Below are 115343 nucleotides of genomic sequence, written 5' to 3' on the forward strand. Positions count from 1 at the left end.
GGTAAAGGCGTCGGCGGTGGCACCGGCAAAACCGGCGATGACCTGACCGTGGTACAGGCGACGAACTTTTTTCGCATTGCCTTTCATCACGGTATTGCCGAGAGAAACCTGGCCGTCGCCGCCCATGACGACTTTGCCGTGACGGCGGACTGAAACGATGGTGGTCAAGGGAAGAGTCTCCACACAGCGGGGCGAAAGTGCCTTATGCCCATTCATATGGGGGTGCTGGAGAGGATTTCAACCGTAGCGCGGGAGAGGAGACGAGCGGCGTGTTGCACCTGATCATTCCCACGCTCTGCGTGGGAATGCAGCCCGGGACGCTCCGCGTCCCTTCACTGCTGGGACGCAGAGCGTCCCTCGAGGCATTCCCACGCAGAGCGTGGGAACGATCGGCGGTGATCAGCGGCTCTGGCGTTGTTGTAACAACAGGTTGCTGAACCCGGCACCGGCCAGTTGTTTCTGCGCGGTGGTCAGTTGTTCGCGGTTGCTGAACGGGCCGACCAGAACGCGGTACCAGGTTTCATCCTTCACCGTGCCGGACTCAACCGCCACCGCCTGGCCGAGCAAAATGATTTGCGCGCGAACCTTGTCGGCATCGGTTTCCTTGCGGAACGAGCCGGCCTGCAGGAAGAACTTGGTCACCGGCGCCGCTTTGCTCACGGGTGGCGCTGGCGGCGGAGTAATCCCGGCCAGAGCTGCCTGAGCGCGCGCGGTGTCGATCTTCGCCGCTTCCGCAGGCGTGACCGGCGTAGTTGGCACCGCTGGCACCTGTGGCGTCGGCAGAGTCTTCTCCGGCACAGCGTCCGGCGGCACGATCACTTCCGATTCCGGCAGCAGGGTGTAGAAGTCGTACTTCGGCTTCACAGGCTGGGTGGGGCTCGGCGGGGTCTTGTTGGCCTCGGCGATCTTCGACGCTTTCTGCTGTTGCGCTTGCTCGACCTTCTCACGCTTGACCGTGTCGCTGCCCTTGCCCGGCTCCAGCTTCATCAGAAACACGATGAACGCGCCGACCGTCAGGCCGATGGCCATCCACAGCCAACCCGGAATCGGTTGCTTCGCAGGAGCTTGATAACGGCTGGCGCCACGCTTGGGTGCAGGTTTTTTCTTGGCAGCCAACTTACATACGCTCCAGAGTTTCCAGACCCAACAGCTCCAGGCCTTGCTTGAGGGTGCGACCGGTCAGCGCGGCCAGACGCAGACGGCTCTGCATCTGGGCCTGGGTTTCGGCAGCGAGGATTGGGCAGTTCTCGTAGAAGCTGGAGAACAGACCGGCAACGTCATACAGGTAGGTGCAGAGAATGTGCGGCGTGCCTTTGTCTGACACGTTGTTCAGCACTTCGCCGAACTGCGCCAGTTTTGCCGCCAGCTCTTGCTCGTGCGCAGCTTCCAGCACGATCTGGCCGTCGACTTCGCTGAAGTCCTTGCCCAGTTTGCGGAACACACCGGCGACGCGGGTGTACGCATACAGCAGGTACGGCGCGGTGTTGCCTTCGAAATTCAGCATCAGGTCGAAGTTGAAGCTGTAGTCGCTGGTGCGGTGCTTCGACAGGTCGGCGTACTTCACCGCGCCGATGCCGACGACTTTGGCGATGTTGCGCAGTTCGTCTTCGGCCAGTGTCGGGTTCTTCTCTTTCACCAGGCTGTAGGCGCGTTCCTGCGCTTCGGTCAGCAGGTCGATCAGCTTCACAGTGCCACCGTCACGGGTCTTGAACGGACGGCCATCGGCGCCGTTCATGGTGCCGAAGCCCATGTGTTCCATCTCCATCGGATGGGTGACGAAACCGGCCTTGCGCGCCACGGCGAACACTTGCTGGAAGTGCAGAGCCTGACGCTGGTCGACGAAGTACAGCGCGCGATCGGCTTTCAGTTTGCCGCTGCGGTAGCGCACAGCCGCGAGGTCAGTGGTGGCGTACAGGTAGCCGCCGTCAGCCTTGACGATGATCACCGGCAGCGGATCGCCGTCGGCATTCTTGAACTCGTCGAGGAACACGCACTGCGCGCCGTTGCTCTCGACCAGCATGCCAGCGGCTTTCAGGTCGTTGACCACGTTGATCAGGTCGTCGTTGTAGGCGCTTTCGCCCATCACGTCGGCCATGGTCAGTTTGACGTTGAGCAGTTCATAGATCTTCTGGCAGTGCGACAGCGAGATGTCCTTGAACTTGGTCCATAGCGCCAGGCACTCGGCGTCGCCGGCCTGCAACTTGACCACCAGACCACGGGCGCGGTCGGCGAATTCTTCGGATTCGTCGAAACGCTGCTTGGCGGCGCGGTAGAAATTTTCCAGATCGGACAGCTCGTCGCTGGTGATCGGGTTTTCCTGTAGGTACGCCATCAGCATGCCGAACTGGGTGCCCCAGTCGCCGACGTGGTTCTGACGGATCACTTCGTCGCCGAGGAATTCGAGAACGCGGGCCACGCCGTCGCCGATGATGGTCGAGCGCAAGTGGCCGACGTGCATCTCTTTGGCCAGGTTCGGTGCCGACAGGTCGACCACGGTGCGTTGTGCAGGGCCAGCCTTGCGCACGCCAACGTTAGCGTCGGCCAGTGCGGCGTCGAGGCGCGAAGCCAAAGCCTGAGTGTTCTGGAAGAAATTGATGAAGCCCGGGCCAGCGATTTCGGCCTTGGTGACGTTCTCGTCAGCCGGCAGCGCGGCGATGATTTTTTCCGCCAGATCGCGCGGCTTCATGCCCGCAGGCTTGGCCAGCATCATGGCAATGTTGCTGGCGAAGTCGCCGTGGGTCTTGTCACGGGCGTTCTCCACCTGGATCGCCGGCGTCAGGCCTTCAGGCAACACACCTTCGTTGACGAGTTGGGTGAGGGCTTGTTGGATCAGCTGGCGAATGGTGTCTTTCATGGTCTTCTCTTTCGACCGCAAGCGCGGCGGGCGCATCGATGCGCGGGTGGAAAAACTGGGCATTATCCGTTGCGAAGACGGGCTTGCCAACCTTAGCAGGCAGGATGTGGATATGTGGTGACATTAAAAGCAAAAGATCGCAGCCTGCGGCAGCTCCTACACAGAATTTCGCATTTTTCTGTAGGAGCTGCCGAAGGCTGCGATCTTTTGAACTTCAATACAAATCTACAGGGTCGACGTCCAAGGACCAGCGCACCGCCCGCCCACTCGGCATCTGCTCCAGCATCAGCAGCCAACTGGCCAGCAATCGATGCAGCGGCGCCCGCGCCGTCGCCTGCAACAAAAGCTGCGCACGATAACGTCCGGCCCGGCGTTCCATCGGTGCCGGCACTGGGCCGAGCAGCTCGATACCGGTCAAATTCTGCTCAACCAGCAAGCGCTCCGCCGCGCTGCACGCCTCATCGAGAAAGCCTTCCGCCTGTCCCGGTTTGTGCGCTTCGGCACGCAGTAGCGCCAGATGCGCAAACGGCGGCAGCCCGGCGGCGCGGCGCTCGCTCAAGGCCTGCTCGGCAAAGGCGAAGTAACCCTGTTCAGTGAGTTGCACCAATAAGGGATGGTCAGCCAAGTGCGTCTGGATGATCACCTTGCCCGGCTCCTCCGCTCGCCCGGCGCGCCCGGCGACCTGCACGATCAACTGCGCCATGCGCTCGCTGGCGCGGAAGTCGCCGGAGAACAAACCGCCGTCGGCATCCAGAATCGACACCAGTGTCACCCGTGGAAAGTGGTGCCCCTTGGCCAACATCTGCGTACCGACCAGAATGCACGGCTGACCCTTCTGAATCGTCGCGAACAGCTGATTCATCGCGTCTTTGCGCGAAGTACTGTCACGGTCGACGCGCAAAACCGGGTAGTCGGGAAACAGAATCGCCAGCCGCTCCTCGGCGCGTTCAGTGCCGGCGCCGACGGGCCGCAGATCGACCTTGTTGCACTTCGGGCACTGGCGCGGCGTGCGCTCGACGTTGCCACAGTGATGACAGCGCAACTCGCCATAGCGCTGGTGCACGGTCATCCGCGCATCGCAGCGCGAGCATTCGGACATCCAGCCGCAATCGTGGCAGAGCAGCGTCGGCGCAAAACCGCGTCGGTTAAGGAACACCAGCACTTGCTGGCCGGCCGCCAGGGTCTGACCGATGGCTTGTTGCATCGGCCCGGAAATGCCGCTGTCCAGCGGACGGCTTTTCACGTCCAGACGCAGGAAGCGCGGCTGCTTGGCGCCGCCAGCACGCTCGTTCAGGCGCAGCAGGCCGTAGCGACCGGTGTAAGCGTTGTGCAGGCTCTCCAGCGATGGCGTCGCGGATCCCAGTACGATCGGGATGTTTTCCTGGCGCGCGCGCACCAGTGCCAGATCGCGAGCGTGGTAGCGCAAGCCTTCCTGCTGTTTATAAGAGCCATCGTGCTCTTCATCGATGATGATCAGCCCGGGATTTTTCATCGGCGTGAACAGTGCCGAGCGGGTGCCGATAATAATGTCGGCTTCGCCATCGCGGGCGGCGAGCCAGGCGTCGAGGCGCTCGCGATCATTGACCGCCGAGTGCAGCAAGGCGATGCGGGCATTGAAGCGCTGTTCGAAACGCGCCAGGGTCTGCGGGCCGAGGTTGATTTCGGGGATCAGCACCAACGCCTGCTTGCCGGCTTCGAGGGTTTCGCGGATCAGTTGCAAATAGACTTCGGTCTTGCCGCTGCCGGTAACCCCGGCCAGCAGGAACGCGTGATAACTGTCGAAGCCAGCGCGGATCGCTTCGTACGCGGCGCGCTGCTCGCTGTTGAGCGGCAGTTCCGGTTGCGCCAGCCAGTGTTCGTGGCGCACGCCCGGCGCGTGGCGGCGGATCTCGACCTGCACCAGACCTTTGGCCAGCAGCAGATCGAGGCTGTCCTTGCTCAGCATCAGTTTGCTCAGCAATTGATGGGCGACACCGTGCGGGTGCTGGGCCAGGGTCGCCAACGCCTCCCGCTGGCGCGGTGCGCGGGCGATGCGCGGATCATCGAGGCTGGCGCCGGGGGTGATCGACCAGAAACGCTCTTGCCGGGCCTCGGCCAGTTCGCCCTGGCGCAACAGCACCGGCAACGCCCAGCTCAAGGTGTCGCCAAGGCTGTGCTGGTAATACTGCGACGTCCACAGGCACAGCTTGAACAGCGCGGGCGGCAACGGCGGCGTGTCATCGAGCAGGGCCAGCGCCGGTTTGAGTTTTTCCGCCGGCACTTCGCTGGTGTCGGTGACCTCGACCAGAATCCCGATCATTTCGCGCCGGCCGAACGGCACCCGCAGGCGCATGCCCGGCTGCAATTGCTCGCGCCGCACCCCGGCCGGCGCTCGATAGTCGAACAGGCGGCGCAGGGGCGAAGGCAGGGCAAGGCGCAGAATGGCGTCGGGCACGCGGGGGGATCTCTATAAACAGACGGGCTAGGCACATAACCCTGTAGGAGTGAGCCTCGCTCGCGATAACGGTGTATCAGACGACACAAATGTTGAATGACACACCGTTATCGCGAGCAGGCTCGCTCCTACAGGGGATCGCGTATTGGGCCGGGAGCCTAGCAGACGGTCGGTCTCGGTGACAGCTTGCGTGATTGAAAAGGTCTGGTAGAATCCGCGGCCTAATTACGTGCGGTATTCAACAATAGTGTTGGGTGGCGGCACGCTAGCCTGAGGAATACACCATGAAAGCTGATATCCATCCAGAATACCCAGTCATTGCTGTTACCTGCAGCTGTGGCAACAAGTTCGAAACCCGTTCGACTTTCGGCAAAGCCATGCCAATCGACGTGTGCAACGAATGCCACCCGTTCTACACCGGTAAGCAGAAGACTCTGGACACCGGTGGTCGCGTTCAGAAGTTCGCAGACCGTTTCGGTGCTTTCGGCAAGAAACCTGCTGCAGAGTAAGGTTGAAGGGCCCGGTGGGCTTTTCCTCGTTGCTGAAAAAGGCGTCCCTCGCGGGCGCCTTTTTTGTGTCTGCGATTTGGCTGTCCGGCGCGCAGGCCTTCTGCCCGGCGCCTGCGCAGTTGACCAGCGTAGCGGTGCAGCGCGTGGTCGATGGCGACACCCTGCGGCTGAGCGACGGTCGCAGCGTACGCATGATCGGCCTCAATACGCCTGAGCTGGGCAAGCAGGGCCGCAGCGACGAACCGTTCGCGGTGGCGGCGCGCCAACGTCTGCAAGCCTTGGTCGATGCCAGCGGCGGACGTGTCGGTTTGCGCCCCGGCAAGCAACCCAAAGACCATTACGGTCGTACGCTCGCGCATGTTTACAGTGCCAGCGGCGCCAATCTCGAAGCGCAAATGCTCGCCGATGGCCTTGGTTTCCAGGTCGCGGTGGCGCCGAATGTCGATCTGGTCGCCTGCCAGCAAGCTGCCGAACGCAGTGCGCGACAGGCCCGCCGGGGCCTTTGGCGGCAAACGTCTGTACTGAAAGCGGAGCAGATTCAGCGCTCGGGCTTCGCCGTGGTCAGTGGGCGTGTGAGCAAGGTTCAACGCAATCGCGGCGGAATCTGGATCGAGTTGCAGGACTCGCTTGTATTGCGCGTTGCACCCAATCTGGTCGGACAATTCGACAATGCCCGCTTGCGAGCGCTGAAGGGCAGGCAGATCGAGGCGCGCGGCTGGATTGTCGATCGTTCACGACGGGGTGGCTTGAAACAGGGTCAGTCGCGTTGGCTGCTTCCACTGACAGATCCTTCGATGTTGCAAAGCACCCGCTGAATAAAAATTGTAGACATTTTTTATGTCGATTGTGAACAGTCAAGCCCTTGTGCGCCGTGGCTCTTGGCCCAAAGTCGTAGGGCAGGGCGCTTGACAGGGGTGACCGCTCAGTCTTGTGGGGACTTTGCGAGGCGCGTATCCTCGCTGACCAGTCTGTCCAACAGTAAAAAGCGGAATGCCAAAATGTCTGATCTGAAAACTGCCGCTCTCGAATATCATGCCAATCCTCGTCCAGGGAAGCTGAGTGTCGAGCTCACCAAGGCCACTGCTACCGCTCGCGACTTGTCGCTGGCCTACAGCCCCGGCGTAGCTGAACCAGTCCGTGAGATCGCTCGCGATCCTGAACTGGCCTACAAATACACCGGCAAGGGCAACCTGGTTGCAGTCATTTCCGATGGCACCGCGATTCTCGGCCTGGGTAACCTCGGCCCGTTGGCATCCAAGCCAGTGATGGAAGGTAAAGGCGTGCTGTTCAAGCGCTTCGCCGGCATCGACGTTTTCGACATCGAAGTCGACTCCGAAAGCCCGCAAGCCTTCATCGACACCGTTAAGCGTATCTCCATCACCTTCGGTGGCATCAACCTGGAAGACATCAAGGCACCTGAGTGCTTTGAGATCGAACGCGCTCTGATCGAGCAGTGCGACATTCCGGTATTCCACGATGACCAGCACGGCACCGCAATCGTGACCGCTGCCGGCATGATCAACGCCCTGGAAATCGCTGGCAAAACCCTGCCGGAAGCGAAGATCGTCTGCCTGGGCGCCGGCGCTGCCGCCATCTCCTGCATGAAACTGCTGGTGAGCATGGGCGCACGCATCGAAAACATCTTCATGGTTGACCGTACCGGCGTGATCCACTCTGGCCGTGACGACCTGAACCAGTACAAAGCGGTATTCGCTCACGCCACCGAGAAGCGCAGCCTGGCTGACGCACTGGCAGGCGCTGACGTGTTCGTCGGTCTGTCCGGCCCGAACCTGCTGAGCCCTGAAGGCCTGCTGTCGATGGCGGCCAACCCGATCGTGTTCGCCTGCTCGAACCCGGATCCGGAAATCTCCCCTGAGCTGGCACACGCCACCCGTAACGACGTGATCATGGCGACCGGCCGTTCGGACTACCCGAACCAGGTCAACAACGTACTGGGTTTCCCGTTCATCTTCCGTGGTGCCCTGGACGTTCGCGCCAAGCGCATCAACGAAGAAATGAAAGTGGCTGCAGCCAATGCCCTGCGTGAACTGGCCAAGCTGCCTGTTCCACAGGACGTGTGCGACGCCTACGGTGGCGCTCCGCTGGAATTCGGCCGTGAATACATCATTCCGAAGCCAATGGACAAGCGCCTGATCACCCTGATCTCCGACGCTGTGGCCAAGGCTGCAATCGAGACTGGTGTGGCGACCCTGCCGTATCCGAAGAACTACCCGCTGAAAAGCGTGGATGACGTGTTCAACGGCTAAGCCGTTGTAGCGCTTCAACCGAAAGCCCCGGCTCATGAGAGTCGGGGCTTTTTTGTGGCTGAGGGTTTTGTGTTGCTTTGCCGGGCCTCTCCGCGAGCAAGCTCGCTCCCACAGAGGGCAATGCGAGACACATACTCTAAACACACCACAAAACCCTGTGGGAGCTAGCCCTGCTAGCGATGAGGCCCGTTCAGGCACCACAAACCTAGAGGCAATAAAAAGCCCCGCACTTCAATCGAAGGCGGGGCTTTTCAGTGGCCGAGGATCAGAACAAATCGATCGGCGCCTGTTCATCCGCCGGCAGCGGGCTGCCTGGCGCCGTGCCGTTGCCCAACTCGTTCACCGATGGCGGCGTGTCTTCCGACTTGAACAGCTCGAAGTAAGCGCCCGGTGTGCTCGGTGTCGCCGCACGGCCACTGACCGGATCCACGCGCAGGCTCAGCAGACCTTCCGGCTCAGGCTGAACGTGCGGCGGCTTGTCCTTCAGCGCAGCCGACATGTAGTTCATCCAGATCGGCAGCGCCACCGTGCCGCCGAACTCGCGACGACCGAGGCTTTCCGGCTGGTCGAAACCGGTCCACACCGTGGTCACGTAATCGGCGTTGTAACCGGAGAACCACGCATCTTTCGATTCGTTGGTCGTGCCGGTCTTGCCAGCGATGTCGCTGCGGCCCATGGCCAGTGCGCGACGGCCGGTGCCGAGCTTGATCACGTCCTGCAACATGCTGTTGAGGATGTACGTGGTCCGACCATCGACGATCCGCTCAGCCACTGCCGGCGCTTGCGGTACAGCAGCGTTGCCCGGTGCTTCACCCGGAACCGGTGCGGCATCGACCGTGAACGATTGAGCATCTGGCGCAGCGATACCGTCCGTCGCCGAACCACCCTGTGGCACGGTCGGCGGATTGGCGACGAACAGCGTGTCACCGTTGCGGCTTTCGATCTTGTCGATGATGTACGGGGTGATCTTGTAGCCGCCGTTGGCGAACGTGCTCCAACCGGTGGCGATCTCCATTGGCGTCAAGGTTGCAGTGCCCAGCGCCAGCGACAGGTTCGGCGGCAGGTCCTGCTTGTTGAAGCCGAAGCGGGTGATGTAGTCGATGGTCTTGCCCACGCCCATCGCCTGGAGCAAGCGGATCGACACCAGGTTGCGCGACTTGTAGAGGGCTTCACGCAGACGGATCGGGCCGAGGAAGGTGTTGGTGTCGTTCTTCGGGCGCCAGACCTTGTCCAGGTATTCGTCGACGAACACGATTGGCGCGTCGTTGACCAGTGTGGCGGCGGTGTAGCCGCTGTCCAGCGCGGCGCTGTAGACGAACGGTTTGAAGCTCGAGCCCGGCTGACGCTTGGCCTGCATGGCGCGGTTGTAGTTGCTCTGCTCGAAGGCAAAACCGCCGACCAGCGAGCGGATCGCTCCGTTCTGCGGGTCCAGCGACACCAGCGCGCCTTGGGCCTGCGGGATCTGGCTGAACTTCAGCGAATTGTCTTTCTGACGTTGCACACGAACCAGATCACCGACAGCCGCGACATCCGACGGCTGACGCGGGTTGGCGCCCATGCTGTTGGTGTTGAGGAATGGACGCGCCCATTTCATGGTGTCCCAGGCGACGTGTTCTTCGCCGGTGCGAGTCAGCACTTGCAGGCCGTTCTTGTCGACCTGCGTGACGATGGCCGGCTCGAGGCTGCTGATCGTGCGTTGCTTGGTCAGCTCACTGGCCCAGGCCTCGCGGGTCTTGCCTGGCAGGCGCGACTCAGGGCCACGGTAGCCGTGACGCTGGTCGTAGGTCATCAAACCTTCGTGCAGCGCGGTGTTGGCCATTTCCTGCAGATTGCTCGGCACCGTGGTAGTGACGCGGAAACCTTCGGTGTAAGCCTCGCTGCCATAGCGACCGACCATTTCGGCGCGGGCCATTTCGGCGATGTACGGTGCGTTCACTTCTGGTGTCGGCACGTGGTAGCTGGCGTTCAGCGGCTCGTTGATCGCAGCGGTGTAATCCGCCTCGCTGATCTTGCCGAGCTTGTACATGCGCCCGAGGATCCAGTCGCGACGTTCTTTGCTGCGCGCCGGGTTGGCCAGCGGGTTGAAGCGCGACGGTGCTTTCGGCAGGCCGGCGATCATCGCCATCTGCGCCAGGCTGATGTCACGGATCGACTTGCCGTAATACACCTGCGCCGCCGCCTCAATGCCATAGGCGCGGTTGCCCAGATAGATCTTGTTCACGTACAGCTCAAGGATTTCGTCCTTGGTCAGCTGCCGTTCGATCTGCAGGGCCAGAAGAATTTCGGTGGTTTTGCGCGAGAAGCTGCGTTCGCTGGTCAGGAAGAAGTTCTTCGCCACCTGCATGGTAATGGTGCTGCCGCCGGACTGAATGTGTCCGCTTTTGACCAATTGGGTCGCGGCGCGCATCAGGCTGCTCGGATCGACGCCATAGTGGTTAGCGAAATTGTCGTCTTCAGCACTTAGTAACGCATTAATGAAATTGGGGGGAATGTCGGCGAAACGGATCGGCGTACGGCGCATTTCGCCAAACTCTGCGATCAACTTGTTATCGCTGGAGTACACGCGCAGGGGAATCTGCAACTGAATGCTTCTCAGCGCCTCCACAGACGGCAAACCCGGACTAAGGTAAAGAAACGCGCCGCTGAGACCTAAAAGCAGTCCGCAGAAAACGGCGACGATGGACCAACCGAAAAATTTCAGCAGACGAATCAAGGCGTTTGAACATCCAGGGCAAAGAATGAATTTGGCGACGGGGTTCCGGCTACACACAGAACAGTCCGCGCTGGCAGTAAAAAGCGGAAAAAAACGCTGGGCATTATAAGCACTTTTCCGTCGGAGGCGTCATTTGCGCTTCTGTCAAGACGGGATGAAGGAACGCAATGCGTATTACAGAGTCCGTAACTCACGGAAAGTCATAGGGAATTGGTAGTGCTGGGACTCTTCAATAAAAAGACCAATACGTTACTGGGGATCGACATCAGCTCCACCTCGGTGAAGCTGCTGGAACTGAGCCGTCAGGGCGATCGCTACCGGGTCGAGGCGTACGCGGTGGAGCCATTGCCGGCGAACGCCGTGGTCGAGAAAAACATCGCTGAGCTCGAAGGCGTCGGCCAGGCTCTCAGTCGGGTGCTGGTCAAGGCACGCACCGGGCTGAAAAGCGTGGCGGTCGCGGTGGCCGGTTCCGCGGTGATCACCAAGATCATCGAAATGGATGCCGGGCTGTCCGATGACGAGCTGGAAAACCAGCTCAAGATCGAAGCCGACCAATACATTCCCTATCCGCTGGACGAAGTTGCCATCGACTTCGAAGTCCAGGGTGTGTCGCCGCGTAACCCGGAGCGGGTCAACGTATTGCTGGCCGCCTGTCGCAAGGAAAACGTCGAAGTCCGCGAGGCCGCATTGGCCCTTGCTGGCCTGACGGCGCGGGTGGTGGACGTTGAGGCCTACGCGCTGGAACGTTCCTTCAGTTTGCTGGCGACGCAACTGGCGGCCTCTCAGGAGCGTCTGACCGTTGCTGTCGTCGATATCGGCGCGACCATGACCACCCTCAGCGTTCTGCACAACGGCAAGATCATCTACACCCGCGAACAACTGTTCGGTGGCCGGCAACTGACCGAGGAAATCCAGCGGCGCTATGGCCTGACGATCGAGCAGGCGGGATTGGCGAAAAAGCAGGGTGGCTTGCCCGACGATTACGTTGCCGAGGTCCTGCAGCCGTTTCGCGAGGCGCTGGTGCAGCAGGTTTCGCGTTCGTTGCAGTTTTTCTTCGCGTCCGGGCAATACAACGCCGTCGATCACATTCTGCTCGCTGGCGGCACGGCGTCGGTGCCGGGGCTGGACCGGCTGATCGAGCAACGCCTGAATACGCCGACCCAGGTGGCCAATCCGTTTGCCAACATGGCTTTGGGCAGCAAGGTCAACGCCGGGGCGCTGGCCAGTGACGCGCCGGCCCTGATGATTGCCTGCGGCCTCGCGCTCAGGAGTTTCGACTGATGGCGCGGATCAACCTTCTTCCCTGGCGCGAGGAACGTCGCGAAGAGCGGCGCAAACGCTTCCTGCTGGCGCTGATCGGCGTGGTGGTCGGCTCGATCGGCGCGGTATTGATCGCTGACCAGGTCATCAGTTCTGCAATCCAGCGACAAATGGCGCGTAACGATTACATCGGCAAGCAGATCGCCGTCGTCGATGAGCGAATCAAGCAGATCAGCGAGCTCAAGGCCCATCGCCAGCAACTGGTCGAGCGTATGCGCATCATCCAGGACTTGCAGGGCAATCGGCAGATCAGCGGGCGGATTTTCGACCAACTGGCGCGCACGCTGCCCGACGGTGTGTATTTCACCGACGTGAAGATGACCGGCAAAACCCTGTCGATCAGCGGGGCGGCGGAATCAAATAATCGTGTCTCCGAACTGATGCGCAATCTGGATGCCTCGGACTGGTTCGATGCACCAAGCCTTAATGAAGTGAAGGCGACGACCGCCGGTCAAGTGGATCAGGCCAACACGTTTGAGCTGACCGTTCGTCAGACTCAGCCGAAGACGCTGGAGGACGACCAATGAAGCCGTCCGAATGGCTGGAGAGCCTGCGCAACATTGACTTCAACGATCTGGATACCAACAACATCGGCTCCTGGCCGGCTGCGGTAAAAGCTATTGCCGGCGCGCTGCTCATGGCTTTGGTCCTGGGGCTTGGCTACAACTTTTTCATCAGCGACCTGGAAAATCAGCTCGATGCCAAGCGCGAAGAGGAGGCCACACTCAAGGAGCAATTCGCCAGCAAGGCGCATCTGTCGGCCAATCTGGAGCTGTACACCCAGCAAATGAAAGAGATGGAAAACTCTTTCGGCGTGCTGCTGCGGCAACTGCCCAGTGACACCGAAGTGCCGGGCCTGCTCGAGGACATCACCCGTACAGGTCTGGGCAGCGGGCTGGAGTTCGAAGAGATCAAACTGCTGCCGGAAGTGACCCAGCCGTTCTACATCGAACTGCCGATCCAGATCACCGTAACTGGCGCTTATCACGACCTCGCGACCTTCGTCAGCGGCGTTGCCGGGCTGCCGCGAATCGTGACGTTGCATGATTTCGAACTCGCGCCGATCAGCCCTGAGAGCGGGCCGAAACTGCGCATGAGCATTCTTGCCAAGACGTATCGCTATAACGACAAGGGGCTGCAAAAATGACCCCGATTCGTTATTTCGCCTTGGCGATGGCGCTGTTTGCGCTCAGTGGTTGTGGGGGCAGCGATGATTTCAGCGACCTCGACGCTTATATGAACGAAGTGCGCCTGAAGCCGGCGGGCAAAATTGAACCAACCCCGACATTTCGGTCTTACCCGACATTCACTTACAGCGCGGCCAATCTGCGCAGTCCGTTTTCGCGGCAGGTGCGCGTCGATCTGGCCGGGCAGAAACACGGCTCGCGCAACGTCAAACCCGATCCCAACCGGGTCAAGCAATACCTCGAAGGTTTCAATATCGAGCAGTTCGAGATGGTCGGCACGATCTCCAATGTTTCCGGGGCGTTTGCGCTGTTGCGCGGGGCGGGCGGGGTGCATCGGCTGAAAGTCGGCGATTACCTGGGGCGCAACGATGGCCGCATTGTCGCCATCAGCGCCACCCAGGTCGATGTGGTCGAAATCGTGCCGGACGGCCAGGGCGCCTGGCTGGAGCGCCCGCGCACCATTCCTTTGAAAGAGCACTCATAGTGGAAGTCGAACAATGAACAGGATTTTCTCCACCCTCGGTTTTTCGCTATGGATAGCGCTGATGTCGCCGATGGTAATTGCGGCCAACCTGAAGACGCTGGACGTCGCGGCGTTACCGGGGGATCGCGTCGAGCTGAAACTGTCGTTCGATGGTCCGCCGCCGCAGCCCAAGGGTTACACCACCGAGTCACCAGCGCGAATCGCCCTCGACCTGCCGGGTGTTGCCAGCCAGTTGGCCAGCAAAAATCTCGATCTGGGCAGCGGTAATGCCCGCACGGCCACGGTAGTTGAAGCGAAGGATCGAACGCGCCTGATCGTCAGCCTCACCCAGCTCTCGCCGTACAACATACGGGTTGAAGGCAACAATCTGTTCGTGGTGGTCGGGCAGGGTGCGCCGGTTGCTGCACCGCGTCCGGCCGTTGCGCCGCGCGCCACTACGGCGGCAGCCGCACCGGCCAAGGCATTCGTGCCGACCAGTCGGGCCATTCGCGGCGTCGACTTCCAGCGCGGCACGGCGGGCGAGGGCAACGTCGTCATTGATCTGTCCGATCCGACCATCGCCCCGGACATTCAGGAGCATGACGGCAAGATCATCCTCAGCTTCACCCGCACGCAATTGCCCGACAAGCTGCGGGTACGCCTCGACGTCAAGGATTTCGCCACCCCGGTGCAGTTCGTCAACGCCGGTGTGAGCGGTGATCGCACGGTTATTACTGTCGAGCCGAGCGGCACCTACGAATACTCAACTTTCCAGACCGACAACAAACTGACCGTCAGCATCCGCCCGATGACGGTCGATGACCTGCAAAAGCGCAATGCCGATCGCAACAGCTATGTCGGCGAGAAGCTTTCGCTGAATTTCCAGGACATCGACGTACGTTCGGTGCTGCAACTGATCGCCGACTTCACCAACCTCAATCTGGTCGCCAGCGATACGGTGCAGGGCGGGATCACGTTGCGCCTGCAAAACGTGCCTTGGGATCAGGCGCTGGATCTGGTGCTGAAAACCAAGGGGCTGGATAAGCGCAAGATCGGCAATGTCCTTCTGGTCGCGCCGGCCGACGAGATCGCTGCCCGCGAACGTCAGGAACTGGAATCGCAAAAGCAGATCGCCGAACTGGCGCCGTTGCGTCGTGAACTGCTGCAGGTGAATTACGCCAAAGCGGCAGATATCGCCAAGCTGTTCCAGTCGGTGACCAGTGCTGAGGCGAAAATCGACGAGCGTGGCTCGATCACTGTCGATGAGCGGACCAACAACATCATCGCCTACCAGACCCAGGATCGCCTCGATGAACTGCGGCGCATCGTGGCGCAACTGGATATTCCGGTGCGCCAGGTGATGATCGAGGCCCGCATCGTTGAGGCCAACGTCGATTACGACAAGAGCCTTGGCGTGCGTTGGGGCGGTTCGGTGCAGAACAAAGGCAACTGGAACACCTCGGGGGTCAGCAACGGTTCTTCGACGACCATTGGCACGCCGGGCAGCACCAGCACCAACTCACCGTTCGTCGACATGGGCACCGTCAATAACACCTCGGGGATCGGCATCGCCTTCATTACCGATAACGTTTTGCTCGATCTGGAACTGACGGCCATGGAGAAAACCGGCAACGGCGAGATCGTCTCGCAGCCGAAAGTCGTCACCTCGGACAAAGAGACCGCGAAAATCCTCAAAGGCACCGAGATTCCCTATCAGGAAGCCAGCTCCAGCGGCGCCACTTCGGTGTCGTTCAAAGAGGCATCGCTGTCACTGGAAGTGACGCCGCAGATCACCCCCGATAACCGCATCATCATGGAGGTCAAGGTCACCAAGGACGAACCGGATTACCTCAACAAAGTGCAGGATGTGCCGCCGATCAAGAAAAACGAGGTAAACGCCAAGGTGCTGGTCAACGACGGCGAAACCATCGTGATTGGCGGTGTTTTCTCAAATACTCAAAGCAAGGTCGTAGATAAGGTGCCATTTCTTGGCGATGTGCCGTATCTTGGCCGCCTTTTCCGGCGTGATGTGGTTTCGGAGAAAAAATCCGAGCTGCTGGTGTTTCTCACTCCGCGTATCATGAACAATCAGGCGATTGCTGTGAGTCATTGATTCTGTGCGAAATTTGATTCTTGTAGGACCGATGGGCGCTGGTAAAAGCACCATCGGCCGGTTGCTGGCCAAAGAGCTGCGCCTGCCGTTCAAAGATTCCGACAAGGAAATTGAACTGCGCACGGGCGCCAATATCCCGTGGATCTTCGACAAAGAAGGCGAGCCGGGCTTTCGTGACCGTGAGCAGGCGATGATCGCCGAGCTTTGCGCGTTCGACGGCGTGGTCCTGGCGACCGGCGGTGGCGCAGTCATGCGCGATGCCAATCGCAAGGCCCTGCACGAGGGCGGACGAGTGGTGTATCTGCACGCGTCCGTCGAGCAGCAGGTTGGTCGCACTTCGCGCGACCGCAATCGGCCGTTGCTGCGTACCGCCGATCCGGCGAAAACCCTGCGTGACTTGCTCGCCATCCGCGATCCGCTGTATCGGGAAATTGCCGATCTCGTCGTGGAAACCGACGAACGGCCGCCGCGCATGGTGGTGCTCGACATTCTCGATCGTCTGGCGCAGCTTCCACCCCGTTAAAGCATCGCACGAAATGCGCTATCCTCGGCGTCCTGTCACAGCCCGCCGAGGTTGTGGCGGATGGCGTGCGAGCGGCGTCATACCCGCTACAAGCCGCAGACAACCAATAATTCAGGGCAGGACGCCTGCTTCCATCTTCACTGTGGGGACACATGCAGACACTCAAGGTCGATTTAGGCGAGCGCAGCTACCCGATTCATATTGGCGAAGGTTTGTTGGATCAGCCTGAACTGCTGGCGCCCCATATCCATGGGCGGCAGGTGGCAATCATCTCCAACGAGACCGTTGCACCGCTCTATCTCGAACGTCTGACCCGCAGCCTCGCGCAGTTCTCGGTGATCTCGGTGGTTTTGCCGGACGGCGAAGCCTTCAAAAACTGGGAAACCCTGCAACTGATCTTCGACGGTCTGCTGACCGCCCGTCATGACCGCCGCACCACCGTGATCGCCCTCGGCGGCGGTGTGATCGGCGACATGGCCGGTTTCGCCGCAGCCTGTTATCAGCGCGGCGTCGACTTCATCCAGATCCCTACGACGTTGCTGTCTCAGGTCGATTCGTCGGTGGGCGGCAAAACCGGGATCAACCATCCACTGGGCAAGAACATGGTCGGCGCTTTCTACCAGCCGAACGTAGTGCTGATCGATACGGCGTCCCTGAAAACCCTGCCAGAGCGTGAACTGTCCGCCGGTCTGGCAGAGGTCATCAAGTACGGTCTGATCTGCGACGAGCCGTTCCTGACCTGGCTCGAAGACAACGTGGACGCCCTGCGCGCACTGGATCAAAAAGCCCTGACCTACGCCATCGAGCGCTCCTGCGCGGCCAAGGCTGCAGTGGTCGGTGCCGATGAAAAGGAAACCGGCGTGCGCGCCACGCTCAATCTTGGCCACACCTTCGGCCACGCCATCGAAACCCACATGGGCTATGGTGTCTGGCTGCATGGTGAAGCGGTCGCGGCAGGCACCGTGATGGCGCTGGAAATGTCCGCGCGTCTGGGCTGGATCAGTGATGAAGAGCGTGATCGCGGCATTCGTCTGTTCCAGCGCGCCGGTCTGCCGGTAGTGCCGCCGGAAGGGATGAGCGAAGCCGATTTTCTTGAACACATGGCAATCGACAAAAAAGTGATCGACGGTCGTCTGCGCCTGGTGCTGCTGCGCCAGATGGGCGAAGCGGTAGTGACCGCCGATTATCCGAAAGAGGTTCTACAGGCCACGCTGGGAGCGGATTACCGCGCCCTGGCTCAGCTTAAAGGTTAATAAGATTCCGATGACTAGTTTGCATGCCGACGAGGCGTTCCTCGGCCATTTCCAGTTAAGTCACGACCCCTTCGCGCCTCGGGTGCCGGGCTTCAAATTTTTCCCGGCCCAGCGCAAACCGGTGCTGGGTCAACTGCACCATTTGGCGCGTTATAGCCAATTGCTGCTGGTGGTCACTGGCCCGCAGGGCAGCGGCAAGACCTTGCTGCGTCAGGCGCTGGTCGCCAGCACCAACAAGCAATCGGTGCAGAGCGTGGTGGTTTCCGCCCGTGGCGCCGGCGATGCCGCTGGCGTGCTGCGCCAGGTCGCGCAGGCGCTGAACGTGGCTCAGGCCGAAGTGGGCGCGATTCTGGATCAGGTGGTGCAGCTCGCGCTGACCGGCCAGGAAGTCTATCTCCTGGTGGATGACGCCGAGCAGCTCGATGAGTCCGCCCTCGAAGCGCTGATGGCGCTGGGTGCCGGTGCACCGGAAGGTCGCCCGCATGTGTTCCTGTTCGGCGAGTCGTCGCTGATCGCGCAACTCGAGGCCTTGCACCTCGAGGAGGAGCGCTTCCACGTCATCGAATTGCAGCCGTACACCGAAGAAGAGACCCGTGAGTATCTCGACCAACGGCTCGAAGGTGCGGGCCGTGGTGTCGAACTTTTCACCGCGGATCAGATCTCTGATATTCACGAAAGTGCCGAGGGTTGGCCGGGCAACATCAACCAGGTCGCTCGCGATGCTCTGATCGAAGTCATGATTGCCAGCCGCTCTGCGGTGAAGCGTCCAAGTATGGGGTTCAACATGCCGAAGAAACACGTATTGGCGATTTCCGCCGTCGTTGTGGTCGCGGTCGCCGCCGCCTGGTTGATGCCGGGTCGCAACAAGGCGCCAACCACCGGCGCACCAGCCAATGAACAGGCGCAGTTGCCATTGGGTCAGGGCGCCGCGAACGGGGCTAATCCATCCGTCGAATTCGCCGGTAACACGCAGCCGATGCCGTTGCCGCTGGTCGGCAACTCGCAACCGGTCATGCGTGGCCCGTTGGCTGAAGAGGCCGGTGGCATCACTGAAGGCGACGACGGCGTGCCGCTCGAAGGCTCCAGCGCTACACCGCCTACCGTAACCACTTCCGCGCCACCGGCGGGCGTTCCGGCTGGCCCTTCGCCGACACCGGTTCCAGTTCCGGCGGCCAAACCGACTCCAGCGCCAACTCAGGTTGCCACCGCCAAGCCTGCTCCGGCAGCGCCAGCGGCGAAGCCGACTCCAGCGCCGACCAAGCCAGTTACTGCGGCCAAGCCGGCCGAGAAGCCGGTCACCGTCGCCAAAGCCGCTGGTGGTAGCTGGTACGCCGGTCAACCGACCGGTAACTACGTGGTGCAGATCCTCGGCACCAGCTCGGAAACTGCCGCGCAAAACTTCGTCAAGGAGCAGGGCGGCGAGTACCGTTATTTCAAGAAAGTCCTCAACGGCAAGCCGCTTTACGTGATCACCTACGGCAACTTCGCCAATCGTGATGCAGCCGTTTCTGCCATCAAGGCCTTGCCAGCGAAGGTTCAGGCTGGTAAACCTTGGCCTCGCACTGTCGCCAGCGTCCAACAGGAACTGGCAACAACTCGCTGAAGATTCGGCGGCCTTACCCAGGCCGCCTCTCCAAGCACCTCAAAATTTCTACGAGTGCGCGCCGCCTTCACAGGCCGCGTGCCTTGTGGTGTCTGCGTCACAGTAGTCTTTGAGTCGTTGCAGTCAAAATTAAAAAAGTTTTGACTAGCACAGCAGATCGCTTTAAACCTTTCACAAATGCGACATGAATTTGCGACATTTCGTCGTCAAATTTGTGAGCCTCTGTGTCGCTGTGTACAATGACCACCCTTTTGCCCCCGCTAAGCCGGCGTACGTTCGGCGCGGAATGCAAGTGGTTGAATTGAAAAGAAATTTGCCTCGTGAAGAGGCAGCCTGGTGAGAAAGTGTCTATGAAAGCAGGTCTGTACCAACCAGATGAATTCAAGGATAACTGCGGTTTCGGCCTGATAGCCCATATGCAGGGCGAACCCAGTCATACCCTTTTGACAACGGCCATCGAGGCCCTGACCTGCATGACCCACCGCGGTGGGATTAATGCCGACGGCAAGACCGGTGACGGTTGCGGTCTGCTGATTCAGAAGCCTGACGCGTTCCTGCGAGCCATTGCCCAGGAAACCTTCAGCGTCGAGCTGCCCAAGCAATATGCGGTGGGCATGGTTTTCTTCAACCAGGATCCGGCCAAGGCCGAAGCTGCTCGCGAGAACATGAACCGCGAGATCCTCGCGGAAGGCCTGCAGTTGATCGGCTGGCGCAAAGTGCCAATCGACACCAGCGTCCTCGGCCGCCTGGCCCTTGAGCGCCTGCCGCAGATCGAGCAGGTGTACATCGGCGGCGAAGGCCTGAGCGATCAGGACATGGCCGTGAAGCTGTTCAGTGCGCGTCGTCGTTCGTCGGTGGCCAACGCCGTCGACTCCGACCACTACATCTGCAGCTTTTCGCACAAGACCATCATCTATAAAGGCCTGATGATGCCGGCCGATCTGGCCGCGTTTTATCCAGACCTGAGTGACGAGCGCCTGCAAACCGCGATCTGCGTGTTCCACCAGCGCTTCTCCACCAACACCTTGCCGAAATGGCCGCTGGCTCAGCCATTCCGCTTCCTCGCCCACAACGGCGAGATCAACACCATCACCGGTAACCGTAACTGGGCGCAGGCCCGTCGGACCAAGTTCAGCAACGATCTGATGGATCTGGAAGAACTCGGCCCGCTGGTCAACCGTGTCGGTTCCGACTCGTCGAGCATGGATAACATGCTCGAGTTGATGGTCACCGGTGGCATCGACCTGTTCCGTGGCGTGCGGATGATCATTCCGCCAGCGTGGCAGAACGTCGAAACCATGGACCCGGATCTGCGTGCGTTCTACGAGTACAACTCGATGCACATGGAGCCGTGGGACGGCCCGGCCGGCGTGGTAATGACCGACGGTCGTTACGCAGTGTGCCTGCTCGACCGTAACGGTCTGCGCCCGGCGCGTTGGGTCACCACCACCAACGGTTTCATCACCTTGGCGTCGGAAATCGGCGTGTGGGACTACAAGCCGGAAGACGTGATTGCCAAAGGCCGTGTCGGCCCGGGCCAGATCTTCGCCGTCGACACCGAAACCGGGCAGATCCTCGACACCGATGCGATCGACAACCGTCTGAAATCCCGTCATCCATACAAGCAATGGCTGCGCAAGAATGCCCTGCGCATTCAGGCGACCATGGAAGACAACGACCACGGTTCGGCTTTCTACGACGTCGATCAGCTCAAGCAATACATGAAGATGTACCAGGTCACGTTCGAAGAGCGCGATCAGGTTCTGCGTCCGCTCGGCGAGCAAGGCTACGAAGCCGTGGGCTCGATGGGCGACGACACGCCGATGGCCGTGCTGTCGCAGCGCGTGCGCACGCCGTACGATTATTTCCGTCAGCAGTTCGCGCAGGTGACCAACCCGCCGATCGACCCGCTGCGTGAAGCGATCGTGATGTCGCTGGAAATCTGCCTCGGTGCCGAGCGCAACATTTTCCAAGAGTCGCCGGAACACGCTTCGCGCGTGATCCTCAGCTCGCCAGTGATCTCGCCGGCCAAGTGGCGCTCGCTGATGAACCTCGACCGTCCGGGTTTCGAACGGGCGATCATCGACCTCAACTACGACGAAAGCGTCGGCCTCGAAGCGGCGATCCGCAATGTCGCCGATCAGGCTGAAGAAGCCGTGCGTGCTGGGCGGACCCAGATCGTTCTGAGCGACCGCCATATCGCTCCGGGCAAGCTGCCGATCCACGCCTCGCTGGCGACCGGTGCCGTGCACCACCGCCTGACCGAAAAAGGCCTACGTTGCGATTCCAACATCCTCGTTGAAACCGCGACCGCCCGTGACCCGCATCACTTTGCCGTGCTGATCGGTTTCGGTGCCTCGGCGGTGTATCCGTTCCTCGCGTACGAAGTGCTGGGCGATCTGATCCGTACCGGTGAAGTGCTGGGCGACCTCTACGAGGTGTTCAAGAACTACCGCAAAGGCATCACCAAAGGTCTGCTGAAGATCCTGTCGAAGATGGGTATCTCGACCATCGCCTCCTATCGCGGAGCACAATTGTTTGAAGCGATCGGCCTGTCCGAAGAAGTCTGCGACCTGAGCTTCCGTGGCGTGCCGAGCCGCATCAAGGGTGCGCGTTTTGTCGACATCGAAGCCGAGCAGAAAGCACTCGCCAGCGAAGCCTGGAGTCCGCGCAAGCCGATCCAGCAGGGCGGTCTGCTGAAGTTCGTCCACGGTGGTGAATATCACGCCTACAACCCGGACGTGGTCAACACTCTGCAAGCCGCTGTGCAGCAGGGCGACTACGCCAAGTTCAAGGAATACACCTCGCTGGTGGACAACCGTCCGGTGTCGATGATCCGCGACCTGTTCAAGGTCAAGACCCTCGATACGCCGCTGGACATCAGTGAAATCGAGCCGCTGGAATCGGTGCTCAAGCGCTTCGACTCCGCCGGTATCTCGCTGGGCGCCTTGTCGCCGGAAGCTCACGAAGCTCTGGCCGAAGCCATGAACCGCCTCGGTGCGCGTTCCAACTCCGGCGAAGGTGGTGAAGACCCGGCGCGTTACGGCACCATCAAGAGCTCGAAAATCAAGCAGGTCGCGACTGGCCGTTTCGGTGTAACCCCGGAATACCTGGTGAACGCCGAAGTGCTGCAGATCAAGGTCGCGCAAGGCGCAAAGCCGGGCGAGGGCGGGCAACTGCCGGGCGGTAAAGTCAACGGGCTGATCGCCAAGCTGCGCTACGCAGTGCCGGGCGTAACCCTGATTTCGCCGCCGCCGCACCACGACATCTACTCGATCGAAGACTTGTCGCAGCTGATTTTTGACCTGAAGCAGGTCAACCCGAAGGCACTGGTTTCGGTGAAACTGGTAGCTGAAGCAGGCGTCGGCACCATCGCTGCCGGTGTGGCCAAGGCCTATGCGGACTTGATCACCATCTCCGGCTACGACGGTGGCACCGGTGCTTCGCCGCTGACCTCGATCAAATACGCCGGCGCACCGTGGGAACTCGGCCTCGCCGAAACTCACCAGACCCTGCGCGGCAACGACTTGCGCGGCAAAGTCCGGGTGCAGACCGACGGCGGCCTGAAAACCGGCCTCGACGTGATCAAGGCTGCGATTCTCGGCGCTGAAAGCTTCGGCTTCGGCACCGCGCCAATGATCGCGCTGGGCTGCAAATACCTGCGTATCTGCCACCTGAACAACTGCGCCACCGGCGTTGCGACGCAGAACGAGAAGCTGCGTAAAGACCACTACATCGGTACCGTCGACATGGTGGTGAATTTCTTCACCTACGTCGCCGAAGAAACCCGTGAGTGGCTGGCCAAGCTCGGCGTGCGCTCTCTCGAAGAGCTGATCGGTCGTACCGATCTGCTGGAAATCCTCGAAGGCCAGACCGCCAAGCAGAACCACCTGGACCTGACGCCGCTGTTGGGCAGCGATCACATCCCCGCGGACAAGCCACAATTCTGCGGCGTTGAGCGCAACCCGCCGTTCGACCAAGGCCTGCTGGCCGAGAAAATGGTCGAGATGGCTTCGTCGGCGATCAATGACATGAGCGGCGCCGAGTTCGATCTGGACATCTGCAACTGCGACCGTTCGATCGGTGCGCGGATCTCCGGCGAAATCGCGCGCAAGCACGGCAACCAAGGGATGGCGAAAGCGCCGATCACCTTCCGCTTCAAAGGCACTGCCGGTCAGAGCTTCGGTGTGTGGAACGCCGGCGGTCTGAACATGTACCTCGAAGGCGACGCCAACGACTACGTCGGCAAAGGCATGACCGGTGGCAAACTGACCATCGTGCCGCCGAAGGGCAGCGTTTATAAGACTCAGGAAAGCGCCATCATCGGCAACACCTGCCTGTACGGCGCCACCGGTGGCAAGTTGTTCGCCGCCGGCACCGCAGGCGAGCGTTTCGCCGTGCGTAACTCCGGTGCCCACACGGTTGTGGAAGGTACTGGCGATCACTGCTGTGAGTACATGACCGGTGGTTTCGTCTGCGTTCTGGGCAAGACCGGTTACAACTTCGGCTCTGGCATGACCGGTGGTTTCGCCTATGTGCTCGATCAGGACAACACCTTCGTTGACCGGGTCAACCACGAACTGGTGGAAATCCAGCGGATCAGCGGTGAGGCGATGGAAGCCTATCGCAGCCACCTGCAAAACGTGCTGAACGAGTACGTCGCGGAAACCGACAGCGAGTGGGGTCGTGAACTCGCCGAAAACCTCGATGACTACTTGCGCCGTTTCTGGCTGGTCAAACCGAAGGCGGCGAGTTTGAAATCTCTGCTCTCCAGTACTCGTGCGAGTCCGCAATAACGGCGCAGCTGCAAGCCACTGGCTTCAAGCGGCAAGCTGGAGCCAGTGCGCGCTGTAACGGACTAATGTGATTTTCTTGCAGCTTGAAGCTTGTAGCTTGGAGCTGTCGTGTAAGAGGTTTTGAAGATGGCCGAACGTCTCAGTAACGACTTTCAATTCATCGATGTCGGGCGCAAAGATCCGAAGAAGAAACTGTTGCGTCAACGCAAGAAAGAGTTCGTCGAAATCTACGAACCGTTCAAACCCCAGCAGTCGGCCGATCAGGCCCACCGCTGCCTGGGTTGCGGCAACCCGTATTGCGAATGGAAGTGTCCGGTGCACAACTTCATTCCGAACTGGCTGAAACTGGTGGCCGAAGGCAACATCCTTCAGGCCGCGGAGCTGTCGCACCAGACCAACACGCTGCCGGAAGTCTGCGGCCGCGTGTGCCCGCAGGATCGTCTGTGCGAGGGTGCCTGCACCCTTAACGACGGCTTCGGCGCGGTGACCATCGGTTCGGTCGAGAAGTACATTACCGACACCGCGTTCGCCATGGGCTGGCGCCCGGACATGTCCCAGGTCAAACCGACTGGCAAACGTGTCGCGATCATTGGCGCGGGCCCGGCGGGTCTGGGTTGTGCCGACGTGCTGGTACGCGGCGGCGTGACCCCGGTTGTGTTCGACAAGAACCCGGAAATCGGCGGTTTGCTGACCTTCGGTATCCCCGAGTTCAAGCTGGAAAAGACTGTGCTGAGCAATCGTCGCGAAGTCTTCACCGGCATGGGCATCGAGTTCCGTCTGAATACCGAAGTCGGTAAAGACGTGACCATGGAACAACTGCTCGCCGAATATGATGCCGTATTCATGGGCATGGGCACTTACACCTACATGAAGGGCGGTTTTGCCGGTGAGGATCTGCCGGGCGTTTATGACGCGCTGGACTTCCTGATCGCCAACGTCAATCGCAACCTGGGCTTTGAAAAGTCGCCGGAAGATTTCGTCGACATGAAAGGCAAGAAGGTTGTGGTGCTCGGCGGCGGCGACACGGCGATGGACTGCAACCGCACGTCTATCCGTCAGGGCGCCAAGTCGGTGACCTGTGCTTATCGTCGTGACGAAGCGAACATGCCCGGCTCGCGCAAAGAGGTGAAGAACGCCAAGGAAGAAGGCGTGAAATTCCTCTACAACCGCCAGCCGATCGCCATCGTCGGTGAAGACAAGGTTGAAGGCGTGAAAGTGGTCGAGACCCGTCTCGGCGAACCGGACGCCCGTGGCCGCCGCAGCCCTGAGCCGATCCCGGGTTCCGAAGAGATCATCCCGGCCGACGCCGTGGTCATCGCTTTCGGTTTCCGTCCGAGCCCGGCGCCTTGGTTCGAACAGTTCGAAATCCAGACCGACAGCCAGGGCCGCGTTGTTGCCCCGGAGCAAGGTCAGTACAAGCACCAGACCAGCAACCCGAAAATCTTCGCCGGTGGCGACATGGTGCGCGGTTCCGACCTGGTAGTGACGGCGATCTTCGAAGGCCGCAATGCAGCCGAAGGGATCCTTGATTACCTGGGTGTCTAAACCCGTCTAGCTGACTGCAATGCAATATCTGTGGGAGCTGGCTTGCCAGCGATAGCATCACCTCGGTTAATCTGGCACACCGAGGTGTCCGCATCGCTGGCAAGCCAGCTCCCACAGTGTTTTGTGGTGCTGCAAAATCTGCATTCCAACGCAATAAATTGACCCGATAGACAAAAGGCTGACCTGCATCCGTGCCTTTTGCGCCGCGCTCTGAGAAAATGCCCGCACTTTTTTTCCGGATGCCGACATGACTGCCCTGAAGAACGACCGTTTTCTCCGCGCCCTGCTCAAGCAACCCGTAGACGTCACCCCGGTGTGGATGATGCGTCAGGCCGGTCGCTACCTGCCGGAATACCGCGCCAGCCGCGCCCAGGCCGGTGACTTCATGAGCCTGTGCATGAATCCGGAATTCGCCTGCGAAGTCACGATGCAACCGCTCGACCGCTATCCACAACTGGACGCGGCGATCCTCTTCTCCGACATCCTCACCATCCCCGATGCCATGGGCCAAGGCCTGTACTTCGAGACCGGTGAAGGTCCGCGCTTCAAAAAAGTCGTCAGCACCCTTGCTGATATCGAAGCCTTGCCAATCCCTGATCCGCACAAAGACCTCGGCTACGTCATGGACGCGGTCAGCACCATTCGTCGCGAGCTGAACGGTCGTGTGCCGTTGATCGGTTTCTCCGGTAGCCCGTGGACCCTGGCGACCTACATGGTTGAAGGCGGCTCGTCGAAAGACTTCCGCAAGACCAAAGCGATGCTCTACGACAACCCGCAAGCCATGCACCTGCTGCTGGATAAACTGGCGCAGTCGGTGACCTCGTACCTCAACGGTCAGATCATGGCTGGCGCGCAAGCGGTGCAGATCTTCGATACCTGGGGCGGCAACCTGTCGGCGGCGGCGTACCAGGAGTTCTCGCTGGCCTACATGAAGAAAATCGTCAGCGGTCTGATCCGCGAACACGACGGTCGTAAAGTACCGGTGATCCTCTTCACCAAAAACGGCGGCCTGTGGCTGGAAAGCATCGCCGAGGCTGGTGCCGACGCACTGGGCCTCGACTGGACCTGCGACATCGGCAACGCCCGCGCCCGTGTCGGCGACAAGGTTGCCCTGCAAGGCAACATGGACCCGACCGTGCTCTACGCCAAACCGGAAGCGATCCGCACCGAAGTCGGACGCATTCTGGCCAGCTACGGTAAGGGCAGCGGTCACGTGTTCAACCTCGGCCATGGCATCACCCCTGAGGTTGATCCGGAGCATGCGGGTGCGTTCCTGCGCGCGGTGCATGAGTTGTCGGCGCAGTATCACGAGTGATCGCGTTGTAATAAAAACGCCCGGCCAATGCCGGGCGTTTTTTCAAGATCAAAAGATCGCAGCCTGCGGCAGCTCCTACATGGGACTAATGTAGGAGCTGCCGAAGGCTGCGATCTTTTGCTTTTAAGCTTTGACACCACCGAGAGGCGGCAACTTCGCCAGCTTCAGCGCCACCAGCAGCGCAATCAACAACAGCGAACCGATAAACAAGCCGATCCCGTTCCACCCGCCCATATGCCAGAACACCCCGCCCGCCGTCCCGGCAATGCTCGACCCGGCGTAATAACTGAACAGATACAACGACGACGCCTGGCCCTTGGCCTTGATCGCGCGGCGGCCGATCCAGCTACTCGCCACCGAGTGCGCGCCAAAGAAGCCGAAGGTGAAGATCAACATGCCGATGATTACCAGCAACAGCGGTGTAAACATCGTCAACGCAAGGCCGGCGAACATCAACGCGATGGTTGCCCACAACACTTTGCGCCGTCCCAGCTTGTCCGCCAACGATCCGATCTTCGCCGAGCTGTAGATCCCCGACAGGTACACCACCGACAGCAAGCCCACGAACACCTGATCAAGGTTGTACGGCGCCGCCAGCAAGCGATAACCGATGTAGTTGAACAGCGTGACAAACGCGCCCATCAGCACGAATGCCTCAAGAAACAGCAACGGCAGACCAGCATCGCGAAAGTGCATGGTGAAACCGTCGAGCAGGCTGCGCGGGTGCAGTGAACGCGAGCGGAAGTTGCGTGACTCCGGGAGGATCTTCCAGAACACCGCTGCGGCGATCATCGCCAGACCACCGATCACCAGCATCGCTGTGTGCCAACTGACGAAGTCGATCAACACACCGGTGATCAATCGCCCGCTCATCCCGCCAATCGCGTTGCCGCCGATGTACAGACCCATCGCTAAACCGATGTGCTGTGGATGAATCTCCTCACTCAGGTAGGTCATTGCCACCGCTGCCAGCCCACTCAACGACAGGCCGATCAGCGCCCGCATGATCAGCACGCCGTGCCAGCTCGGCATCATCGCGCTGGCCATGGTGCACAGCGCCGCCGCAAATAACGCCGCGACCATCACCGGTTTGCGCCCGACCCGATCGGAAATCGGCCCGGTGATCAGCAGGCTGATGGCGAGCATGCCGGTGGCCACCGAGAGGATCAGGCTGCTCTGCGCCGCATTGATGCCGTACTCGTGGGACAACAGCGGCATCATCGGCTGAACGCAGTAGAGCAGAGCAAACGTCGCGAACCCGCCGCTGAACAGCGCCAGCACTGTGCGCATGAACATCGGGGTGCCTTTCTCGATGTAGATCTCTTGCAGCTCGGCGACAACATCGTCCGCCGGAGCAGGCGGGACTTCATGGGCTAAGGGCGCGACAGCAGTTTTCACTTCAGACCTCGGGGGGGCACGGCCAGGCAGGCAATGAAAAAATCATATAGCTGGCTAATGTTTCTATCCAATATATTGTTCGACCTGTTTGATAGCTTTAACGACCTAATGGGATATCCATGGAATTTCGTCATCTGCGCTACTTCATCGCCGTCGCCGAAGAACTGCATTTCGGCCGCGCCGCACAGATGCTGGGCATCTCCCAGCCACCGCTGAGCCAGCAGATTCAGGCGCTGGAACAAGAGGTCGGCGCGCGACTGTTCGAACGGACCAATCGTCGGGTCGAGCTGAGCGAGGCTGGCCGATTATTTCTTGAAGAAGCGCGGCTGGTGCTGGCTCAGGTCGATAAAGCGGCGGACGTCGCCCGGCGTGCGCAGTTGGGGGAATTGGGCGAGTTGAAGATTGGTTTTACCTCTTCGGCGCCGTTCAACTCGACGATTCCGCAGGCGATTTTTGCCTTTCGTCAGCGCTTCCCGGCGGTGCACCTGAACCTGCGCGAGATGAGCAGCACGATGGTTGCGGATGCGTTAGTGGATCAGTCGATTGAGGTGGGGATCATGCGCCCGCTGGGGTTGCCGGATTCGCTGAGCGTGGTCGAGTTGATGCGCGAGCCGCTGGTCGCAGTGCTCGGTTCCAAGCATCCGCTGGCGCAGGGCAGTGAAGAAGGGCTGTTCCTCTCGGCGCTGGCGCTGGAGCCGTTCGTGTTCTTTCCGCGCAGTTACGGCAGCGGTTTGTATGCGCAGTTGTTGAGCCTGGCACGCGATGCCGGGTTCAGCCCGCACTTCGCGCAAGAGGCCGGGGAGGCGATGACCATCATCGGTCTGGTCGCAGCGGGGCTGGGAGTCTCGGTGCTGCCGGCGTCCTACCAGCGGATGCGCATCGATGGCGTGGTCTATCGACCGTTGCTCGATCCGGAGGCGGTGTCTGCGGTGTGGCTGGTACAGCGCAAGGATCAGAAATCCCCGATGGCCAAGGCGTTTGTCGAACTGCTCACGCGCAAGGTCGAGTCCGCCTAAAAGATCGCAGCCTGCGGCAGCTCCTACATTGATTGCTGTAGGAGCTGCGGCAGGCTGCGATCTTTTGATCTTGGCCGTTATGGCAACCGCACCAGATCCCCCTTCAACGCCACCCGCGTGACAAAAATCCCCGCCCGACACTCATACGTATTCAAATCCTTGCGCACATGCTGGTCGTAATAACTGACGAGATTGACCACCGCATTCGCCCCGACCCGCTTGGCATCGGCCTGCAACTTGATCAGATTCGATTGCAGCACCCAGGAACGCGACACACTTTATGGTAAATCATCATCTGGACTACACGATGTCAGGGATTTGCCTACATACAGTCCGGAAGCCGCTGTCTTGTCCGAATTCTTGATCGCCGCTAATTTCTGCTTCCTCCCTCACTGTCCAGAAAAAACCATGATCGAAAACTTCACGAGTTGGGACTCTGCCGATTACTTGCTGGCGGATGAGGATTTTGACGATTATCTGGAGGCTTGTTTGGATGAAGCCGGGGATGATTGCGGGTTCATGGTTAAAGCGCATGAAACGATGGCGCGAGCGCGTCTTAGAAACAACCAGTGACTGTTCCCGTAAGGGGCTTGTGAGACTCTGAGGATCCTGGGTAACCAGCTATCGCAGAGCCAGACAGGTAATCGGCCATGACAAGCCAACCTGTTTGTGAAAGGGCGCCAAAAGGCGCCCTTTGTCGTTTCTGACGGTTACTGAACCTTCGCCAGATCACCTTTCAACGCAACACCGGCCATGATCGCGCCGGCGTGGCATTCATAGGTCTGCGCATCCTTGCGCTCGTTGCTCTTGTAGAAGCTGACGATGTTGGTCACGGCATTGGCGCCGGCGCTTTTCGCGGCCTGGTGCAGGCTGATGATGGCCGACTGGGCGACCCATTCGCAGGCTTCTGCATCGGACTTGTTGAAGGCGTTGGTCTTCTTGTTGGTCACGGCGCCGGGGCTGACCACGGTGACCTTGCCGGCCGGGGTGTTGCCGGCCAGGTAGAATTTCACGCTGCCATCGATTTTGCCGGAGCGGGTGGCTTCGGCGACGGCTTTGTCGAGGGGCAGGTAGACCGCCGTGTCACGGGCCTGGCTGACCGCTGGCAGGGCGCAGAGCAGCAGGGTGGCGACAGCGAGTTTTTTGCAGTGCATGGAGGTCTCCTTGACCTGGATTAATTCGGTTGCGGCCAGCGGCGGAAAATCAACGAGGTGTTGACCCCACCAAAGGCGAAGTTGTTGTTCATCACGTAGTCGTGGTGCATCTGGCGGAATTCGCCGCGCAGGTAATCGAGTTTGCCGCAGTGCGGGTCGACCTCGTCGAGGTTGAACGTGTGCACGTATTGGTCGCGATTCATCATCTCGATGCTGAACCACGACTCCAGCGCCCCGCAGGCGCCCAGCGTGTGGCCGAGAAAGCTCTTCTGCGAACTGATCGGCATGCGTTCACCGAACAGGTTGCTGGTTGCCAGTGTTTCGGCAATATCGCCCTGTTCTGTCGCGGTGCCGTGGCCGTTGACATAGCCGATGGCGTCCGGTGTCAGTCCGGCGTCTTCCAGCGCCAGTTCCATGGCGCGGCGCATGGTCACCTGCTCCGGACGGGTGGTGTGCTGGCCGTCGGCGTTGCTGCCGAAACCGACGAGCTCGGCGTGGATGTGCGCGCCGCGCGCCAGCGCATGTTCCAGCTCTTCAAGTACCAGCATGCCGCCGCCTTCACCAATGACCAGCCCGTCGCGACCCTTGTCGTAAGGGCGCGGACTGGTTTGCGGCGCATCGTTTTTCAGGCTGGTGGCGTACAGCGCGTCGAAGACCATGGCTTCGGTCGGGCAGAGTTCTTCGGCGCCGCCGGCGAGCATCAGCGGCAGGCGACCGAACTTGATCGCCTCGTAGGCATAACCGATGCCCTGACTGCCGCTGGTGCAGGCGCTGGACGTCGGGATCAACCGCCCGGTGAGGCCGAAGAAGATGCTGATATTGGCGGCGGTGGTGTGCGGCATCATGCGCACGTAGGAGTTGGCGTTCAGCCCCTCGGCCACCGAATTGAGCAGCATGTTGCCGAACGCCTTGATCTCGTCGGTGCTGCCGGTGGACGAGCCGCAGGCCACGCCCATGCGCCCATCCTTGATCGACGGGTCGCCGAGCAGACCGGCGTCAGCGAGAGCCTGTTCCGCCGCACCCACGGCAAGACGCGAGACCCGGCCCATGCTGCGCAGCTGCTTGCGCGTCCAGTGCGCCGGCACGACGAAATCATCGATAGGGCCAGCCAGACGCGTATTGAGTTCGCTGAAGCGGTCCCACTCGTCCATCCGGCGAATGCCGCTGCGGTTGGCCGCGAAGTTGCCGGCGATGGTCTGCCAGTCGCTGCCCAGCGAGGTGATGCCGGCCATGCCGGTGACGACGACGCGCTTCATCAGCACAAGCCTCCGTTGACCGCCAGAACCTGGCGGGTGATGTACGAGGCTTCCGCCGACATCAGGAAATTCACCGCACCGGCCACCTCTTCAGGGGTGCCCATGCGTTGCGCGGGGATCATTTTCATCAGTTCTTCCACCGGCACGTTTTCGTCGAGCATCGCCGTGTCGATCAGGCCCGGCGCGACGCAGTTCACGGTGATTTTGCGCTTGCCCAGTTCAATCGCCAATGCCTTCGCGGCGCCGATCACGCCGGCTTTCGAGGCGCTGTAGTTGACCTGACCACGGTTGCCGATCAGCCCTGACACCGAGGTGATGCAAACAATGCGACCAGCGGCGCGGCGGCGGATCATCGGCATCATCACCGGGTGCAGAACGTTGTAGAAACCGTCGAGGTTGGTGCGCAAAACCACGTCCCAATCGTCGTCACTCAGGGCGGGGAATGCGCCGTCACGAGTCAGCCCGGCATTCAACACCACGCCGTAATAGGCACCGTGGGCTTCGACGTCGGCTTCAAGAATGGCTTTGCAGGTTTCGCGCTCGGCGACATCGAATTGCAGAATCCGCGCCTTGCGGCCCAGTGCTTCGATTTCAGCCTGCACGGCTTGTGCTTCGGCCATGCCATTGCGGCAATGCAGGACGATATCGTGCCCGGCCTGCGCCAGCCGCAGAGCAATTGCGCGGCCAATGCCACGGCTGGAGCCGGTGACCAATACGAATTCAGTCATCGTTCGACTCCTGTGTCTGTTGCAGATATTGAGTGGCTTCGGGCGGGCGAAACACGTTCAGTCGTGCGCTGGCGTGAATGCCCTCGCCGTTGATATGGCATTCGAACACGCCCATGCCGTTGTCGTCTTCCAGTGAACGCAGGCCATGAATGGTCAGGTTGCTACCGGCGGGGAAGGCGTCGACATTGCACTCGAACTTGCGTGTGCCGAGCAGAAAACCCAGCGCGACGGGATTGCCTTGCTGCCGCGCATGACAACCGGCGAACGCGGCGACGCTTTGCGCCATCAGCTCGATACCGATCCAGGCGGGCAGGCTGCCGTCGGGCAGGTTGAACAGGCCATCAGGCTTGACCGTCAGGCGAGTGAAAATCTGCTCCTCGTCAAAACTGAGGATGCTGTCGATCAGAATCATGTCGCCCGCATGGGGCAGCAGTTCGGCGAGCGGCCAGGTCGTCATGGGGCGTCTCCGATAATCAGGCTGACGTTGTTGCCGCCGAAGGCAAACGAATTGCTCATCAGGTAGCGGGGTGCAATGGACGTCAGGCGTCGGTGTGTGGTCACCCATTTCAGAGGCGGCAGCGCCGGGTCGGCCTGACCGTCCCAGACGTGCGGCGGCAAAGCATGAGCGGGGTTGTCGGCGCTGAGGCTCAGCCAGCAGAATGCGGCTTCCAGCGCGCCGGCAGCGCCGAGGGTGTGGCCGGTCATCGGTTTGGTCGACGAACACGCCACGCCGTCGGGGAACAACGCCGCGACCGCGAGACTTTCCATGGCGTCGTTGTGTTGGGTGGCGGTGCCGTGCAGGTTCAGATAGTCGATTTGTGCAGCGTGCAACTGGGCACGGCTCAAGGCTTTCTGCATCGCTTGCAAGGCGCCGCGACCGCTCGGTTCAGGCGCGGAAATATGGTGCGCGTCGGAGCTGGCCCCGGCGCCGAGCAGGGCGATGGCCGGGCCGTCGCCCGGTCGTTTACTCATCACGAACAGCACCGCAGCTTCGCCGATATTGATGCCGTTGCGATTGGCCGAAAACGGATTGCAGCGCTCGTCAGAGACCGCTTCCAGCGACGAAAAGCCGTTGAGGGTCAGCTTGCACAGACTGTCGACACCACCGCACAGCACCGCATCGCACAGGCCCAGATCCAACAGGCGTTGAGCGCTCATCAAGGCCCGGGCACTCGAGGTGCAAGCGGTGGAAATCACATAGGCCGGCCCGCTGAGTTGCAGCCAGTCGGCGAGAAAGTTCGCCGGGGCGCCGAGTTCTTGTTGGCGGTAATCGTATTCAGTCGGGAATTGCTGCTCACGGATGTAGTGCGCCAGACCTCGGCTGGCTTCGTCGATGCCCGAGGTGCTGGTGCCGAGCACAACACCGATGCGGTCGCGCCCGTAAGTCTGGATCGCTTGATCGATGTCATCGCGAATCTGCAGCGCCGCTTCCAGCAACAGCTGATTGTTGCGGCTGCTCTGCTCGGCGAGCGCTGGCGGGATTGGCGCCAGTTCACCGTGTACGGCTGCCACGGGCAACTCACGCTGCGGGATCCAGCCTGACTCGCGGCGCATGCCCGAGCAGTCGCCGGCGAACAGGTTGCGGGCCACTTCAGACTTGTCGCGGCCCAGCGCACAGATCACGCCGAGGGCATTCAGGTAAGCGGTCATGGCGTCGATTCACCGAGCGGAGAAACGCGATAGTGCGGGCCTTGGGGCAGATTCACTTCGAAGCTCAACGGTTGTGCATAACGGATGTCCCAGCGCGCCTCAAGGGAACGTTGTCCGGCCTGTTGATGCGCGCTGGGGTAGTTGCGCAGCAGTTCGCCGGACGGGGTCAGGGCGAACAACAGCGCAGCGAACAGTTCCCGGGCTTCCGGGTTCGGCGGCAGCAGACCATCGGCCTGCCAATGCCCATCGATCAATTGCTGACGCGCCTGCGGAATGCCCAGCGGGTCCATCATCGACCAACGGATGCCCGGGCCTTCGCGCTGGATCACCAGCAGCCAGTCCTGACGTTGCCCTGCCTGGTCGCGCTCAATGTGCAGTTGCAGGGGCAGGGGCAATGTCGCGTTGGCCACTGGCAACGGCGCTTGGCTGGCGCAGGCGCTTACCAAAAGCATCATGCTGACCACAAAAAGACGCCACACCGGGAACCCTGTGGGAGCTGGCTTGCCAGCGATGGCGGCGGCACATCGAGCATTGGGGTTGACTGACACGCCCCAATCGCTGGCAAGCCAGCTCCCACAAGGTTCCAGGTGTGCAGGTTGACGGTGTTGCATCAGATAGCACCCTCAAGTGGCTTGCGTGCCACAACATTGACCAACGTCTCCTCGCGCTGGCCAAACGGCTTCGGCTTGCGCAACCCAAACCGCTCCAGCAAACCAAAATCCTGCGACCGGCTCCACCACAGATACGGGTACGAGACGTTCTGCTCGGCAAACTCGAAACCCTGCCCGCGAATCATCTCAAGATACTGCGCGGCACTCTTCTGCACATGCATCGGGTGGCGGAACAACCAGCGAATCACCCAAGTATCAATGTAGGCCTCGGTGGATTCGGCGAACAGCAGATAGCCGCCCGGTTTCAGCACCCGATAGAACTCGGCCAGGGCTTTTTCCTGCTCGACCAGATGATGAAAGGTCTGATGACAGAACAGCAGGTCGACGCTGGCGTCGGGCACATTGAGTGTCGCGCAATCACTGCCGATCAGTTCAACATCGAGACCCAGACGCGCCGCTTCTTCGCCGCTCAATTCAAGGCTGTGCGGATCGGCGTCGACGCCGATCAAGCGCTGTGGCGCGAAGGTCTGGCGCAGGTGGGCGAACGACTTGCCCTGGCCGCAACCGGCATCGAGCAACACCGGGTTCTGTGGCAGCGACTCACTGAACAGCCCACGCAAATCGTTGATCGCCACGCGCAATACGTGATGCTGCCAGGTGTGGCTGCGCAGGAACCAGAAACCGAAGCGGGTTTCCTCGACGTAGCTGTCGCTCAAGTAATTCATGTGGCGTCCTTTGCACAGAGTTCGGAGATCATTTTCAAACGGCGCCGCGCTTCGCTGACGAACGGATTGCGTTCATCCCAGGCATAACCAGCGAGGATCGAGCAGATCATTCGACGAATGTCCGCCTGGCTGTCTTCGTAGAAAATCACGTCCTGAAAAGTGCCGGCATACCAGCCCTCGACGTAGCAGCGGAAGGTGTCGACGCCGCGCTTCAGCGGCTCGGCGAATTCGCTTTGCCAGTCGACCTTTTCGCCCTGCAACTGCCGGTGCAGCACGGCAGCGGCCATGCTCGCCGAGCGCATGGCGATGGTCACGCCGGAAGAGAACACCGGGTCGAGAAATTCCGCCGCGTTGCCGAGCAAGGCGAAGCCCGGCCCGTGCAAGGTTTTCACGTTGGCCGCGTAGCCGCCGAGGGTGCGCGCCGGCGTATCCCACACGGCGTTGTTCAGCACGCCGGCGAGGCTTGGCGTCTTGGCGATAAAGCTGCGCAGGCAGGCGTCGAGGTCGGCATCGCGACCGACGAAGTGTTCGGCGGCAGCGACCACGCCGACCGAGCATCGACCGTTGCTGAACGGGATCGTCCAGAACCAGACATCGCGATGCTGCGGGTGGGTGGTGACGAGGATTTTTTCGCGGTCGAACCCCGGGTTGTCGATGTGATCTTCGACGTGGGTGAACACCGCTTGGCGCACCGGAAAATTCGACGGTGCTTCCAGATCGAGCAAGCGCGACAGCACGCGGCCATAGCCACTGGCATCAAGGACGAAATCCGCTTCGACGCGGTATTCGCTGCCGTCCTCGCGACGCACATCCAACTGCGGTTTGGCCCGGTCGAAATCGACGCTGACGATGGCATCGCCATAGCGAATCTCAACGCCTTGCAGCGCCGCTTGATCGGCCAGCAGTGTGTCGAAATCGGCGCGCTGCACCTGGAATGTGGTCGGCTTGCCATCGGTAAAGGTGTCGCTGAAATCGAACGCGCTGTAGCGCTCGCCCCAAGCGAATGCAGCACCTGTCTTGCGCTGGAAACCAGCGGCGTTGACGGCGTCGAGCATGCCGGCTTCTTCGACAAAATCCAGGCAATGGCTCAGCAGACTTTCACCGATGGAAAAGCGTGGAAATTGCTGGCGCTCGATCACCAGCACATCGTGGCCCTTGCGCTTGAGCAATGCAGCAGCGATAGCGCCGGAGGGGCCTGCGCCGATGATCACGACCTGACGGGATTCCATTTCAACGATTGGCACGCGAGCTCCGGGGCAAAGGGTTTTTCAGATTCATGGGCGCGCTGTGCAGGCCGATCAGGGCCGGTAGCAGCGTCGCGATCAGGCCCATCAGCATCAGCGCGAAATACAGCGCCGGGGTGATGAGCTGTTGTTGCAGCAGTAAATTGAGAAAGACGATTTCGCTCAGGCCACGGATGTTCAGCAGTACGCTCTCGCGCCAGCGACTGGCGCCCTCGAACGAGGCGCCGGCCCAACCGAGGCCGAGCCAGTTGCCGAGCAGTTTACTGACAATCGGCAACAGCAGCAGCGCCGCCCATTGCACCGCGCCGAGACTAGCGAGAGCGCTGTGCACATCGATCTGCACGATGCCGAACGTGAGGATCAGCGGGATCGCGATCCACGTCTGCAAACGGCTCATCCAGCGCGCCGGCAACGGCAGCACCAGCGGCACTTTCAGCGCGGCCATGCACAGCAGATAGCCGATGCCGAAGATCAGCGCATTGAGTCTGTAATGCTCGGCCATCACCAACAGTGCGAAGAAGCCGAGGCTGTAGGTCAGCGGGCGGCGCACGCGGAACAGGTGCAGCAACAACGGCACACAGGCGAGCCCCAGCGGCAGCAACAGGCTGCTCAGGTGCAGACTGCCTTGGGCGAGGCCGAACAATGTCCAGCAGCTCAGGTCGATGAGAATCGCGGTTTGCACCAGGCGCCGGGTGGCGCCGGGCGGGTAATCGATGTGGCGCAGATACAGGTACAGCACCGGGATCGCGGTAATCGCAAAGACCAGCCCGATCGCCAAAGAGCTGAGCCACGGTTGCGCAGGCAACAGCCAGGAAGCCACTGCCAGACCGCAGACGAAGGGCACGATGAAACTCGGTAGGGCGATTTTTACACTCTGGCGATCCAGTTTCAGATCGATCACATCACTGAGGATATGCCCGAGCAGCAGGGCGAAACTCAGGCTGTAGAGGTTTTTCAGCCCGTCTGGAGCGATCAGTTGAGCGCCGCTGAGCTGCCAGCCCGGCTCGATCCAGAAATACATCAACAGCGGCAAGCCGAAGCTCGCGAGCAATAGCTGGCTGACAATCGGAATCAGACCGAAATGCCGACCGACGCGCGTCGCCACGGCGAACAACGCCAGGGCCAATAGCCAAAACCCAACGACCATCATGCTGCTGGCTCCGCAACACTGGCGCTGTGCACGTGGCGCCCGGCCCACGGTGCGAGGATGAAGCTGAACGCCAGACCGAGGCTCACCGACAAACCGAAGTTGCTGACGGCCGGCGTGCTGGATACCGCCAGCAGACCGAACGATAACCACGTCGTCACGGCGGCCAGCAACGTGCCGAGCAGGCTCACCGCCGCACCACCGACCTGCTCACGCATGAGGATCGCGTAGTCGACGCTGATCGCCGTCACCAATAGCAGACCGAACAGGCTGAACAGGGTCAGCGGCTGACCGAGCCAGCCGAGGCTGGCCAGGCTGCACAGCGCCGCCAGCAACGGCAGGGCAACGATGCGCAAGGCGCCGCCGAGGCCAAACGGCAGGATCAGCACCAGCACGATCAACACGCAAGAAGCGAGCTTCAGTTCGGCAGCGCTGATCTGCGTGGCGGCAAACACGTCATTCAACTCACCGAGACGATCGACCAGCATCACCCCCGGCAAATCCAGCGCCTGTATTCGTAGCAGTGCAGGGTTGTTCAAACCTTGCAGGCTGGTTATTGCCGCCACACCGTCTTCGGTCGGACCCAGCCAGAGCATGCGATAGGGTTCGCCGAGCGGGCCGGCGAGCGCGGTGTCGATGTCTTCGGCCGGCACGGTCTGCAACTGTTGCAACTCGGTTTGCAGCGCGGCGAGCGGCACGCCGAGGTCCAGCAGCGGCTGCCAGTATTGCGGCAACTTGTTCAGCGCCGCGCGCACCTCTTCTTGCTGGCTCGGCGGGCTGACCAGTTGATCGAGGGCCAGATAGCCTTGCAGCTTGTCGAGATTGACCAGTTGTTCCAAGCGCTCGCTCAGCGCGGCCTGGCGTTCCAGCAACTGCTGCTGATCGGCACCGCGCACGAGGAAGAATTGACTGGTGGGCTGATAGCCGGTGATCCTCGCGATGGTTTGCGCTTCATCGGTCAGCTGTTGCGGCGCACCGACCCACTGACGGATGTCGTTCTTGCTTTGCAGTTGCACCAGGCCGCCGACGCAGAAGGCGATCAGCAGCGCCAGAAGAACCGGTGTGCGTACGTATTCAAGGAGTTTTTCGCGCAGATTGACCAGGCGCTCGGCCAGATGCAGCGGCCATTGGGCGGGACGCAGTTCGACATTTTTCAGCAGTGCCGGCAGCAGGCACACCGCTGACAGATAAGCGCCGAGCAACCCGGCGGCGGAGAACACCGCGATTTGCGTCAGCGCCGGGAACGGCGTCCACGCCAGCGACAGATAGCCGAGGGCGCTGGTGATCAGGCTCAGGGTCAGGCCGGGCAAGGTCAGACGCAAGGCCGGCCAGCTGCGCCACGGCTTCAGGCTCCAGCTCTTCGACAGATAGTGCAGCGGGTAATCCACCGCCACGCCGATCAGGCTGGAGCCGAGTACCAGGGTCATCACATGCATGTGGCCAAACAGCGCCACGCAGGCCACCGCGCCGAACAGCATGCCGACCAGCACCGGCACGAACGCCAGCAGCACGCGCCAGCGACGAAACGCCAACAGCAGCAACAACAGAATGCCGACAGTGGCACCGCCGCCGACCCAGGTCATCTCGCGTGTCGCTTGTTGCTGACCATTGGCCGCATACAGCAGGCCACTGGCGGCAAGCAATTGCACGTCGGCTTTCGCTGCTTGTTCGCGGCTTTGCTTGAGCAGATCGGCCACTTGCAGCGGCAGATTCATGTCGAAGGCATTGCCAGTGGTGCGCGCACGCAGCATGACCCAACTCTTGCCGTCAGCATCGGCAACCAGTGCGCCGCTGCCGATGTCGAGTTGCACCGAACCGTGTTGTGGCTGACTGTTCTGGATGCGTGCGGTCAGGCCCAGCCAATCGTCCTGATTCGGCACCAGACTGAACCCGCTGAACGGGTCGAACAGCGCCTGCACTCGTTGATGGATGAACACATCGGGGTGTTCGGTGAGCAGTTGCTGATCGTCCGCCGACAACATCGCCAGGCGCCCCAGCAGCAGTTGCGTGCGCAGGGCCGGCAGATCCGCTTGCAGGTTCCACTGCACTTTTTCGAACAGGCCGCTGGCCTGCCATTGCTCGCCCAGGGTCTGCGCCATGGCCACCGCTTGCTGGCGATCGGCGTGGCCGACCAGCACGAGCATTTCGCGGTTGAGCGGTTCCTGCATGCGCTGTTCGGCACGCAGTTCGAGAGCGTCCGGATTAGTGCCGGGCACCAGTTCCATCAGATTCGCCGACAGCGGCGCACCGTCGCGCCACTGCCAACCCGCCAGCGCAACGACGGCCAGCAGCAGGATCAGAAACAGCCAGGGCAGCCTGCGTTCACTCGGCAAAGTCATGTTGCTCCGCGTCGCTCAACGGTTGCCCGGCGGTGCTGTCCTGCATGCGCAGCACGGTGCTGTCGCCCTGGGTTTCCAGCAGTTCGATGGTTTGCACCAGCGCGCCGCCGTCGATATTGATCTGCTTGAACACTTGCTTGAGCAAGACCGAGCGCGGTGTCAGCGTAAGTTTCCACTGTTGCGCGTCACCGCTCAGGGCCAGTTCGAAATCCCGTTGCAGGCCGCTGCTGTCCCCTTGCAGCACGGCGAGGAACAAGCGGTTCTGCTCGGCCCCGGCGCTCTTGTTTGGCAGCAGCTGCCAACCATCGCCGTCACGGCGGGCGATGCCTTTGGCGCTGATGCGATAGTCCTGTTGCAGCGGGGTTTTCAGCAGCCAGAGCAGGCCGTGATTTTTTGCGAGGACGAAACGGCCCTTGCTGATCAGCGGCTGTGGCAGGGCGCGCAGGTGTTTTTCCTGAGTGAACTGGCCGTGGATCACCTCCGGTTTCGCCAGTTGCTCACTGAGTTGTTGCAGGTCGAAGGCGTTGGCCAGTGTCGACATCGCCAGCAGCGCCAGTGCGCTCAGGCTTTTCACAAAAACATTCATCGCAGCATCCTTTCCACGGCATCGGTGAAGACTTTCGGCGAAGCGAGTTGCATCTCGCGGCTGCTCACTTCGACGGCGACCTGCACCGAGCTGGCGCGGGTCAGGCGTTCGCCGCTGTGCAGGTCAGTGATCAGGTAGTTGATCTTCAGACGGTTTTCCCATTCGACCAGACTGGCGCGCACATTCAGGCGCTGACCAAACACCGCGCCGCGCACATAGCGCAGTTGCAGGTCGATGATCGGCCAGGCGAACCCAGACTCGACCATGTGCGTGTAGTTGTGGCCGATCCTGTCGAGCAGCGCGCACCGCGCCACTTCGAGGTATTTGACGTAATGCCCATGCCAGACCACGTGCATGGTGTCGACGTCGAAAAACGGCACGAGGATTTCGGTGTCGGCGTGAAGTACTCCGGCGCTACGCATGCAGCCTCCAGTGTTGCGCGGCGATGCGCTGCAGGCACAGGCGCAGTTCGCCTTCCAGCGCGCGGTCTTCGATGACCGGCGGGAAGTCTTTGTCGAGTTCTTCGTGCATCGCGGCGAGCGATGGCGGCAGCGGTCGCGCGTCTTCAGCCTGAGCGCGCAGCCACACGCCTTGATTGGCGGCGAGCAGGGTGGCGGCGGCGACCTGTTCGGTCAGTTCCAGCACACGGATCGCATCGCGGGCGGCGATGGTGCCCATGCTGACTTTGTCCTGGTTATGGCACTCGGTGGAGCGCGAGAACACGCTGGCCGGCATGGTGTTTTTCAGCGCCTCGGCGGTCCAGGCACTGGTGCCAATCTGCACGGCTTTAAAGCCGTGGTTGATCATCGCGCGGTCCGCTGGCGCGCCGGACAAGTTGCTCGGCAGACCGTGGTTGTAGCGCTCGTCGACCAGCAAAGCGAGCTGGCGATCCAACAGGTCGGCGACGTTCGCCACGAGGTTTTTCAAGCTGTCCATGGCGAACGCGATGTGGCCGCCGTAGAAGTGCCCACCGTGCAAAACGCGCTCGGCTTCGGCGTCGATGATCGGGTTGTCGTTGGCGCTGTTCAGTTCGGTTTCGATGAACGAACGCAGCCAGTTCAAACTGTCGGCCAACACGCCGAGTACGTGTGGGGCGCAGCGCAGTGAGTAACGATCCTGCAAGCGGTGCAGCGGCGCGGTGGGCGCATCGATCGCCAGATCCTTGCGCAGCCACGCGGCGACCTGCATTTGCCCCGGATGCGGTTTGGCGGCGAACAGGCGTTCGTCGAAATGCTCGGGATTGCCTTGCAGCGCGACCACGTTGAGCGCGGTGATGCGCGTGGCCAGTTGCAGCAGGTAATCGGCGCGAGCGAAAGCGAGGCAGGCCAAGCCTGTCATCACGGCCGTACCGTTCATCAGCGCCAGCGCTTCTTTCGGGCGCAGCACCAACGGAGTCCAGCCGAGTTCGCGGTGCACATCGGCGGACTGGCGACGTTCACCTCGGAACATCACTTCACGCTCGCCGGACAGTGTCGCGGCGACGTAGGACAGTGGCGTCAGATCACCGCTGGCGCCGACCGAACCTTCTTCAGGAATCAGCGGCAGAATGTCGTATTCGAGGAACGCGTGCAGCCGCTCCAGCAGTTCGACGCGGACCCCGGAGACGCCATGGCACAACGACTGCAAACGCGCCGCCAGCACTGCACGGGTGGCTTGCGCGTCGAGCAGTTTGCCGAGGCCGCAACCGTGGAAAGTGTAGAGATGACGCGGCAACGCTTCGACGTGATGCAGCGGCACTGCCACCACGCAGGAATCACCGTAACCGGTGGTCACGCCGTAGATCACGCCTTCCTTGTCCAGCAGCGAATCGAGGAACCGCGCGCCTTTGGCGATGCGCTCGCGATACTCGGCGTCGCTCTGCAATTGCACGGGCGCCTGACGGTTGGCCAGGGCCAGCACGTCTTCGATGCGCAAAGGGCGTTCGCCGAAGGTTACCGGCTCATGGGTTGGCGTCGTCATCGGTCTTCCAGAAAGGGTAAAAGTTGAACCATTGTTGCGGCGCTTCGAGGCAATAGTGACTCAGGCGCTGCGCATAGCGGGTGGCCCACTGATGAATGACCTGCTCGCGCTCGCTGCGCTTCCACACCACGGCGTCGGCGAAGGGTTCGAGGGTCAGGCGATAGTGGCCGTCCGGTTGTTTCAGGCACATCAGCAGATTGACCGGGCACTTCAGCAGGCCGGCCAGCAGCCACGGGCCCTGCGGGAACGGCGCCGGGTGGCCGAGGAAGTCGACGGTCACGCTACGTCCGCCGTGCAGTGGCACGCGGTCGCCGGCAATCGCCAGCCACTCACCGCGTTCCAGGCGTTCGTGCAGTTGCAGCATGATCACCGGGTCGAGTTCGCTGACCTGGATCAGGCGCAGGTTGGTCGCCCCGGCTTCACCGAGCAGGCGGTTGAATTGCTCGGCGTGCTTGGTGTGCACCAGCACGTTCATGGTGACCTTTTCGCCGATCTCCGCCAGTGCGCGGCACACTTCGAGATTGCCCAAATGCGCGCCGACCAGCAGTTGCCCACGACTGCCGCGCAATTGATTGCGCAGCAGCGCCGGGTCGATGATTTCGATCTGTTCGATGCTTAGCTTGCCGTTCCACACGTCGAGCTTGTCGAGCATCGAATCGGCGAAGGCCATGAACTGGCCGAACACCCGCCAATGCGTCGGGCGCAAATCCTCGCGCTGATTCCAGTCAGCCAAGCGCTGCTGATATTGCCAGGCACTGCGCCGTGCGGTGCGACCGAACAGGAAAAAATACAGCACGATGCCGTACAGCAACGGGCTGAGCAGGCGTCGGCCCAACACCTTGGCGGCGAACGCGGTGAATTTCATCAGCAGGAAGCTGCCGCGTTCTTCGCGGTCAGCCCAGTGCTTCTTGTCGACCTCGTTGGTCATGCTCGCCACCGTCGCCAGAGGATCAGTGGAAAGCGCAGCAACATGCCGAAGAACAGCCGCGTGTGCATGCTCGAAATCAGCGCGTTGTCGTGGAACAGGCGGAAGTGCGACACGCCGTCCAGCGGGTAGTGCACGCTGGTTTGCAGCCAGCGCATCGGCTGATTGCGCCACGACAGGCGCACGAGAATGTCCGAGTCGAAATCCATGCGTTTGCCGATTTTTGCCGAATCAATCACCGCCAGCGTCGAGGCCAGCGGATAAACGCGAAACCCGCACATCGAGTCGCGGATCTGCAGTGACAGCGTGTTGATCCACACCATCACATGAGTCAGGTAGCGTGCGTACAAGCGGCCCTTGGGCACGCTTTCATCGAACAGCGGAAACCCGCAGATCAGCGCCTCGGGATGGGCACGGGATTCTTCAACGAAACGGGCGACGTCGTGAAGGTCGTGCTGACCATCGGCGTCGACCTGCAGCGCATGGCTGAAGCCCAGTCTTGAGGCCTCACGCAGACCGGTCATCACTGCGCCGCCCTTGCCCTGATTGGCGGTGAGGCGCACCAGATACACGTCGTCGCGAGTGGCCAACGTATCGAGCACCTTGGCGCAGGATTGGCTGCTGGCATCGTCTACCAGAATGCATGGCAGGTTTTGCGCAAGCAGGGCGTCGACCACGGTGCCGATCGCGGTTTCGTGGTTATAAACCGGGATCACGGCGCAGGGGTTATGCATGGGCAGCTCCCAGCAGAATGCGGCCACTGGAGCAGGTCGCCGTGTCATTGCGGTAAGCGAAATACAGTTTGCTGCGCTCTGGATCAAAGCGCAGGTGCAGCTGGATTTCATCGCCGGGGCGCACCAGTTGCTGGAATTTCAGCACTTCCATGCCGGCGAACGCGCCGGTCAGGTTGAGCAGCTGGCGGCCAAGATTCAGCGCCCATTCCACTTGCACGACGCCTGGCAGCACCGGGGCCTTGGGGAAGTGGCCGGTGAAATAGGCCAGATCCGCTGGCACGCTCAGTTGCAGGCTCCATTCACCCTCATTTTCGCTTTGCTCCAGCACTTCTGGGGCTTTCGGTCGCGGAGCAAGCAGCAATGCTTCGACGTCGGCCTGAGGCAGTTTGCCTTGGCTGTTCAGCGGCAATTGCCGCAGCAAACGCCAGCGCCGAGGCAGCGCCAGCGCTTCGCAATGTTGGCTCAGATGCTTGCGCAGGCTTTCCGTCAGGCTGCGCCGGCCGTGTTCGCGCAAGGCAAACAGACCGGACTCGCTGAGCACCAGCAAAGCGCCGAGGGACGCACGGTTTTCCTGCACCACACCCAGACGCGCTTCGGCGACCCAGTCGTGAGCGACCAAGGCTTGTTCGAGCATCGGTAGGGATATGCGTTTCTCTTCGAGTTTGACGATCCGGTCCAGGCGCCCGAGCAGTTCGAAGCGACCATCGGCGCCAATCCGCGCGGCGTCGGCGGTGTGTTCAATGTGCCCGGCGGGCAGGTAGGGCGAGGCGACCAGCAGCGCGCCGTCGTTGTCCTGACTCAGCTCGACACCGGCAAACGGTTGCCACAGTGGCTGGCCCTGACGCCAGGCGATACCGCCGGTTTCCGAGCTGCCGAGGATTTCTGTTGGCCATTGTCCCAGACGTTGCTGCAGGCTTTGTGCGGCTTCTGCCGGTAGCGCGCCGCCGGAGGAAAATACCCGACGCACAGCGCTGAGGGCCGGCCAGTCGAGGTTATCGCCCATGCGCTTGAGCAGGGCCGGGCTGGCGACCCAAGCGAAGGCTGGATATTCGCGACTGGCACGCTGCAAGTCTTCGGGGAACGCCAGTTGATTGCGCACAAACGGGCGCCCGGCGCACAGCGGCCACAACACACGAAACAGCAGACCGTAGATATGTTGGGTGGCGACGCTGCCGATGATGCATGCCTCACCAAGATCCGCGCCCCATAGCAGCTCCAGCGCTTCGACCTCGTTGGCCATTTGGCGCAGGGTCTTGTCGATACGCTTGGGTTCGCCGCTGGAGCCGGAGGTGCACAGGCTCAGGCAGCAGTGGTCGAGGTCCAGTTCGGCAGCGGGCAATGCCGGCAGATAGAGGTCATCGAGGTGTGCATCATCGGCATGATCGGTCAGCCACAGATCGACTTCAGCCGACCAGCGCTGGCGCGTCTGTGCCTGCAAATCGGCCGGCAGCAACACGCTGGCACCTGCGCGCCAGGCGCCGAGCAGCGCGACGGCCAGTTCGGCGGCATCTTCCAGGTGCACGGCCAGGCGCTTCACGCCCTGCGCTTGCAGGCCGGCGGCGACGCTCAACGCCTGCTCGCACAGTTGCGCGTGATCGAGTGCCGGCGCAGCGCAGATCGCTCGTGCCGGCACAGCCTTGAGCAATAGCTGCTCAAGTTTTATCCAGTTCATGTACGGCCTCTTACCCGTTGTCGTATCAGCCATTCAATGGCAAACATCAGGCCGATCAATCCATAGGAGATCAGGCCGGTGTACAACATCCACCAATTCAGCGGCGCCCACAGGGTGAGGAGGGCGGCGCATAAACCGTTGCAGAAGAAAAACACGCTCCAGGCCACGGTGACCTTGCGTGTGTAACGAATCGCGATGTCCGGCAGCTCTGGCTCGCGCAGGCGCGCCATTCGCTCGACCATCGGCGGGCCGTATTTCAGGCTCAGGCTGAACAGCACCAGCATGAAGGCGCTGATCAGCACCGGGTACCAGCGCAGCAACAGCGGGCTGTCGAACAGCGCCAGCAGCAGGCAAAACACGATTGCCACGCAGGCCATCCACAGGCTGCCGGGTTTGCGCTCGCCGGTCAGGGCCCGCGCCAGCCACAGGCTGCCGAGCAGCAGGCCGAACTGCCACGGAGCAAAATGCTCCATGCCGAAATACACCGCAAAGGGGTACAGCAGACCGGCCAGCAGCAGGCCGAGGCCGATCAATCGGCTCATGCGGCCGGTTGAACCAGACGGTACACCGCCTCGACCACGTCACCGACCGTGCGCACTGATTTGAATTCTTCAGCGGCAATTTTCTTGCCGGTCTGACGCTTGATGTGATCGATCAGATCGACCGCATCGATGCTGTCGATTTCCAGATCCTGATACAGGTTGGAGTCCAGGCTCACACGGGCCGGATCCAGTTCGAACAGCTCGACCAGGGCATCGCGCAGGGTGTTGAAAATGTCGTCACGAGTTTGCATGGTCCGGTCTCAAGCTGCCTGTTTTGCCGTGACGAACGCCGCAAGGCTGGCCACGTTGGTGAAATGGTTGCGGGTGTCTTTGGCGTCGGCGTCGATCTTGATGCCGTACTTTTTCTGGATCGCCAGACCCAGTTCCAGCGCGTCGACGGAATCCAGGCCCAGGCCTTCGCCGAACAGCGTTTGCTCATCGCCGATGTCGTCGGCGCTGATGTCTTCGAGGCCGAGGGCATCGATGATCAGCAGTTTGATGTCATGCAGCAGGCTATGAGTGTTCAGATCGCTCATCTTCGGCGAGCTCCTTAATAAAGTAAGAGTGCAAATAATCGTTGAGCTTGCGCGAGGCTTGCGGTGCAGGCCCCTGCGCGGCGAAGGCTTGTGGGTCTATATCGGCCCCGACGCGAAAACTGAAGTGCACGCGGCGAGACGGGATGCGATACCACGGCTCGGCTTTGGTCAGCGTGGTCGGGCTGACCTTGATCACCACCGGGGTGAGGATTTTCGCACCGCGCAGGGCAATCGCCGCCGCCCCCCGATGAAAGGCGGGTGCCTGACCCGGCTGGGTGCGTGTGCCCTCGGGGAAAATGATCAGGGTCTGGCCGCTTTGCAGCGACTCGGCAGCGGCATCGAGCATGTCCATGCTGCCGTCGTTGCTGATGTACTCGGTGCTGCGCAAGGGGCCACGGGTGAAGGGGTTTTCCCACAGGCTTTTCTTCACCACGCAATTGGCCTGGCGCACCAGACCGATGAGGAACACCACGTCGATCAGCGACGGGTGGTTGGCGATGATCATCTGCCCCGGGCGGCCAAGGCGTTCGGCGCCCTGAATGTCGTAGGTCAGCACGCCGGTGCGGGCCATGAACCGCACGAAAAACCAGAACAGCCGACTGACGGTCTGGCGCGCACGCTGGCGATGCCTGAGCGCGTCACCGGGCAGGCAGCCCAGCAGCGGAAACACCAACACACGCAGGCACAGCCCGCCGAAGCCGAACAGGGCGAAACTCGCTGCGGTGGCCAGCAGGCGCCAATAGTAGGCGTCGCGGTTATTCCCGGTCACAGGTTGCGTTGCCAGGTCCATACACGATTTTTCCAGGCATGTTGGCAAAGGGTTTGCTGACCGAGCAGGATTCGCAGCAGATTGAGCGCGTGGGGCCAGTGCGGTTTGGACAGTGCTTCTGAGGGGCTGTTCAGGGTCAGCCGCCAGTCGGTACCGGGAGTGAGCAGCAGGCCTAAGGCGTACGGAAACGGCACGTCATCGATCCACTTCGAGTAGGCGACGGGCGGCTGTTCTTCGGTGATCACCAGCAGCACGGCGGGGGCGCCCTCATTCAACAGGGCAGCGGCTTCGAGCATGCCGTGTTCGAGGCCATCGCCCGCCGCCGCGAGGGCGGTCATTTCGCTGGTCTCGCCGCGCATGATCGACCACAGGCCAATGATCGCGTTGTGCACCGAGAGGCTGAACTGGGTCGGCGACAGCGGTTGTTCGGTGGCCAGATCGCTGAGGATCTCGTAAGTGCGCGGGGTTTCACCATGACGCGAAACGAACACCAGCGGCAGATTCTCCCGTCCGTCGGCCAGAGGCCAGCCAACGCTGAACGCCATGCGGGCCAGTCGGCTGAGGCGGCGACGCTGCATGGCCGGCAAAAACGACACATCGGGCGCGGCATCACTGCTCTGGAGCACGACCGGTTGTCGGCTCCAGGCCTGCCAGGCGTCCACGCTGTCGAGCCCGGGGGCCCACGCGCGCCATTGGGCGATGTTGAAGTTGATCACGGACATTCATCCCGCCCCTGCGGGCTTTTATTGACGCGTTGAGTCACCAGAACCGCGACGGGCGTGGCGTGGCGCTTGGCGCCGAGTGGCGCGCATTATCCCGGTGCGACGAGTGTGTAGCAAATGCTGGTTACATTTTGTGCAGCGAAATGTACCGAGTGGTTCGCGATAAAACTGTCAATTGGCCATTATCCAGATTGTCAGCGGCTTGTCTGTCGGGCATGTCGACGATCAATGGCAGTTTCTACGCCGGGTATGCGCGGATATTTGCACCTGACTTTGTAGTCCGTGTCCGTGGAGGTAGCGAAGCGAGGCCGCGCGCATCTACACTCGGTCATTCTTTGATACACGGAGGTTTGGTCATGCGGCGCGTGGTGTTCAATCAGAAAGGTGGCGTAGGCAAATCCAGCATTGCCTGCAATCTGGCGGCGGTCAGCGCCAGCGAGGGGTATCGCACGTTGTTGGTCGACCTCGATGCCCAGGCCAACTCCACTCAATATCTGACCGGGCTCACGGGCGATGACATTCCGATGGGCATTGCCGACTTCTTCAAGCAAACCCTGTCTTCCGGGCCATTCTCGAAGAAGAATCAGGCCGACATCTACGAAACCCCGTTCGACAACCTGCACATCATCACCGCAACCGCCGAACTGGCCGACCTGCAGCCCAAGCTTGAGGCCAAGCACAAGATCAACAAGCTGCGTAAGTTGCTCGATGAGTTGTCCGAAGATTACGACCGCATCTACCTGGATACGCCGCCGGCGTTGAATTTCTACGCGGTATCAGCGCTGATTGCCGCTGATCGCGTGTTGATTCCTTTCGACTGCGACAGTTTTTCCCGCCAAGCCCTGTACGGGCTCATCGCGGAAATCGAAGAGCTGAAGGAAGACCACAACGAAGGTCTGGAAGTCGAAGGCATCGTGGTCAACCAGTTCCAGGCGCGGGCCAGTTTGCCGCAGCAGATCCTCGATGAGCTGATTGCCGAAGGGTTGCCAGTACTGCCGGTGTACCTGAACAGTTCGGTGCGCATGCGCGAATCGCACCAGGCCAGCATGCCGCTGATCCACCTCGATCCGCGGCACAAACTGACCCAGCAATTCGTCGAATTGCATAACCTGATCGAAGGTCACTGATCCCTGAGCGACGCAAATCCCCTGTAGGAGTGAGCCTGCTCGCGATAGCGTCCTTTCAGTCACTCAAGTGTTGGCTGACAGGACGCTATCGCGAGCAGGCTCACTCCTACATTGTTTTACGGTGTGTCAGATCCCCTGGCTACGCAGCCAAGCCATCAACTGTGGCAGCGGAAACGCACCACTCTGCCGCGCCACTTCCCGGCCGTTCTTGAACAGAATCAGACTCGGAATCGATCGAATCCCCAACTGCGCCGACAACTGCTGATTCGCTTCGCTATCGAGCTTGGCCAAGCGGCACTTGCCCGCCAGTTGCGCCGCCGCCTGCTCGAATACCGGCGCAAACGACTTGCATGGCCCACACCATTCGGCCCAGACATCCACCAGCAACGGCAGATCGCCTTTGATCTGGCTGGCGTAATCGCCTTGCTTGAGTTCGAACGGTTTGCTCAACAGCACGGCTGATTTGCAGCGGCCGCACTTGGGCTGGTCCGCAAGGCGCTCGGCGGGAATGCGGTTGAGGCCGTTGCAGGAGGGGCAGGGGATGAGGAGTGGGGCGGTCATGTTGGGCTCTCAGGCAGGAAGTCTATGAGACTGATCTGGAGGCAAAGTCACGATTATCAAGGAATTGATCTGTAGGTCATTACCTTCCTCAGTTGAGGAAAGGGCCTACGCACGGCTGCGCGGAGGCTGACTATCTGTATTTTATCTAATCGGTCATCTTGTGCAGACCTGAGCGAAATACTTTCCTATGACCGCCAAGACAGTTAAACGCCTTCCACTCTCGGAGCTTCTGAAGGGCTCTGAATATCTAAAAACCTTAAAGACCCGGACGAGCTCGCTCACCGGGGACTCTGTTGGCTTTGAAATTGTTTGCCTTGATTCCGATGCGGACCAAAGTCCGGGTCTCTTTACTCGTTTTCTGCAGTTGCCAGAAAACGAAGACGACTACGATGCCTTGGTGTTGGCTGTCGATGAACTGCTGGAAATTACCGGCGATGATGAGTCGCACCCGTTAATGAGCTTGGTCGACATCATCGGCGACTGGATCGAAGAATGGGATCACACCCATCACCCCATGGCCCAAGCGAGTGGCGAAGAGGTGCTTGGTTACATGATGCGCGAGCACGGCTTGACCCAGAGTGACCTGCCGGGTGTCGGCACTCAATCGGTTGTCTCGGAGATTTTGAGCGGCAAGCGCAAGCTCAACTTGCGCCAAATCCGCTGGTTGGCCGAACACTTTAATGTGCCGATCGACGTGTTCACCTGACCCTGCTCAGGAAGAACAACTGATCTCCAAGTGCTTGCCCCACTCCGGAGGCCGCTCGGCATAACCGTCCATCCCCGGCTGCTGTTCAAACGGTTTGCTCAGCACCGCGTGCAGCCGGCGTACCTCCGTGTAATCGCCTTGTTCTGCCGCATCGATAGCCTTTTGCGCCAGATAATTGCGCAGGATGTACAGCGGGTTGACTGCGTGCATGCGGGTGCGGCGCTGTTCTTGATCGGTGTCGCCATCGCGGGCAACGCGGGCGACGTAGCGCTCGCCCCAGGCATCGAAACCTTTGATGTCGACGAAGTCGTCGCGCAATCGGGCGACAGCCTCCCGAGGTGATTCCTCGCCGAGACGACGGAAGAACAGCGTGTAGTCGACGCCGCTGTTCTGCATCAGTTGCAGCAGATCCTCCAGCAGTTTCTGGTCGTCGTCTTCTGCAGTAGTGAAGCCGAAGCGGCGGCGCATCAGGTCGAGGTAATGCGCCTGAAACAGCGGCAAATACAAGCCGAGGGTTTCGCGCAGGGCTTCGACGCTGATGAATGGCGTGAGTGCCTGCGCTAGTGCGCTGAGGTTCCACTGGCCCACCGGCACCTGATTGCTGAACGAGTAGCGGCCCTGATCATCCGAGTGGTTGCAGATGAAGTTGGCGTCGAAATCATCGAGGAAGGCGAACGGGCCGAAGTCGAAGGTGATGCCGAGGATCGACATGTTGTCGGTGTTCATCACGCCGTGGCAGAAGCCGTAGGCCTGCCATTTGGCGATCAGTTCGGCGTTGCGCTCGACTATCTCGCGGAACATCGCCAGATACGGTTCCGGCTGTTCCAGACATTCCGGGAAATGCATCGCCAGCACATGGTCGCCGAGTTCTTTCTGCTGCTCGGGGCGTTTGGTGTAGTAGAAATATTCAAAGTGGCCAAAACGGATGTGGCTCGGCGCCAGACGCAGCACCATCGCTGCACGTTCCTGCTTTTCGCGCCAGACCGGGGTGTCGGAGCCGATCACGCAGGCTGCGCGCGAGGACGGAATGTTCAGCGCGTAAAGCGCTTCGGAAGCAAGAAATTCGCGGATCGACGAACGCAGCACGGCGCGACCGTCACCCATGCGCGAAAAAGGCGTTTGCCCGGCGCCTTTGAGGTGCAAGTCCCAATGCTCGCCAGCCGCGTTGTAGACCTCGCCCAGCAGCAAGCCGCGACCATCACCCAATTGCGGCGTGTAGCCGCCGAACTGATGCCCGGAATAAACCATCGCTCGCGGCTCGGCATCGGCCCACAGTTTGTGGCCGCCAAACACTTCGGCAAATTCTTGGGTTTCAGCGGTGGCGGGGTCGAGATCCAGCAAGGCCAGGGCCGCCGGGCTGGCGACGACCAGACGCGGGTTGTCGATCGGCTCGGGCAGCACGTGGGCTGAGAACGCGTCGCCCAGGCGGGCGAAGCGATTGTCGAAGGTCAGTTCGTCGAGGGCTTTCAAGGGCCTGCTCCAGCAGAATGTCCGAGCATTCTGCTGGGATTAGACCGGTTAGTCGAGTTTGGCTGGCGGCGGCTCTTGCAGCGGTTTCTGATCGTCGGCCAGCGGTACGATGGTTTTGGTTTCCGGCTCGATCGGCACCATCTTGTATTCCTGACCGTGGAGGTTCTTCAGGTAAACCTCCATCTGGCGGAACGAGATGTTGATGTGCTGTTTTTTGAACTCGCGGTTGATGAAGCGGTTGACCTCATCGAGTACCGGGTTGCGGTCACCGAGGTCGCGCACGTGCATGCGCAACTCGTGATCCAGCGTGCTTTCGCCGAAGTTGAGGAAGTATACGTGCGGCTCGGGTTCTTTCAGCACGCGCGGATTCTCGCGGGCAGCCTTGAGCAGCAGTTCTTTCACCAAGTCCAGATCAGAGCCGTAATCGACGCCGAGTTTCAGTGTCACGCGGGTGATGGTGTCGGTCAGCGACCAGTTGATCAGTTGCCCGGTGATGAACGTCTTGTTCGGAACAATGATGTCCTTGCGGTCGAAGTCGGTGATCGTCGTGGCGCGAATGCGGATCTTGCTCACCGTGCCCGACAGGTTGCCGATGGTGATGGTGTCACCGATCCGCACCGGACGTTCGAAGAGGATCATGATGCCGGAAATGAAGTTCGCAAAGATCTCCTGCATACCGAAGCCGAGGCCGACCGACAGCGCCGCCACCAGCCATTGCAACTTGTCCCAACTCACGCCGAGGGTCGACAGGGTCGAGACGAAACCGACGCCGGCGATCACATACGACAGTAACGTCGTGGTCGCGTAGGCACTGCCCTGCGCCAGATTGAGCTTCGACAGCACGAACACTTCGAGCAAGCCCGGCAAGTTGCGCGCGAGGGCGAAGGTGATGCCGATGATGATCAGCGCGCCGAGCATGTCGCCGATGCTGATTGGCACCATGCTCATGTTGGCGCCGGTGCCGCTGGTGTATTCGTACAGGGTGATGTTGTCGAGGTACGAGAACACCGAAATCAGGTCCGACCAGACCCAGTACAGCGCCGCGATAAAGCCGCCGAGCAGGGCCAGACGGATCAGACGCAGGGACTGTTCGTTAACCTTCTCGATATCCAGCGTCGGCTCTTCGATCACCGCTTCGCCGTCGCCGGCCTCTTTCGCCGCCTGCCGTTTGGCCAGGGCGCGCTGGTAGGCCAGACGCCGCGCGGCAACGCTGAGGCCACGAACGAAAGTGGCTTCGATCACCAGCCAGAACATCAGCAGGTACAGGGTATTGATCAAGCGGTCGCTGAGTTTCAGCGCGGTGTAGTAGTAGCCGAAGCACACCGCGACAAACAGGGCGATCGGCAGCAGGGTGAACATCACGCCGACGGCTTTGCGGAACAGCGAGGTGTTTTCGTGGGCCGGGCTGCTGATCAGCAAACGGCTGAGCAGCCATGCCATCAAGGCGTAACAGGTCAGCACCACTGGCATGCCGAGCACATCATCGGCCAGCGCAGCCGGTTGCAGTTCGGCGACGGCGACGATGGTCACCAGGGCCATCACCACCAGACCGAGTCGGCGGATCCAGCCTTGGAGGAATTCGACCTGGGGCTTTTCCCAGCGGAAGTGCAGTTCGGCCACACCGCCCGGCGCCAGAATCCGGTAGGCGGTGTAGAACACCAGCCATGCCTGAGCCATTTGCAGCAGCGCTGCGCCCATGTTGGCGTTCTGCCCACGGGCGTCGATCTGCAAGGCCAGGCCGCAAAGGGCCAGGCCCAGCGCCACTGGCATTGCCAGCAAGATATTGATCAGGATCGCCTGCGGTGTGTGCCATTGGCTGTCGCGTTTGAAGTGACCGATGTCCTGGTGAACCTTGTTCAGGCGCGCGTAGAGATTCTTGCGCCGCCACAGCAGTGCGCCGATCAACAGCGCCAACGGCAGGAACAGCAGCGGTCGCTGGATCAGACCATCGGTCAGCTCGCTCAGGCTGGAGGCCCATGGGAGCGTATCGATCTGACGCTTCAGGCGCTCCGGCACGCTGCGCATCCACTCGATATCCAGCGGCTTGTTGCTGGGAATCCAGAACATCTGCTCATCGAGGGTAGCGCGCAGGCTCTGCGCGGTGCTGAGCAGTTGTTTCTGGTTGAGTTGCAGGGTGATCGATTCGTTGAGCACCGCGCTCAGTTCGCGGTTCAGCCGCTCAAGCAGATCGGCGCGGGTGTTGGCCAGATCGAGCAGGCTTTTGCGCAGTTGCGAGGTGACTTGTTCCGGCGGCTGGGTGGCGAGCAGGTTGTCGACATAGGTGGTCGGACTGCTGAGCAATTCGCGTTGCTGGCTGACTTCGAACTGATAGAGGCGAATGTCGGCGATCTGGTCGGCGAGGTCGCGGTCGACCTTCAAGCGTGGCAGCGCCTGTTTCTGTTTATAGAGAATTTTTGACAGCAGCAGGCTGCCCTTGAGCACGTTGATCTGCTCGTCGAGGGCCGAATCGCTCTGGGTCAGGCTGTCGAGTTGCTGTTTGGTCTGCAGGTTCTGCTGGGTGACTTCGTTGAGACGGTCAGTGCTTTTCAGCAAGTAGTCGGAGAGCTTGAGGTTGGCCGTGCTTTCGCTGGCGAGCAGGCTGCTGCCGCCGGCCTTTTGCGCTTCGATGGATTGCTGGGTCACGGTTTCCTGGGACTGCGCCAGACGCTTCTGGTTGATCAGGGTTTGCAGTTCCTGGATCTCGCGGTCGAGGCGGTCGGATTTCTCCGTGAGCAAGTCATGCTGCGCGTTGCCGAGATCCTGCAGCTGGCTGTTGCCAGCCAGCTCCTGGCGGCGCAGCGGGATCAGCGCGTTCAATGCGGCGAGTTCGGCGTTCAACTGATCGCGCTGCTCGGCGGTGACCGTTTTGCCCGCGTCCTTGCCGGACTTGAGAATGTTGGTGATCTGCTGGATGCGTGTCTGGCTGGCGGAGATTTCTGCCTGGGCACGTTCCGGACGGGTCTGCGCGGTGATGATCAGGCTGTTGGCGTCGGCCAGGGCTTTTTGCAGATCACTTTGCTGAGTGGAGCGATCGGTGAGGATCTGCTCCAGTTGCGGAATCGATTCCTTGGGGAAACGCTGCGCCACCGGCACGATTGCCGTGGCCTTGAGACGGCTCAGCTCGCGGGCGTTTTCGATGGTCTGCTTGGGTGCGGTCGCCAGTTGCTGCTTGAGATCGATCAGCTTCTGTTCGTAATCACGCTGATTGTTCAGCTGATTGAGGGTGTTCTGCAGGACGGTTTGCAGGGTCTTTTTGTCGGCATCCGGCAGTTTGCTGTCGGCGAGTTTGTCCAGATTGGCCTGTACGGCTTCGCTGGACGGCGGTTCGGCGGCATAAATCGGGCCGACAGTAAGACTCAGGCCCAGCAGGGCCGCGGCGAAAAAGGAGCGCAGGGTAGGCATAGAGACCGGTCAAGCAAGTGATAGTGGACGCAGTTTAGAGGAAGAGCCCGGGGCCCGGGCGACTTCCTTCGGGGAATCTGACGCCCACTTTGCCGATCTTGTTCCCGTCCATGACCGCGACGGTCCAATGGGTGTTGTTCCACTCCACCTGGTCACCCACGATCGGCGCACCACCGACCTTGTGGGCAATGAAGGCGCCCAGGGTCATGTCCGGATCGATGCCGTCGGCCGGTAGGCCATACAGCGCTGCAACCGCTTTAAGCTGGGCGTCTCCTTCGAGGACGAAATCGCCGAAGAAACGCAGATCGAGGCCTCGTTGCGGGGCTTGGCTGAACAGTTTTCCGAGGGCGCCGAGGTTGTGTTCATGGCCGATAACACACAGCAAATCATCGACTTCCAGCACCGTACTACCCGACGGATGGAGCAGTTGCTGGCCACGAAACAGTGCTGCGATACGTGTGCCTTCGGGCATTTTCAGCTCGCGCAGGGGCGAACCGATGCACCATTTCTCCGCGCCGAGCTTGTAAACGAACAGCTCCCACTCGCTGGTGACATGGACTTCCAGCGCCGCCCGGGAAATCGGCGCAGGCTCTGGCGGCACCGTCACTTTCAGCAGTTTGGCGACCCACGGCAGGCTCGTACCTTGCACCAGCAGCGACACCAGCACGATGAAGAAGGCGAGATTGAAGTACAGCTGCGCATTCGGCAGGCCGGCCATCAGCGGGAACACCGCCAGAATGATCGGCACCGCGCCACGCAAGCCGACCCAGGAAATAAACGCCTTCTCGCGACCATGGAACGCCTTGAACGGCAGCAGGCCGACCATCACCGACAGCGGCCGCGCGAACAAGATCATCCACAGCGCCAGACCGAGAGCGGGCAGGGCGATCGGCAGCAAGTCATGCGGCGTCACCAGCAGCCCGAGCACGAGGAACATGCCGATCTGCGCCAGCCACGCCATGCCGTCGAGCATGTGCAGAATGCCGTGACGGCTGCGCACCGGGCGGTTGCCGATGACCAGGCCGCACAGGTAAACGGCGAGGAAACCGCTGCCGTGCAAGGCGTTGGTCAGGGCGAACACCACCAGACCACCGGCGATCACCAGAATCGGATACAGGCCCGCCGCGAGATTGATGCGGTTGACCAGTTGCAACATCAGCCAGCCGCCGCCGAGGCCGATCACGCCGCCAATGCCGAACTCGCGGATCAGATGGGTCAACAAACTCCAGTGCAAACCGGTCTGGCCACTGGCGAGCATGTCGATCAGGGTCACGGTGAGAAACACCGCCATCGGGTCGTTGCTGCCGGACTCGATTTCCAGGCTGGCGGTGACCCGTTCGTTCAGGCCTTTGCCGCCCAGCAGCGAGAACACCGCCGCGGCGTCGGTCGAGCCGACGATGGCGCCGATCAGCAGGCCTTGAATCAGGTTCAGGTCGAACAGCCACGCTGCCGCCATGCCGGTCAGCCCGGTGGTGATCAACACGCCGACCGTCGCCAGCGACAGCGCCGGCCATAACGCCACGCGGAAACTCGAGACACGTGTACGCAAGCCACCGTCGAGGAGGATCACCGCCAGTGCGAGGTTGCCGACCAGATAGGCCGTCGGGTAGTTATCGAAAATAATGCCGCCGCCATCGACCCCGGCGGCCATGCCGACCGCAAGAATGATGACCAGAATCGGAATGCCGAGACGGGAAGAAAGAGAACTGACGAGAATGCTTGCGCCTACCAGCAACGCGCCGATCAAGAACAGGCTGTTGATGGTCGTCGCATTCAAAGGCAGTACTCCAGAGACATAAAGACGGGCGCAAACTGACCATGCAGTCTGCGTGCCAGCGATTCTAACCTGTTGAAATGTGATGCTGTCAAAAAGGTTTTTTCAAGATCAAAGGATCGCAGCCTGCGGCAACTCCTACAGGGTGCTGATCGTTGCCACGCTCTGCATTACCACGCAGAACGTGGCAACGATCAAACAGGGTTCACATCAATCCCATGTAGGAGCTGCCGAAGGCTGCGATCTTTTGTTTTTAGAGGCTGAACCGCCCAACCATGTTGTTCAGGTCCAGCGCCAGGCGCGACAGCTCGTTGCTCGCCGCACTGGTCTGATTCGCCCCGGTCGCCGATTGCACCGACAGGTCACGAATGTTCACCAGGTTGCGATCCACTTCCCGCGCCACTTGCGCCTGCTCTTCGGCGGCGCTGGCGATCACCAGGTTGCGTTCGTTGATCTCGACGATGGCGGTGTTGATGGTGTCCAGCGACATGCCGGCGCCACGGGCGATGTTCAGCGTCGACTCGGCGCGCTCGGTGCTGTTGCGCATCGAATCCACGGCGTGTTCGGTGCCGCTCTGAATGCTGCCGATCATTCGCTCGATCTCGCTGGTCGACTGCTGGGTACGGTGCGCGAGGGCACGAACCTCGTCGGCCACCACGGCAAAACCACGACCGGCCTCACCGGCGCGTGCCGCTTCAATGGCAGCGTTCAGTGCCAACAGGTTGGTTTGATCCGCCAGACCGCGAATCACGTCCAGCACCTTGCCGATGTCGCGGGATTCGTTGGCCAGGTCACCGATCAACGATGCCGTGCTCTGCACGTCGGCGCTCATGCGTTCGATGGCGCTGACCGTTTCCTGCACCAGATCACGACCGTCGCCAGCCGAAGTGGTGGCGTTCTTCGAAGCTTCCGACGTGCTCACGGCGTTGCGCGCGACTTCTTCGACGGCGCTGGTCATTTCATTGACCGCTGTGGCCGCTTGCTCGATTTCGTTGTTCTGCTGGGTCAGGCCGCGAGCGCTTTCGTCGGTGACACTGTTCAGCTCTTCAGCGGCGGAGGCCAGTTGCGTGGCCGAACCGGAAATGCGCTGCAAGGTGTCGCGCAGTTTCGCTTGCATCTTGGCCATGGCCGCGAGCAGGCGTCCGGCTTCGTCGCTGCCGTCGACGTGGATCGGCTGGGTCAGGTTGCCTTCAGCGATGGTTTCCGCAGCGTCCAGTGCTTTGGAGATTGGCTGGGTGATGCTGACCGTCAGCAGCCAGGCGAACAGGAAGGTCAGGCCGGTAGCAATGACCAACAAGGTCACGACCAGATTGAACGACATCGAATATTGATCAGAAGCGCCTTGATCAGTCTCGGCGATCTGCTGGGTGTTGATCTCCAGCAGCCGTGCGAGTGCGGTGTTCACCGCTTCAGAGTTGGCCAGCAAATCGCTGTTGAGCATCTGCCGCAATTCGTCGACCTGATTGTTGCGCGACAGGGTTTTCATGCGGTCTTCAAGCTGACGGTATTGCGCCAGCAACTGCACGTACTGCTCGTAAGCCGCGCGTTCCTGCGGGCCGTCGATCAAAGGTTCGTAGGCGCGTTGGGCGTCGGCGATCTGCCGGTTGCGCATGTCGAACAGGTCCATGGTTTTCTGCTGCACATCCGCTTCGCGGTTGATCAGCAAGCGATAGGACAGCACGCGCAGACGCAGGGTCAGCTGGGTGAACTCATCGAGGGCTTTGATCGACGGCACGCTGGCGGTGGCGATGTCTTCGCCGGCCGCACGGATTTTGCTCATCTGGTTCAGGGCGAAGACGCCGAGGATCAACATCAGGCCGCCGATAAGGGCGAAACCGGTGAACGCCCGAGGGGCGATATTCATATTGCGAAGGGACATGGACTGGATACCGAGAAGGGCCGCATCCATGCGGGCTGAAACTGCTGTTGGATGACTTATCGGTCAGGCCAATGAACTCTTTAGTTCATGTGCGCATTTGTCGCAGCGGCCGTCCGGCGACGAAGTGCAGGAACAAGATCGGTAAATCACAGTCTTTAAAACTCGCGAGAACGGTCGCCCACCAGGAAAATCAAGGCCTTGCGCCGGTTTAACCCTGGCATCTGTGGTGACTTTTCTTTATCGTACGCGCCCTTTGAAAAACGCCTGGAAGATCAAAATGTTGGAAGCATCCCTCAGCCAATTGGAACAGCTCGTCAGCGACCTGGTGCAGCAAAACCAGACCCTCGCACAAACCAACCAGAACCTGTCCACGGAACTGGCTCAGGCCAAGGATGAAAACGAAAGCCTGCAACTGAACCTGATGGAACAGGAAGAGAAGCACGGCGCCACCGCTGCACGCATTCAAGCTCTGGTTGATCGCGTCAATGCAGGTCCGGTCAGCGCATGAACCACCAGACAGCAGGGGTAAAAGTCATCTCCATTCTCGGGGAGGACTATTCGATCAAGGCACCGGCCGGGGAAGAACAGACCCTGCTGGACGCGGCACTGATGCTCAAAGCCGCATTGGCCGACACCAAACGCAAATACCCGACACTGATCGGTGACCGCTTGCTGGTGCTGGCAGCGATGAATCTGTGCTCGCAGCAGATTGAAATGAAGAAGCTGCATCAGGAAGAACTCGACCGTTACCAAGAGCAAGTCAGCGCCACGGTCGACACCATCGCCAAGACCATCAATCAGGGTTGATGGGGTTGCGCACAACCAAAGAATAGATTGTCGATCAGGTTGTATACAATCGGCACGGCTGTTGCATTGCTTCCGCCACTTATTCTTTGGGGGTGCTCCATGCAGTTGTGGCGACGCAGTATTCAATGGCAGCTGATTCTCAGCATGGGCACCGCCCTGCTGGTCAGCATTCTGATCGTGGTTGGCATTTATACCCTGGTGGTCAACCGCCTCGCCCAGAGCTATCTGGTCGAACAAGCCCTGCCGTCGAGCATCGAAGCGACGCGCAACGACATCGAACGCATCCTCGTCCAGCCGCTTACCGCCGCCAAAGACATTGCCAGCAACACCATGGTCCGCGACTGGCTGGCCTCGGGAGAGGACGGCAGCAAAACGGTTGGCTTCGCGCAGTATCTGGAAGGCATCCGCGCCGAACACAAAGCGTTCACTGCGTTGATCATCGGCACTGAATCCAATCATTACATCACCGAAAAAGGCCTGGATCGCACCCTCAGTCGTTCCAAACCGGCCGATGCCTGGTTCTATTCTTTCCTCGACAGCGATCAGCCGCGCACCCTGAATATCGATAACGACGGGGCCACTGGAGAGTTGGCATTGTTCATTGACCTGAAGGTCGAGCAGGCCGGCAAAGTGGTCGGCGTCGCGGGGCTCGGGCTGAGCATGAAAGAGTTGTCGGAGCTGATCCACAACTTCAGCTTTGGTGAGCGCGGCAAGGTCTATTTGGTGCGTTCGGACGGTTTGATTCAGGTGCATCCCGAGGCGCAATTCAGTGGTAAACGCACCTTGACGGAGCAGATTGGTGCTTCGGCTGCGCAGACTGTCCTCGGTCAAAAAAATGCCGTCAGCAGCAACTTCCAGCGTGACGGAGAAGACTTTCTCGCCTTCAGCCTGCCTTTGCGCGATTTAGGCTGGACCCTGGTGGCCGAAGTGCCGCGGTCGCAGATCTACGCCGAAGCGCGCAAAGCGATGTGGATGAGCGGCGGCATCGGTCTGGCGGTGGCGCTGGTGTGCCTCGCCTTGGTGGTCTGGCTGGCACAGGGTCTGGTGCGACCGATTCGCCAAGTAACAGCGGCGCTGGTAGCAATCGGTAGCGGTGGTGGAGATTTGACCCACCGGTTAGATTCCAGCCGCGCCGATGAGTTGGGCGACCTCGCTCGCGGCTTCAACCGTTTCCTCGACAGTCAGCGCGGGATGATCGGCGAAGTGTTGACCACCAGCGAGCGTCTGCGCACGGCCGTCGGGCAAGTGGCGAAAGTGGTGGAGAACACCGCCGAGCGTTCCGGCCGTCAGCAGGAAATGACCGACATGGTCGCCACTGCCGTTCACGAGATGGGCCTGACCGTGCAGGAAATCGCGCAGAACGCCGGCAACGCCGCACTCGCCTCGCAAACCGCGCGGGATGAAGCGATGCAGGCGCGAGAAGTCGTTGGCGGTTCGATCCGGCATATTGAAAGCATGTCCGATGAGATTGGGCTGGCGGCCGGCGCGGTGGGTGAGTTGGCGCACCAGGTGGCGTCGATCGATTCGGTGCTGGCGGTGATTCGCGGGGTGTCCGAGCAGACCAACCTGTTGGCGCTCAATGCTGCAATTGAGGCGGCACGGGCTGGTGACATGGGCCGAGGCTTTGCGGTGGTCGCCGATGAAGTGCGCACCTTGGCGCGACGCACCCAGGCCTCCACTGACGAGATTCAACAGATGATCGGCAGCCTCAAGCAAGGCGCGGAAAACGCCGTGTCGTCAATGCGCACCGGTCAGGCTGCGACGGGCACCGGAGTTGAGTCGAGCCAGCGCACCGGTGCGTCGTTGACGGCGATTACCGGGCAGGTCGAGCGTATCAGCGACATGAACCACCAAGTGGCGACAGCGACGGAAGAGCAGTCGGCGGTGACTGAAGAGATCAACCGCAACGTGCAGGGCATTTCCGACCTGGCGCGGGCGACGGCTGGGGAGGTCCGGGCGTGTCGTGAGGATTGTCAGATGTTGCAGAAGCTGGCGGATGATTTGGCGCGGCAGATGGGCGGGTTTAAATTGAGCTGATGCTTCGTCAGTTCGGGCCCCTTCGCGGGCAAGCCCGCTCCCACAGGTATTGCGGCGGTTCACATGATGTGTGAACACCACCGAACCCTGTGGGAGCGGGCTTGCCCGCGAAGACGGCATCAGCCACTACGCATAATCCGGATCAGAACCACGCATCCTGCATCGCCAGACATGTATCATCCCGCGCCTCCAGCAACGCCAGTTCATGGTGGCAACCCGGTACTTCCCACGTCAGGAAATACCGCGCCGCCTGCAACTTGCCTTTATAGAAATCAGCATCCGCAGCATTGCCTTTGGCCAATCCTTCCTCGGCGCGAATCGCCTGTTCCAGCCAGCGCCAGCCAATTACCGCGTGCCCAAATACCTTCAGGTACAACGCCGAGTTCGCCAGGCTGCTGTTGACCTTGCCTTGCCCCAGATCGGTCAGCAAACCAATGGTCACCGTTTGCAGGCGTGCCACCAGTTTTTCCAGCGGCTCACTCAACGCCGTCAGCGATTCGTACGCCGTTGCGCGCTCAGCGGTGTTGGCGATCAGACGAATCAGTTGCTTGAGCCCCGCGCCACCGTTCTGCGCCAGTTTGCGCCCGAGCAAGTCCAGCGACTGAATGCCGTGAGTGCCTTCGTGGATCGGGTTCAAGCGGTTGTCGCGGTAGTACTGTTCCACCGGGTATTCGCGGGTGTAGCCGTGACCGCCAAGAATCTGGATCGCGAGTTCGTTGGCCTTCAGGCAAAACTCCGAGGGCCAGGATTTGACGATGGGGGTCAGCAGATCCAGCAACTCGTGGGCCTGTTTGCGCTCGGCTTCGGTTTCCAGTGTGGTGGTGTCATCGAACAGCCGCGCCGCGTACAAGCCGAGGTCAAAAGCACCTTCGACGTAGGACTTTTGCGTCAGCAGCATGCGTCTGACGTCCGCGTGCTGAATGATCGCCACTGGCGCAGTAGTCGGATCCTTGCTGTCCGGCACCCGACCCTGCGGACGCTCGCGGGCGTACTCCAGCGAGTACAGATAACCGGCATAACCAAGCATTACCGCGCCCATGCCGACGCCGATCCGCGCCTCGTTCATCATCTGGAACATGTAGCTCAAACCATGATGCGGCTTGCCTACCAGATAGCCGACACACTCGCCGTTATCGCCGAAGTTCAGCGCTGTGGAGGTGGTGCCGCGCCAGCCCATCTTGTGGAACAGCCCGGCCAGCAGCACGTCATTGCGCTCACCGAGGCTGCCGTCATCGTTGACCAAAAACTTCGGCACGATGAACAGCGAAATGCCTTTCACTCCTGGTGGCGCGTCCGGCAGTTTGGCCAAGACCATATGCACGATGTTTTCCGAGAGCGGATGATCGCCGCCGGAAATGAAAATCTTGTTGCCTTTGAGGCGATAGGTGCCATCGGACGCAGGCTCGGCGCGTGTACGAATATCCGACAGCGATGAACCTGCGTGGGGCTCGGTCAGGGCCATGGTGCCGAAGAAGCGGCCATCGATCATCGGCTGCAGAAAGCGTTGCTTCTGTTCTTCGGTGCCAAAGCTCTCGATCAGGTTCGCCGCGCCCATGGTCAGGAACGGATACGAAGTCGAGGCCGCGTTGGCCGATTGGAAATGCGCAAAACAGGCTTGCGATAGCAGCGTAGGAAGTTGCATGCCGCCGTCTTCGAAACTTCTCGCGGCGTTGAGGAATCCGGCCTCAAGAAAGGCATCCACCGCCGGTTTCACTTCGGGAATCAGAATCGCCTTACCGTCTTCATAGCGCGGCTCGTTCTCGTCGCCCTTGCGGTTGTGGGGGGCGAAGTACTTTTCGGCGATGTTGCGCGCGGTGCCGATGGCGGCGTCGAAGGTTTCGCGATTGTGCTCGGCAAAGCGCTCACGCCGGGTCAGGCCCTCGGCATCAAGGACTTCATACAGCTCGAAAGCCAGATTGCGGGAACTGAGCAGCGTCTCGGACATGGCGGCCTACCTGGAATGGGGTTGGGCCGAGTCTAGGCGTGCTGATAAAGGCTGAACAGGATGATTGATGGGCGTGATGTTGGAGCCGCGCGCCGACTTAACAACACCACAAAACACTGTGGGAGCTGGCTTGCCAGCGATGGCGGCAGATCAGTCAATATTAATGGTGACTGACACATCGATATCGCTGGGAAGCCAGCTCCCACAGGGATTGTTGCTATGCCGGGCACCGATACAGGCACCTGGTTTATCGGTATTAGCCGATGGTCATCAAGCTCGCATTACCACCCGCCGCAGCAGTGTTAACGCTCAATGCCCGCTCAATCACCAGACGCTCCAGCGCAATGTTGGTCTCGCCCTGGGACAAGCCCTGAACCCCAACGATCGCGCCAGCACGCTTGGCGATCTGCTGGCAAACGCCGCGCAACTGGTCGGAATGACCGTGATGCAGAACCGCATCAAATACCACCTCGTCTTTATTCCAGTCGGCAATCAGCTTGATCCGCGCCTGAATCTCCTTCGGCAGGCGTGCGAACAATGCCTTGCTGATGTCGGACTCTGGCCACACTGCCGAACCGCCTACGGCCAATACCGCAGCCAGTTGCGTCAGCAGATCACCTTCAACTTCCGCCAGGCACAGCACATGCTCACGCGGCAGGATCGCGTAGCTGTTTTTCTCGCCGGTCGGGCCGGCCAGCACGCGGGTGATGCCGCTTTGTGATTGCGCCGCGTACTGCGCGCACAGGGTGCTCAGCTCGGCGTACTTGTTGCTTTCAGCCCAGGCTTTCAAGGCGTTCAGCGGTTTGCTCATGGCGTCGCGCAAACGAACGTCCGGGGCGATAACGGCATCACCGCGAGCGAAGGATTGTTCGATGGCATCGGTAGGACGTGTCGCCAGCAAACGGTACAGGTACAGCGGGCCACCGGCTTTCGGACCCGTACCCGACAGGCCTTCGCCGCCGAACGGCTGCACGCCGACCACGGCACCGACGATGTTGCGGTTGACGTAGACGTTACCGGCGTTGACGTTGTCGATCACCTTGGCGATGGTCTCGTCGATGCGGGTGTGCACGCCCAGCGTCAGGCCATAACCGGAAGCATTGATCTGGCGGATCAGTTGATCGATCTCTTTGCGCTTGTAGCGCACCACGTGCAGTACCGGGCCGAAGATCTCGCGTTGCAACTCGTCGAAGCTTTCCAGCTCGATCAGGGTCGGCATGACGAAGGTGCCGCGTTTGACTTCTTCGGTATCGGCGATAGCCACCTGGTACACGGTGCGACCTTTGTCGCGCATGCCCTGGATGTGCTTGTCGATGCCAGCCTTGGCCTCGGCGTCGATCACCGGGCCGATGTCCACGGACAGGCGCTCCGGGTTGCCGAGACGGCTTTCCGCCATGGCACCTTTGAGCATTTCGATGACGCGATCGGCGGAATCTTCCTGCAGGCACAGTACGCGCAGTGCCGAGCAACGCTGACCAGCGCTGTCGAACGCCGACGACACCACGTCGATCACGACTTGTTCGGTCAGTGCCGAGGAGTCGACGATCATTGCGTTCTGGCCACCGGTTTCGGCGATCAGCGGAATCGGACGGCCCTGGCTGTCGAGACGGCCAGCGATGTTGCGTTGCAGCAGACGCGCGACTTCGGTGGAACCGGTGAACATCACGCCTTTGACGCGTTCATCGCCGACCAGACCAGCGCCGACGGTTTCACCGCGACCCGGCAGCAATTGCAGCACGCCTTCCGGGATCCCGGCTTCGAGCAGCAAGCGCACGGCTTGAGCGGCGACCAGCGGAGTTTGTTCAGCCGGTTTGGCCAATACCGGGTTACCGGCAGCCAGTGCGGCGGCGACTTGGCCGCTGAAGATTGCCAGCGGGAAGTTCCACGGGCTGATGCACACCACCGGACCCAGAGGGCGGTGGGCGTCGTTGCTGAAGTCGTTGCGCGCCTGCACCGCGTAATAACGCAGGAAGTCGACCGCTTCGCGGACTTCGGCGATGGCGTTGGCGTAGGTCTTGCCGGCTTCACGAGCCAACAGGCCCATCAACGGCTGGATCTCGCCTTCCATCAAGTCAGCGGCACGTTCCAGAATCGCCGCACGTTCGGCCGGCGGGGTGGCCTGCCAGATCGGTGCTGCGTTCAGCGCGCATTGAATCGCGTTGTCGACGTCTTCGACGGTGGCTTCCTGCACGTGACCGACCACATCACGGTGATCCGACGGGTTCAGAACGGCGGCTGGTGTTTCGTTGCTGGAGGCGCAACCGAGCATCGGCGCGGCTTTCCAGTCGGTGTGCGCGGTGGCAAGCAGGGCGCAGGACAGCGAAGCCAGACGATGTTCGTTGGCCATGTCGATGCCGCTGGAGTTGGCGCGCTCGGAACCGTACAGGTCACGCGGCAACGGAATGCGCGGGTGCGGCAAGCCGAAACCACCTTCCACGGTCGCCATCTGCTCGATCTGCGCTACCGGATCGGCCACCAATTCCTGAATCGAAATCGACTGATCGGCGATGCGGTTGACGAACGAAGTGTTCGCGCCGTTTTCCAGCAAGCGACGTACGAGGTAAGCCAGCAGGGTTTCGTGGGTGCCGACCGGTGCGTACACGCGGCACGGACGGTTCAGCTTGCCTTCGGAAACTTTGCCTACAACTTGTTCGTAAAGCGGTTCGCCCATGCCGTGCAGGCACTGGAATTCGTACTGGCCCGGGTAATAGTTCTGACCGGCAATGTGGTAAATGGCCGACAGGGTGTGGGCGTTGTGCGTGGCGAACTGCGGGTAGATGACTTCCGGCACCGACAGCAGTTTGCGTGCGCAAGCGATGTAGGAAACGTCGGTGTACACCTTGCGGGTGTAGACCGGATAGCCTTCCAGTCCTTCGACCTGGGCGCGCTTGATTTCGCTGTCCCAGTACGCGCCTTTCACCAGACGGATCATCAGGCGATGACGGCTGCGACGGGCCAGATCGATCACATAGTCGATCACGTACGGGCAACGCTTCTGGTAGGCCTGGATGACGAAACCGATGCCGTTCCAGCCAGTCAATTGCGGCTCGAAGCACAGGCGCTCGAGCAGATCCAGCGACAGTTCGAGACGGTCGGCTTCTTCGGCGTCGATGTTCAGGCCGATGTCGTATTGCTTGGCCAGCAGGGTCAGCGACAGCAGACGCGGGTACAGCTCGTCCATCACACGCTCGTACTGCGCACGGCTGTAACGCGGGTGCAGTGCCGACAGTTTGATGGAGATGCCCGGGCCTTCATAAATCCCACGACCGTGGGAGGCTTTGCCGATCGAGTGGATGGCTTGTTCGTACGAAGCCAGGTACTTCTGCGCGTCGTGCTCGGTCAGTGCGGCTTCGCCGAGCATGTCGTAGGAATAACGGAAACCCTTGGCTTCGAACTTGCTCGCGTTGGCCAGTGCTTCGGCGATGGTTTCGCCGGTGACGAACTGCTCGCCCATCAGGCGCATGGCCATGTCGACGCCCTTGCGGATCATCGGCTCGCCGCTCTTGCCGATAATGCGGCTCAAGGACGAGGTCAGGCCGGCTTCGTTGTGCGTCGAGACCAGTTTGCCGGTCAGCAGCAGGCCCCAAGTGGCCGCGTTGACGAACAGCGACGGGCTGTTGCCCAGGTGCGGGTGCCAGTTGCCGGTGCTGATCTTGTCGCGGATCAGCGCATCGCGAGTGCCCTTGTCCGGGATACGCAGCAGCGCTTCGGCCAGGCACATCAGCGCCACGCCTTCCTGGGACGACAGGGAAAATTCCTGCAGCAGACCCTGAACAATGCCTGCACGACCGCCGGCACTTTTCTGGTTACGCAGTTTTTCCGCGATGGAGGCAGCAAGCTTGTTGGTGGCTTCAGCCATGGCGATCGGCAGGCGAGCCTGCTCGATCAGCATCGGCACGACTTCTGGCTCAGGGCGACGGTAAGCGGCGGTGATCGAGGCGCGCAGAACGGATTGCGGCAGGATGCTTTCAGCGAATTCGAGGAAGCACTGGTGGGCGTGATCGGTGTGGACTTCGCCCGCCTCATCGGCGTCCTTGGCGGTCAAACCGTTCAGCTCGGTCAGGGTTGCACCACCCTCGAGTTTTTCCAGGTAATTGAAAATTGCCTGCTTGATCAGCCAGTGCGGCGTGCGATCAATCGAGGTTGCGGCAGCCTTCAGGCGCTCGCGGGTCGGGTCATCGAGTTTGACCCCAAGGGTGGTGGTAGCCATATTTTTATCCTCATGGTTGCCACAGTTGCGTGGCATCAGCTGGCCGCAAGATTAGCCGTGCGCTGAACGAGGTGCAACCGGGTGCAACCCTTTTTTTGTCGGAATAATAGGCAACTCGTCAGGAATTATTTTCTGGTACGAAAGTGCTGCTCCTGCTTGGTGCTTTTGCTTCTAGCAAAGGGCCATGACTGCCACAAAAGGGAGCAAAAACACGGTGATTGTCGATAAATCCGACTAGGTGCAACTAATTCTCGCGAAACTGGTTGCACCTTATTTGATTTGTTGCATAGCATTCGCGCCCAAGGTGCAACCGGAAATAATCCGGCGCACCGGCTGATGGCTTTCCTGGGGAAACATCAGTCCTAAATGCGCGGGATTCCGGATCGTCTGCCAAACGTCGTCGTTTGCGAGCGGTTCACCACTGCCGCTACATAAAAACAAAGCCAGGGCGTAACTCAATGAGCGTAAGCAATCCAACCCTGATCACGTTCGTGATCTACATCGCAGCAATGGTGCTGATCGGCTTGATGGCCTATCGCTCCACCAACAACCTTTCTGACTATATTCTCGGTGGTCGCAGCCTCGGCAGCGTCGTCACCGCGCTGTCTGCCGGTGCGTCCGACATGAGCGGCTGGTTGTTGATGGGCCTGCCGGGCGCCATCTATATGTCCGGTCTTTCCGAAAGCTGGATCGCCATCGGCCTGATCATCGGTGCCTACCTGAACTGGCTGTTCGTTGCCGGCCGTCTGCGTGTGCAGACCGAGCACAACGGCGACGCCCTGACCCTGCCGGACTACTTCGCCAGCCGTTTTGAAGACAAGAGCGGCCTGCTGCGGATCATCTCGGCGGTGGTGATTCTGGTGTTCTTCACCATCTACTGCGCTTCCGGCATCGTGGCCGGTGCCCGTCTGTTCGAAAGCACCTTCGGCATGTCCTACGAGACGGCGCTGTGGGCCGGTGCTGCGGCGACGATTGCCTACACCTTTATCGGTGGTTTCCTGGCAGTGAGCTGGACCGACACCGTGCAAGCCACGCTGATGATTTTCGCGCTGATCCTCACGCCGATCATCGTCCTGCTGGCCACCGGCGGCGTCGACACCACGTTCCTCGCCATCGAAGCACAAGATCCAAGCAACTTCGACATGCTTAAAGGCACCACTTTCATCGGCATCATCTCGCTGATGGGCTGGGGTCTGGGCTACTTCGGTCAGCCGCACATCCTCGCGCGTTTCATGGCGGCGGACTCGGTGAAGTCGATTGCCAAGGCACGTCGCATCTCCATGACCTGGATGATTCTGTGCCTGGGCGGCACTGTGGCCGTGGGCTTCTTCGGTATCGCTTATTTCTCGGCGCACCCGGAAGTGGCGGGTGCAGTCACCGAGAACCCTGAGCGTGTGTTCATCGAGCTGGCCAAGATCCTCTTCAACCCATGGGTTGCCGGTGTCCTGCTGTCGGCCATTCTGGCTGCAGTCATGAGCACCCTGAGCTGCCAGCTGCTGGTGTGCTCGAGCGCCCTGACCGAAGACTTCTACAAAACTTTCCTGCGTAAATCCGCGTCCCAGGTTGAACTGGTGTGGGTTGGCCGCGCGATGGTTCTGCTGGTTGCCCTGATCGCCATCGGTCTGGCCGCCAACCCGGAAAACCGCGTACTGGGCCTGGTGTCCTACGCCTGGGCTGGTTTCGGTGCTGCGTTCGGTCCGGTTGTACTGATCTCGGTTATCTGGAAAGACATGACCCGCAACGGCGCACTGGCCGGCATCATCGTCGGTGCAGTCACCGTGGTGGTCTGGAAGCATTTCGAACTGCTGGGTCTGTACGAAATCATCCCGGGCTTCATCTTCGCCAGCCTGGCGATCTACTTTGTCAGCAAGGCGGGCGAACCGACTCGCGGCATGGTCGAACGCTTCGAAGCAGCGGAAAAAGATTTCAATCTGAACAAGTAATGCACTGAGCTTCGGCTCACACGAAAGCGGCCCGTTTCCTACAGGAGACGGGCCGTTTTTTTGTGCCTGTGATTTCTTGCGGACACTGGAGAAACCTGTGGGAGCTGGCTTGCCAGCGATGGCGGTGCTTCAGTCAATGAATAAGTTGAAGGTGCCGACCTCATCGCTGGCAAGCCAGCTCCCACAGGGTTTTGTGGTGTTTGTTCGGATTTGTCTGTAGTCGGATGTGCCAATTTTCAGAGGGTTTTTCATCAATGAAAGTAGGGCAAATCTGATTTTTCCGTCGCCCATCGATCACCCCTTGCTCCTCATGCAGAATCGCCCGCCCTCACACTGCAGAGAGACATCGGATGTTCGCGCCTGCCAATCAACCGCGTTTCACGTTGACCCTCGAAGGCGCCCAGCATGACCTCAAAGTCCTTGAGTTCACGGGCAAGGAAGCCATCAGCCAACCGTTTCGTTTCGAGCTGGAACTGGTCAGTGAGCGGCCCGATCTGGACCTCGAAAGCCTGCTGCACTGTCAGGCATTTCTGAGTTTCGACGCCAGCGGTTCCGGCGTTCACGGTCAGATTTATCAGGCCGGGCAGGGCGATTCCGGGAAACGTCTGACACGTTATCACCTCAGCCTTGTCCCGCGTCTGACGTACCTCGCGCACCGCATCAATCAGCGGATCTTTCAGCATCAGACAGTGCCGCAAATCGTCGCGCAGATACTCAAGGATCACTCGATCCTGCGCGATGCTTTTGAATTCCGTCTCGGCAGTGAGTACCCACCCCGTGAATATTGCGTGCAGTACGCCGAGAGTGATCTGGCGTTCATTCAGCGGCTGTGTGCCGAGGTCGGCATTCATTACCACTTCCAGCACAGCCCCGAAGGACATGTATTGGTGTTCGGTGATGATCAGACGGTGTTTCCGCGCCTCGCCGAGCCGACGTTGTATTTGCCGGGCAGCGGCATGGCCGGTGGCGCGCCGGCGATCAATCGTTTCAATGTTCGCGTGGAAACCCGCACCAGCGTGGTGACCCGGCGTGACTACAACTTCATCAAGCCGCGACTGCAGTTGGAAAGCCGTGTCGACGGCGAGCAGCGCCCGGTGCTGGAGCACTATCACTTTCCCGGCCAATTCAACGATCGTGAAACCGGCAAGCACCTCGCGCAAAGAGCGCTTGAGCGACATGTCGCCGATTACCGTCAGGCAGAAGGCATCAGCGATGAATCCGCACTGGTTTGCGGACATTTCCTGCAATTGATCGACCATCCGCGTAACGACTGGAACGACCTGTGGCTGCTGACCACGGTCGAACACCACGGCCGACAACCGCAAGTGCTGGAGGAATCGGTCACCAGTGATGGGGAAGGATTCCAGGGTTACCGTAATACCTTTCGCGCGACCCCTTGGGAGGTGTTCTTTCGCCCGGCGCTGGGCCCGGAAAAACCACGGATGCTCGGCTACCAGCCCGCCGTGGTGACTGGCCCGAACGATACGGAAATCCATTGCGACGAGTACGGCCGGGTCAAGGTGCAACTGGCCTGGGATCGCGACGGTGAGTTGAACGAACACTCCAGTTGCTGGCTGCGCGTTGCCAGCGGTTGGGCCCATGACCGTTACGGCAGCGTGTTGATTCCACGGGTCGGCATGGAAGTGCTAGTCGGTTTCATCGATGCCGATGCCGACAAACCTTTAGTCATGGGTTGCCTGCCCAACGCCGCGACACCGGTGCCGCTGGATCTGCCGGCGGACAAGACCCGCAGCATCTTCCGCAGTCAGAGCAGCCCCGGCGGTGGCGGCTACAACGAGTTGCGCATCGAGGACAAGAAAGGCGCCGAGGAAATCTACCTGCGCGCCCAGCGCAACTGGACGCAGCACGTGTTGAACGACCAACAGGTGCAGGTCGACAACCAGCGCAGCATCGTCGTCACCGGCACCGCGCGACATGAATTGAAAGCCGATGAGCAACGCATCACCCATGGTCAGCGGCAGACCGAAGTGAAGCAGGATGATCATCTCAGCGTGATGGGTGATCAGCATATTCGCGTGAGCAGCCAGGTGCTCAACGCCAGTGCGCAAATCCATCTCAGTGCCGGCCAGCAAGTGGTGATCGATGGCGGCGCGAGTGCAACGATTCAGGCCGGCGGGCAGTGGATCAACATCGGCCCGGGCGGGATTTTCAGCAGCGTGCCGATCGTCGTCGGTGGTGCGCCGATGGCGGTAATCAGTGCGGCGCCGGTGGTACCGGGGTTGCCAGAGAAGCTGGCCGCTGCGCCAGCGGCCATGCTTACCGCTGCACAAATCATGAGTCTTAAAAGCGACGCGCCGTTCTGCGAAGAGTGTGAGCGTTGCAAGGACGGTGTTTGTGCAGCCTGATGTTCTCGACCCCCGCGTGTGGCTGGCGCAGGAGCCGCTGAAGCCGGCAGAGCAACTGTTCGCGATCTTCAGTAATGCCAGCGACGCCAACCCTGTGCTGGGTTCGCCGAGCCCGATCTGGGCGGACACGATCTACGCCGAGTGGGATGCGGTGATGCCCTTCGTGGGAATTGTCGCTGCCGACAGTGAGTTTCTCGATTGGGTGGCGACCACCGAGTCGCGGGACTGGGGTTGGCTGGCGGTCTCTACGGCAACGCTTGAAGAGGTGGTGGCGCACTTTCGCAGCCTGACGCAGGTGCTGATGCCTGACGGCAAAGCGGTGTTTTTCCGGTTTTGGGATGGGCGGTTTCTGGTGCCGATTCTGCAGTCCGATGAAGTGGATGCGGCGCAGATATTCCCGGTGATTGCGCGTTGCTTGATCAATGGTCAGGCCTTGCAAATCGGTGGAAGGGCGCAGGTTTCTGCACGGACATTCCCTTGGTGGAAAGTGCCGGAATCGGTGCTGGCACAGCAAGGCGACGAGGTTCGAACAACCAATGCGATGCAGTGGTTGAGCGAAGAAGCACCGGGTGTGTTCGAGGCGTTCCCCGAGGCGGTTTTGCGCTGCAAGGTCAGGCGGTTTTTTCAGGAGGCAATGTCGGAAGAATCCTCGCATTCGGTATTGTTGGCGTTTTTACTGGCAGAGTCAGAGTGAGTTTTCGGGGCGAAGGTCTCGGACGATTCCTTCGAGTTGCGGCGGTTTTCATGAACTGGTGGGCGATGGATTGCAGGGATAGTCTTTTCGTTGTCACTGCGAGAGTGGTGGCAGGGTGTAGGAACCCTCGCTTTCATGACGTTACAGTTCGTTGGATTTTTTACGGCACTTGATGCAAGTCCGTAAGATCATTCGCGGCGGCTGTGCGTGGGACACGCTTCGGCGTGACCGAGGTCCATGATTGCTCGGTTCCTACTCTTGCGCACAGCTGCCACCCAAACCTGTAGGAGGGTCAGTTGGCGGCTCACATTTATCAATCATGGAACGAACAAAATGACGAATATGCACCCCGATCCACCCTACGAAAAAATCATTCCCCATCCAGACAACCGCTTCATGGCCCTGACCGGCAATTGCAGCGACATGCCCACCCTGTTCGTCGACACCCACGTGCCCCTCGACATCCTCATGGACGCCGCCAACTACCGCATCCGCGCCGTGGTCCAGGTCCTGGAAAACATGTGCATGCGCGGCTCGGTCGAATGCGACTCCATCATCCTCAGCGACTTCGCCATGCTCTGCGCCATCCCGCTGCGCGATGGCTGTGATGTGCTCGATGTCATCGGCAAACGCCTGAGCAGCATGCCCGCCTGAAAAAGCAAAAGATCGCAGCCTGTGGCAGCTCCAAAATGGGTCACGCGCTGCCGATGGATGATCGTTCCCACGCAGAGCGAGGAAACGATCAGTGCGCAGGGAAGCCGCTCGGCTGCGAACCCCTGACTTGCCGCGCGGTAAAAGGTAAACTTTGCGCCCTTCGCAGGAGCAGCCATGAATTATCGTCACGCCTTCCATGCCGGCAATCACGCCGATGTGTTCAAACACCTGACCTTGACCCGCCTCATCGCCCTGATGTCGCGCAAGGAGCAGCCGTTTGCCTATCTCGACACGCACGCCGGCATCGGTCTGTATGACTTGCAGGGCGATCAGGCGAATCGCACCGGCGAGTACCTGGAAGGCATCGCGCGCTTGTGGGATCAGCCGGACTTGCCGGCGCTGACCGCCGACTACATGAAGGTGCTGCACGAGATGAACCCGGATGGCCAGTTGCGCTACTACCCGGGTTCGCCGGAGCTGGCGCGGCGTCTGACCCGGCCGCAGGATCGGGTGATGCTCAACGAGAAGCACCCGGAAGACGGCGTGCTGCTCAAGGACAACATGGCGGGTGATCGTCGGGTCAAGGTGCATCTGGGCGAAGGTTGGCACGTGTCCCGGGCGATGTTGCCGGTGCAGGAAAAACGCGCGGTGATGTTGATTGACCCGCCGTTCGAACAGCTCGACGAGATGCAGCGTTGTGCAGCGTCGTTGAAAGAGGCGATTGGCCGGATGCGCCAAACGGTGGCGGCGATCTGGTATCCGGTGAAGGACCAGCGTGCGCTGCGACGTTTCTACCAAGACCTGGCGGGCACCGGTGCGCCGAAGTTGCTGCGTGTGGAGTTGCTGGTGCATCCGCTGGATACGCCGAACAGCCTGAACGGTTCTGGCATGGCGATTGCCAATCCGCCGTGGGGGCTGGAGGAAGAGTTGCGCGAGTTGCTGCCGTGGTTGTCGAAGAAGCTTGGGCAGACCCAGGGCGGGTGGCAGATGGATTGGCTAATAGCGGAGTAAAGCTTCGAGCTACAAGCTACAAGCTACAAGCTGAAGCGAACGGAGCGCTTTCAGCTTGCAGCTTGACGCTTTTAGCTCGCAGCTTTAGTTCGGCATGCACACGCCGGTGCCGCCAATCCCGCAGTAACCTTCAGGATTCTTCGCCAGATACTGCTGGTGATACGCCTCGGCGAAATACACGGTCGGTGCCTGTTCAATGTCGGTGCTGATTTCACCCAGGCCTGCCTTCGACAGCTCAGCCTGATAGGTCGCCTTGCTCTTCAGCGCTGCATCGAGATGCTCTGGCGAGGTCGCGTAGATCACCGAGCGGTACTGCGTGCCGATGTCGTTGCCTTGGCGCATGCCCTGCGTCGGGTTGTGCAATTCCCAGAACATCGCCAGCAGCTCTTCGTAGCTGACTTTGGCCTTGTCATACACCACCAGCACCACTTCCGCGTGGCCAGTCAGGCCCGAGCAGACTTCTTCGTAGGTCGGGTTCGGCGTGTAGCCGCCGGCGTAACCCACGACCGTGCTGACCACACCTTCACGCTGCCAGAAGCGGCGCTCGGCGCCCCAAAAGCAACCCAGTCCGAAGATCGCAAAATCAACGTCCTGGAAAAACGGACCAAGCAATGGGGTTTCTTCGAAGACGAAGTGCTTTTCAGGCAGGGTCATCGCAGTTTCGCGGCCGGGCAGAGCTTGTTCTTTAGTCGGGAGCACGTTTTTGTTCACCAGAATTTCCGAGCGCAGAACCATGATCGTTCCTCTCAGTCAGGTTGGATGTAAAAAGTCAGACCGCCAGTGTGCCCAATGATGCCCGGTTAATCACTACCCAAAATATGCGGATACTCGATTGCCCTTTGTAGGAGTGAGCCTGCTCGCGATAGCGGTGTGTCAGCAATAAACTCTCTGACTGAACAACCGCTATCGCGAGCAGGCTCACTCCTACAAGGGATCGGTGGTGATCAGAGGCAAAGCGGCCCGCGCGGGTAGCGCTTGAGGGTGTGGATCAGTTCGTCGCCGGGGATCGGCCGGTCGAACAGGTAACCCTGGCCAACGTCGCAACGATGGCGACGCAGGAACGCCAGTTGCTCGGCGGTCTCGATGCCTTCGGCCACGACCTTGAGTTTCAGGTTGTGCGCCATGGCGATCACTGCTGAGGTGATTTCCATGTCGTCCTGGTTGTCGGGAATTTCGTGGATAAAGCTGCGATCGATCTTGATGATGTCGATCGGGAATTTCTTCAGATAGCTGAGCGACGAATAACCGGTGCCGAAGTCGTCCATGGCCAGCGTCAGCCCGAGGCGTTTGAGCTGATCGAGCTGCAAGTGGGTGTCTTCGGTGGCTTCCAGCAGCAGGCCTTCGGTCAGTTCCAGTTCGAGCAGGTGGGCCGGCAGCGCTTCTTCCTTGAGGATGTTGGCGATGGACGCCACCAGATCAGGGTCGGAGAACTGTTTTGGCGACAGGTTGATCGCCACTTGCAGATTGCCCATACCGGCGGCGGTGAGCGATTTGCTCATGCGGCAGGCCTGGCGGGCGATCCACTTGCCGATCGGAATGATCAGGCCGGTTTCTTCGGCGACGCTGATGAACTGGTCCGGGCGGATCATTCCGCGTTCCGGATGGTTCCAGCGCAACAGCGCTTCCATCCCCAGCAAGCGACCGCTGCGCAGGCACAGCTTCGGCTGATAGAACACGTCCAGTTCGTTCTGGGTCAGGGCGCGGCGCAGGTTGTTTTCGACGAACAGCTTGTAGCTGGCCTCGGCGTTCAGCGCCTCGGTGAAGACTTGTACCTGATGTTTGCCGTTGGCCTTGGCCTTGTGCAGCGCCAAACCGGCGTTACGCATCAGGGTCTGCGGATCACGACCGTGCAGCGGCGCGCAGGCCAGGCCCACGGAGCCGGTGACGCTGATCAACTGGTTGTCGACGAACATCGGTTTGTCGAGGGTCGCCAGCAACTGGTTGGCAATTTTCTGACCAGTCGCAAGGTCGGTCTCGTCGAGCAGCACAGCAAATTCGTTACTGGCGAAACGCGCGAGGCTGCCACTCGGGCTCAAGCTGTTGCGCAGACGCCGGGCCAGGCTGATCAGCAGTTTGTCGCCGGTCTGATGGCCGAGGCTGTCGTTGATCCGCTTGAAGTTGTCGATGTCGACCAGCAGCAGGCTGATCGGGGTATCGCTATCCCGGGCGAAGCGTTCGTCCAGATTGCGGATAAACGCCGGGCGGTTGCCGAGGTTGGTCAAGTTGTCGGTGTAGGCCAGACGCTCGATGCGCTGCTGCGCCAGTTTGGTCTGGGTGATGTCTTCGTAGATGCCGATGTAATGCGTCAGCTCACGGTTGTCGCCATACACCTTGGAAATCGATAACTGGCCCCAGTACGGTTCGAGGTTCTTGCGGCGGCTCTTGAATTCGCCCTGCCAACTGTTGCTCTTGGCCAGCGCCGAGGGCGCGTCGAACAGCAGTTCGCTGAGGTTCTCCAGAGCCGGCAGCTCGGACAAGCGCTGGCCGTGGACTTCCTCGGTAGTGTATTGGGTGATCGCGGTGAAGCTCGGATTGACGTACTCGACCACGCCGTCGCAGTTGACCAGCAAAAACGCGTTAGCGCTTTGCTCGACCGCGCGCTGGAACAGGTGCAGGGCGCTGGTGGCGGTGCGGCGGTTGTGATTGTTGATGACTTGCGCGAACTGGTCGGCCAGCTCACCGGCAAAGGCGATCTCATCGGACTGCCAGGCACGGGTAACGCCGGTCTGCTCCAGACACAGCACGCCGACCACCTGGCCGTCGACGCGAATACTGGCGTCGAGCATGGCGTTGACGTCGCGCGGGCGCAGGGCTTCGGCCATTTCCCGGGTGCGTGGGTCGCGCATCGCATTGTGCGCGTCGATCGCGCGGCTGCTGTGCAGCGCTTCCATGTAATCGGGGAAAGTGCTGACGTCGATGACGTCCGGCAGGATGTATTCCTGGGTCGCGCGGTGGTACGCCGAAATCGGCACCAGTTGCTGGCCTTCGAGGTTCCACAGGCTGGCGCAGTCGATTTCATAGATATCGCAGGCGCAACGGGTGATCAGCTCGGCCGCTTCCTGCAACGAATTGTGCGTGCTGTAGCGCTGACGGGCGAGCAGCAGAATCAAGTCTTGCTGGGCGCGCACGCGTTCGAGGTGTTGCAGTTGTTCCTGCTGGGCGCGCTGGTTCAGTTCGAGGGCTATTTGCAGGCGCGAGTTCTGGGTTTCCAGATCGACCGAGGGCGGCAGCGGCACGTCGGCAAACACGTCATCGACCGCCAGCAGATAGCCGCGCAGCAAATGTCGATTGTGTTGTTTGTAGGCTTCGCCGAGTTCGAGGATGCTCAAGGCGCCGGCCGGGGTGTGAAGGGTGTAACGCACCAGATAATGCGGGCTGGCGGTCAGCTGCTGCTGGATTGCGTCGTGCAGTTGATAGCGCGCTTCCGGCTCCATCAGGCTGGCGTAAGGCGAGCCGACCAGCGCGCAAAGCTCGACGGCCGGTTGGCCAAACTGGCGTTCGCAGTTGGGATCGAGAAAGAGCATTGCCCAACTGGCTTCATTCAAGCGCTCGAAACGCAGCATGCCGAGCCGCGAGGGCACAGGCAACTGCGTCACTACCTCGGCCGCCATACGGCTGGCGGCATCGGGTTGGCTCTTCATGAAGGGAACTCGCTTGGAAATATGCTGAACGCGCCGGGCTCTCGCCCTCTTAAACGTTGCCTGCGGCAAGGTTGCATCATTGCGGCACTGACTGACAAGAGAGATGAAGGCCAAGTGCTATAAGAATATGTCGGCTGCAGTGAACATTTCTCCAGCTAACGGCGAAAAGTAATGCCGCAGGCGTGGAAAAGTGCCGTTCCAGAGCGGTTTGCCACTGAAACGGCTTTTTATGGGGGCGGTTAACGCAAAGGGATTATGATCGATTGCAGCGGTTTGCCATCACGATCGTAGTAGTTGACCCGAACCTGATCAGCCTCGACCACCAGGTGAGCGAAGTTGTCTTGGCTGACGACCTCGCTGGTCAGCTCATGCTCATAGTCGCCCGCTGCAGTGCGTACCAGCGGCTGATCAAGGATGAACGTCGACGCCTTGGCGTACGGCAACAGTTTGCTGTTGCACAACGGTGAAGAAACGATGGTGTGCACTTCGAAGTCAGGGTCTTCGCTGTGGCACAGGCGCGCGGTCAGCGAGCCATGCACATCGCCAGACACGAACAGCACATTCTTGATCCGGTGCGTGCGAACGGTTTCCAGCAGACGCAGACGCTGTTCCGGGAAGGCTTTCCACGCGTCATCGCCATGCAGTTTGCGATCCGGGTAGAACATCACGCTGGTCACCACGAATTTGACCCGCGCCGGGCTGTTGATCAGCCACTTGAGTAACGCATGTTCCTGCGCTTCATCGAGAATGCGCCGGTCATCCGCCGACAAGTTGCGCCGAGAACGACTGTCCGTGACAAACCATTCGATATCGCCGTCGCTGAATTGATACCAATAGTGGGAAAGTTTCGAGCGGTCTATTGCGTTATTGTTTGTTAGTTGATGTGCCGGGCTGTGACTGGCTTGGTACAACTCATAGGCGGCCATAGCGTTGTGATATAACGCCGCATCGGACTTGCTGGCATTGGCTGGCCAGTTATCTTCTATTTCGTGGTCATCGAGAATCATGTAAGTGGAAGTTCCCGACATCAGTTGCTGTATGCCGGGTTGGGAGAACGCCGTACGGTATTTGCTGAGTATGTCTTTGTATTCGCGATCCGGCGCAATCAGATTCAAGTCATCAACATAGATTTGATCGCCGGTCATCAATACTGCGCTGACCGGCGGTTGTGCACCTTCAATCAACTGATTGATGGAAGTGAAAATCCGGTCACCCAGGCGCGGCAGCGAGGCGATGCCGGCGGTCATGCGCAAATAGCGGCAGGAGCCGACAATGTAGGCTCGGGGCTGCATGGCTTTGCTCGAGCGTGTACGCAGGCGGTAGATCTCCCGTGGCCATTGCAGGGGCAATTCGGCAACGCTGTCCGGGGTATGCACCGGACTCATCGGGCTGAACCAGCCAGCCTGGTATTCGTATTCAGTGTCGGCACTCAAGTTGTCGAGTACAAGAACTTCGGACATGTCCTGTAATTCGCTCAGTCGAGCAAAGGTGCCTCTTGACCAATGTTGTGCTCCGTAAGGGCGGTAGCGTACGGCGGCAAAAACCGTGGAGTTCTGTTGATTGTCTCCGCGAATAAAGATGCGTGCATGGTTAGTTGTTGTGTGGCCGATAATCGGGCCAACAGTCGGTTTTAACATATCGAATCCATTCGAATGAATATTTAATAAGTTTTTGTCTGTGTGCCGTTAAGTTAGTTGGCGGCATGGGCCAAGATTAGTTGCGCGGTGAATAAAAAGATCGGGGTGAAGTGGATTAGAGTTGTGGCCGATATCAGCGCAACGTGTGGGATAAATCTCTGACCGGTTTTCTTCGGGCAAAAAAAAGCCCCGTCAAACTGACGGGGTTGAGGTACGAGCGTGTGGCGCTCGAAAACGTGAAACACAAGCGGCCCTCCGTTGCCGGAGGGCCGCCTGGGATTACAGCAGGATGGTACGGATGTCCGCCAGCAGGCTGCCCAAACGCTGGGTGAAGCGTGCGGCAGCGGCGCCGTTGATCACACGGTGATCGTAGGACAGCGACAGCGGCAGCATCAGTTTCGGCTGGAAGGCTTTGCCGTCCCAGACTGGCTGGATGGTTGCCTTGGAAACACCGAGGATCGCCACTTCCGGCGCGTTGACGATCGGCGTGAAGCCGGTGCCGCCAATGTGGCCGAGGCTGGAAATGGTGAAGCAGGCGCCTTGCATGTCGTCAGCGGTGAGCTTCTTGTCGCGGGCTTTGGCGGCCAGCGCAGCGGCTTCGGCTGCCAGTTGCAACAGGCTCTTCTGGTCGACGTTCTTGATGACCGGTACCAGCAGGCCATCCGGGGTGTCGACAGCGAAGCCGATGTTGACGTACTTCTTGCGGATGATCGCTTTGCCGCTTGGCGCCAGCGAACTGTTGAAGTCCGGCAGCTCCTTGAGCATGTGCGCGCACGACTTGAGCAGCAGCGGCAGGATGGTCAGCTTGACGCCGGCCTTCTCTGCAACGGCTTTCTGCGCCACACGGAAGGCTTCCAGCTCGGTGATATCAGCCGAATCGAACTGAGTCACGTGCGGGATGTTCAGCCAGCTGCGGTGCAGGCTCGACGCGCCGATCTGCATCAGGCGAGTCATCGGCACTTCTTCGATTTCGCCGAAACGGCTGAAGTCGACGACCGGAATCGGCGGGATGCCCGCGCCACCGGTTGCGCCAGCAGCAGCGGCCGGTGCTTCCTTGGCCTTCTGCATCATCGCTTTGACGTAAACCTGCACGTCTTCTTTTAGGATACGACCGTGCGGGCCGCTGGCGCCGACAGCGTTCAGCTCGACGCCGAACTCGCGAGCCAGTTGACGCACGGCAGGGCCGGCGTGAACTTTCGCGCCCGGCTTGGCCGGGGCGGCGGCTGGAGCGGCAGCAGGTGCAGGTGCAGCGGCAGCCGGAGCAGCAGCGGCAGGAGCACTTGGAGCAGCGGCGGCAGCTGGCGCCGGGGCAGCAGCAGGGGCCGCGCCTTTGACTTTCAGCTTCAGAATCAGGTCGCCGGTACCGACTTCGTCATCCAGCTTGATGGAAACGCTTTCCACCACACCAGCGGCAGGCGATGGAATTTCCATGCTCGCCTTGTCGGATTCCAGGGTGATCAGCGACTGGTCAGCTTCAACGCTGTCGCCAGCCTTGACCAACACTTCGATGATCTTGGCTTTGCCCGACGAACCGATGTCCGGAACGTGGATGTCCTGAACGCTGTCAGCAACCGGAGCTGCTGGCGCGGCTGCCGGAGCAGGCGCAGCGGCAGCGGCCGGCGCAGCAGCCTGAGCCGGAGCGGCTGCAGCAGGGGCCGCAGCACCCGCCACTTCCAGATCCAGAATCAGGTCGCCAGTGCCGACTTCGTCGTTGAGCTTGACGCTGATGGCCTTGACCACGCCAGCGGCAGGCGACGGGATTTCCATGCTCGCCTTGTCGGATTCCAGGGTGATCAGCGATTGATCAGCTTCGACGGTGTCGCCGACCTTGACCTGAATCTCGATGATCTGCGCCTTGCCCGACGAACCGATGTCCGGCACGTGCACTTGCTGAACCGAAGCGGCAGCAGGGGCAGCGGCAGGCGCGGCAGCAGCAGGAGCGGCGGCCGGTTTTTCTTCAGCCTTTTTGGCCGGAGCAGCAGCCGGAGCAGGGGCCGCTTCAGCGGCGCCCTCGACTTCCAGCTCAAGCAGTTCGTCGCCTTCTTTCAGGCGATCGCCCAGCTTCACTTTCAGGCTTTTGATGACGCCGGCTTTCGGGGCCGGCACTTCCATGCTGGCCTTGTCCGATTCCAGGGTCAGGATGCTCTGGTCGGCTTCGATACGGTCGCCGACCTTCACAAACAGTTCAATTACTTCACCTTCACCGCTGCCGATGTCAGGTACGCGAATGAGTTCGCTCACAAAATGTCTCCTCAGCAGTCCAGTGGGTTGCGTTTTTCCGGGTCGATGCCGAACTTGGTGATGGCTTCAGCCACAACCTTAGGTTCGATATCACCACGGTCAGCCAGTGCTTCCAGGGCTGCCAACACCACGAAATGACGGTCAACTTCGAAGAAATGACGCAGTTTCTTGCGGCTGTCGCTGCGGCCGAAACCATCGGTGCCGAGGACTTTGAATTCCTTGGACGGTACCCACTGACGGATCTGCTCGGCGAACAGCTTCATGTAGTCGGTGGAGGCGATGACCGGACCTTTACGGCCGTTCAGGCACTCTTCGACGTAGCTCAGCTTAGGCTTCTGGCCCGGCTTCAGACGGTTGCTGCGCGCGACAGCGAGACCGTCGCGACGCAGTTCGTTGAAGCTGGTAACGCTCCAGACGTCAGCGCCCACATTGAACTCTTCACGCAGAATCTTCGCCGCTTCACGGACTTCACGCAGGATGGTGCCGGAGCCCATCAGCTGTACGTGGTGCGCCGCATCGCGGGTGTCTTCTTCGAGCAGGTACATGCCTTTCTTGATGCCTTCTTCGGCACCGGCCGGCATGGCTGGCTGCTGGTACGACTCGTTCATCACGGTGATGTAGTAGAAGATGTCCTGTTGCTCTTCGGTCATCTTCTTCATGCCGTCCTGAATGATCACCGCCAGCTCGTAGCCGTAGGTTGGATCGTAGGTGCGGCAGTTCGGGATGGTCGCGGCCAGCAGGTGGCTGTGACCGTCTTCGTGTTGCAGACCTTCACCGTTCAGGGTGGTACGACCGGCGGTGCCGCCGATCAGGAAGCCACGGGTACGGCTGTCGCCAGCGGCCCAGGCCAGGTCGCCAATCCGCTGGAAGCCGAACATCGAGTAGAAGATGTAGAACGGCAGCATTGGCTGGTTGTGGCTGGAGTACGAAGTACCGGCGGCGATGAACGAGCTCATGGCGCCTGCTTCGTTGATGCCTTCTTCAAGGATCTGACCTTTCTGGTCTTCCTTGTAGAACATCACCTGGTCTTTATCGACTGGCTCGTAGAGCTGGCCGACGGACGAGTAGATACCGAGCTGACGGAACATGCCTTCCATACCGAAGGTACGGGCTTCGTCCGGGATGATCGGAACGATGCGCGGGCCGATTTCCTTGTCCTTGACCAGTTGCGCGAGGATCCGCACGAAGGCCATGGTGGTGGAAATTTCACGGTCGCCGGAACCGTCGAGGATAGCCTTGAGGGTGTCCAGATCCGGAGTCGGCACGCTGAAGCTTTGTGCGCGGCGCTGTGGCACGAAACCGCCCAGTGCAGTGCGACGCTCGCTGAGGTAGCGGGCTTCGGCGCTGTTTGGCTCTGGCTTGAAGAACGGCAGGTTCTCCAGCTCTTCGTCCTTGACCGGGATGTCGAAACGATCGCGGAACAACTTCAGGCTGTCGACGTCGACTTTCTTGGTGTTGTGCGCAGTGTTCTTCGCTTCGCCGGCACCGGTGCCATAACCCTTGATGGTCTTGGCGAGGATGACGGTTGGTTGTTCTTTGTGGTTGACCGCTTCGTGGTACGCCGCATAGACCTTGTACGGGTCGTGGCCACCACGGTTGAGTTTCCAGATCTCGTCGTCGGACAGATCAGCAACCATCGCCTTGAGTTCTGGCGTGTTGAAGAAGTGTTCACGGACGAATGCGCCGTCTTTGGCTTTGTAGTTCTGGTACTCGCCGTCGATGACTTCGTCCATGCGACGTTGCAGGATACCGTCGACGTCCTTGGCCAGCAGTGGGTCCCAGAAACGGCCCCAGATGACTTTGGTCACGTTCCACTGAGCACCGCGGAACACGCCTTCGAGTTCCTGGATGATCTTGCCGTTGCCGCGAACCGGGCCGTCGAGGCGCTGCAGGTTGCAGTTGATGACGAAGATCAGGTTGTCCAGCTTCTCGCGGCCGGCCAGGGAGATGGCGCCCAGGGATTCCGGCTCGTCGCACTCGCCGTCGCCCAGGAAGCACCAGACTTTCTGTTTGCCTGGCTGGATGAAACCGCGGTGTTCCAGGTACTTCATGAAACGTGCCTGGTAGATCGCTTGAATCGGGCCCAGACCCATCGATACGGTCGGGAACTGCCAGAAGTCAGGCATCAGCCAAGGGTGCGGGTAGGACGACAGGCCCTGACCGTCGACTTCCTGGCGGAAGTTGTTCATCTGGTCTTCGGTGATGCGGCCTTCCATGAACGCACGGGCGTAAACGCCTGGCGAGGTGTGGCCCTGGAAGTAGATCAGGTCGCCGCCGTGTTCGTCGGTCGGGGCCTGGAAGAAGTAGTTGAAGCCGATGTCATACAGGGTCGCACTGGAAGCGAAGCTGGAGATGTGACCACCCAGGTCAGAATCTTTCAGGTTCGTACGCATTACCATGGCCATCGCGTTCCAGCGCACCAGCGAGCGAATGCGGCGTTCCATGAACAGGTCGCCAGGCATGCGTGCTTCGTGGGTTACCGGGATGGTGTTGCGGTAAGGCGTGGTGATGGCGTAAGGGAGTTGCGAGCCGCTGCGGGTCGCGAGTTCACCCATACGGGTCATCAGATAGTGAGCACGGTCTTCGCCTTCTTTGTCGAGAACCGATTCCAGGGCGTCCAGCCATTCCTGGGTTTCGACGGGATCGAGGTCTTGCATGGCTTGCTCCAGGGCGGAAAGGCTTCCAGAATCGGTTGCCTGAGTTTGCGACTGGCCTTGTGGGCAGACGATTTAAAATTCTTGGATTGCCGTCAGGTTGTTCCGGCGGCGTGTAGTTTTACTACAAATCTTCCGGCATTTCAGCCTTTCGGATGTATAGACGAGTAGTAAAACTACAGATGAAAGGCTTGTGACCTCCGACTGCGTTGTGAGAATAATCGTTAAGGTTGGTCGATTACCATCCGTAAAAGGTGAAACTTTGATGCTGGATGCTAAAGAAGAAGAAATTTCAGCTATTTCTAACTTTTGTTCGACAGTCCTTCGCGTAGCGGGTTTTCACCATTCACTACAAGCGGCCATTTACACGCCGATCAAGGATAGACCATGACCCTGCCCGTGCTTGCCGAACTGCCTGCCATTCTCCTGCCGTTGGTCACTCGATCCGAGCAGTCGTTCCGTACGGCCGTCGCCGAGCTTGAAGACGATCACGGCTTCGCCAATTGGACGCCAGAGCGCTGGGCGCAATTCGCCCGCGTCACCGCTGCCAGCGAGTTTGTCATTGAACAGAGCGTTCGTGACCCTTTGATGTTGTTGGCGCTGGTGCAGTCCGGTGAGCTCGACCGGGCCTTTGCGCCGGGTGAATTGTGTGCGCAGATTTCCGCTGCGGTGAACGCGGCGCAGACCGAAGACGAACTCGGTCGCGCCCTGCGTCGCCAGCGTGCGCGCCATCAAGTGCGGATCATCTGGCGTGATCTCACCCGTCAGGCCGATCTGGTGCAGACCTGCCGCGACCTCTCGGACATGGCCGACGCCACCATCGACCAGGCTTATCAATGGTTGTACAGCCGTCATTGCGAACAATTCGGTACACCGACCGGTCGTCGTAGTGGTTTGCCGCAGCCGATGGTCATCCTCGGCATGGGCAAGCTCGGCGCCGTCGAGTTGAACCTGTCTTCCGACATCGATTTGATTTTTGCCTACCCCGAGGGTGGCGAAACGGTGGGCGTGAAGCGCTCGCTGGATAATCAGGAATTCTTCATTCGTCTTGGCCAGCGGCTGATCAAGGCGCTGGATCCGATGACCGTTGACGGTTTCGTGTTTCGCGTCGACATGCGCCTGCGCCCATACGGTTCGTCCGGCGCGCTGGTGTTGAGCTTCAACGCACTGGAGCAGTATTACCAGGATCAGGGTCGCGACTGGGAACGCTACGCGATGATCAAAGCGCGGGTGGTGGCGGGCGATCAGGTCGCCGGCGCGCAGTTGCTCGATATGCTGCGCCCGTTTGTTTATCGGCGTTATCTGGATTTCTCGGCGATCGAAGCGCTGCGCACCATGAAGCAGCTGATCCAGCAGGAAGTGCGGCGCAAAGGCATGGCCGACAATATCAAGCTCGGCTCCGGCGGGATTCGTGAGGTCGAGTTTATTGCTCAGGCCTTCCAGTTGATCCACGGTGGCCGCGACTTGAGCCTGCAACAGCGCCCTCTATTAAAGGTGTTGAGCACGCTGGAAGGGCAGGGCTATCTGCCGCCGGCCGTGATCAGCGAGTTGCGCGAAGGCTACGAGTTTCTGCGTTACACCGAACACGCGATTCAGGCGATTGCCGACCGCCAGACGCAGATGCTGCCGGACGGCGCGCAGGATCAGGCGCGCATTGCCTTCATGCTCGGTTTCGCCGATTGGGATGCTTTCCACGAAAAACTGATGTTCTGGCGCGGCCGTGTCGCCTGGCATTTTGCGCAAGTGATCGCCGATCCCGACGAGGAAGACGGCACCGAAAGTGAAGTGGTAGTCGGCGGTGAATGGCTGCCGCTGTGGGAAGAAGAACAGGACGAAGAGGCGGCTTGCCGACAGCTGGAAGAGGGCGGTTTTGCCGATGCGAGCAAAGCCCTGAAGGCGTTGGCCGGTTTGCGCAGCAGCCCGCAACTGCGGGCAATGCAGCGACTGGGGCGCGAACGTCTTGACGCGTTTATTCCGCGTTTGCTGGCGCAAGCGGTTGAACACGCCAATCCCGATCTGGTGCTTGAGCGCGTGTTGCCGCTGGTGGAGGCGGTCGCGCGGCGTTCGGCTTATCTGGTCTTGCTGACGGAAAACCCCGGCGCGCTGCGACGCTTGCTGACGCTTTGCGCGGCGAGCCCGTGGATCGCTGAGCAGATCACGCGCTTCCCGCTGCTGATGGATGAATTGCTTAACGAAGGGCGTTTGTTCAAGCCGCCTCTGGCGCCAGAGTTGGCCGCCGAATTGCGCGAGCGTCTGACGCGAATCCCCGAAGACGATCTCGAACAACAAATGGAAGCCCTGCGCCATTTCAAACTGGCGCACCGCTTGCGCGTCGCCGCCTCGGAAATCGCCGGCAGCCTGCCGCTGATGAAAGTCAGCGATTACCTGACCTGGCTCGCTGAGGCGATTCTCGAGCAAGTGCTGGCCCTGGCCTGGCGTCAGACCGTGGCCAAGCATGGCACGCCGCTGCGCACCGACGGCACCTTGTGCGATCCCGGCTTCATCATTGTCGGTTACGGCAAAGTCGGCGGTCTGGAACTGGGGCATGGTTCCGATCTGGATCTGGTGTTCATCCATGACGGCGATCCGCAGGCGGAGACCGACGGCGCCAAGCCAATTGATGGTGCGCAGTTCTTCACGCGGCTGGGACAGCGGATCATTCACTTGCTGACGGCGCAGACCAACTCGGGCCAGCTGTATGAAGTGGACATGCGTCTGCGGCCGTCCGGTGCTTCGGGGCTGTTGGTGAGTTCGCTCGGCGCGTTTGCCCGCTATCAGGAAAATGAAGCCTGGACGTGGGAGCATCAGGCTTTGGTGCGCGCGCGGGTGCTGGTTGGCAGTCAGGATGTCGGTCAGGCGTTCGAGAAGGTTCGTGCGCAGGTGTTGGGCAAATCCCGAGATCTGGCGAAGTTGCAACAGGAAGTGAGCGAGATGCGCGCGAAGATGCGCGACAACCTCGGCACCAAGAGCACTGCGGCCGGCACAGCGGCAAATGCCTTCGACGCCACGGCGCCGTTCGACCTCAAGCAGGACGCCGGAGGTATCGTCGATATTGAATTTATGGTGCAATACGCGGCTCTGGCGTGGTCGCACAGCCACCCGCCATTGCTGCGCTGGACCGATAACATCCGCATCACGGAAGAGCTGGAACACGAAGGGCTGATGCCTGCCGAAGACGCCAGCCTGTTGCGCGAGGCCTACAAGGCCTACCGCTCCGCCGCCCACCGGCAGGCCTTGCAGAAGGACCCCGGAGTGATTGCCGGAGACCAGTTTGTCGAAGAACGGCGGCAGGTTTTGCGGATATGGAAAGAGATGGGGCTAAGCTGATTCACGGACTTGTGGCTAATGCAAAACCCTGTAGGAGTGAGCCTGCTCGCGATAGCGGAGTATCAGACAACATCAATGTTGAATGTAACGACCCCATCGCGAGCAGGCTCACTCCTACAATGGATCTGCGCTGAGTCGCAGATGTGTGAACAGATGCAAAACCCTGTGGGAGCTGGCTTGCCAGCGATAGCGGAGTATCAGACGACAACAATGTTGGATGTGAAGACCCCCATCGCGAGCAGGCTCGCTCCCACAGTAGATCTACAGTGTTTGTAGAATTCTCGAGGCGGGGAGGCGTAAATGCCTCCCCGGTTCGTTTTTGGAAACCACATGAATATTCTGATCGTTGGGCCCAGTTGGGTCGGTGACATGGTGATGGCGCAGACACTGTTTCAGTGTCTCAAGCAGCGCCACCCGCAATGCGAAATCGACGTGCTGGCCCCCGAGTGGAGCCGGCCGATCCTCAAGCGCATGCCCGAAGTGCGTAAGGCCTTGAGCTTCCCGCTCGGCCACGGCGCGCTGGAATTGGCGACGCGTCGGCGCATCGGCAAATCCCTGCGCGGTCAGTACGATCAGGCTATTCTGCTGCCCAACTCGCTGAAATCGGCGCTGGTACCGTTCTTCGCCGGTATCCCGAAACGCACCGGTTGGCGCGGCGAATTCCGCTACGGCCTGCTCAACGACGTGCGCACCCTCGACAAAGAACGCTATCCGCTGATGATCGAGCGTTTCATGGCGTTGGCCTATGACGCGAACGCCGAGCTGCCTAAACCGTATCCACGTCCAAGCCTGCAAATCGACCCGGTGACCCGCGAAGCGGCGCTGGCCAAGTTCGGCCTGAGCCTCGACCGTCCGGTGTTGGCCCTGTGCCCCGGCGCCGAGTTCGGCGAGTCCAAGCGCTGGCCCTCCGAGCACTACGCCAAAGTCGCCGAAGCGCGTATCCGCGAAGGCTGGCAGGTGTGGCTGTTCGGCTCGAAAAACGATCACGCGGTCGGTGAAGACATCCGTGCACGGCTGATCCCAGGCCTGCGTGAAGAATCGGTCAACCTCAGCGGCGGCACCTCGCTGGCCGAGGCCATCGATTTGATGTCCTGCGCCGACTCGGTAGTGTCCAACGATTCCGGCCTGATGCACGTCGCCGCCGCGCTGAATCGTCCGTTGGTGGCGGTTTACGGTTCCACTTCGCCGGGCTTCACTCCGCCGCTGGCCGAGCACGTCGAAGTGGTCCGTCTGGGGCTCGAATGCAGCCCGTGTTTCGACCGTACCTGCCGCTTTGGCCATTACAACTGCCTGCGCCAGCTGATGCCGGACGCGGTCAACGATGCCTTGCAGAAATTGCAGGGCTCTGTGGTCGAGGTTCATTAAGTTGCGGGTACTGTTGATCAAGACTTCATCGCTGGGCGACGTGATTCACGCGTTGCCAGCGCTGACCGACGCCGCCCGGGCCATTCCCGGGATCAAATTCGACTGGGTTGTGGAAGAAGGCTTTGCCGAGATTCCGACCTGGCACCCGGCCGTCGATAAGGTGATTCCGGTGGCGATCCGCCGCTGGCGCAAAAATATCTGGAAAACCATCACCAGCGGCGAGTGGAAACGCTTCAAGCAAAGCGTGCGCGCGAACAAATACGACTTGGTGATCGACGCCCAGGGCTTGCTGAAAAGCGCCTGGCTGACCCGTTACGTCAAAGCCCCGGTGGCCGGGCTCGACAAAGGTTCGGCCCGTGAGCCGATGGCCTCGCGTTTCTACGACCGCAAACTGGCCGTGGCCCGTGGTCAGCACGCCGTCGAGCGCGTGCGGCAGTTGTTCGCTATCGCCCTCGGTTACGACTTGCCCAAAGGTCTTGGCGATTACGGCCTCAACGTTGAACGACTGGTCGAGCTGCCGCGCAAAAACGCCTTCGTGGTGTTTCTTCACGGCACGACTTGGGACACTAAACACTGGCCGGAAGCCTACTGGCGTGAGCTGACCGAACGCGTCAGCTACCTCGGCGTCGGCGTCAAGCTGCCGTGGGGCAACCCGCAGGAAAAGGCTCGTGCCGAACGCATCGCCGCCGGTTTCAAACACGCCGAAGTGCTGCCGAAACTCAATCTGGCCGGCGTCGGCAAAGTCCTCGCCGGCGCGCAAGCCTGCGTCGCGGTGGACACCGGTCTCGGCCACTTGGCTGCGGCGCTAGACGTGCCGACCATCTCCCTGTTCGGTCCGACCAACCCGGGCCTGACCGGCGCCTACGGCAAATTGCAGATTCACCTGGCCAGCGACTTCCCGTGCGCGCCGTGCCTGCAAAAGAAATGTACCTATCAACCGACCGCGCAGGATGCCCGTCAGTTTGACCTGAAGCGTGAACAGCCTCTGTGCTTCACGCGTCTGAACCCCGAGCGTGTCGCCAGCCGACTGAGCACGTTGTTAATGGCTGAGGAGCTGCGCTGATGCAATTGGCATTCGTCCTGTACAAATATTTCCCGTTCGGCGGCTTGCAGCGCGATTTCATGCGCATCGCCCTCGAATGCCAGAAACGCGGACATCAGATCCGCGTTTACACGTTGATCTGGGAAGGCGATGTGCCCCCCGGTTTCGAAGTGCTGGTGGCGCCGGTCAAAGCATTCTTCAATCATCGTCGCAACGAAAAACTCAGCGCGTGGATGGCAGCGGATCTGGCCAAGCGCCCGGTGGATCGTCTGATCGGCTTCAACAAGATGCCAGGGCTGGACGTTTATTACGCCGCCGACGGCTGCTTCGAAGACAAGGCGCAGAACCTGCGCAATTCGCTATACCGCCGCTGGGGCCGCTATCGCCACTTCGCCGAGTACGAGCGCGCGGTGTTCGCCAAAGACGCGAAAACCGAAGTGCTGATGATTTCCGAAGTGCAGCAGCCCCTGTTCATCAAACATTACGACACGCCGCTGGAGCGCTTCCATCTGCTGCCACCGGGCATCGCCCAGGATCGTCGGCGTCCGGCAGATGCTGACGAAATTCGCGGCGGTTTCCGCGCCGAATTCAATCTGAAGGACGACGAACTGCTGCTGGTGCAGATCGGTTCGGGCTTCAAGACCAAAGGCGTCGATCGCAGCCTGAAAGCACTGGCCGCATTACCCGCCGAGCTGAAGAAACGCACCCGGCTGTTTGTAATCGGCCAGGATGACCCCAAATTGTTCCAGATGCAGAGCGCGACTTTGGGCTTGGGCGATAACGTGACGTTCCTGAAAGGGCGCAGCGATATCCCGCGTTTCCTGCTCGGCGCCGACTTGTTGATCCACCCGGCGTATAACGAGAACACCGGTACGGTTTTGCTCGAAGCACTGGTTGCCGGTTTGCCGGTGCTGGTCAGCGCGGTCTGCGGTTACGCTCATTACATCGCCGAGGCCGACGCCGGTCGAGTGCTGGACGAGCCGTTCGAGCAGGCGCAGCTGGCGCAATACCTGACCGAAATGTTGAAAGACGACGCTGCACGCGCGGCCTGGAGCCGCAATGGTCTGGCCTTCGCCGAAACGGCCGACCTCTACAGCATGCCGCAGCACGCGGCCGATGTGATTCTGGCGGAGCACGCTTAATGAAGTTGATGCTGGCTGAACCGTTCAAAAGCCTTTGGGCCGGACGCGACCCGTTCGCCGAAGTCGAAGGCTTGCAGGGCGAGGTATACCGCGAGCTGGAAGCACGCCGGACACTGCGCACGGAAGTCGACGGCAACGGATTCTTCGTCAAGATTCACCGTGGCATCGGCTGGGGCGAAATCTTCAAGAATCTGCTGACCGCCAAGCTGCCGGTACTCGGCGCGGGCCAGGAGTGGAAGGCTATCCAGCGTCTGCAGGAAGTCGGCGTGCCAACCATGACCGCCGTCGCCTACGGCGAGAAGGGCAGCAACCCGGCCGATCAGCACTCGTTCATCGTTACCGAAGAACTGGCGCCGACCATCAGCCTGGAAGACTTCAGCATCGACTGGATCAAGCAGCCGCCCGAGCCGAAACTCAAGCGCGCACTGATCGCCGAGGTTGCGCGCATGACTGGCATGATGCACCGCGCTGGCGTCAATCACCGCGACTGCTACATCTGTCACTTCCTGCTGCACACCGATAAACCGGTAACGCCGGAAGATTTCAAACTCTCGGTGATCGACCTGCACCGTGCCCAGACTCGCGCAAAGATCACCCAGCGCTGGCGCAACAAGGATCTGGCCGCGTTGTATTTTTCGGCGCTGGACATCGGCCTGACTCGCCGCGACAAGCTGCGTTTCCTCAAGGGCTATTTCCAGCAGCCGCTGCGGCAGATTCTCGCGGAAGAAGCGCCGTTGCTGAGCTGGCTCGAAGGCAAGGCCAATAAGCTTTATGCGCGCAAGCAGCGTTACGGGGATGCGCTCTGATGGCGGGTTGGATCCTTGAACCTGAATACAGCGATCTCGCCGACGACTTCGGCAGCCTCGAAGCGGTGTTCGCCCTGCAAGGCGAGCGCCTGACCCGCGACCCGCTGTCGGAAGTCATTCGCGTCGAGCGCAACGGCGTCAACTACTACGTAAAACGCTACGTCGGCGCCGGTAAGGGCTTGCGCCGTTACCTCGGCAAGCCGCGGGTAAAGATGGAATGGCAGAACCTAAAGCGCTTCGCCAAGTGGGGCATTCCCACCGCTGAAGTGGTGGCCTGGGGTCTGGAGCGACGCGGTGCGGCGTACAACCGTGGCGCGATGATCACCCGCGAACTGCCGCGCACAGAAGACCTGTCGGCGCTGGCCGAGCGCAACGATCCCAAGCTCAAGGATCGCGCCTGGGTTGATGGCGTCAGTCGGCAGTTGGCCGCTTACACGCGGACGATGCACGACCATCGCTTCACCCATAACGATCTGAAGTGGCGCAACCTGCTGATCGACGATCAGGCGCAGTTGTTTTTGATCGACTGCCCGAACGGTGATTTCTGGCGCGGTTTCTGGCTCAAATACCGCATCACCAAGGATCTGGCGTGCCTCGACAAGGTTGCCAAATATCACCTGTCGAACACCCAGCGCCTGCGCTTCTACCTGCAATACCGTGGGCGGGATCGCCTGAATGCCGCTGACAAGAAGCGCATTCGCCACGTGGTGAGATTTTTCGAGGGACGCGAATGACTGATTTTCTCGCCGCTGAAGACCGCGCGCTGCTTGAGCGCAATGGCCTCGGCACGTTTGACGCCCTGTGGGCCAAGCAGCTCGAAGCGGTGGACGAACCGAACACCGACGGTGGCGGCTGGAGCAGCGTGTTTCGCCTTGAGCTGGAAGGTCATGCCTACTACCTCAAGCGTCAGAGCAACTACCTGACGCGCACTCTGCACGCGCCATTCGGCGAGCCGAGTTTCGCCCGCGAATTTCGCAATATCAGCCGCTACAACAAGCTCGGGATCCCGGCGCTGCAAGCGGCGTTCTTCGGCCAGCGCAAGGTCGACGGCGAAGTCCGCGCGATCCTGCTGACCCGTGCGCTGGCCGGTTGGGACGATCTCGATTCGTTGTTGCAGCGCTGGTCGGAACTGACCACCACGCAGCAATCCGCGATCCTCAATGCCTGTGGGCAACTGGCGCGACGCCTGCATGGCTTGCGCCAGGTGCACGGCTGTTTTTACCCCAAACATATTTTTCTGCAGGCGGACGGCAGCGGCTATCAGGCGCAGTTGATCGACCTGGAAAAGACCCGGCCCTTGCTGTTCGGCATGCGTGATCGGGTCAAGGATCTTGAGCCGCTGCTGCGTCGCGCCCCGGAGTGGAACGAAGCGCAATTGCGCGAGTTGCTCGCGGCCTATCTCGATCAACCGGCGGACAGTTCGCTGGTCGACAGCTGGGTGACGCGTCTGACCGCGCGGCGCAGTCGCAAGGAAACTCGTTGATGCAATTGTCTGACCTGAAAAGCGCCGGGCGCACGCCCGCTCTGCCGCTGACGATTACTTTGGCCGATGCCGCAGGCCCGGCGGATTTGCAGTTGCTGACGCTGTTGCGAGTGTTGCCGGGGCAGCGTTATGTCGGTGCCGGTGTATGGCGCGGTCGACCGGTGTTGGCCAAGTTGCTGGTCGGCAGCAAGGCTGCGCGGCATTTTCAGCGTGAACTCAATGGCGTGAAGCTGCTGGCTGCGCAAGGCCTGACCACACCGCTGCTGTTGGCCGATGGCTTGAAAGACGGCGAGGGTGGTTGGCTGTTGTTCGAGTTTCTCGAAGGTGCCGAGAGCCTTGGCGATGCCTGGAGTCAGGTCGAGTCATTGCCGGTGCTCGCCGATGAGCAATCGGCGGTGCTGGCCGAAGCGCTCGGTGCGATCGCCCAACTGCACGGCAAAGGTCTGTGGCAGGAAGACCTGCACCTCGACAATCTGCTGCGCCACGACGGCCAGTTGTATTTGATCGATGGCGCCGGGATCTGCGCGGAAGCCGCCGGTCAGCCGCTGTCGCGGCAAAAGGTGCTGGAAAACCTCGGCGTATTTTTCGCCCAGTTGCCCAAGTCACTGGAGCCGTTCACCGAAGAATTGCTGGTGTATTACCTGCTGAGCAACGCCGAACACGCACTGCCGCTGGAAGCGTTGCAGAAGCAGATCGACAAGGTGCGCGCCTGGCGTCTGCGCGATTACCTGATCAAGGTCGGTCGTGAGTGCACACTGTTTGCCGTGCAACGCGGTGCATTCGGTCTGCGCGCCATTCGTCGCGAGGAAGACGCGGCGATGGTGCCGGTGCTGGAGCAGGCCGATGCGCTGCTCGATCAGGGCCATCTGTACAAGACCGGCGGCGCGGCGAGTGTCGGCAAGGTCGACGTGGCCGGGCGCACGCTGGTGATCAAGCGCTACAACATCAAGAATTTCGCCCATTGGCTCAAGCGCTTCTGGCGCCCGAGCCGTGCGTGGCATTCGTGGCGTGAAGGCAATCGACTGGCGTTTCTCGGTATCGCCACGCCGAAACCGCTGGCAGTGCTGGAAAAGCGTTTCTTTTGGCTGCGCAGCCGCGCTTATCTGATCACCGAATACCTGCCGGGGCCGGACATCATCGAGCGGTTTGCGCCGTATGTTGAAAGTGGCGAGGCGCCGGAGTCCGAGTTACACGCACTGGATCAGTTGTTCGCGCGATTGATTACCGAGCGCATCAGTCACGGTGATTTCAAGGGCCACAACCTGTTCTGGCAGGAGGATCGCTGGGCGCTGATCGATCTGGATTCGATGTGTCAGCATGGCTCGCTGGGTAGTTTTGCCCCAGCCTATGCCCGCGATCGTGCGCGATTCATGCGCAACTGGCCGGAGAGCAGCGCGTTGTATCAAGTGATTGATCAGCGGTTGCCTAAAGAAATCTCCAGCGCTGCCTGAGCCGCCTTCGCGAGCAAGCTCGCTCCCACATGAAATGCGTTCAAGATGTGGGAGTGAGCTTGCTCGCGAAGATATCTGCCAAAACACTACAAATCCCCATGGGGAAACGGTGGACAAACTCCACTGACTTCTCCTACAGCTTCTACAGAAGCCATGAACTGTGCGGCCTCCAGCCCCGATGCTAATTTGCCTGACGACTACGGAGGGCAACGCGTGAGTATCAAAAAGGCTGTGACACTGAGTGCTTTTTCATGGGTTTTATCAGGCTGCGGCAGCGCCCTGACCGTGCTGCAGGAAGATGCCGACGTCGCCCGCGACATGCGCAAACAAAAAACCTACTGCCAATCCATTCCACGGATCTACAGCGGTCTGGCCTATGACTTCTGCGTATTGAACGCACCTCCCGATCCCACGGGTTTCCTGGTGCCATTCGTGCTGCTGGACCTACCGCTGTCCGGGGTCTTCGACACAGTCTCCCTGCCGTACACGATTTATCGGCAGATCGAAGATGGCAATCTGAATATTTACTGGCGTTCAGGTGGCGGGTAACTGGTTTGCCTTCGATAGCCAAGTACAGCGATGTCAAGGCCCCAGCCATAATCCCTATCACCTCGCTCTCGGCTTTTGCCTGGAAACGCTCTATGAGTTCTTGCAGGAAAAGAATCAGCAAGGGGCAGTGACGCATGTGATTTTCGAGCGCCGAGGGAGGCGGGAAGATAACGAGCTTGAGTTGGAGTTTCGCAGGATGTGCGGTGGTGCGAATCGTTTGGGAATTCAACTGCCATTTGACATCGTCTTTGCCACAAAACAAGTAAATTCCACCGGTCTGCAGCTCGCTGATCTCATTGCGAGACCCATCGGCATGAGCGTTCTGGGGGCTGGTCAGGAAAATCGTGCTTTTGAAGTGCTCAAGCGAAAATTTTACTGCAGCGGCGGGCGGAACGAAGTCGGAAAGGGTTTCGAGAACTGGGGCTTGAAGTTTTTCCCTGCGCCAGAAAGCGAAAAGCCCCGGTGATCTCACCGAGGCATTAGCGCCGACCGGGATCCCCCAGTCCATTTGCGAACGAGCATATGACGAGAGGTACAGAGTGTCAACGCGCAGGCGCGGCAGTTCGGCTAGAGGCTTGTGGGCGCTTTTACGCTATAATCCCGCCCTTTAGCTGTCTCTCGCCCGGTGCGAGGGCACATCAATTTTCAAGGCGCATCGCGCCTGCATGCAGACTAAAGAGGCTAAACCCCTGTGGCATTGACGATTCTTGGCCTGTCCGGCGCCCTTAGCCATGATCCCTCAGCAGCCTTGTACATTGACGGCAAGCTGGTGGCGGCGGCTGAAGAAGAGCGCTTCGTACGCGATAAACATGCAAAGAACCGCATGCCCTACGAATCGGCAAAGTTCTGCCTCGAGCAGGCCGGTATCAAGCCGTCTGACGTAGACGTGGTGGCGATTCCATTCGCGCCGATCAGCCTGTTCGGCAAGGCCCGCTGGCACTACGCCAAGCGCTACTGGTACGCGCCGGATCGCGCCCTCGATGCGATCCTGATGGGCAACCGTCGCTACAAGCGCTATCGCAACAAGATCGTCTGGTGCCTGGAACAGCTGGGTTTTGATCCGAAAAAGATCAAGATCGAGCCGGTCGAACACCACCTGGCACACGCCTCCAGTGCCTACCACTGCTCCGGTTTCAAAGAGAAAACCGCGATCCTCGGTATCGACGGCAAGGGTGAGTACGCCACGACCTTCTTCGGTTATGGCGAAAACGGCAAGATCCACAAGATCAAGGAATTCTTCGATCCGGACTCCCTCGGCGGTCTGTACGGCGCAATCACCGAGTTCCTAGGCTTCGAGATGCTCGACGGTGAGTTCAAGGTCATGGGCATGGCGCCGTACGGCGACGCCAGCAAATACGACTTCTCGCGTCTGGCCTCGTTCGAGAACGGCGAATTGGTGATCAACACCGACTACGCCAACGTGATCGGCCTGCGCCGCTACAAAGAGAAGGGCAAAGGCTTTTACTTCTCGCCGAAGCTGATCGAATGGCTGGGTCCGAAGCGCGAAGGCGACATCGCCGACGAGCCGTACATTCACTACGCCGCGAGCATGCAAGCGCTGTTCGAAAAGATCTCGCTGCAGATGATCGACCACTACCTGGGCGACGTGCTCAAGGAAACCGGTAAGCTCGCGTTCGCCGGCGGCTGTGCGTTGAACGTCAAGCTGAACCAGAAAATCATCGCGCGCAATGACGTCAAAGAGCTGTTCGTCCAGCCCGCGTCCGGCGATGCCGGCACCGCTGTCGGCGCTGCCGCTTACGTGTCGCATGCCCGAGGTGTACCGGTCGAGAAGATGGAACACGTCTACCTCGGCCCGTCGTACAGCAACGAAGACGTGATCGCCGCGTGCGCCCGTCACGAGAACAAGCCGACCTGGCGCAAGCTGGACAACATGCCGGAGCAGATCGCCAAGATCATGGTCGATGGCAACCCGGTGGCCTGGTTCCAGGGGCGCATGGAGTTTGGCCCGCGCGCACTGGGCGGTCGTTCGATCATCGGTTGCCCGAGCATTCCGGGCGTGGCTGACCGCATCAACCACCAGATCAAGTTCCGCGAGCGCTGGAGGCCTTTCTGCCCGTCGATGCTCGACACGGTTGCACCGCAGATGATCAAGATCGATCACCCGGCGCCGTTCATGACCTTCACCTTCGAAGTCGCGGACGAGTGGAAAACCCGTGTACCGGAAGTCGTCCACGAAGACGGTACGTCCCGTGCCCAGGTGCTCAAGCGCGAATACAACCCGCGCTACTACGACATGATGAAAGCGCTGGAAGTCCTGACCGGCAACGGCGTGTCGCTGAACACCTCGCTCAACCGTCGTGGCGAACCGATGATCTGCTCGCCGACCGATGCGTTGAACATGTTCTTCGGTTCGGATCTGCAGTACCTGATCATGGAAGACATTCTGGTGGTCAAAGAGGGCGCAAACGCTTATGACTCGCTCGGCTGAACGCCATGTGCTGCAGTTCTGTCACGGCTATGACGGGCCGTTCCTTGACTGCGTACGGCAGTATGCCAGCCTGTTCGCGGGCACCGGTTATCGGGTGACCACGGTCTTTCTGACCGGGGCCGCCGATAGCGAGGTGGCCGCAGCGTGTGCTTCCGATGAAGTGTTGTTCATGGAATACAGCTCCAAGGCCATTCGTGGCCTGAAGCTGGGCGCCATCGGCGATCTGCGCAAGATCGCCGCTTCACGCAATTTCAGCTTCTGCATCGCCCATCGCTTCAAGCCGATCTATATCGCCTTGCTCGGCACTTCGTTGCCGGTGATTGGCGTGCACCACGCGTTTGACGATTACAAACGCGGTACGCGCAAACTGTTCGCGCATATTTTCCGCAAGCGTCTGAGCCTGCTCGGCGTGTCCGATGCGGTGCGCGACGACATGCGTCGTTGCCTGCCGAAGTGGCCGCAAGAACGTATTCAGACGCTGTATAACCGTATCGATGTGCCTGCGCTGCAATTCAGTCAGGTGTCCGCCCGCGAAGCCCGCGAGACCTTGGGTCTTGCGCCGGATGCGTGGATTGTCGGCAACGTTGGCCGGCTGCACCCGGACAAGGATCAGGCAACTTTACTGCACGGTTTTGCTGCTGCGTTGCCGGGGTTGCCGGGCAACAGCCAGTTGGTGATTCTCGGCAAGGGCCGTCTGGAGCAGGATCTCAAGGAACTGGCCCGCGAGCTGGGTATCGGCGATCGCGTGCTGTTCCTCGGTCAGGTGCCGGATGCACGCAATTATTTCCGTGCCTTCGATGTATTTGCCTTGAGTTCCGATCACGAACCGTTCGGCATGGTGCTGCTGGAGGCCATGGCTGCCGGCGTGCCATTGCTCGCCACCGCGTGCGGTGGAGCGAAGGAAGTGGTCGAAGGCGTAGGCATTCTGTTCCCGTTGGGCGATGCCGAACACTTGGCGCAAGGCCTGCAACATCTGGCCGGTATGGATGATCAACAGCGCCTTCAGTGCGCCGAGATGATGCTCGATCGTCTGCGTGAGCGTTTCTCCGACCGTGCGGTGCGTGACACCTTCTGGCGTCTGCCGCAAGTTATCGATCTGGCACCGAGGGGCTGATGCTCAACCGATTTCAAGGCTGGCGCGAACGTGGCTGGTCGCCCGTCGACGCCTCCACCTATGCAACCACCTGGCAGCGTTTCGGCGGCAGCGTCGCGACTCACCCGTTGGTGGTCGAGCGTCTGGCTGATCTCGCCGGCATCCCGGTGCGCTATCTGGCCTGGGAGCAACAAGGCGAGATCAAAGCGGCGATCCCGACCTGGGGCCGCGATCTGGCGTTGTCCAAGGACGTGCTCAAGCGCCATGGCAAAAAAGGCCTGTTCGACCTCGGCAATGCCGAGCTGATTCTGCCCGCTGCCGCTAATGCTCAAGCCCCACTGCGCCATCGAGCACGCTATCTGTCGGCGCTCAACGAAACCCGCTTCAGCGGCCTCAAGTTGCAGACCGAACAACTGGCCATGGCCCGTACCCCGGAAGAACTGTCGAAGAAGTTTCGCTACAACCAGCGTCGCGAATTGCGACTGCTGGAAGAGGCAGGCGGTGTTGTGCGTGCGGTCAGCGAGTTTTCCAGCGCCGAACTGGCGGCCATCTACTGCGATCTTTTCCAGCGTCGCTGGGGTTTCCCGGCCACTGGCGCGGCACGCATGGCCGAAGTGATTGAGCTGCTGCGCGAGCTGTTGATCGGCTCGGTGATCTTCCTTAACGATGCGCCGATCGCGATTCAACTGGTGTACCGCGTCGAAGCGCCGGAGTGGATCAGCGTCGAATACATCAACGGCGGCGTCGACCCCGAAACCCGCGAATTCAGCCCCGGCAGCGTGTTGAGTTTCCTCAATACGCAAAGCGCCTGGGAGCACGCGCGAACGCTGGACAAGCCGTTGCGCTTTTCCTTCGGTCGCGCCGACCGTGAATACAAGGATCGCTGGTGCAATCCTGTGCCGGTGTTCACCGTATGAGCCAGCCCATGAGCCGCAAACAGCAGTTGCTCAAGCGCCATCGGCGCAATAAACGCATCGGTCTGTTGATTGCCTTGGCCGTGTTGATCGCGGTCGGTGTGCTGGTCGCGTGGTGGTTGCCGCTGCTGCTGGCAGTGATCGGCTGGATCGCCCATGAGGCGTGGTTCGCCGATCACCTGTTTTATTCGCCAAAAGACGATTACCAGTACAGCTTCCCACCGTATACACCGCAGCCAAAAGTGCATCTGAACGGCGAGCAATTGCGTCTGGACGAAGGCGTGATGCTGGTCGATGACGCCACGCTGATTCTCGCCGTGCAGGTCAAAAGTACATGGCTGGGCCGCTTCTTCGATCCACGCATTGAGCTGGCAAGCGGGACGAATCCTGACGCGCAAACCTTCGAGCGCGGCGTCCACGGCCTGCGTTATCTGAACCTCAGCGGTCAGGCCCAAGCCTTGTCGCAAGGCGTGCTGCGCTTGCGCGGACGCTTTTGTCGCGCCTCCGGTGAGCCGGTGCTGTGGGCGCTGGAACAAACGGATTACCGCCGTTCGCGGGTGGTGGTGATTGCCCCGCACGCCGACGATGCAGAGCTGGCCGCCTACGGTCTGTACAGCCAGGCCGACGAAGCCTGGATCGTCACCCTGACCGCCGGCGAAATCGAAGCCGAACACTACCAGCAGATGGGCCTGAACAAGGTCGAAGCCGCGCGACTCAAAGGTCGATTGCGCGCCTGGGACAGCCTCGCGGTGCCGCGCTGGGCCGGTGTGCCGCCGGAAAACTGCGTGCAGTTGGGCTATTTCTGTCTGCAACTGGCGGCGATGCAGGCTGCGCCGAATCAAGCGATTGCTTCCCGCGAAGCCGATCTGAGTGATACCCGCCTGTTTCGCCAGTTGAATCCGTTTAGCTTGCCGAGCGATGTCGATGGCGCGCCGACCTGGAACAATTTGCTCGCCGACCTGCGTGAAGTGCTGTTGCGCGCACGTCCGGACCTGATCGTCCTGCCGCATCCGACGCTTGATCCGCACCCTGACCACCTCTGCAGTCAGCAAGCCGTGCTGCAGGTGCTAAGCAGCCTCGACTGGCAGCCTACCTTACTCGGCTACGCCAACCATTTGCACGACAACGATCGTTGGCCGATGGGCAATGCCGGAGAAGGCATCGCGCTGCCGCCCGCTTTCGACGCCACCGTACCCATGCAGCCGTTGTGCCTGCCACTGACGGTTGACCAGCAACGTGACAAGGCCATGGCGCTGGGCATGATGCATGACCTGCAGCCGCCGGCGCCGTTCAAGCGCCGTTTGCGTCGTTTGATTCAGCGCGTGTTGGCCGGTCGCAAGCCGTCGGTGTACGGCGAAAACGAATTTTTTCGAAAAGCGGTCAGGCGCCAGGAATTGCTTTGGCTACTGAAGCCGGGTGAGTCAGGCGCAAACCGGGGAGAGTTATGAGTCAACGGTCAAAGGTGCTGCAGTTGCAGCCTGACTACAACGTCAAATCCCATGATTTCGCCGACCTTGCCGAGCAGATCGTCAAGGCGTTGCCGTCGGATCGCTATGAGATCACGGCAGCTTTCCTGCGCGGTAAACCTGCGGCCGGTGAGCCAGTGAGTCGTGCCGACCGCTCGGTGTATTTCGAGTTTTCCGACAAGTCGCTCAAGGGCATGCGCCTGCGCGCGATGTGGCAGTTGTACAAGTTCTGCCGCCGGGAAAAGTTCGACGTGGTGATCTGCAACCGCTTCAAACCGGTGAACATGATGCTCACGCTCAACCGCTGGTTGAAGGTGCCGTTGTGCATTGGCATCTCCCACGGTTTCGGCGAGTACGACCGCTTCTATCGTCGTCGTCAGACTCAGCGGCTGATCGACCGGCACTGGCGTTTTGTCGGTGTCTCCCCGGCGGTCAAACAGTACCTGTTGGACTGTGACTGCGGTTTCACCGACCAGAACACTTACGCCATCACCAATGCCATCGACATCGAGCAGGCCGAAGGCTTGCAGCACAGCCGTGAAAAGGCTCGCGAGCTGCTGGGTATCGACCCGAATGTACGCCTGATCGGCGCGCTGGGGCGGCTGGTGTCGGTCAAGGGCCACACTTATCTGCTGCAAGCCTTCGCTGCGTTGAAGGACAAATACCCGAACACGCAATTGGCGATCATCGGCGCCGGGCGCCTGCAAGCGCCGCTGGCCGCCGAGATTGAACAACTGGGGTTGAGCGGTTGCGCGCACTTGCTTGGCTTCAAGGAAAACGCTCTGCAATACGTGCGTGCCTTCGATATCTGGACTATGCCGTCGTTGGCCGAAGGTCTTGGCCTGGCCCTGCTTGAAGGCATGAGCGGGCATTTGCCGGTCATCGCCTCGAACGTGCCGGCCATGCTGCCGCTGATCGAAGGCGCTGGTGGTCTGGCGATTACGCCAAAGGATGTGCCGAGCCTCGTTGCCGCGCTGGATCAGTATCTCGCGCTGTCCGACGCAGAACTCAAGGCCAAGGGCGAACAAGCCTACCGCTATCTGCAGGAGCAACATGACATCGAGGTGTTCCGTCGCGAGTACCTGGATCTGATCGATTCTGGCCTGGAACAGGCACGCAAGGAGCAACCGTGAGCGAAGCCAATGCCCTCGTCACCGTCATTATCGCGTCGTACAACCACGGCCCCTATATCGAGGAAAGCATTCTCAGCGTCCTCAACCAGACATACAAAAACATCGAACTGCTGGTCATCGATGACGGCTCGAAGGATGACAGCGTCGAGCGCATCAAGACTTTGCAGGCGCAGCATGGCTTCGATTTCCGTGTTCAGGAGAATCAGGGCCTGACCAATACGCTCAACGGCGCCATCGCCCGCGCCAAGGGCAGTCTGATCGTGCCATTCGGCTCAGACGACGTCATGTACCTGGAGCGCATTGCGACTCAGGTGGCTTACATGGACGGCAAGCCTGAAGTCGGAATCTGTGCAGGCAACATCGAGTTGATGGACGCTGATGGCAACCTCTACCCGGAAAAACGCCAGCGCCGTGAAGTGCCTTTCCGGCGTCTCGATTTCGATGACATGTTTCTCGAGCGCAAGCCCTATCCGCCGGCGCCGACCCTGATGATTCGTCGCGAAGCAATCGATAAGGTCGGAGGGTTCGATCCGTCAATTCGCCTCGAAGACTTGTACATCGAGCTAAAAGTGACGCGCGCCGGGTACTTCATCGATGGCTTGAACGTAGTGATGGCGCGCTATCGCAAACACGCCACCAACTCGTACAAGAATCATCGTTTCATGATCGAAAGTATCCTGAACACGTACGCCTTGTTCAGCGATCATCCGTTGTACAACGAAGTCCGCTACAAGTTTCTCAGTTCGATGTTCCTCAAGGCGTCCAACCGCGACCGCAAGTTGGCGCGCGAACTGCTGGCGCAGATCCCGTTCAAGGCGTGGAACAAGAAAACCTGGCGCGGCGTCGGCCGTCTGCTTTTCCTGCCGCTGGAAAAGGACTGAAACCAGACAGGTCGTTCGCTTTTAGCGGACGACCTGCTTGATGCGCGTGCGCAACGGCTTGGGTGTCAATGCACTCGAGCTTGGGCTTGGGCATTGCTCGCGAGCACTTGCTGCTGCAGCTTGTCGACGGCGGACTTCGATGCGGTCACCGCATAACCCTGCAACAGCGCGTCAAAGTGCTCCTCGAACAACCAGCGTTTGTCGACGGTGTAGCGTTGCATGTGGCGCAAATTGCGTTGGCGCAGGGCAATGCGCAGCGGCGAAGGATAGACGCGCAGATCGGCCAGATCGATCAGACCGAACTCACCATCTTCAAGTACCAGCACGTTACCCAGATGCAGCGAGCGGAAATACACCCCCCGCTCATGCAGTTGCGCCATGAATTTGCCAAATCGTTCCACCAGCGCCTGGCGCACCGCCGGCGCGGTGATACCTTGCAACACTTGGCGCAAGGTGTGACCCGGCAGCGGGGCGTAATGCACCGCGCTGCTGCCATCGTCCAGCCGATACAGCGCAAGCACTTGTGGCGTGGGAATGCCCGCCTGGCGCACTTGTTCGCTGTTGACCGCGAAACGCTCGGAATAAGGGTTGAAACTGCCCGAGGTGTACCAGCGACGACGGCGGAACAGCTTAAGGAAGCTGCCGTCGGCCAATCGCAGGACTTTCGGGCCGAGGCCATCTTCTTCGATCACTTGGGCGGCGCTGCTCATTTGCGCGAGTCCGGTAGTCGAGAGCGGCTGCATCGGCATTGTCAGCAGACGTCGTGCACGCTGGTTGATGCTCAGGGCAGCGATCAGTGCCAGCGGAATCCACAACAGGAACCAGTGTTCTTTGGGGCGGGAAATGATCCCGCCGCCTTCGGTCAGGCCGGCGCCCAAGCCGAAGACCAGCCACGTCGACGCCACGATCAGCAGCGGTTGCACGCGCTGGCGCCAACTGCTCAGCAGTGCCCAAGCGTGAAAGAATAGCCATGGCAGCAAGCCGATGATGCCGACGTAATACAGCACGCCAAGGATAAAACTGTGGGGCTCCTGGAAGCTGTAACCGACGCCCGGATCTATCGACAGGCTGGCGTTGTAACCGTGACCCAGCCAAGGGTGTTCGGCGATCTTTTGCAAGGCCAGATTCCAGATCTCCAGGCGATACGAGTCACCGCGTTCGATGATCAATTGCGCGAACACCGTGATGACTGCGGCGCCGCTCAGTACCAGAGCGAGCAGAAGACCGAGCGAACGCCGGTTCCAGCAGATGAAGCACAGCCACAGGGCTACCATGGTGAGCGCGACCAGCGGCGTTCTTGAACCGGTGCCGATCACGGCCATGAACATGATGGCCATCGCCGGCACGCTCAGCCACATCATCTGGCGACGCTTGCAGATCATGGTCACGCTCAGCCAGTAGGCACAGAAAAAACCGAACAGGTGCGAGCTCAGCAAGGGATTGTCGAAGGCGCCACCGCCGATCAGGCGCAGGCCCGGCTCATAAATGCGGGCAAAGGTGAACAGATAAACGACCGTGGCAATCAGCGCGACGATACCAGCGGCGAACAGCAAGGGTTGCAGGATGTCATTGCGATAACGCACCAGCAGGTAAGTGCCGGCAAACAGCATTACCGTGTGCAGTGGCGGCTTGAACGAGCCGTCGAGCGATTCTTCGGGAGGGCCCCAGATCAGACTCAGCAATGCCCAGCCGACAAACGCCAGCAGTGCGACGAAGATCGGTTCGCGCACCAGCTCTTTCAGTTCACGTGGACGCAGGCACAGGGCAATCAGCGTCGGGATGCTGAACAAGCCGTAAAACAGCTTGTGCAGAAGGCTGCGACCCGGCAGAAAAAACATCGCGCACAAGAGCAAAAAATAGCCAATGGGAAGCATCCACAGGCAGATGAAATCGAAAACTCGATTGGACGTATTGCTGAAGCCACGAAGTTGCATGCTGAGAGATTCAATCCTGAAGTTGGTCGGCCATTCCGTGATGGCTATTTGATACTGAAAAACATGCCTAACAATAACAGCCTTTCGCCGATTGCCAGAACCCCGGAGAAGCTGTGCTAAAGTCAGCGTCCTTTTTATCGACTCTCGCGTGATATGACCGACTCCAGTCCTGCCGCAAGCCCTTCGAGCTTGAAAATCTACTTCCGCCTGCTCGGCTATGTCCGGCCGTACATCAGTCTGTTCCTGATCAGCATCGTCGGTTTCCTGATTTTTGCCTCGACCCAGCCGATGCTTGGTTACATTCTCAAGTACTTCGTCGACGGCCTGTCCAACCCTGAAGCCGTGCTGTTTCCGAGCGTGCCCTATCTGCGTGACCTGCAATTGTTACAGGCCGTGCCGTTGCTGATCATCCTGATCGCCGCGTGGCAGGGGTTGGGATCTTATCTGGGCAACTACTTTCTGGCCAAGGTTTCCCTGGGCCTGGTGCATGACCTGCGGGTGCAATTGTTCAATAACCTGCTGGTGCTGCCGAACCGCTATTTCGACAAGCATAACTCCGGTCATCTGATTTCCCGCATCACCTTTAACGTGACCATGGTCACGGGGGCGGCAACAGATGCGATCAAGGTCGTAATCCGTGAAGGCATGACGGTGATCTTCCTGTTCGTCTCGCTGTTGTTCATGAACTGGAAACTGACCCTGGTGATGGTCGCGATCCTGCCGCTGATCGCCGTGATGGTGCGCACCGCGAGCAAGAAATTCCGCAAGCAGAGCAAGAAAATCCAGCTGGCAATGGGCGACGTCACACACGTGGCTTCGGAAACCATTCAGGGCTATCGCGTCGTGCGCAGCTTCGGCGGCGAAGTCTACGAAGAGAAGCGCTTCCTCAAGGCCAGCCAGAGCAACACCGACAAACAGCTGCGCATGACCCGCACTGGCGCGATCTACACGCCGATGCTGCAACTGGTGATCTACAGCGCCATGGCCGTGCTGATGTTCCTCGTGCTGTATCTTCGCGGTGACGCCTCGGCGGGTGACATGGTCGCCTACATCACGTTGGCCGGCCTGCTGCCGAAACCGATTCGCCAATTGTCCGAAGTCAGCTCGACCATCCAGAAAGGTGTGGCCGGTGCGGAAAGCATCTTCGAACAGTTGGACGTGACGCCTGAAGTCGACACCGGCACGATCGAACGTGACGCGGTCACCGGTCGTCTGGATGTGCGCAACCTGAGCTTCACCTACCCGGACACTGAGCGTCAGGTCCTCGACAACATCAGCTTCTCGGTCGAGCCGGGGCAGATGGTGGCTCTGGTCGGGCGCTCGGGCAGCGGCAAGTCGACGCTGGCCAATCTGATTCCGCGTTTCTATCACCACAATAAGGGCGAGATCCTGATTGACGGTGTGGAAGTCGAAAACTACAAACTGCTTAACCTGCGTCGTCATATCGCGCAGGTGACGCAGCACGTGACCCTGTTCAGCGACACCGTGGCCAACAACATCGCTTACGGCGATCTGGCCGGCGCGCCGCGTGAAGACATCGAGAAAGCAGCCCGTGATGCCTACGCAATGGATTTCATTGCGCAACTGCCAGAGGGTCTCGACACTCAGGTCGGCGAGAACGGCGTATTGCTTTCCGGTGGTCAGCGTCAGCGCCTGGCGATTGCCCGAGCACTGCTCAAGAACGCGCCGCTGCTGATTCTCGACGAGGCCACATCGGCCCTCGACACCGAGTCCGAGCGGCACATTCAGGCGGCACTGGATCAAGTGATGAAGGGCCGTACCACGCTGGTGATCGCGCACCGCTTGTCGACCATCGAGAAGGCGGACCTGATTCTGGTCATGGATCAGGGCCGGATCGTCGAGCGCGGCACCCACGATGAGCTGCTGGCGCAAAACGGCTACTACGCGCGTCTGAATGCCATGGGCCTCGATGCTCCGGCTGAGGACATCGCCTGAACCCGATCCTTGCCCTGCGAGCCTCCCCATAATGGCGACGCTTGACCGTGACGGGCGGCTTTTTTGTGCAAAAAATGCGCAAAAGAGCCGACTGTTTCATCCTCTTGCCAGCGGCGCGCTAGCAGGCGCCAACCCTGTGTTAATATCGCGCCCCTGTTCATTTTGTATGTGGGTTGCTCCATGAAGTTGTCCATGCCGCGATTCGATCAAGCCCCTGTCTTGGTGGTCGGCGATGTCATGCTCGACCGTTACTGGCATGGTGGTACCTCACGGATTTCCCCTGAGGCGCCGGTTCCGGTCGTTAAAGTCGAGCAAATCGAAGATCGTCCGGGTGGCGCTGCCAACGTTGCCTTGAACATTGCCGCGCTGGGTGCGCCGGCGTCGCTGGTCGGTGTGACCGGAGATGACGAAGCCGCTGACAGCCTGAGCAACAGTCTCAAGGGTGCCGGCGTTCGAGCATTGTTCCAGCGCATCGCGCATCAACCAACCATCGTCAAGTTGCGGGTCATGAGCCGGCACCAGCAGTTGTTGCGTATCGACTTCGAAGAACCGTTCGCGACCGACGCATTGGCGCTTGGCGCGCAGGTCGATGAATTGCTGGAAGGCATCAAGGTGCTGGTGCTGTCGGACTACGGCAAAGGTGCCCTGAAAAACCATCAGGCGCTGATCCAGGCGGCTCGGGCCAAAGGCATTCCGGTGCTGGCCGACCCCAAGGGCAAGGACTTCTCGATCTACCGTGGCGCGAGCCTGATCACTCCTAACCTCAGTGAGTTCGAGGCCATCGTTGGCGGTTGCGTCGATGAGCACGAATTGGTGAGCAAGGGCGCGACGCTGATGCACGACCTCGAACTCGGTGCCTTGCTGGTGACCCGTGGCGAACATGGCATGACCCTGCTGCGTCCCGATCATCCGGCGCTGCACCTGCCGGCACGCGCCCGTGAGGTCTTCGACGTCACCGGTGCCGGTGATACGGTGATTTCCACGCTGGCGGCGGCGATTGCCGCTGGCGAAGAACTGCCGCACGCGGTGGCGCTGGCCAACCTGGCGGCGGGCATTGTCGTCGGCAAGCTGGGTACCGCCGCGATCAGCGCGCCGGAACTGCGTCGCGCCATTCAGCGCGAGGAAGGTTCCGAGCGCGGTGTCCTGGGTCTGGAACAACTGCTGCTGGCAGTGGCTGATGCCCGTGCGCACAACGAGCGGATCGTCTTCACTAACGGTTGCTTCGACATTCTCCACGCCGGACATGTGACCTATCTGGAACAGGCGCGGGCGCAGGGTGATCGTCTGATCGTTGCCGTCAATGACGATGCATCGGTGAGTCGTCTGAAGGGGCCGGGCCGTCCGATCAACAGCGTCGACCGGCGTATGGCCGTTCTGGCCGGCCTGGGCGCGGTGGACTGGGTCATCAGCTTCCCGGAGGGCACTCCGGAAAACCTGTTGCGAGAGGTCAAGCCCGACGTACTGGTCAAGGGCGGCGACTATGGTATTGATCAGGTTGTCGGCGCGGACATCGTGACGGCCTATGGCGGCACCGTTAAGGTGCTTGGACTAGTGGAAAACAGCTCGACAACCGCGATTGTCGAGAAAATCCGTAGTCGATGATCAGATGATATTTTACTGTTATGCGTTGCGTGCGAACGGATTTTGCCTTGAGGGTCCCGAAGTCGGCAGGTTTGAGTTCGGTGCGCTTGCCTGCTTACGTTGCACGGACCTTACCCTATGAAAGTCATGCTCCTGGTGATGAACGAGCAGCGGGTCATTCTTGATCGGCTGTACGACATCGTGCAGCAGAGCTGCGATGAGTGCGTCATTTATCGTTTGAGCAAGCATCAACAGATGAACCTGGGACCCTTCCTGACGTCCGTCGACTATCAGACCTTCGACCGTGTGGTGATTTTCTCCCGGGTCAAGCGTCTGGTTCGCCAGGTGCGGGTGCTGAAGTGCATTCCCGGGTTGATCTTTCTCGAGCACGACGCCTACCAGAACTACATGCCGACCAGTAAGTACCGCAATGTGTACTCGCGTCTCTATAAGCGTCTGCCAAGCAGTCGCGCCTTGATATCCGGCGCGGTTGTCGCGCGACGCATGCACGACGAGGGCATCGATGCGGTATTCGTGTCCAAGGGCTATGACGAGCAGATGCTGCACAATACCGGCGTCGAACGAGACATTCCCATCGGGTTCCTCGGCAGCCTGAAAAGCACCGAATACGCCCAGCGCCGGGCCTTGCTGGAATCGCTGGCGCGGCGTACCGATATGCTGGTGACCCGCACCCGTTCGGGCACTGAATACCTGGAAACGCTCAACCGCATCAAGATTTTCGTCAGTGCCGATATCGGCATGAACGAGTTCATGATCAAGAATTTCGAAGCGATGGCCTGCGGCTGCGTGCTGCTGGCCTGGAGCCAGGGCGAAGAAGATCAACTGCTCGGCTTCGAGGATATGCACAACACTGTGTTTTATCGCAGCGAAGACGAGGCGGTGGAGAAGATCAATTTGCTGCAGAGCGACCCCGAGCTGGCGCAGCGTATCGCCAGCAACGGCCAGGCCTTTGCGCAGAGTCGTTATTGTTTCTCCCGCGTTGGCCAGGATCTGGCGGCGGAGATCCAGCGCGAGATGCGCCCATGGCAGCCGCCGTCGGCGCTCACGCGGTTCTGGGTCAAATTGCGCTACGGGATGCAGGTGCCAGTCTGAATGAAACAGCATGATGCGTCGCCGCCGGGTGAGTATATGGCGCTGGAAGCGCTGCCCGGTGGTGACCAGTCAGTGCTGCAGGCGCTGCCCGTGCCGTTGCGCGAATGCCTGAGCCGAGCCGCGCGTGTTGTACTGGTGGCCAACAATCCCGCGATCACGGCGGCCGACTTGCAAGCACTTGATCTGGGCGCCGATGACGTTGTCGTCAGCTTCAATCATTGCATCAAGGCTGCGCTCCTCTCTGCGCGAAGCGTCAATCTCTTCGTCCATGGCTACAACGCGCCGGATGCCTACTTTTTCGGTCTGCCTTACGGGCCGGACGTACAATGCCTGATCGATCAGGCGCAGAGCCGCTGCTTCAGCATGCTGGTCGGCTGCGCGGCCCCAATGTGCCCGTTGCCGCAGGTGGCCATGTATTGGGATCGCATCCCGTTGCCTCCACTGTGGAATTACCCGGTCGACCGCCCAGGAGGCAAGCGCTATGTCGGTCCTTCCACCGGGTTCAACACCCTCGTGTTGCTTGACTGGCTGCGCGATCACGCGGGTTATACCTATCAGTTGCTGACCCTCGGGTTTTCCAACGAGGCCGGGAAGCTGTGGGGGGGACACGCCTGGGACTATGAGCGGGCATGGCTGCAGAACTCCACCGTTATCGTCGTGCCGCTGCAGCCGAAGCGCTGGTGGCAAAAACTGTTTCGCCAAAAATGACCGGCGCTGACCTTCCGTATACGAACGGTGCCGAACCACTTTCAAAAGGTGCTGGTGAGTGTTGAAAATCGCAGTGGCTTTTTTCGGGATCCCGAGAAATTCCCAGATCTGTTTCCCTTCCATCGAGCAAAATGTCCTCGCACAACTACCGGCGGGTAGCGACGTACAGTGCTTTTATCACCTGTATCAGGTCGGTGAAGTGCAGAACACGCGCTCCGGTGAAAAAGGCGAACTGAAGGCTGACAATTACCAGCCCTTCGAATCCATGACCGGCTCCCTGACCTCGACTGACGGTGTGCTGGAACGTTGGGATTTCGAGCGGGTCAAGGCGCAGGGCGACACCTGGGCCGACGACTATGCTTCGTTGCGCAATCTGATTTATCAGCTCAATTCGTTGTACGCCGTGACCACGATGATCGAATCCTTCGCGCCGGATTTCGTCGTGTTCGTGCGGCCGGATAATTTCTTTCACACAGCGCTTCCCGGCTATGTGTTCGAGCATGCGCAGGCGCGGCGTCACCATGCGTACATTCCGGACTGGCAGTGGTGGGGCGGATTGAATGACCGGTTTGCCGTGTGCGGTCGCGATACCTATGTGGCCTACGGCAAACGCATCGAGCGCATTTTCGATTTTTGCTCGGCGACGGGCCGCAAGCTGCATTCCGAACGCCTGCTCAAATATGCGCTGCAACAGGTCGAGGCGAAGATTTGCACGCTGCCGACCCAGGCGTCCCGAGTGCGTATCAACGGTGCCTTTGCCGAAGAGTCGTTCTCGCCCAAGCGCGGCATGGGCAAGCGCGAAAACCGCTACTTCCATCTCTTCGCCACGTTGCGCACGTGGATGGACCGCCGGCGCTAACCGGCTATTTGCTGGTCCGGCCTTTGCCCAGACCGACCAGTTGCAGCGCCTTGATACTCAATTGTTTGAGTCCCGGGCGCGGCGCCTTCGCCGGTTGCAGCCCTTGCTGCGTCACCCAGTCCTTCCAGCGTATGCGCTCCTCCCGAACGGTCCAGCCGGTCTGGGTGGCAAAGCTTTCGGCCAGATACAGGCCTCGCGTGCTGGCGGGCAGGAGCTTGTCGCGTTTGAGCGTATAGAGTTCCGCCACTGGCGCGCCATCCTTGAGCGGCATCAAATACAAATCCGGTCGCTTGCGATCCAGCCGCGCCACCAGTTGATCACCCTCCAGACGCTCATCGACATGAAACAGGCTCAAGGATTTCGCCTCCTTGGGCACTTCCAGTCGCAGGTCGTAAATCAATTGCAGCGAAGCGGTGGGCAGATGCACATACGCCCGCGGGCGTTCCTGCAGTTGCAGATTGGCGCAGCGCACCGGGCGCGCCGACCCGGATAACGGCGTCAGGCGAAAGGGCAGGGCTTCGCGATAATGCAGGGCCGTGGCATAGGGCGCCGGCAGCCAGGTGTCGTTAAAACGCCCGCCGAGCCAGCCTTCCGGGGTTTCCAGCAGACATTCTTCAGCAATTTCCTGAATGGCGGTGTGCAGGGGAATGTTCAACTCGTGGGCCGGCACGTAACCGGAAATCAGCTTGAGCACCACATCGCCGCGATCCTGCCGGCGCTGGCGGACCAGCACCCAATAGTCGCGATTCTGCCAGTGCAGGGTCAGGCGCACCGACACCCCAAGGTTGGCCAGCTCCAGCGCAAAGCGCTCGGCGTCCGCCACGCTGACCGGTTTGCGCCGTTGCAAAGTCTGGGTGAAATTCAGCGGCATGCCGACGCTTTGATAGGTCAGGCCTTCAGGCGTGGCTTCGACGAACAATGGCAGAGTCTTGAAGTTGCTCGGGTTCTTTCTGATGAGCGTGCGCGGCATACCAGCTCCTGCTTAAGGCCGCGAGGCGGCGTCAGTGACCACGTAGGACCTGGGCAACGGTCGCAACGTTGTGGGCGAGGTGCAGCGGATTGATCGTGCCGACAATAGCACTGGCCACGCCAGGCTGGGCGAACAGCAATTCAAAGCTGGCGCGCACCGGATCCACGCCCGGGCTCAGGCAAGCATGACCGCTGGCCAAGGCTTTTTTCACCAGAATGGCTTTGCCATGGGCAGCAGCATAGTCAATGACAGCCTTCTCGTTTTGTTCGTTCAGATTGTAGGTGACCATCGCGCAGTCGCCTTGCTCCAATGCTTTCAAGCCGCCTTCGACGGTTTTGCCGGAGAAGCCGAAGCCGCCAATCTTGCCTTCGGCCTTGAGCGCCGCGAGGGTGGCGTACACCTCTTCGTGCTCGAGGATGGCCATGTCATTGCCGTCAGAGTGCACCAAAACCAGATCGATGAAATCCGTTTCCAGACGTTTCAGGCTGCGTTCAACCGACATGCGTGTGTGCGCCGCGCTGAAGTCGTGATGCGACAGACCATCGGCAAACTCTTCGCCGACCTTGCTGACGATCACCCAGTCCTGACGCTGGCCGCGCAACAGCGGACCGAGGCGTTCTTCGCTGCGACCGTAGGCCGGGGCGGTGTCGATCAGGTTGATGCCCAGTTCGCGCGCCTGCTGGAGCAACATCCGCGCGTCGTCGTCGCCGGGAATCTGGAAGCCGTTCGGGTATTTCACCCCTTGGTCGCGGCCCAGTTTCACTGTGCCCAGGCCCAGTGGCGAAACCATCAGGCCAGTGCTGCCCAGTGGACGGTGCAAGTCATGCAGGTTGGCGATAGTCATGGCAGCAGTTGCTCCCAGGCTGGAACGCCCAGCGGTGGTTGCGGCAGGGCGGGCAACGGTTCGTGGGCCTGCGGCTGGATGCCGTCGCGTTGCAGAGAGGCGATCACGCGGTCGGCGAAATCTGGCGCCAGCGCCAGTTTGGTCGGCCAACCCACCAGCAGCCGACCTTCTTCGGCGAGGAAGGCGTGGTCCGGACGAGTCAGCCCGGTTTGCAGCGGTTCAGCGCGATCCACACGCAGCGTCGCCCATTGCGTGGTGCTGAGGTCGATCCACGGCAGCAGTTGGGCGATTTCTTTTTGCGCGGTAGCGATTTGCTCGGCGGGCTCGCGATGTACACCTTCGCTCTCGGCGATGTCGCCGCCCATGTACCACACCCAGTTGCCATCCTTCGCCGGGTGCGTGGTCACGGTGATGCGCGGTTTGGTGCCGCCGCCCAGGCAGTGCGCGTACAGCGGCTTCAGGCCCGGGCCTTTGGCGATGATCATGTGCAGTGGCCGGCGTTGCATGGCCGGGCGGCTGAGGCCCAGGGTTTCGAGCAACCCGGCGGTGCCGGCGCCTGCACTGAGCACGATGCGCTGTGCGCGAATCTCGCGGCCATCGATGGTGAGGCCGACCAGCACGCCGGCTTCCAGCAGCGGTTCGATAACTTGTCCGGCAAGCAGGCCGTCGTCGGCCAGATCGGCCAGACGTTGAACCAGACTCGGCACATCCACGACCAGTTCGGCGAGGCGGTAGACCTTGCCTTTGAAACGCTTGTCTTGCAGCGCTGGCGGCAATTGCTCGCCCTTGACCTGATCGACCCGGCCACGCACGGCTTTACTGGCGAAGAAACTGGTGAGGTTGCCAGCGAGAGTGCCCGGCGACCACAGATAGTGGGCCTCGGACAGCAGGCGCACACCGGACAGGTCCA

The 115343-nt window shown here is 60.4% G+C and carries 90 protein-coding genes and 2 pseudogenes (2 of these 92 only partly in view); 48 read left to right on the forward strand and 44 right to left on the reverse strand.

Annotated features, from left to right (window positions below; translation table 11 throughout):
• The 3 genes from hslV to argS form a co-directional block, all read right to left on the reverse strand.
• On the reverse strand, positions 1-168 hold the 5' end (the start) of the coding sequence (gene hslV / locus AC3Y64_RS02050; RefSeq protein ID WP_016984593.1) for an ATP-dependent protease subunit HslV. It extends 363 nt beyond the left edge of the window; only the first 168 of its 531 coding nucleotides appear in the window; it begins with the start codon at positions 166-168; the stop codon falls past the left edge of the window.
• 231 nt (positions 169-399) lie between these two features.
• Positions 400-1116: an SPOR domain-containing protein gene (locus tag AC3Y64_RS02055; RefSeq protein ID WP_122593939.1), complete on the reverse strand. Its 717-nt coding sequence runs from the start codon at positions 1114-1116 to the stop codon at positions 400-402.
• A gap of 1 nt (position 1117) precedes the next feature.
• The gene (gene argS / locus AC3Y64_RS02060; protein ID WP_489986257.1) at positions 1118-2854 is read right to left on the reverse strand and encodes an arginine--tRNA ligase; all 1737 of its coding nucleotides are present in this window, start codon (positions 2852-2854) and stop codon (positions 1118-1120) included.
• Between argS and AC3Y64_RS02065 the strand changes: the two genes are divergently transcribed.
• A complete protein-coding gene (locus AC3Y64_RS02065) occupies positions 2853-2975 on the forward strand; it encodes a hypothetical protein (RefSeq protein ID WP_016772057.1) in 123 nt (40 codons plus the stop codon). The two genes, argS and AC3Y64_RS02065, sit on opposite strands and share 2 nt — an antisense overlap.
• Positions 2976-3068: 93 nt before the next feature.
• On the opposite strand, the gene AC3Y64_RS02070 is transcribed toward AC3Y64_RS02065, so the two are convergent.
• Positions 3069-5288: a primosomal protein N' gene (locus AC3Y64_RS02070; RefSeq protein ID WP_489986258.1), complete on the reverse strand. Its 2220-nt coding sequence runs from the start codon at positions 5286-5288 to the stop codon at positions 3069-3071.
• A gap of 284 nt (positions 5289-5572) precedes the next feature.
• Here AC3Y64_RS02070 and rpmE point away from each other — a divergent pair, with 284 nt between their 5' ends.
• The 3 genes from rpmE to AC3Y64_RS02085 all read left to right on the forward strand — a co-directional run bounded on the left by rpmE (position 5573) and on the right by AC3Y64_RS02085 (position 8064).
• Complete coding sequence (gene rpmE / locus AC3Y64_RS02075; RefSeq protein ID WP_158957543.1) at positions 5573-5797, forward strand: 50S ribosomal protein L31; 225 nt, start codon at positions 5573-5575, stop codon at positions 5795-5797.
• Positions 5798-5811: 14 nt separating this feature from the next.
• Positions 5812-6612, forward strand: coding sequence for a thermonuclease family protein (locus AC3Y64_RS02080; protein ID WP_489986259.1), 801 nt, complete (start codon positions 5812-5814; stop codon positions 6610-6612).
• Between the two features lie 183 nt (positions 6613-6795).
• Entirely contained in the window at positions 6796-8064 is a 1269-nt protein-coding gene (locus AC3Y64_RS02085) for a malic enzyme-like NAD(P)-binding protein (RefSeq protein WP_489986260.1), read from the forward strand.
• A gap of 265 nt (positions 8065-8329) precedes the next feature.
• Here the strand turns inward: AC3Y64_RS02085 and AC3Y64_RS02090 are convergent, their stop codons facing one another.
• Positions 8330-10777 (reverse strand): penicillin-binding protein 1A, encoded by a 2448-nt coding sequence (locus tag AC3Y64_RS02090; protein ID WP_489986261.1) that lies wholly within the window; start codon positions 10775-10777, stop codon positions 8330-8332.
• A gap of 216 nt (positions 10778-10993) precedes the next feature.
• Between AC3Y64_RS02090 and AC3Y64_RS02095 the strand changes: the two genes are divergently transcribed.
• The 11 genes from AC3Y64_RS02095 to hemE all read left to right on the forward strand — a co-directional run bounded on the left by AC3Y64_RS02095 (position 10994) and on the right by hemE (position 26895).
• Complete coding sequence (locus tag AC3Y64_RS02095; RefSeq protein ID WP_489986262.1) at positions 10994-12058, forward strand: pilus assembly protein PilM; 1065 nt, start codon at positions 10994-10996, stop codon at positions 12056-12058.
• Positions 12058-12624: a PilN domain-containing protein gene (locus tag AC3Y64_RS02100; protein WP_489986263.1), complete on the forward strand. Its 567-nt coding sequence runs from the start codon at positions 12058-12060 to the stop codon at positions 12622-12624. Before AC3Y64_RS02095 ends, AC3Y64_RS02100 begins: the two co-directional genes overlap by 1 nt.
• Entirely contained in the window at positions 12621-13244 is a 624-nt protein-coding gene (gene pilO / locus AC3Y64_RS02105) for a type 4a pilus biogenesis protein PilO (RefSeq protein WP_158957531.1), read from the forward strand. The genes AC3Y64_RS02100 and pilO overlap by 4 nt, the downstream gene beginning before the upstream one ends.
• Positions 13241-13768 carry a pilus assembly protein PilP gene (locus AC3Y64_RS02110; protein ID WP_489986264.1) on the forward strand — a complete coding sequence of 176 codons (528 nt, stop codon included), beginning with the start codon at positions 13241-13243 and terminating at the stop codon, positions 13766-13768. Before pilO ends, AC3Y64_RS02110 begins: the two co-directional genes overlap by 4 nt.
• Positions 13769-13781: 13 nt before the next feature.
• The gene (locus AC3Y64_RS02115; RefSeq protein WP_489986265.1) at positions 13782-15860 is read left to right on the forward strand and encodes a type IV pilus secretin PilQ; all 2079 of its coding nucleotides are present in this window, start codon (positions 13782-13784) and stop codon (positions 15858-15860) included.
• Positions 15861-15864: 4 nt separating this feature from the next.
• A complete protein-coding gene (gene aroK / locus AC3Y64_RS02120) occupies positions 15865-16383 on the forward strand; it encodes a shikimate kinase AroK (protein ID WP_045122260.1) in 519 nt (172 codons plus the stop codon).
• A gap of 152 nt (positions 16384-16535) precedes the next feature.
• Positions 16536-17636 (forward strand): 3-dehydroquinate synthase, encoded by a 1101-nt coding sequence (aroB, locus tag AC3Y64_RS02125; RefSeq protein WP_489986266.1) that lies wholly within the window; start codon positions 16536-16538, stop codon positions 17634-17636.
• Between the two features lie 10 nt (positions 17637-17646).
• Positions 17647-19239, forward strand: a complete 1593-nt coding sequence (locus AC3Y64_RS02130; RefSeq protein ID WP_489986267.1) for an AAA family ATPase — start codon at positions 17647-17649, stop codon at positions 19237-19239.
• Positions 19240-19589: 350 nt separating this feature from the next.
• On the forward strand, positions 19590-24035 hold the full coding sequence (gene gltB / locus AC3Y64_RS02135; RefSeq protein ID WP_489986268.1) for a glutamate synthase large subunit: 4446 nt from the start codon (positions 19590-19592) through the stop codon (positions 24033-24035).
• Positions 24036-24161: 126 nt separating this feature from the next.
• A complete protein-coding gene (locus AC3Y64_RS02140; protein ID WP_489986269.1) occupies positions 24162-25580 on the forward strand; it encodes an FAD-dependent oxidoreductase in 1419 nt (472 codons plus the stop codon).
• Between the two features lie 247 nt (positions 25581-25827).
• A complete protein-coding gene (gene hemE / locus AC3Y64_RS02145; RefSeq protein WP_008077242.1) occupies positions 25828-26895 on the forward strand; it encodes a uroporphyrinogen decarboxylase in 1068 nt (355 codons plus the stop codon).
• 123 nt (positions 26896-27018) lie between these two features.
• Here hemE and AC3Y64_RS02150 read toward each other — a convergent pair whose 3' ends face one another.
• Complete coding sequence (locus AC3Y64_RS02150) at positions 27019-28293, reverse strand: MFS transporter (RefSeq protein WP_489986270.1); 1275 nt, start codon at positions 28291-28293, stop codon at positions 27019-27021.
• 119 nt (positions 28294-28412) lie between these two features.
• Here AC3Y64_RS02150 and AC3Y64_RS02155 point away from each other — a divergent pair, with 119 nt between their 5' ends.
• Positions 28413-29309, forward strand: a complete 897-nt coding sequence (locus AC3Y64_RS02155; protein WP_489986271.1) for a LysR family transcriptional regulator — start codon at positions 28413-28415, stop codon at positions 29307-29309.
• A 77-nt stretch (positions 29310-29386) separates the two neighbouring features.
• On the opposite strand, the pseudogene AC3Y64_RS02160 reads toward AC3Y64_RS02155, so the two are convergent.
• Positions 29387-29581: pseudogene (locus AC3Y64_RS02160) on the reverse strand (excinuclease); the annotation flags it as partial.
• A 76-nt stretch (positions 29582-29657) separates the two neighbouring features.
• On the opposite strand from AC3Y64_RS02160, the gene AC3Y64_RS02165 reads away from it, so the two are divergent.
• Positions 29658-29882 carry a DNA-binding protein gene (locus AC3Y64_RS02165; RefSeq protein ID WP_489986272.1) on the forward strand — a complete coding sequence of 75 codons (225 nt, stop codon included), beginning with the start codon at positions 29658-29660 and terminating at the stop codon, positions 29880-29882.
• Between the two features lie 137 nt (positions 29883-30019).
• Here the strand turns inward: AC3Y64_RS02165 and AC3Y64_RS02170 are convergent, their stop codons facing one another.
• Genes AC3Y64_RS02170 through AC3Y64_RS02270 form a run of 21 tightly spaced genes read right to left on the reverse strand, consistent with a single transcriptional unit; the run spans position 30020 to position 48608 of the window.
• Positions 30020-30463 carry an excinuclease gene (locus AC3Y64_RS02170; RefSeq protein ID WP_489986273.1) on the reverse strand — a complete coding sequence of 148 codons (444 nt, stop codon included), beginning with the start codon at positions 30461-30463 and terminating at the stop codon, positions 30020-30022.
• Positions 30464-30483: 20 nt separating this feature from the next.
• Positions 30484-31719 (reverse strand): beta-ketoacyl-ACP synthase, encoded by a 1236-nt coding sequence (locus AC3Y64_RS02175; protein ID WP_489986274.1) that lies wholly within the window; start codon positions 31717-31719, stop codon positions 30484-30486.
• Positions 31719-32447: a 3-oxoacyl-ACP reductase FabG gene (gene fabG, locus AC3Y64_RS02180; RefSeq protein WP_489986275.1), complete on the reverse strand. Its 729-nt coding sequence runs from the start codon at positions 32445-32447 to the stop codon at positions 31719-31721. The genes AC3Y64_RS02175 and fabG overlap by 1 nt, the downstream gene beginning before the upstream one ends.
• Positions 32440-32904, reverse strand: coding sequence for a hotdog family protein (locus AC3Y64_RS02185; RefSeq protein WP_489986276.1), 465 nt, complete (start codon positions 32902-32904; stop codon positions 32440-32442). The genes fabG and AC3Y64_RS02185 overlap by 8 nt, the downstream gene beginning before the upstream one ends.
• Complete coding sequence (locus tag AC3Y64_RS02190; protein WP_489986277.1) at positions 32901-34097, reverse strand: beta-ketoacyl-[acyl-carrier-protein] synthase family protein; 1197 nt, start codon at positions 34095-34097, stop codon at positions 32901-32903. The genes AC3Y64_RS02185 and AC3Y64_RS02190 overlap by 4 nt, the downstream gene beginning before the upstream one ends.
• A complete protein-coding gene (locus AC3Y64_RS02195; RefSeq protein WP_489986278.1) occupies positions 34094-34708 on the reverse strand; it encodes a hypothetical protein in 615 nt (204 codons plus the stop codon). Before AC3Y64_RS02195 ends, AC3Y64_RS02190 begins: the two co-directional genes overlap by 4 nt.
• A complete protein-coding gene (locus AC3Y64_RS02200; RefSeq protein ID WP_489986279.1) occupies positions 34708-35433 on the reverse strand; it encodes a class I SAM-dependent methyltransferase in 726 nt (241 codons plus the stop codon). Before AC3Y64_RS02200 ends, AC3Y64_RS02195 begins: the two co-directional genes overlap by 1 nt.
• The gene (locus tag AC3Y64_RS02205) at positions 35430-36677 is read right to left on the reverse strand and encodes an NAD(P)/FAD-dependent oxidoreductase (RefSeq protein WP_489986280.1); all 1248 of its coding nucleotides are present in this window, start codon (positions 36675-36677) and stop codon (positions 35430-35432) included. The genes AC3Y64_RS02200 and AC3Y64_RS02205 overlap by 4 nt, the downstream gene beginning before the upstream one ends.
• The gene (locus AC3Y64_RS02210; RefSeq protein ID WP_489986281.1) at positions 36664-37827 is read right to left on the reverse strand and encodes a cation:proton antiporter; all 1164 of its coding nucleotides are present in this window, start codon (positions 37825-37827) and stop codon (positions 36664-36666) included. Before AC3Y64_RS02210 ends, AC3Y64_RS02205 begins: the two co-directional genes overlap by 14 nt.
• On the reverse strand, positions 37824-40163 hold the full coding sequence (locus AC3Y64_RS02215) for an MMPL family transporter (RefSeq protein ID WP_489986282.1): 2340 nt from the start codon (positions 40161-40163) through the stop codon (positions 37824-37826). Before AC3Y64_RS02215 ends, AC3Y64_RS02210 begins: the two co-directional genes overlap by 4 nt.
• A complete protein-coding gene (locus AC3Y64_RS02220; RefSeq protein ID WP_489986283.1) occupies positions 40147-40749 on the reverse strand; it encodes an outer membrane lipoprotein carrier protein LolA in 603 nt (200 codons plus the stop codon). The genes AC3Y64_RS02215 and AC3Y64_RS02220 overlap by 17 nt, the downstream gene beginning before the upstream one ends.
• Positions 40746-41171 carry an acyl-CoA thioesterase gene (locus AC3Y64_RS02225; RefSeq protein WP_489986284.1) on the reverse strand — a complete coding sequence of 142 codons (426 nt, stop codon included), beginning with the start codon at positions 41169-41171 and terminating at the stop codon, positions 40746-40748. Before AC3Y64_RS02225 ends, AC3Y64_RS02220 begins: the two co-directional genes overlap by 4 nt.
• Positions 41164-42708, reverse strand: coding sequence for an HAL/PAL/TAL family ammonia-lyase (locus AC3Y64_RS02230; RefSeq protein WP_489986285.1), 1545 nt, complete (start codon positions 42706-42708; stop codon positions 41164-41166). Before AC3Y64_RS02230 ends, AC3Y64_RS02225 begins: the two co-directional genes overlap by 8 nt.
• Positions 42689-43636 carry a lysophospholipid acyltransferase family protein gene (locus AC3Y64_RS02235; RefSeq protein WP_105706000.1) on the reverse strand — a complete coding sequence of 316 codons (948 nt, stop codon included), beginning with the start codon at positions 43634-43636 and terminating at the stop codon, positions 42689-42691. The genes AC3Y64_RS02230 and AC3Y64_RS02235 overlap by 20 nt, the downstream gene beginning before the upstream one ends.
• Positions 43633-44367 (reverse strand): glycosyltransferase family 2 protein, encoded by a 735-nt coding sequence (locus tag AC3Y64_RS02240; RefSeq protein ID WP_489986286.1) that lies wholly within the window; start codon positions 44365-44367, stop codon positions 43633-43635. Before AC3Y64_RS02240 ends, AC3Y64_RS02235 begins: the two co-directional genes overlap by 4 nt.
• Positions 44360-46039, reverse strand: coding sequence for an ApeI family dehydratase (locus AC3Y64_RS02245; RefSeq protein WP_489986287.1), 1680 nt, complete (start codon positions 46037-46039; stop codon positions 44360-44362). Before AC3Y64_RS02245 ends, AC3Y64_RS02240 begins: the two co-directional genes overlap by 8 nt.
• Positions 46036-46581: a COG4648 family protein gene (locus AC3Y64_RS02250; protein WP_489986288.1), complete on the reverse strand. Its 546-nt coding sequence runs from the start codon at positions 46579-46581 to the stop codon at positions 46036-46038. The genes AC3Y64_RS02245 and AC3Y64_RS02250 overlap by 4 nt, the downstream gene beginning before the upstream one ends.
• Entirely contained in the window at positions 46578-46832 is a 255-nt protein-coding gene (locus AC3Y64_RS02255; protein WP_064388843.1) for an acyl carrier protein, read from the reverse strand. Before AC3Y64_RS02255 ends, AC3Y64_RS02250 begins: the two co-directional genes overlap by 4 nt.
• Positions 46833-46841: 9 nt before the next feature.
• Positions 46842-47117 carry a phosphopantetheine-binding protein gene (locus tag AC3Y64_RS02260; protein ID WP_064117120.1) on the reverse strand — a complete coding sequence of 92 codons (276 nt, stop codon included), beginning with the start codon at positions 47115-47117 and terminating at the stop codon, positions 46842-46844.
• A complete protein-coding gene (locus AC3Y64_RS02265) occupies positions 47095-47907 on the reverse strand; it encodes a lysophospholipid acyltransferase family protein (protein WP_489986289.1) in 813 nt (270 codons plus the stop codon). Before AC3Y64_RS02265 ends, AC3Y64_RS02260 begins: the two co-directional genes overlap by 23 nt.
• Positions 47883-48608 carry a beta-ketoacyl synthase chain length factor gene (locus AC3Y64_RS02270; protein ID WP_489986290.1) on the reverse strand — a complete coding sequence of 242 codons (726 nt, stop codon included), beginning with the start codon at positions 48606-48608 and terminating at the stop codon, positions 47883-47885. Before AC3Y64_RS02270 ends, AC3Y64_RS02265 begins: the two co-directional genes overlap by 25 nt.
• Positions 48609-48964: 356 nt before the next feature.
• Between AC3Y64_RS02270 and AC3Y64_RS02275 the strand changes: the two genes are divergently transcribed.
• Positions 48965-49735: a ParA family protein gene (locus AC3Y64_RS02275; protein WP_158954705.1), complete on the forward strand. Its 771-nt coding sequence runs from the start codon at positions 48965-48967 to the stop codon at positions 49733-49735.
• 126 nt (positions 49736-49861) lie between these two features.
• On the opposite strand, the gene trxC is transcribed toward AC3Y64_RS02275, so the two are convergent.
• On the reverse strand, positions 49862-50296 hold the full coding sequence (gene trxC / locus AC3Y64_RS02280) for a thioredoxin TrxC (protein WP_489986291.1): 435 nt from the start codon (positions 50294-50296) through the stop codon (positions 49862-49864).
• A 304-nt stretch (positions 50297-50600) separates the two neighbouring features.
• Here trxC and AC3Y64_RS02285 point away from each other — a divergent pair, with 304 nt between their 5' ends.
• Positions 50601-51002, forward strand: coding sequence for a helix-turn-helix domain-containing protein (locus AC3Y64_RS02285; RefSeq protein WP_489987916.1), 402 nt, complete (start codon positions 50601-50603; stop codon positions 51000-51002).
• Positions 51003-51008: 6 nt separating this feature from the next.
• Here AC3Y64_RS02285 and selO read toward each other — a convergent pair whose 3' ends face one another.
• From selO to AC3Y64_RS02305, 4 genes are all read right to left on the reverse strand, one after another.
• On the reverse strand, positions 51009-52472 hold the full coding sequence (gene selO, locus AC3Y64_RS02290; RefSeq protein ID WP_489986292.1) for a protein adenylyltransferase SelO: 1464 nt from the start codon (positions 52470-52472) through the stop codon (positions 51009-51011).
• Between the two features lie 48 nt (positions 52473-52520).
• A complete protein-coding gene (gene mscK / locus AC3Y64_RS02295; protein WP_489986293.1) occupies positions 52521-55874 on the reverse strand; it encodes a mechanosensitive channel MscK in 3354 nt (1117 codons plus the stop codon).
• A 34-nt stretch (positions 55875-55908) separates the two neighbouring features.
• The gene (locus tag AC3Y64_RS02300; protein WP_034152922.1) at positions 55909-57651 is read right to left on the reverse strand and encodes a potassium/proton antiporter; all 1743 of its coding nucleotides are present in this window, start codon (positions 57649-57651) and stop codon (positions 55909-55911) included.
• A 250-nt stretch (positions 57652-57901) separates the two neighbouring features.
• Positions 57902-59527 (reverse strand): methyl-accepting chemotaxis protein, encoded by a 1626-nt coding sequence (locus AC3Y64_RS02305; protein WP_489986294.1) that lies wholly within the window; start codon positions 59525-59527, stop codon positions 57902-57904.
• A 277-nt stretch (positions 59528-59804) separates the two neighbouring features.
• Between AC3Y64_RS02305 and AC3Y64_RS02310 the strand changes: the two genes are divergently transcribed.
• The 3 genes from AC3Y64_RS02310 (at position 59805) to AC3Y64_RS02320 (ending at position 62371) form a co-directional block, all read left to right on the forward strand.
• A complete protein-coding gene (locus tag AC3Y64_RS02310) occupies positions 59805-60035 on the forward strand; it encodes a hypothetical protein (protein ID WP_008077586.1) in 231 nt (76 codons plus the stop codon).
• A complete protein-coding gene (locus tag AC3Y64_RS02315) occupies positions 60032-60334 on the forward strand; it encodes a cell division protein ZapA (RefSeq protein ID WP_158954693.1) in 303 nt (100 codons plus the stop codon). Before AC3Y64_RS02310 ends, AC3Y64_RS02315 begins: the two co-directional genes overlap by 4 nt.
• A 99-nt stretch (positions 60335-60433) precedes the next feature.
• Complete coding sequence (locus AC3Y64_RS02320; RefSeq protein WP_489986295.1) at positions 60434-62371, forward strand: methyl-accepting chemotaxis protein; 1938 nt, start codon at positions 60434-60436, stop codon at positions 62369-62371.
• A 142-nt stretch (positions 62372-62513) separates the two neighbouring features.
• Here the strand turns inward: AC3Y64_RS02320 and AC3Y64_RS02325 are convergent, their stop codons facing one another.
• Together AC3Y64_RS02325 and putA are read right to left on the reverse strand one after the other, a co-directional pair.
• Positions 62514-64316: an acyl-CoA dehydrogenase gene (locus AC3Y64_RS02325; RefSeq protein WP_489986296.1), complete on the reverse strand. Its 1803-nt coding sequence runs from the start codon at positions 64314-64316 to the stop codon at positions 62514-62516.
• Positions 64317-64572: 256 nt separating this feature from the next.
• The gene (gene putA / locus AC3Y64_RS02330; protein ID WP_489986297.1) at positions 64573-68526 is read right to left on the reverse strand and encodes a trifunctional transcriptional regulator/proline dehydrogenase/L-glutamate gamma-semialdehyde dehydrogenase; all 3954 of its coding nucleotides are present in this window, start codon (positions 68524-68526) and stop codon (positions 64573-64575) included.
• A 458-nt stretch (positions 68527-68984) separates the two neighbouring features.
• Here putA and putP point away from each other — a divergent pair, with 458 nt between their 5' ends.
• From putP to AC3Y64_RS02355, 5 genes are all read left to right on the forward strand, one after another.
• Positions 68985-70469 (forward strand): sodium/proline symporter PutP, encoded by a 1485-nt coding sequence (gene putP / locus AC3Y64_RS02335; RefSeq protein WP_489986298.1) that lies wholly within the window; start codon positions 68985-68987, stop codon positions 70467-70469.
• A gap of 350 nt (positions 70470-70819) precedes the next feature.
• A complete protein-coding gene (locus tag AC3Y64_RS02340) occupies positions 70820-72835 on the forward strand; it encodes a type VI secretion system Vgr family protein (protein WP_489986299.1) in 2016 nt (671 codons plus the stop codon).
• Positions 72825-73529, forward strand: coding sequence for a DUF4123 domain-containing protein (locus AC3Y64_RS02345; RefSeq protein ID WP_489986300.1), 705 nt, complete (start codon positions 72825-72827; stop codon positions 73527-73529). The genes AC3Y64_RS02340 and AC3Y64_RS02345 overlap by 11 nt, the downstream gene beginning before the upstream one ends.
• A 333-nt stretch (positions 73530-73862) precedes the next feature.
• A complete protein-coding gene (locus tag AC3Y64_RS02350) occupies positions 73863-74183 on the forward strand; it encodes a hypothetical protein (protein ID WP_489986301.1) in 321 nt (106 codons plus the stop codon).
• Between the two features lie 174 nt (positions 74184-74357).
• Positions 74358-75194 (forward strand): 23S rRNA (adenine(2030)-N(6))-methyltransferase RlmJ, encoded by an 837-nt coding sequence (locus tag AC3Y64_RS02355; RefSeq protein WP_489986302.1) that lies wholly within the window; start codon positions 74358-74360, stop codon positions 75192-75194.
• An 84-nt stretch (positions 75195-75278) separates the two neighbouring features.
• Here AC3Y64_RS02355 and msrA read toward each other — a convergent pair whose 3' ends face one another.
• The 5 genes from msrA to aceE form a co-directional block, all read right to left on the reverse strand.
• Positions 75279-75929, reverse strand: coding sequence for a peptide-methionine (S)-S-oxide reductase MsrA (msrA, locus tag AC3Y64_RS02360; RefSeq protein WP_489986303.1), 651 nt, complete (start codon positions 75927-75929; stop codon positions 75279-75281).
• Positions 75930-76138: 209 nt separating this feature from the next.
• Positions 76139-78835, reverse strand: coding sequence for a putative bifunctional diguanylate cyclase/phosphodiesterase (locus AC3Y64_RS02365; RefSeq protein WP_489986304.1), 2697 nt, complete (start codon positions 78833-78835; stop codon positions 76139-76141).
• 239 nt (positions 78836-79074) lie between these two features.
• On the reverse strand, positions 79075-80472 hold the full coding sequence (locus AC3Y64_RS02370; protein WP_489986305.1) for an alkaline phosphatase D family protein: 1398 nt from the start codon (positions 80470-80472) through the stop codon (positions 79075-79077).
• 279 nt (positions 80473-80751) lie between these two features.
• Complete coding sequence (aceF, locus tag AC3Y64_RS02375; protein WP_489986306.1) at positions 80752-82713, reverse strand: dihydrolipoyllysine-residue acetyltransferase; 1962 nt, start codon at positions 82711-82713, stop codon at positions 80752-80754.
• Positions 82714-82724: 11 nt separating this feature from the next.
• Complete coding sequence (aceE, locus tag AC3Y64_RS02380) at positions 82725-85370, reverse strand: pyruvate dehydrogenase (acetyl-transferring), homodimeric type (protein ID WP_489986307.1); 2646 nt, start codon at positions 85368-85370, stop codon at positions 82725-82727.
• A 384-nt stretch (positions 85371-85754) separates the two neighbouring features.
• On the opposite strand from aceE, the gene glnE reads away from it, so the two are divergent.
• From glnE to AC3Y64_RS02460, 16 genes and pseudogenes are all read left to right on the forward strand, one after another.
• Positions 85755-88694, forward strand: coding sequence for a bifunctional [glutamate--ammonia ligase]-adenylyl-L-tyrosine phosphorylase/[glutamate--ammonia-ligase] adenylyltransferase (gene glnE / locus AC3Y64_RS02385; protein WP_489986308.1), 2940 nt, complete (start codon positions 85755-85757; stop codon positions 88692-88694).
• Between the two features lie 330 nt (positions 88695-89024).
• Entirely contained in the window at positions 89025-90059 is a 1035-nt protein-coding gene (gene waaF / locus AC3Y64_RS02390; RefSeq protein ID WP_489986309.1) for a lipopolysaccharide heptosyltransferase II, read from the forward strand.
• Position 90060: 1 nt separating this feature from the next.
• Positions 90061-91122: a lipopolysaccharide heptosyltransferase RfaC gene (gene rfaC / locus AC3Y64_RS02395; protein ID WP_489986310.1), complete on the forward strand. Its 1062-nt coding sequence runs from the start codon at positions 90061-90063 to the stop codon at positions 91120-91122.
• The gene (locus tag AC3Y64_RS02400; protein ID WP_489986311.1) at positions 91122-92243 is read left to right on the forward strand and encodes a glycosyltransferase family 4 protein; all 1122 of its coding nucleotides are present in this window, start codon (positions 91122-91124) and stop codon (positions 92241-92243) included. Before rfaC ends, AC3Y64_RS02400 begins: the two co-directional genes overlap by 1 nt.
• The gene (gene rfaP, locus AC3Y64_RS02405) at positions 92243-93049 is read left to right on the forward strand and encodes a lipopolysaccharide core heptose(I) kinase RfaP (protein WP_489986312.1); all 807 of its coding nucleotides are present in this window, start codon (positions 92243-92245) and stop codon (positions 93047-93049) included. Before AC3Y64_RS02400 ends, rfaP begins: the two co-directional genes overlap by 1 nt.
• Complete coding sequence (locus AC3Y64_RS02410; RefSeq protein ID WP_489986313.1) at positions 93049-93783, forward strand: lipopolysaccharide kinase InaA family protein; 735 nt, start codon at positions 93049-93051, stop codon at positions 93781-93783. The genes rfaP and AC3Y64_RS02410 overlap by 1 nt, the downstream gene beginning before the upstream one ends.
• Positions 93780-94532, forward strand: coding sequence for a lipopolysaccharide kinase InaA family protein (locus AC3Y64_RS02415; protein ID WP_489986314.1), 753 nt, complete (start codon positions 93780-93782; stop codon positions 94530-94532). The genes AC3Y64_RS02410 and AC3Y64_RS02415 overlap by 4 nt, the downstream gene beginning before the upstream one ends.
• Complete coding sequence (locus AC3Y64_RS02420) at positions 94532-95983, forward strand: lipopolysaccharide kinase InaA family protein (protein ID WP_489986315.1); 1452 nt, start codon at positions 94532-94534, stop codon at positions 95981-95983. Before AC3Y64_RS02415 ends, AC3Y64_RS02420 begins: the two co-directional genes overlap by 1 nt.
• 213 nt (positions 95984-96196) lie before the next feature.
• Positions 96197-96532 (forward strand): YceK/YidQ family lipoprotein, encoded by a 336-nt coding sequence (locus AC3Y64_RS02425; RefSeq protein ID WP_489986316.1) that lies wholly within the window; start codon positions 96197-96199, stop codon positions 96530-96532.
• A gap of 34 nt (positions 96533-96566) precedes the next feature.
• Positions 96567-96998, forward strand: a pseudogene (locus AC3Y64_RS02430) (DUF3800 domain-containing protein); the annotation flags it as partial.
• 225 nt (positions 96999-97223) lie between these two features.
• Positions 97224-98981 carry a carbamoyltransferase family protein gene (locus AC3Y64_RS02435; protein ID WP_489986317.1) on the forward strand — a complete coding sequence of 586 codons (1758 nt, stop codon included), beginning with the start codon at positions 97224-97226 and terminating at the stop codon, positions 98979-98981.
• The gene (locus AC3Y64_RS02440; RefSeq protein WP_489986318.1) at positions 98965-100095 is read left to right on the forward strand and encodes a glycosyltransferase; all 1131 of its coding nucleotides are present in this window, start codon (positions 98965-98967) and stop codon (positions 100093-100095) included. Before AC3Y64_RS02435 ends, AC3Y64_RS02440 begins: the two co-directional genes overlap by 17 nt.
• Positions 100095-100991 (forward strand): antimicrobial resistance protein Mig-14, encoded by an 897-nt coding sequence (locus AC3Y64_RS02445; protein WP_489986319.1) that lies wholly within the window; start codon positions 100095-100097, stop codon positions 100989-100991. The genes AC3Y64_RS02440 and AC3Y64_RS02445 overlap by 1 nt, the downstream gene beginning before the upstream one ends.
• An 8-nt stretch (positions 100992-100999) precedes the next feature.
• Complete coding sequence (locus tag AC3Y64_RS02450) at positions 101000-102436, forward strand: PIG-L family deacetylase (protein WP_489986320.1); 1437 nt, start codon at positions 101000-101002, stop codon at positions 102434-102436.
• Positions 102433-103587 carry a glycosyltransferase family 4 protein gene (locus AC3Y64_RS02455; protein ID WP_489986321.1) on the forward strand — a complete coding sequence of 385 codons (1155 nt, stop codon included), beginning with the start codon at positions 102433-102435 and terminating at the stop codon, positions 103585-103587. Before AC3Y64_RS02450 ends, AC3Y64_RS02455 begins: the two co-directional genes overlap by 4 nt.
• Positions 103584-104468 (forward strand): glycosyltransferase, encoded by an 885-nt coding sequence (locus AC3Y64_RS02460; RefSeq protein WP_489986322.1) that lies wholly within the window; start codon positions 103584-103586, stop codon positions 104466-104468. The genes AC3Y64_RS02455 and AC3Y64_RS02460 overlap by 4 nt, the downstream gene beginning before the upstream one ends.
• A gap of 65 nt (positions 104469-104533) precedes the next feature.
• On the opposite strand, the gene AC3Y64_RS02465 is transcribed toward AC3Y64_RS02460, so the two are convergent.
• On the reverse strand, positions 104534-106402 hold the full coding sequence (locus AC3Y64_RS02465) for an O-antigen ligase family protein (RefSeq protein ID WP_489986323.1): 1869 nt from the start codon (positions 106400-106402) through the stop codon (positions 104534-104536).
• Between the two features lie 153 nt (positions 106403-106555).
• On the opposite strand from AC3Y64_RS02465, the gene msbA reads away from it, so the two are divergent.
• From msbA to AC3Y64_RS02490, 5 genes are all read left to right on the forward strand, one after another.
• Positions 106556-108358, forward strand: coding sequence for a lipid A export permease/ATP-binding protein MsbA (msbA, locus tag AC3Y64_RS02470; RefSeq protein WP_489986324.1), 1803 nt, complete (start codon positions 106556-106558; stop codon positions 108356-108358).
• A 180-nt stretch (positions 108359-108538) separates the two neighbouring features.
• On the forward strand, positions 108539-109960 hold the full coding sequence (gene hldE, locus AC3Y64_RS02475; RefSeq protein WP_489986325.1) for a bifunctional D-glycero-beta-D-manno-heptose-7-phosphate kinase/D-glycero-beta-D-manno-heptose 1-phosphate adenylyltransferase HldE: 1422 nt from the start codon (positions 108539-108541) through the stop codon (positions 109958-109960).
• A gap of 117 nt (positions 109961-110077) precedes the next feature.
• Positions 110078-111052, forward strand: coding sequence for a glycosyltransferase family protein (locus AC3Y64_RS02480; protein ID WP_489986326.1), 975 nt, complete (start codon positions 110078-110080; stop codon positions 111050-111052).
• The gene (locus AC3Y64_RS02485; protein WP_489986327.1) at positions 111053-111760 is read left to right on the forward strand and encodes a hypothetical protein; all 708 of its coding nucleotides are present in this window, start codon (positions 111053-111055) and stop codon (positions 111758-111760) included.
• A gap of 58 nt (positions 111761-111818) precedes the next feature.
• The gene (locus tag AC3Y64_RS02490) at positions 111819-112619 is read left to right on the forward strand and encodes a hypothetical protein (protein ID WP_489986328.1); all 801 of its coding nucleotides are present in this window, start codon (positions 111819-111821) and stop codon (positions 112617-112619) included.
• 4 nt (positions 112620-112623) lie between these two features.
• Here AC3Y64_RS02490 and AC3Y64_RS02495 read toward each other — a convergent pair whose 3' ends face one another.
• The 3 genes in view from AC3Y64_RS02495 to AC3Y64_RS02505 are tightly spaced (at most 31 nt apart) and all read right to left on the reverse strand, a layout consistent with a single transcriptional unit that may run on beyond the window.
• Complete coding sequence (locus tag AC3Y64_RS02495) at positions 112624-113589, reverse strand: metal ABC transporter ATPase (RefSeq protein ID WP_489986329.1); 966 nt, start codon at positions 113587-113589, stop codon at positions 112624-112626.
• A gap of 31 nt (positions 113590-113620) precedes the next feature.
• Complete coding sequence (locus AC3Y64_RS02500; protein WP_489986330.1) at positions 113621-114433, reverse strand: aldo/keto reductase; 813 nt, start codon at positions 114431-114433, stop codon at positions 113621-113623.
• On the reverse strand, positions 114430-115343 hold the 3' portion of the coding sequence (locus AC3Y64_RS02505) for an NAD(P)/FAD-dependent oxidoreductase (protein ID WP_489986331.1). Its footprint extends 262 nt past the window's final position; 914 of the gene's 1176 nt are visible here — the last part of the coding sequence; its start codon lies off the right edge, out of view — the gene reads right to left on this strand; its stop codon occupies positions 114430-114432. Before AC3Y64_RS02505 ends, AC3Y64_RS02500 begins: the two co-directional genes overlap by 4 nt.

Source organism: Pseudomonas sp. 4CAES_32.4 (assembly GCF_058136335.1).

Coding starts and splice junctions, on each gene's coding strand:
- hldE (WP_489986325.1), top strand. CDS start 108,539: ATGAAGTTGTCCATGCCGCGATTCGATCAAGCCCCTGTCTTGGTGGTC.
- AC3Y64_RS02465 (WP_489986323.1), bottom strand. CDS start 106,402: ATGCAACTTCGTGGCTTCAGCAATACGTCCAATCGAGTTTTCGATTTC.
- AC3Y64_RS02480 (WP_489986326.1), top strand. CDS start 110,078: ATGAAAGTCATGCTCCTGGTGATGAACGAGCAGCGGGTCATTCTTGAT.
- AC3Y64_RS02085 (WP_489986260.1), top strand. CDS start 6,796: ATGTCTGATCTGAAAACTGCCGCTCTCGAATATCATGCCAATCCTCGT.
- rpmE (WP_158957543.1), top strand. CDS start 5,573: ATGAAAGCTGATATCCATCCAGAATACCCAGTCATTGCTGTTACCTGC.
- AC3Y64_RS02420 (WP_489986315.1), top strand. CDS start 94,532: ATGCAATTGTCTGACCTGAAAAGCGCCGGGCGCACGCCCGCTCTGCCG.
- AC3Y64_RS02190 (WP_489986277.1), bottom strand. CDS start 34,097: ATGACCGCTTACCTGAATGCCCTCGGCGTGATCTGTGCGCTGGGCCGC.
- AC3Y64_RS02340 (WP_489986299.1), top strand. CDS start 70,820: ATGTTCGCGCCTGCCAATCAACCGCGTTTCACGTTGACCCTCGAAGGC.
- AC3Y64_RS02265 (WP_489986289.1), bottom strand. CDS start 47,907: ATGGACCTGGCAACGCAACCTGTGACCGGGAATAACCGCGACGCCTAC.
- AC3Y64_RS02195 (WP_489986278.1), bottom strand. CDS start 34,708: ATGCAACACCGTCAACCTGCACACCTGGAACCTTGTGGGAGCTGGCTT.
- AC3Y64_RS02445 (WP_489986319.1), top strand. CDS start 100,095: ATGCTCAACCGATTTCAAGGCTGGCGCGAACGTGGCTGGTCGCCCGTC.
- AC3Y64_RS02305 (WP_489986294.1), bottom strand. CDS start 59,527: ATGTCCCTTCGCAATATGAATATCGCCCCTCGGGCGTTCACCGGTTTC.
- aroB (WP_489986266.1), top strand. CDS start 16,536: ATGCAGACACTCAAGGTCGATTTAGGCGAGCGCAGCTACCCGATTCAT.
- hemE (WP_008077242.1), top strand. CDS start 25,828: ATGACTGCCCTGAAGAACGACCGTTTTCTCCGCGCCCTGCTCAAGCAA.
- AC3Y64_RS02315 (WP_158954693.1), top strand. CDS start 60,032: ATGAACCACCAGACAGCAGGGGTAAAAGTCATCTCCATTCTCGGGGAG.
- AC3Y64_RS02245 (WP_489986287.1), bottom strand. CDS start 46,039: ATGAACTGGATAAAACTTGAGCAGCTATTGCTCAAGGCTGTGCCGGCA.
- AC3Y64_RS02260 (WP_064117120.1), bottom strand. CDS start 47,117: ATGAGCGATCTGAACACTCATAGCCTGCTGCATGACATCAAACTGCTG.
- AC3Y64_RS02200 (WP_489986279.1), bottom strand. CDS start 35,433: ATGAATTACTTGAGCGACAGCTACGTCGAGGAAACCCGCTTCGGTTTC.
- AC3Y64_RS02185 (WP_489986276.1), bottom strand. CDS start 32,904: ATGACGACCTGGCCGCTCGCCGAACTGCTGCCCCATGCGGGCGACATG.
- AC3Y64_RS02495 (WP_489986329.1), bottom strand. CDS start 113,589: ATGCCGCGCACGCTCATCAGAAAGAACCCGAGCAACTTCAAGACTCTG.
- AC3Y64_RS02175 (WP_489986274.1), bottom strand. CDS start 31,719: ATGAAGCGCGTCGTCGTCACCGGCATGGCCGGCATCACCTCGCTGGGC.
- AC3Y64_RS02220 (WP_489986283.1), bottom strand. CDS start 40,749: ATGAATGTTTTTGTGAAAAGCCTGAGCGCACTGGCGCTGCTGGCGATG.
- AC3Y64_RS02115 (WP_489986265.1), top strand. CDS start 13,782: ATGAACAGGATTTTCTCCACCCTCGGTTTTTCGCTATGGATAGCGCTG.
- AC3Y64_RS02215 (WP_489986282.1), bottom strand. CDS start 40,163: ATGACTTTGCCGAGTGAACGCAGGCTGCCCTGGCTGTTTCTGATCCTG.
- AC3Y64_RS02415 (WP_489986314.1), top strand. CDS start 93,780: ATGACTGATTTTCTCGCCGCTGAAGACCGCGCGCTGCTTGAGCGCAAT.
- argS (WP_489986257.1), bottom strand. CDS start 2,854: ATGAAAGACACCATTCGCCAGCTGATCCAACAAGCCCTCACCCAACTC.
- fabG (WP_489986275.1), bottom strand. CDS start 32,447: ATGACTGAATTCGTATTGGTCACCGGCTCCAGCCGTGGCATTGGCCGC.
- AC3Y64_RS02500 (WP_489986330.1), bottom strand. CDS start 114,433: ATGACTATCGCCAACCTGCATGACTTGCACCGTCCACTGGGCAGCACT.
- AC3Y64_RS02110 (WP_489986264.1), top strand. CDS start 13,241: ATGACCCCGATTCGTTATTTCGCCTTGGCGATGGCGCTGTTTGCGCTC.
- msbA (WP_489986324.1), top strand. CDS start 106,556: ATGACCGACTCCAGTCCTGCCGCAAGCCCTTCGAGCTTGAAAATCTAC.
- mscK (WP_489986293.1), bottom strand. CDS start 55,874: ATGCCTACCCTGCGCTCCTTTTTCGCCGCGGCCCTGCTGGGCCTGAGT.
- AC3Y64_RS02130 (WP_489986267.1), top strand. CDS start 17,647: ATGACTAGTTTGCATGCCGACGAGGCGTTCCTCGGCCATTTCCAGTTA.
- gltB (WP_489986268.1), top strand. CDS start 19,590: ATGAAAGCAGGTCTGTACCAACCAGATGAATTCAAGGATAACTGCGGT.
- AC3Y64_RS02310 (WP_008077586.1), top strand. CDS start 59,805: ATGTTGGAAGCATCCCTCAGCCAATTGGAACAGCTCGTCAGCGACCTG.
- AC3Y64_RS02350 (WP_489986301.1), top strand. CDS start 73,863: ATGACGAATATGCACCCCGATCCACCCTACGAAAAAATCATTCCCCAT.
- AC3Y64_RS02455 (WP_489986321.1), top strand. CDS start 102,433: ATGAGTCAACGGTCAAAGGTGCTGCAGTTGCAGCCTGACTACAACGTC.
- AC3Y64_RS02400 (WP_489986311.1), top strand. CDS start 91,122: ATGCAATTGGCATTCGTCCTGTACAAATATTTCCCGTTCGGCGGCTTG.
- AC3Y64_RS02370 (WP_489986305.1), bottom strand. CDS start 80,472: ATGTTAAAACCGACTGTTGGCCCGATTATCGGCCACACAACAACTAAC.
- AC3Y64_RS02320 (WP_489986295.1), top strand. CDS start 60,434: ATGCAGTTGTGGCGACGCAGTATTCAATGGCAGCTGATTCTCAGCATG.
- AC3Y64_RS02155 (WP_489986271.1), top strand. CDS start 28,413: ATGGAATTTCGTCATCTGCGCTACTTCATCGCCGTCGCCGAAGAACTG.
- AC3Y64_RS02140 (WP_489986269.1), top strand. CDS start 24,162: ATGGCCGAACGTCTCAGTAACGACTTTCAATTCATCGATGTCGGGCGC.
- AC3Y64_RS02325 (WP_489986296.1), bottom strand. CDS start 64,316: ATGTCCGAGACGCTGCTCAGTTCCCGCAATCTGGCTTTCGAGCTGTAT.
- AC3Y64_RS02065 (WP_016772057.1), top strand. CDS start 2,853: ATGGTCTTCTCTTTCGACCGCAAGCGCGGCGGGCGCATCGATGCGCGG.
- AC3Y64_RS02270 (WP_489986290.1), bottom strand. CDS start 48,608: ATGTCCGTGATCAACTTCAACATCGCCCAATGGCGCGCGTGGGCCCCC.
- AC3Y64_RS02225 (WP_489986284.1), bottom strand. CDS start 41,171: ATGCGTAGCGCCGGAGTACTTCACGCCGACACCGAAATCCTCGTGCCG.
- AC3Y64_RS02210 (WP_489986281.1), bottom strand. CDS start 37,827: ATGATGGTCGTTGGGTTTTGGCTATTGGCCCTGGCGTTGTTCGCCGTG.
- putA (WP_489986297.1), bottom strand. CDS start 68,526: ATGGCTACCACCACCCTTGGGGTCAAACTCGATGACCCGACCCGCGAG.
- aceE (WP_489986307.1), bottom strand. CDS start 85,370: ATGCAAGACCTCGATCCCGTCGAAACCCAGGAATGGCTGGACGCCCTG.
- AC3Y64_RS02355 (WP_489986302.1), top strand. CDS start 74,358: ATGAATTATCGTCACGCCTTCCATGCCGGCAATCACGCCGATGTGTTC.
- waaF (WP_489986309.1), top strand. CDS start 89,025: ATGAATATTCTGATCGTTGGGCCCAGTTGGGTCGGTGACATGGTGATG.
- AC3Y64_RS02365 (WP_489986304.1), bottom strand. CDS start 78,835: ATGAAGAGCCAACCCGATGCCGCCAGCCGTATGGCGGCCGAGGTAGTG.
- trxC (WP_489986291.1), bottom strand. CDS start 50,296: ATGACCGCCCCACTCCTCATCCCCTGCCCCTCCTGCAACGGCCTCAAC.
- putP (WP_489986298.1), top strand. CDS start 68,985: ATGAGCGTAAGCAATCCAACCCTGATCACGTTCGTGATCTACATCGCA.
- AC3Y64_RS02450 (WP_489986320.1), top strand. CDS start 101,000: ATGAGCCGCAAACAGCAGTTGCTCAAGCGCCATCGGCGCAATAAACGC.
- glnE (WP_489986308.1), top strand. CDS start 85,755: ATGACCCTGCCCGTGCTTGCCGAACTGCCTGCCATTCTCCTGCCGTTG.
- rfaP (WP_489986312.1), top strand. CDS start 92,243: ATGAAGTTGATGCTGGCTGAACCGTTCAAAAGCCTTTGGGCCGGACGC.
- AC3Y64_RS02230 (WP_489986285.1), bottom strand. CDS start 42,708: ATGACGACGCCAACCCATGAGCCGGTAACCTTCGGCGAACGCCCTTTG.
- AC3Y64_RS02440 (WP_489986318.1), top strand. CDS start 98,965: ATGACTCGCTCGGCTGAACGCCATGTGCTGCAGTTCTGTCACGGCTAT.
- AC3Y64_RS02275 (WP_158954705.1), top strand. CDS start 48,965: ATGCGGCGCGTGGTGTTCAATCAGAAAGGTGGCGTAGGCAAATCCAGC.
- AC3Y64_RS02485 (WP_489986327.1), top strand. CDS start 111,053: ATGAAACAGCATGATGCGTCGCCGCCGGGTGAGTATATGGCGCTGGAA.
- AC3Y64_RS02235 (WP_105706000.1), bottom strand. CDS start 43,636: ATGACCAACGAGGTCGACAAGAAGCACTGGGCTGACCGCGAAGAACGC.
- pilO (WP_158957531.1), top strand. CDS start 12,621: ATGAAGCCGTCCGAATGGCTGGAGAGCCTGCGCAACATTGACTTCAAC.
- AC3Y64_RS02100 (WP_489986263.1), top strand. CDS start 12,058: ATGGCGCGGATCAACCTTCTTCCCTGGCGCGAGGAACGTCGCGAAGAG.
- AC3Y64_RS02170 (WP_489986273.1), bottom strand. CDS start 30,463: ATGCACTGCAAAAAACTCGCTGTCGCCACCCTGCTGCTCTGCGCCCTG.
- AC3Y64_RS02250 (WP_489986288.1), bottom strand. CDS start 46,581: ATGAGCCGATTGATCGGCCTCGGCCTGCTGCTGGCCGGTCTGCTGTAC.
- AC3Y64_RS02255 (WP_064388843.1), bottom strand. CDS start 46,832: ATGCAAACTCGTGACGACATTTTCAACACCCTGCGCGATGCCCTGGTC.
- msrA (WP_489986303.1), bottom strand. CDS start 75,929: ATGGTTCTGCGCTCGGAAATTCTGGTGAACAAAAACGTGCTCCCGACT.
- AC3Y64_RS02410 (WP_489986313.1), top strand. CDS start 93,049: ATGGCGGGTTGGATCCTTGAACCTGAATACAGCGATCTCGCCGACGAC.
- AC3Y64_RS02240 (WP_489986286.1), bottom strand. CDS start 44,367: ATGCATAACCCCTGCGCCGTGATCCCGGTTTATAACCACGAAACCGCG.